Source organism: Pseudomonas sp. S3_B08, assembly GCF_054667725.1.
The window spans coordinates 2,783,574-2,898,916 of sequence record NZ_CP162750.1; the positions used below are offsets into that span (position 1 = coordinate 2,783,574).

Annotated in this window: 96 protein-coding genes, 2 tRNA genes and 3 rRNA genes (2 of these 101 cut by a window edge); 41 read left to right on the forward strand and 60 right to left on the reverse strand. The window is 59.6% G+C overall.

Going from position 1 to position 115,343, the window contains the following annotated elements:
- From AB4N73_RS12605 to galE, 4 genes are all read right to left on the reverse strand, one after another.
- On the reverse strand, nt 1-280 hold the 5' end (the start) of the coding sequence (locus AB4N73_RS12605) for a YjbF family lipoprotein (protein WP_460143535.1). It extends 386 nt beyond the left edge of the window; 280 of the gene's 666 nt are visible here — the first part of the coding sequence; the start codon lies at nt 278-280; its stop codon lies beyond the left edge, outside the window.
- A gap of 12 nt (nt 281-292) precedes the next feature.
- Nucleotides 293-1,408, reverse strand: a complete 1,116-nt coding sequence (locus tag AB4N73_RS12610; RefSeq protein WP_177180896.1) for a polysaccharide biosynthesis/export family protein — start codon at nt 1,406-1,408, stop codon at nt 293-295.
- Nucleotides 1,409-1,499: 91 nt separating this feature from the next.
- A complete protein-coding gene (locus AB4N73_RS12615) occupies nt 1,500-1,736 on the reverse strand; it encodes a hypothetical protein (RefSeq protein WP_016775457.1) in 237 nt (78 codons plus the stop codon).
- A 230-nt stretch (nt 1,737-1,966) separates the two neighbouring features.
- Nucleotides 1,967-2,983: a UDP-glucose 4-epimerase GalE gene (gene galE, locus AB4N73_RS12620; RefSeq protein WP_073471420.1), complete on the reverse strand. Its 1,017-nt coding sequence runs from the start codon at nt 2,981-2,983 to the stop codon at nt 1,967-1,969.
- A gap of 387 nt (nt 2,984-3,370) precedes the next feature.
- Between galE and galU the strand changes: the two genes are divergently transcribed.
- Both galU and AB4N73_RS12630 read left to right on the forward strand, forming a co-directional pair.
- A complete protein-coding gene (galU, locus tag AB4N73_RS12625; RefSeq protein WP_027611481.1) occupies nt 3,371-4,204 on the forward strand; it encodes a UTP--glucose-1-phosphate uridylyltransferase GalU in 834 nt (277 codons plus the stop codon).
- A gap of 32 nt (nt 4,205-4,236) precedes the next feature.
- On the forward strand, nt 4,237-4,650 hold the full coding sequence (locus AB4N73_RS12630) for a mannose-1-phosphate guanylyltransferase (RefSeq protein ID WP_016770593.1): 414 nt from the start codon (nt 4,237-4,239) through the stop codon (nt 4,648-4,650).
- Between the two features lie 99 nt (nt 4,651-4,749).
- Here AB4N73_RS12630 and AB4N73_RS12635 read toward each other — a convergent pair whose 3' ends face one another.
- The 8 genes from AB4N73_RS12635 to AB4N73_RS12670 form a co-directional block, all read right to left on the reverse strand.
- Entirely contained in the window at nt 4,750-5,880 is a 1,131-nt protein-coding gene (locus tag AB4N73_RS12635) for an SGNH/GDSL hydrolase family protein (RefSeq protein ID WP_460143536.1), read from the reverse strand.
- A 179-nt stretch (nt 5,881-6,059) separates the two neighbouring features.
- A complete protein-coding gene (locus AB4N73_RS12640; RefSeq protein WP_150741244.1) occupies nt 6,060-7,109 on the reverse strand; it encodes an acyltransferase family protein in 1,050 nt (349 codons plus the stop codon).
- Nucleotides 7,110-7,121: 12 nt separating this feature from the next.
- The gene (locus AB4N73_RS12645) at nt 7,122-8,225 is read right to left on the reverse strand and encodes a hypothetical protein (RefSeq protein WP_056791467.1); all 1,104 of its coding nucleotides are present in this window, start codon (nt 8,223-8,225) and stop codon (nt 7,122-7,124) included.
- Nucleotides 8,216-9,448 carry an MATE family efflux transporter gene (locus AB4N73_RS12650; protein ID WP_460143537.1) on the reverse strand — a complete coding sequence of 411 codons (1,233 nt, stop codon included), beginning with the start codon at nt 9,446-9,448 and terminating at the stop codon, nt 8,216-8,218. The genes AB4N73_RS12645 and AB4N73_RS12650 overlap by 10 nt, the downstream gene beginning before the upstream one ends.
- Nucleotides 9,445-10,557 (reverse strand): polysaccharide pyruvyl transferase family protein, encoded by a 1,113-nt coding sequence (locus AB4N73_RS12655; protein WP_041477306.1) that lies wholly within the window; start codon nt 10,555-10,557, stop codon nt 9,445-9,447. Before AB4N73_RS12655 ends, AB4N73_RS12650 begins: the two co-directional genes overlap by 4 nt.
- 15 nt (nt 10,558-10,572) lie before the next feature.
- A complete protein-coding gene (locus AB4N73_RS12660; protein ID WP_116657877.1) occupies nt 10,573-11,655 on the reverse strand; it encodes a glycosyltransferase in 1,083 nt (360 codons plus the stop codon).
- Nucleotides 11,656-11,695: 40 nt separating this feature from the next.
- A complete protein-coding gene (locus AB4N73_RS12665) occupies nt 11,696-13,918 on the reverse strand; it encodes a polysaccharide biosynthesis tyrosine autokinase (RefSeq protein WP_460143538.1) in 2,223 nt (740 codons plus the stop codon).
- A gap of 39 nt (nt 13,919-13,957) precedes the next feature.
- On the reverse strand, nt 13,958-14,398 hold the full coding sequence (locus tag AB4N73_RS12670) for a low molecular weight protein-tyrosine-phosphatase (RefSeq protein ID WP_150741248.1): 441 nt from the start codon (nt 14,396-14,398) through the stop codon (nt 13,958-13,960).
- Nucleotides 14,399-14,687: 289 nt separating this feature from the next.
- On the opposite strand from AB4N73_RS12670, the gene AB4N73_RS12675 reads away from it, so the two are divergent.
- Together AB4N73_RS12675 and tal are read left to right on the forward strand one after the other, a co-directional pair.
- Nucleotides 14,688-15,644, forward strand: a complete 957-nt coding sequence (locus tag AB4N73_RS12675; RefSeq protein ID WP_095182384.1) for a glycosyl hydrolase family 5 — start codon at nt 14,688-14,690, stop codon at nt 15,642-15,644.
- Nucleotides 15,645-15,846: 202 nt separating this feature from the next.
- The gene (tal, locus tag AB4N73_RS12680) at nt 15,847-16,773 is read left to right on the forward strand and encodes a transaldolase (protein WP_016775468.1); all 927 of its coding nucleotides are present in this window, start codon (nt 15,847-15,849) and stop codon (nt 16,771-16,773) included.
- 214 nt (nt 16,774-16,987) lie between these two features.
- Here the strand turns inward: tal and rssC are convergent, their stop codons facing one another.
- From rssC to AB4N73_RS12695, 3 genes are all read right to left on the reverse strand, one after another.
- Nucleotides 16,988-17,470, reverse strand: coding sequence for an anti-sigma factor antagonist RssC (rssC, locus tag AB4N73_RS12685; protein WP_003226553.1), 483 nt, complete (start codon nt 17,468-17,470; stop codon nt 16,988-16,990).
- A complete protein-coding gene (rssB, locus tag AB4N73_RS12690; RefSeq protein WP_041477317.1) occupies nt 17,470-18,651 on the reverse strand; it encodes a two-component system response regulator RssB in 1,182 nt (393 codons plus the stop codon). The genes rssC and rssB overlap by 1 nt, the downstream gene beginning before the upstream one ends.
- 345 nt (nt 18,652-18,996) lie before the next feature.
- Nucleotides 18,997-19,686, reverse strand: coding sequence for an MlaA family lipoprotein (locus AB4N73_RS12695; protein WP_016775470.1), 690 nt, complete (start codon nt 19,684-19,686; stop codon nt 18,997-18,999).
- Between the two features lie 199 nt (nt 19,687-19,885).
- Between AB4N73_RS12695 and AB4N73_RS12700 the strand changes: the two genes are divergently transcribed.
- Together AB4N73_RS12700 and AB4N73_RS12705 are read left to right on the forward strand one after the other, a co-directional pair.
- Nucleotides 19,886-20,506: an HAD family phosphatase gene (locus AB4N73_RS12700; RefSeq protein WP_460143539.1), complete on the forward strand. Its 621-nt coding sequence runs from the start codon at nt 19,886-19,888 to the stop codon at nt 20,504-20,506.
- Between the two features lie 108 nt (nt 20,507-20,614).
- Nucleotides 20,615-20,881 (forward strand): DUF4404 family protein, encoded by a 267-nt coding sequence (locus AB4N73_RS12705; protein WP_056791483.1) that lies wholly within the window; start codon nt 20,615-20,617, stop codon nt 20,879-20,881.
- Nucleotides 20,882-21,068: 187 nt separating this feature from the next.
- On the opposite strand, the gene queF is transcribed toward AB4N73_RS12705, so the two are convergent.
- Nucleotides 21,069-21,899, reverse strand: a complete 831-nt coding sequence (gene queF / locus AB4N73_RS12710) for an NADPH-dependent 7-cyano-7-deazaguanine reductase QueF (protein WP_460143540.1) — start codon at nt 21,897-21,899, stop codon at nt 21,069-21,071.
- A 61-nt stretch (nt 21,900-21,960) separates the two neighbouring features.
- The gene (copI, locus tag AB4N73_RS12715; RefSeq protein WP_256810619.1) at nt 21,961-22,494 is read right to left on the reverse strand and encodes a copper-resistant cuproprotein CopI; all 534 of its coding nucleotides are present in this window, start codon (nt 22,492-22,494) and stop codon (nt 21,961-21,963) included.
- A 166-nt stretch (nt 22,495-22,660) separates the two neighbouring features.
- Between copI and AB4N73_RS12720 the strand changes: the two genes are divergently transcribed.
- Both AB4N73_RS12720 and AB4N73_RS12725 read left to right on the forward strand, forming a co-directional pair.
- Nucleotides 22,661-23,341: a heavy metal response regulator transcription factor gene (locus AB4N73_RS12720; RefSeq protein WP_130903103.1), complete on the forward strand. Its 681-nt coding sequence runs from the start codon at nt 22,661-22,663 to the stop codon at nt 23,339-23,341.
- Nucleotides 23,341-24,687: a heavy metal sensor histidine kinase gene (locus AB4N73_RS12725; protein WP_460143541.1), complete on the forward strand. Its 1,347-nt coding sequence runs from the start codon at nt 23,341-23,343 to the stop codon at nt 24,685-24,687. The genes AB4N73_RS12720 and AB4N73_RS12725 overlap by 1 nt, the downstream gene beginning before the upstream one ends.
- Nucleotides 24,688-24,806: 119 nt before the next feature.
- Here the strand turns inward: AB4N73_RS12725 and AB4N73_RS12730 are convergent, their stop codons facing one another.
- The 3 genes from AB4N73_RS12730 to AB4N73_RS12740 form a co-directional block, all read right to left on the reverse strand.
- The gene (locus AB4N73_RS12730) at nt 24,807-26,051 is read right to left on the reverse strand and encodes a lipoprotein-releasing ABC transporter permease subunit (protein ID WP_460143542.1); all 1,245 of its coding nucleotides are present in this window, start codon (nt 26,049-26,051) and stop codon (nt 24,807-24,809) included.
- Nucleotides 26,052-26,114: 63 nt separating this feature from the next.
- Complete coding sequence (gene lolD, locus AB4N73_RS12735) at nt 26,115-26,813, reverse strand: lipoprotein-releasing ABC transporter ATP-binding protein LolD (RefSeq protein ID WP_024013628.1); 699 nt, start codon at nt 26,811-26,813, stop codon at nt 26,115-26,117.
- Nucleotides 26,806-28,056 carry a lipoprotein-releasing ABC transporter permease subunit gene (locus tag AB4N73_RS12740; RefSeq protein WP_041477329.1) on the reverse strand — a complete coding sequence of 417 codons (1,251 nt, stop codon included), beginning with the start codon at nt 28,054-28,056 and terminating at the stop codon, nt 26,806-26,808. The genes lolD and AB4N73_RS12740 overlap by 8 nt, the downstream gene beginning before the upstream one ends.
- Before the next feature lie 94 nt (nt 28,057-28,150).
- Here AB4N73_RS12740 and AB4N73_RS12745 point away from each other — a divergent pair, with 94 nt between their 5' ends.
- Together AB4N73_RS12745 and AB4N73_RS12750 are read left to right on the forward strand one after the other, a co-directional pair.
- On the forward strand, nt 28,151-28,732 hold the full coding sequence (locus AB4N73_RS12745; RefSeq protein WP_016775478.1) for a PilZ domain-containing protein: 582 nt from the start codon (nt 28,151-28,153) through the stop codon (nt 28,730-28,732).
- Nucleotides 28,733-28,746: 14 nt separating this feature from the next.
- Entirely contained in the window at nt 28,747-29,469 is a 723-nt protein-coding gene (locus AB4N73_RS12750) for a glycerophosphodiester phosphodiesterase (protein WP_056791501.1), read from the forward strand.
- 42 nt (nt 29,470-29,511) lie between these two features.
- Here the strand turns inward: AB4N73_RS12750 and sthA are convergent, their stop codons facing one another.
- Together sthA and AB4N73_RS12760 are read right to left on the reverse strand one after the other, a co-directional pair.
- Nucleotides 29,512-30,906 (reverse strand): Si-specific NAD(P)(+) transhydrogenase, encoded by a 1,395-nt coding sequence (gene sthA / locus AB4N73_RS12755; RefSeq protein WP_039760770.1) that lies wholly within the window; start codon nt 30,904-30,906, stop codon nt 29,512-29,514.
- 197 nt (nt 30,907-31,103) lie between these two features.
- Entirely contained in the window at nt 31,104-32,090 is a 987-nt protein-coding gene (locus tag AB4N73_RS12760) for an FAD:protein FMN transferase (RefSeq protein ID WP_460143543.1), read from the reverse strand.
- 138 nt (nt 32,091-32,228) lie between these two features.
- Here AB4N73_RS12760 and tcuC point away from each other — a divergent pair, with 138 nt between their 5' ends.
- On the forward strand, nt 32,229-33,527 hold the full coding sequence (gene tcuC / locus AB4N73_RS12765) for an MFS transporter (protein ID WP_041477332.1): 1,299 nt from the start codon (nt 32,229-32,231) through the stop codon (nt 33,525-33,527).
- 172 nt (nt 33,528-33,699) lie between these two features.
- Here tcuC and AB4N73_RS12770 read toward each other — a convergent pair whose 3' ends face one another.
- Complete coding sequence (locus AB4N73_RS12770; RefSeq protein ID WP_236169416.1) at nt 33,700-35,163, reverse strand: glyceraldehyde-3-phosphate dehydrogenase; 1,464 nt, start codon at nt 35,161-35,163, stop codon at nt 33,700-33,702.
- Between the two features lie 354 nt (nt 35,164-35,517).
- Between AB4N73_RS12770 and mfd the strand changes: the two genes are divergently transcribed.
- From mfd to AB4N73_RS12785, 3 genes are read left to right on the forward strand one after another with little or no spacing between them, the layout of a single operon-like run.
- The gene (mfd, locus tag AB4N73_RS12775) at nt 35,518-38,967 is read left to right on the forward strand and encodes a transcription-repair coupling factor (RefSeq protein ID WP_460143544.1); all 3,450 of its coding nucleotides are present in this window, start codon (nt 35,518-35,520) and stop codon (nt 38,965-38,967) included.
- A 10-nt stretch (nt 38,968-38,977) separates the two neighbouring features.
- The gene (locus tag AB4N73_RS12780) at nt 38,978-39,544 is read left to right on the forward strand and encodes a CsiV family protein (protein WP_071173055.1); all 567 of its coding nucleotides are present in this window, start codon (nt 38,978-38,980) and stop codon (nt 39,542-39,544) included.
- 11 nt (nt 39,545-39,555) lie between these two features.
- Entirely contained in the window at nt 39,556-42,246 is a 2,691-nt protein-coding gene (locus tag AB4N73_RS12785; protein ID WP_256810594.1) for a DEAD/DEAH box helicase, read from the forward strand.
- A 148-nt stretch (nt 42,247-42,394) separates the two neighbouring features.
- On the opposite strand, the gene AB4N73_RS12790 is transcribed toward AB4N73_RS12785, so the two are convergent.
- The 4 genes from AB4N73_RS12790 to AB4N73_RS12805 form a co-directional block, all read right to left on the reverse strand.
- Nucleotides 42,395-45,688, reverse strand: coding sequence for a DEAD/DEAH box helicase (locus tag AB4N73_RS12790; RefSeq protein ID WP_460143545.1), 3,294 nt, complete (start codon nt 45,686-45,688; stop codon nt 42,395-42,397).
- A gap of 9 nt (nt 45,689-45,697) precedes the next feature.
- Nucleotides 45,698-46,435 (reverse strand): S-methyl-5'-thioinosine phosphorylase, encoded by a 738-nt coding sequence (locus tag AB4N73_RS12795; RefSeq protein ID WP_016775487.1) that lies wholly within the window; start codon nt 46,433-46,435, stop codon nt 45,698-45,700.
- A 13-nt stretch (nt 46,436-46,448) separates the two neighbouring features.
- On the reverse strand, nt 46,449-47,459 hold the full coding sequence (nagZ, locus tag AB4N73_RS12800; RefSeq protein WP_460143546.1) for a beta-N-acetylhexosaminidase: 1,011 nt from the start codon (nt 47,457-47,459) through the stop codon (nt 46,449-46,451).
- A gap of 158 nt (nt 47,460-47,617) precedes the next feature.
- Nucleotides 47,618-48,325, reverse strand: coding sequence for a TetR/AcrR family transcriptional regulator (locus tag AB4N73_RS12805; RefSeq protein ID WP_056791523.1), 708 nt, complete (start codon nt 48,323-48,325; stop codon nt 47,618-47,620).
- Between the two features lie 229 nt (nt 48,326-48,554).
- Between AB4N73_RS12805 and lexA the strand changes: the two genes are divergently transcribed.
- Nucleotides 48,555-49,163: a transcriptional repressor LexA gene (lexA, locus tag AB4N73_RS12810; protein ID WP_016775490.1), complete on the forward strand. Its 609-nt coding sequence runs from the start codon at nt 48,555-48,557 to the stop codon at nt 49,161-49,163.
- 10 nt (nt 49,164-49,173) lie between these two features.
- Nucleotides 49,174-49,647 (forward strand): SOS-induced cell division inhibitor SulA, encoded by a 474-nt coding sequence (sulA, locus tag AB4N73_RS12815; protein ID WP_041477346.1) that lies wholly within the window; start codon nt 49,174-49,176, stop codon nt 49,645-49,647.
- 97 nt (nt 49,648-49,744) lie between these two features.
- Here sulA and AB4N73_RS12820 read toward each other — a convergent pair whose 3' ends face one another.
- From AB4N73_RS12820 to AB4N73_RS12850, 7 genes are all read right to left on the reverse strand, one after another.
- The gene (locus tag AB4N73_RS12820; RefSeq protein ID WP_003226592.1) at nt 49,745-49,978 is read right to left on the reverse strand and encodes a hypothetical protein; all 234 of its coding nucleotides are present in this window, start codon (nt 49,976-49,978) and stop codon (nt 49,745-49,747) included.
- A gap of 106 nt (nt 49,979-50,084) precedes the next feature.
- Nucleotides 50,085-50,609 carry a DUF6586 family protein gene (locus AB4N73_RS12825; protein WP_460143547.1) on the reverse strand — a complete coding sequence of 175 codons (525 nt, stop codon included), beginning with the start codon at nt 50,607-50,609 and terminating at the stop codon, nt 50,085-50,087.
- Between the two features lie 144 nt (nt 50,610-50,753).
- Nucleotides 50,754-53,387 carry a type I DNA topoisomerase gene (gene topA / locus AB4N73_RS12830; protein ID WP_056791529.1) on the reverse strand — a complete coding sequence of 878 codons (2,634 nt, stop codon included), beginning with the start codon at nt 53,385-53,387 and terminating at the stop codon, nt 50,754-50,756.
- Nucleotides 53,388-53,501: 114 nt separating this feature from the next.
- Nucleotides 53,502-53,738, reverse strand: coding sequence for a DUF1653 domain-containing protein (locus AB4N73_RS12835; RefSeq protein WP_133340511.1), 237 nt, complete (start codon nt 53,736-53,738; stop codon nt 53,502-53,504).
- 93 nt (nt 53,739-53,831) lie between these two features.
- Nucleotides 53,832-55,007: an acetyl-CoA C-acyltransferase FadA gene (gene fadA / locus AB4N73_RS12840; protein ID WP_016775495.1), complete on the reverse strand. Its 1,176-nt coding sequence runs from the start codon at nt 55,005-55,007 to the stop codon at nt 53,832-53,834.
- Between the two features lie 29 nt (nt 55,008-55,036).
- Nucleotides 55,037-57,184 (reverse strand): fatty acid oxidation complex subunit alpha FadB, encoded by a 2,148-nt coding sequence (fadB, locus tag AB4N73_RS12845; protein ID WP_460143548.1) that lies wholly within the window; start codon nt 57,182-57,184, stop codon nt 55,037-55,039.
- A gap of 525 nt (nt 57,185-57,709) precedes the next feature.
- Nucleotides 57,710-58,147 carry a hypothetical protein gene (locus AB4N73_RS12850; RefSeq protein WP_041477352.1) on the reverse strand — a complete coding sequence of 146 codons (438 nt, stop codon included), beginning with the start codon at nt 58,145-58,147 and terminating at the stop codon, nt 57,710-57,712.
- A gap of 103 nt (nt 58,148-58,250) precedes the next feature.
- On the opposite strand from AB4N73_RS12850, the gene AB4N73_RS12855 reads away from it, so the two are divergent.
- Nucleotides 58,251-58,688, forward strand: coding sequence for a universal stress protein (locus AB4N73_RS12855; RefSeq protein WP_016775498.1), 438 nt, complete (start codon nt 58,251-58,253; stop codon nt 58,686-58,688).
- A gap of 192 nt (nt 58,689-58,880) precedes the next feature.
- Here the strand turns inward: AB4N73_RS12855 and AB4N73_RS12860 are convergent, their stop codons facing one another.
- Nucleotides 58,881-60,803, reverse strand: a complete 1,923-nt coding sequence (locus AB4N73_RS12860) for an ATP-binding cassette domain-containing protein (RefSeq protein WP_460143549.1) — start codon at nt 60,801-60,803, stop codon at nt 58,881-58,883.
- 214 nt (nt 60,804-61,017) lie between these two features.
- Between AB4N73_RS12860 and AB4N73_RS12865 the strand changes: the two genes are divergently transcribed.
- Nucleotides 61,018-62,946 carry a transglycosylase SLT domain-containing protein gene (locus AB4N73_RS12865; protein ID WP_460143550.1) on the forward strand — a complete coding sequence of 643 codons (1,929 nt, stop codon included), beginning with the start codon at nt 61,018-61,020 and terminating at the stop codon, nt 62,944-62,946.
- 82 nt (nt 62,947-63,028) lie between these two features.
- On the opposite strand, the gene AB4N73_RS12870 is transcribed toward AB4N73_RS12865, so the two are convergent.
- Entirely contained in the window at nt 63,029-64,810 is a 1,782-nt protein-coding gene (locus tag AB4N73_RS12870; RefSeq protein WP_460143551.1) for an ABC transporter transmembrane domain-containing protein, read from the reverse strand.
- 258 nt (nt 64,811-65,068) lie between these two features.
- On the opposite strand from AB4N73_RS12870, the gene AB4N73_RS12875 reads away from it, so the two are divergent.
- Nucleotides 65,069-65,248 (forward strand): PA1571 family protein, encoded by a 180-nt coding sequence (locus AB4N73_RS12875; protein ID WP_024013646.1) that lies wholly within the window; start codon nt 65,069-65,071, stop codon nt 65,246-65,248.
- 153 nt (nt 65,249-65,401) lie between these two features.
- Here the strand turns inward: AB4N73_RS12875 and pdxB are convergent, their stop codons facing one another.
- On the reverse strand, nt 65,402-66,547 hold the full coding sequence (pdxB, locus tag AB4N73_RS12880) for a 4-phosphoerythronate dehydrogenase PdxB (protein WP_252882415.1): 1,146 nt from the start codon (nt 66,545-66,547) through the stop codon (nt 65,402-65,404).
- Between the two features lie 160 nt (nt 66,548-66,707).
- Between pdxB and AB4N73_RS12885 the strand changes: the two genes are divergently transcribed.
- Nucleotides 66,708-68,117: an MATE family efflux transporter gene (locus tag AB4N73_RS12885; RefSeq protein WP_056791566.1), complete on the forward strand. Its 1,410-nt coding sequence runs from the start codon at nt 66,708-66,710 to the stop codon at nt 68,115-68,117.
- A 48-nt stretch (nt 68,118-68,165) separates the two neighbouring features.
- Here AB4N73_RS12885 and tusA read toward each other — a convergent pair whose 3' ends face one another.
- Together tusA and rlmM are read right to left on the reverse strand one after the other, a co-directional pair.
- Nucleotides 68,166-68,414, reverse strand: a complete 249-nt coding sequence (gene tusA, locus AB4N73_RS12890; protein ID WP_016775503.1) for a sulfurtransferase TusA — start codon at nt 68,412-68,414, stop codon at nt 68,166-68,168.
- A gap of 162 nt (nt 68,415-68,576) precedes the next feature.
- Nucleotides 68,577-69,650: a 23S rRNA (cytidine(2498)-2'-O)-methyltransferase RlmM gene (gene rlmM, locus AB4N73_RS12895; protein ID WP_041477361.1), complete on the reverse strand. Its 1,074-nt coding sequence runs from the start codon at nt 69,648-69,650 to the stop codon at nt 68,577-68,579.
- 222 nt (nt 69,651-69,872) lie between these two features.
- Between rlmM and acnA the strand changes: the two genes are divergently transcribed.
- Nucleotides 69,873-72,614: an aconitate hydratase AcnA gene (gene acnA / locus AB4N73_RS12900; protein WP_252878619.1), complete on the forward strand. Its 2,742-nt coding sequence runs from the start codon at nt 69,873-69,875 to the stop codon at nt 72,612-72,614.
- A 314-nt stretch (nt 72,615-72,928) separates the two neighbouring features.
- Here the strand turns inward: acnA and AB4N73_RS12905 are convergent, their stop codons facing one another.
- The gene (locus AB4N73_RS12905) at nt 72,929-73,417 is read right to left on the reverse strand and encodes an SRPBCC family protein (RefSeq protein WP_016775506.1); all 489 of its coding nucleotides are present in this window, start codon (nt 73,415-73,417) and stop codon (nt 72,929-72,931) included.
- Between the two features lie 176 nt (nt 73,418-73,593).
- Here AB4N73_RS12905 and AB4N73_RS12910 point away from each other — a divergent pair, with 176 nt between their 5' ends.
- Nucleotides 73,594-74,508 carry an ADP-ribosylglycohydrolase family protein gene (locus tag AB4N73_RS12910; protein WP_056791548.1) on the forward strand — a complete coding sequence of 305 codons (915 nt, stop codon included), beginning with the start codon at nt 73,594-73,596 and terminating at the stop codon, nt 74,506-74,508.
- 40 nt (nt 74,509-74,548) lie between these two features.
- Nucleotides 74,549-74,953, forward strand: coding sequence for a lysozyme inhibitor LprI family protein (locus AB4N73_RS12915; protein WP_056791550.1), 405 nt, complete (start codon nt 74,549-74,551; stop codon nt 74,951-74,953).
- Nucleotides 74,954-74,997: 44 nt separating this feature from the next.
- Here the strand turns inward: AB4N73_RS12915 and mrdA are convergent, their stop codons facing one another.
- From mrdA to AB4N73_RS12945, 6 genes are all read right to left on the reverse strand, one after another.
- Nucleotides 74,998-76,890 (reverse strand): penicillin-binding protein 2, encoded by a 1,893-nt coding sequence (gene mrdA / locus AB4N73_RS12920; RefSeq protein WP_056791554.1) that lies wholly within the window; start codon nt 76,888-76,890, stop codon nt 74,998-75,000.
- Nucleotides 76,891-77,081: 191 nt separating this feature from the next.
- Nucleotides 77,082-77,197: ribosomal RNA gene (gene rrf / locus AB4N73_RS12925) — 5S ribosomal RNA — on the reverse strand.
- Between the two features lie 153 nt (nt 77,198-77,350).
- Nucleotides 77,351-80,244 (reverse strand): 23S ribosomal RNA (locus AB4N73_RS12930).
- A 247-nt stretch (nt 80,245-80,491) separates the two neighbouring features.
- Nucleotides 80,492-80,567, reverse strand: a tRNA-Ala gene (locus AB4N73_RS12935).
- A 30-nt stretch (nt 80,568-80,597) separates the two neighbouring features.
- Nucleotides 80,598-80,674, reverse strand: a tRNA-Ile gene (locus tag AB4N73_RS12940).
- Nucleotides 80,675-80,755: 81 nt separating this feature from the next.
- Nucleotides 80,756-82,292, reverse strand: a 16S ribosomal RNA gene (locus AB4N73_RS12945).
- The 16S, 23S and 5S rRNA genes sit together here with 2 tRNA genes alongside, the layout of an rRNA operon.
- 486 nt (nt 82,293-82,778) lie before the next feature.
- Here AB4N73_RS12945 and AB4N73_RS12950 point away from each other — a divergent pair.
- From AB4N73_RS12950 to AB4N73_RS12960, 3 genes are all read left to right on the forward strand, one after another.
- Nucleotides 82,779-82,967 carry a hypothetical protein gene (locus tag AB4N73_RS12950; protein WP_460143552.1) on the forward strand — a complete coding sequence of 63 codons (189 nt, stop codon included), beginning with the start codon at nt 82,779-82,781 and terminating at the stop codon, nt 82,965-82,967.
- Nucleotides 82,960-83,847, forward strand: coding sequence for a threonine/homoserine exporter RhtA (gene rhtA / locus AB4N73_RS12955; RefSeq protein ID WP_150638876.1), 888 nt, complete (start codon nt 82,960-82,962; stop codon nt 83,845-83,847). Before AB4N73_RS12950 ends, rhtA begins: the two co-directional genes overlap by 8 nt.
- Nucleotides 83,848-84,014: 167 nt before the next feature.
- A complete protein-coding gene (locus AB4N73_RS12960) occupies nt 84,015-84,296 on the forward strand; it encodes a hypothetical protein (RefSeq protein ID WP_095182157.1) in 282 nt (93 codons plus the stop codon).
- Here the strand turns inward: AB4N73_RS12960 and AB4N73_RS12965 are convergent, their stop codons facing one another.
- Nucleotides 84,297-84,866 carry a TetR/AcrR family transcriptional regulator gene (locus tag AB4N73_RS12965; RefSeq protein WP_460143553.1) on the reverse strand — a complete coding sequence of 190 codons (570 nt, stop codon included), beginning with the start codon at nt 84,864-84,866 and terminating at the stop codon, nt 84,297-84,299.
- A gap of 92 nt (nt 84,867-84,958) precedes the next feature.
- On the opposite strand from AB4N73_RS12965, the gene AB4N73_RS12970 reads away from it, so the two are divergent.
- Together AB4N73_RS12970 and AB4N73_RS12975 are read left to right on the forward strand one after the other, a co-directional pair.
- A complete protein-coding gene (locus AB4N73_RS12970; protein ID WP_056788605.1) occupies nt 84,959-85,687 on the forward strand; it encodes an SDR family oxidoreductase in 729 nt (242 codons plus the stop codon).
- Nucleotides 85,688-85,728: 41 nt separating this feature from the next.
- Nucleotides 85,729-86,325 (forward strand): 2-hydroxychromene-2-carboxylate isomerase, encoded by a 597-nt coding sequence (locus AB4N73_RS12975; RefSeq protein WP_056788602.1) that lies wholly within the window; start codon nt 85,729-85,731, stop codon nt 86,323-86,325.
- A gap of 44 nt (nt 86,326-86,369) precedes the next feature.
- On the opposite strand, the gene AB4N73_RS12980 is transcribed toward AB4N73_RS12975, so the two are convergent.
- The 5 genes from AB4N73_RS12980 to AB4N73_RS13000 all read right to left on the reverse strand — a co-directional run bounded on the left by AB4N73_RS12980 (nt 86,370) and on the right by AB4N73_RS13000 (nt 91,068).
- The gene (locus AB4N73_RS12980) at nt 86,370-88,178 is read right to left on the reverse strand and encodes an aminopeptidase P family protein (RefSeq protein WP_460143554.1); all 1,809 of its coding nucleotides are present in this window, start codon (nt 88,176-88,178) and stop codon (nt 86,370-86,372) included.
- A 68-nt stretch (nt 88,179-88,246) separates the two neighbouring features.
- Complete coding sequence (locus tag AB4N73_RS12985; RefSeq protein ID WP_406226883.1) at nt 88,247-89,413, reverse strand: aminotransferase class V-fold PLP-dependent enzyme; 1,167 nt, start codon at nt 89,411-89,413, stop codon at nt 88,247-88,249.
- Between the two features lie 205 nt (nt 89,414-89,618).
- A complete protein-coding gene (locus tag AB4N73_RS12990) occupies nt 89,619-90,233 on the reverse strand; it encodes a LysE family translocator (RefSeq protein WP_353188934.1) in 615 nt (204 codons plus the stop codon).
- A 101-nt stretch (nt 90,234-90,334) separates the two neighbouring features.
- The gene (locus AB4N73_RS12995) at nt 90,335-90,604 is read right to left on the reverse strand and encodes a hypothetical protein (RefSeq protein WP_056788593.1); all 270 of its coding nucleotides are present in this window, start codon (nt 90,602-90,604) and stop codon (nt 90,335-90,337) included.
- Between the two features lie 101 nt (nt 90,605-90,705).
- Nucleotides 90,706-91,068, reverse strand: a complete 363-nt coding sequence (locus tag AB4N73_RS13000) for an antibiotic biosynthesis monooxygenase (protein ID WP_056788591.1) — start codon at nt 91,066-91,068, stop codon at nt 90,706-90,708.
- Between the two features lie 93 nt (nt 91,069-91,161).
- On the opposite strand from AB4N73_RS13000, the gene soxR reads away from it, so the two are divergent.
- From soxR to AB4N73_RS13050, 10 genes are all read left to right on the forward strand, one after another.
- Nucleotides 91,162-91,614 carry a redox-sensitive transcriptional activator SoxR gene (gene soxR, locus AB4N73_RS13005; RefSeq protein WP_150638863.1) on the forward strand — a complete coding sequence of 151 codons (453 nt, stop codon included), beginning with the start codon at nt 91,162-91,164 and terminating at the stop codon, nt 91,612-91,614.
- A gap of 112 nt (nt 91,615-91,726) precedes the next feature.
- The gene (locus tag AB4N73_RS13010) at nt 91,727-92,185 is read left to right on the forward strand and encodes a VOC family protein (RefSeq protein ID WP_056788589.1); all 459 of its coding nucleotides are present in this window, start codon (nt 91,727-91,729) and stop codon (nt 92,183-92,185) included.
- Between the two features lie 214 nt (nt 92,186-92,399).
- Nucleotides 92,400-93,599: a PepSY-associated TM helix domain-containing protein gene (locus tag AB4N73_RS13015; protein ID WP_016770800.1), complete on the forward strand. Its 1,200-nt coding sequence runs from the start codon at nt 92,400-92,402 to the stop codon at nt 93,597-93,599.
- On the forward strand, nt 93,596-94,138 hold the full coding sequence (locus AB4N73_RS13020) for a hypothetical protein (protein ID WP_056788587.1): 543 nt from the start codon (nt 93,596-93,598) through the stop codon (nt 94,136-94,138). The genes AB4N73_RS13015 and AB4N73_RS13020 overlap by 4 nt, the downstream gene beginning before the upstream one ends.
- Nucleotides 94,135-94,476, forward strand: coding sequence for a hypothetical protein (locus tag AB4N73_RS13025; protein ID WP_056788584.1), 342 nt, complete (start codon nt 94,135-94,137; stop codon nt 94,474-94,476). Before AB4N73_RS13020 ends, AB4N73_RS13025 begins: the two co-directional genes overlap by 4 nt.
- The gene (locus AB4N73_RS13030; protein ID WP_056788582.1) at nt 94,473-95,048 is read left to right on the forward strand and encodes a DUF6162 family protein; all 576 of its coding nucleotides are present in this window, start codon (nt 94,473-94,475) and stop codon (nt 95,046-95,048) included. The genes AB4N73_RS13025 and AB4N73_RS13030 overlap by 4 nt, the downstream gene beginning before the upstream one ends.
- Nucleotides 95,049-95,083: 35 nt before the next feature.
- Nucleotides 95,084-96,013, forward strand: a complete 930-nt coding sequence (locus tag AB4N73_RS13035) for a metal ABC transporter substrate-binding protein (RefSeq protein WP_056788579.1) — start codon at nt 95,084-95,086, stop codon at nt 96,011-96,013.
- Nucleotides 96,010-96,858 carry a metal ABC transporter ATP-binding protein gene (locus AB4N73_RS13040; protein WP_460143555.1) on the forward strand — a complete coding sequence of 283 codons (849 nt, stop codon included), beginning with the start codon at nt 96,010-96,012 and terminating at the stop codon, nt 96,856-96,858. The genes AB4N73_RS13035 and AB4N73_RS13040 overlap by 4 nt, the downstream gene beginning before the upstream one ends.
- On the forward strand, nt 96,858-97,757 hold the full coding sequence (locus AB4N73_RS13045; protein WP_007917717.1) for a metal ABC transporter permease: 900 nt from the start codon (nt 96,858-96,860) through the stop codon (nt 97,755-97,757). The genes AB4N73_RS13040 and AB4N73_RS13045 overlap by 1 nt, the downstream gene beginning before the upstream one ends.
- Entirely contained in the window at nt 97,758-98,663 is a 906-nt protein-coding gene (locus AB4N73_RS13050; protein ID WP_460143556.1) for a metal ABC transporter substrate-binding protein, read from the forward strand. It abuts the gene before it with no gap.
- Between the two features lie 176 nt (nt 98,664-98,839).
- Here the strand turns inward: AB4N73_RS13050 and AB4N73_RS13055 are convergent, their stop codons facing one another.
- The 5 genes from AB4N73_RS13055 to AB4N73_RS13075 all read right to left on the reverse strand — a co-directional run bounded on the left by AB4N73_RS13055 (nt 98,840) and on the right by AB4N73_RS13075 (nt 103,407).
- On the reverse strand, nt 98,840-99,064 hold the full coding sequence (locus tag AB4N73_RS13055; RefSeq protein WP_016770808.1) for an MbtH family protein: 225 nt from the start codon (nt 99,062-99,064) through the stop codon (nt 98,840-98,842).
- A gap of 83 nt (nt 99,065-99,147) precedes the next feature.
- On the reverse strand, nt 99,148-100,560 hold the full coding sequence (locus AB4N73_RS13060) for a diaminobutyrate--2-oxoglutarate transaminase (protein ID WP_460143557.1): 1,413 nt from the start codon (nt 100,558-100,560) through the stop codon (nt 99,148-99,150).
- Between the two features lie 142 nt (nt 100,561-100,702).
- Nucleotides 100,703-101,188 carry a GNAT family N-acetyltransferase gene (locus AB4N73_RS13065; RefSeq protein ID WP_375122466.1) on the reverse strand — a complete coding sequence of 162 codons (486 nt, stop codon included), beginning with the start codon at nt 101,186-101,188 and terminating at the stop codon, nt 100,703-100,705.
- A gap of 216 nt (nt 101,189-101,404) precedes the next feature.
- A complete protein-coding gene (locus AB4N73_RS13070; protein WP_095182170.1) occupies nt 101,405-102,730 on the reverse strand; it encodes an ATP-binding protein in 1,326 nt (441 codons plus the stop codon).
- Nucleotides 102,727-103,407, reverse strand: a complete 681-nt coding sequence (locus AB4N73_RS13075; protein WP_039759813.1) for a response regulator — start codon at nt 103,405-103,407, stop codon at nt 102,727-102,729. Before AB4N73_RS13075 ends, AB4N73_RS13070 begins: the two co-directional genes overlap by 4 nt.
- A gap of 155 nt (nt 103,408-103,562) precedes the next feature.
- Here AB4N73_RS13075 and dsbD point away from each other — a divergent pair, with 155 nt between their 5' ends.
- Genes dsbD through dsbG form a run of 3 tightly spaced genes read left to right on the forward strand, consistent with a single transcriptional unit; the run spans nt 103,563 to nt 106,923 of the window.
- Complete coding sequence (dsbD, locus tag AB4N73_RS13080) at nt 103,563-105,296, forward strand: protein-disulfide reductase DsbD (RefSeq protein ID WP_460143558.1); 1,734 nt, start codon at nt 103,563-103,565, stop codon at nt 105,294-105,296.
- The gene (locus tag AB4N73_RS13085; RefSeq protein WP_217851618.1) at nt 105,296-106,177 is read left to right on the forward strand and encodes a TlpA disulfide reductase family protein; all 882 of its coding nucleotides are present in this window, start codon (nt 105,296-105,298) and stop codon (nt 106,175-106,177) included. Before dsbD ends, AB4N73_RS13085 begins: the two co-directional genes overlap by 1 nt.
- Nucleotides 106,153-106,923, forward strand: coding sequence for a thiol:disulfide interchange protein DsbG (dsbG, locus tag AB4N73_RS13090; protein ID WP_110601469.1), 771 nt, complete (start codon nt 106,153-106,155; stop codon nt 106,921-106,923). The genes AB4N73_RS13085 and dsbG overlap by 25 nt, the downstream gene beginning before the upstream one ends.
- Before the next feature lie 30 nt (nt 106,924-106,953).
- On the opposite strand, the gene AB4N73_RS13095 is transcribed toward dsbG, so the two are convergent.
- The 3 genes from AB4N73_RS13095 to AB4N73_RS13105 form a co-directional block, all read right to left on the reverse strand.
- Nucleotides 106,954-107,982: a ParB/Srx family N-terminal domain-containing protein gene (locus tag AB4N73_RS13095; RefSeq protein ID WP_041478460.1), complete on the reverse strand. Its 1,029-nt coding sequence runs from the start codon at nt 107,980-107,982 to the stop codon at nt 106,954-106,956.
- Nucleotides 107,983-108,070: 88 nt separating this feature from the next.
- On the reverse strand, nt 108,071-108,883 hold the full coding sequence (locus AB4N73_RS13100; RefSeq protein ID WP_460143559.1) for an alpha/beta fold hydrolase: 813 nt from the start codon (nt 108,881-108,883) through the stop codon (nt 108,071-108,073).
- A gap of 227 nt (nt 108,884-109,110) precedes the next feature.
- Nucleotides 109,111-115,343 carry the 3' end of a non-ribosomal peptide synthetase gene (locus AB4N73_RS13105; protein ID WP_460143560.1) on the reverse strand. It continues 6,766 nt past the right edge of the window, so the window shows 6,233 of its 12,999 coding nt (coding positions 6,767-12,999); its start codon lies off the right edge, out of view; it ends in the stop codon at nt 109,111-109,113.

Here is a 115,343-nt window from a genome sequence, read left to right on the forward strand (position 1 = left end):
CGGCGAGGCCATCGCGCAGCAGCAACACCTGCTTGCCGGAGGCGACCCAGAATTGCAGGTCTTCGCGCTCGCGCACCAGCGCCAGCACGCCTGAGCCGGACGGTGTGGTCAGTTTCAGTTGCGGGTAGTTGACCCCGGCGACCTCAGCTGCTGTCACATCAACCTCGTCGGGGCCGACGACGGCGGCCTTGAGGTTGTTCAGCGACGCGCTCATCAGAGGATTGCAGCCGCACAGCAACGAGGCCGCCATCAGGCAGACGCCCACTTTCAATAGGTTCACAGTCGGGCGGCCTTATTTGCTGTTGTTGCTGTATTCGCTCCAGTTCTTCGCTGCCGAAGCCCCGGTGCCGACAATCGACGCCGACGGCACCAACTGGCTGATGAAACGGTTCCAGCGCGTAACGTTGGCCGGGCCGACGTAGACCACATCCTGTGGCCGCACCTGGAAGTGCGAAGCCAGTGCCATGGCGGTCGGTGATTCGGCCTCGAGCTGATAGATCTTCGCCGGCTCGACGTCGAGATTTTCCACGCCGCGAATCACGTACACCGCGTTGCCATTGGAACTGGTCTGACTCAGGCCACCGACCGAACCGAGCACGTCGGAAAGATTCATGGTCGCAGTCTTGAAGCTCAGCGCGCGCGGCTGGTTGACCTCGCCCATGACGTAGATGCGCTTGTTGTCGTTGTACGGCAGATACAGCTGATCGCCGCCCTTGAGGTAGACGTTCTGCAGTTCGGAATCCTGCTGATTGAGCGTGTCGAGATTGAGTGGATAGACCCGCCCGTTGCGCGTCAGCAGCAGGCCCGACAAGTCGGCGTTATTGGTGTCGATGCCAGCGGAACCGAGGGCTTCGACCACGCTCAACGGATTGGTCGAAATCGCTTGCGGGCCGGCCTTCGTGACGGCGCCGGTGACCACGACTTTCTGACTGGCGAAGCGCAATACTGCAACGTCGACCTGCGGCTCGGCGATGAATGCCGACAAGCGCTGTTCGATGTCCGCGCGCAGTTGCTGGATAGTCCGGCCGGCGGCCTGGACTTCCTTGATGAACGGGTAATACAGCGTGCCATCGGAGCGCACCAGACGGCCGTTGGCATCGATCTGTTGTTGCGCGCCGGAGGGGGCGGTGAGCTCCGGGTGATCCCAGACGGTGATGTACAAGACGTCGTTGTTGCCGATGCGATATTCCGCCGGCGTTACCAGCAGCTCCGCCGGCAGTGACTCACGCTTTTGCGTGGCGCGGTTCATGGCGATCAGCTTCGGGGTGATCGGGATCAGCTCGACCCGACTGCTTTCGCTGGCACCCTGGCGGGTGATATCGCTGGTGCTCAGGTACTGGCCGGGGGAAAACATGCAACCTTGCAAAGCGAGACTTGCCAACATTAAAAGATAAACACTACGAGTCATAATGGCACTACGCTACTCAAGGGCGAATCCAAAAAACAAAGTCACCCGACTTGCGTCGGGCGACTCTGTACTGCACTAACAAATGTTCCTGTTAGTTATGCGTGCCGGTTGTACCGGTGGTACCCGTCGTACCGGTGGTACCGCCGTTGGCACTGCCACCGCTGTTGGACGCCGCTACAGCACTGGCAACCATTGCAGTACTGGCCGCGGGCGCTTGCGAAGCCGCCACACTGCCACCTACATTGGTTACCGCTGTCAACGGTGCTTCAGCGGCGGCAGCCCAGTTGCTCAACATCGTCAACAGGGCAACTGCCATCACTTTTTTCATAACAACTCCTTTCTAACATTCGAACTGTTAAAAAACAGATCTGTGTCAGAGCTGGTAGCTTTCAAGTCCGCAAAGAGCGCGAACAAGATCCGTTGTTCTTTCACAGTCCTGTGCAACTGCTAAAGTCGAACGGCAGGTTTATATCTACGGACTTGCAAAAGGCATTGCCAGTGTAATTTCCCGACGTTATCTAACAACCTGACTGAAACTAACATCGGACTAAATGGCCATCACCCTGAATAACCATTGGGATGATTCGACTGCCAGCGCCAAGTGTCGGCAACCATGTCCTGCAAGTTGCGCGTGGCTTTCCAGCCGAGTTCTTTCGCCGCTTTCGAAGCATCGGCAAAACTCTCGGCGATATCACCGGCGCGGCGCGGCATCATCCGGTACGGCACCGGCCGCCCGCAGGCCTGTTCGAAGGCATGCAGCACTTGCAGCACGCTGTAGCCATCGCCGGTGCCGAGGTTCCAGGTGTGAATGCCGGTGCGCTCGCTGATCGACTGCAACGCTTTCAAATGCCCATCCGCCAGATCGACGACATGAATGTAATCGCGCACGCCGGTGCCATCGGCGGTCGGGTAATCGTTACCGAAGATCGACAGCTCACGCAGGCTGCCGACCGCAACCTGGCTGATATACGGCACCAGATTGTTCGGGATGCCGTTGGGGTCTTCGCCCATGTGCCCGCTGGCGTGAGCGCCGATCGGATTGAAATAGCGCAGCAGCGCGATGCTCCAGCGCGGCTCGGCGAGGCTCAGGTCGCGCAGCACGTTCTCGACGATCAGCTTGGATTGGCCGTAGGGATTGGTCGGATTGCCCGTCGGAAAATCCTCGCGAATCGGCATTTCTTCAGGCTCGCCGTACACCGTCGCCGAGGAACTGAACACCAGCCGGAACACCCCCGCCGCTGCCATCGCCTGACACAGGGTGATGCTGCCGCCGACGTTGGTTTCGTAGTATTCGAGCGGCTTGCGCACACTCTCGCCCACAGCTTTCAGCCCGGCGAAATGCAGCACGGCGTCGATCTGATGCTCGCGGAAAATCCGGTCGAGCAGCGGCCGATCGCAGACATCGCCGCGAATCATCCATGCACTTTTGCCGCAAATGGCCTCAACGGCGTGAAGTGCTGCGTCGCTGCTGTTACAAAGATTATCCAGAACGACAACTTCATAACCTGCTTCAAGCAATGCAAGTGTGGTATGCGAGCCGATATAGCCGGCACCACCCGTTACCAGAATCTTCATAGCGCGGTCCGTCATTGAATAAATACCCGGTAGCGTGTCAAGCCATGCCTGGTGGATATGCGGAGCAATTCACACAAACAGGGCGACAACAACCTCAAACAAATTTAGTTCAACCACTGGCAATAATTATTTTTGCCGGTCAAACTGTTTGACGGGTACTTATTAGCACTCCCTGGATACTTATCACTATCGATAGATACCGACTAAAAATAACTTATAACCAAGTAGTCGACATCTCATAACATTAGCGCTTTTTAACAGCGCAACTAATTGCCAGCAACAACCTGACTCGGGTATTAAAGTAAGCCTTCAATAATCATTGAAACTTGCCGCCACTTTCTGGTGCGCAACCGTCGCCTGTGTTCCATGACTGTCCAGGATACTTTTATGATTCGTAAATGTTTGTTCCCCGCTGCCGGCTACGGCACGCGTTTCTTGCCGGCGACCAAAGCCATGCCGAAAGAGATGCTGCCGATCGTCAACAAGCCGTTGATCGAATACGCCGTTGAAGAAGCACGGGACGCCGGCCTGCAACACATGGCCATCGTCACCGGCCGGGGCAAACGCGCGCTGGAAGACCACTTCGACATCAGCTACGAACTCGAGCACCAGATTCGTGGCACCGAGAAAGAGAAATTCCTCGCCGGCACCCGCGAGCTGATCGACACCTGCACCTTCTCCTACACCCGTCAGGTGGAAATGAAAGGGCTTGGGCATGCGATCCTCAGCGGACGCCCGTTGATTGGCGACGAGCCGTTTGCCGTGGTGCTGGCCGACGATCTCTGCCTGAACCTCGAAGGCGACGGCGTGCTGTCGCAGATGATCCAGCTGTACAAGAAGTTTCGCTGCTCGATCGTCGCCATTCAGGAAGTCCCCGCCGACCAGACTCACAAGTACGGCGTGATTGCCGGTGAGCTGATTTCCGAGGGCATCTACCGGGTCAACAACATGGTGGAAAAACCGGCGCCGCAGGACGCGCCGTCGAACCTGGCGATCATCGGGCGCTACATCCTCACCCCGGACATCTTCGACCTGATCGCCGACACCCAACCGGGCAAGGGCGGCGAAATCCAGATCACCGACGCACTGATGAAACAGGCGCAAAACGGCTGCGTGCTGGCCTACAAATTCAAAGGCCTGCGCTTCGATTGCGGCGATGCCGAGGGTTACTTGCAGGCGACCAATTTCTGCTACGACAACGTGTACCTCAAAGGCCGCTGAGACGGCTTTTCTCTCCCCACAGGCAGGCAACCATGAACATTGCACAACATTCGACAGAGATTGAACGTGAGGTGGGCAACCTCGGGGTGATGAGCTGGTTGTCGCGCCATCAACCGCTGCCCAGCGCCAACGAAACCTGGCTGGGCACGATTCTGCTGGTGGAGCGGATCGGTGTGTTTCCTGCGTCCGGCGATATTCGCCGGCCGCTGCGTGATCCCTATCCGCTGCTCGCGCACCTGAAGGCGTTGTATGGCGAACAGGCGCTGGAAATGGATGACCGCGATGGCCTGAAAGTGATCTTCAGCGACTGGCGCTTTCGCGTGCGCATCTGCTGCAACGACCCGGCGATCATCATTAATGTTGAAACCCGTTGTGATGCGCGGTTGATGCCGCGCAAGCTTGACGAACTGCTGGGGCTCATCGACGCCTTCAAGCACGACGCCTGATCACCCGGGCTTCACGCCGATCCATTGTGGGAGCGAGCCTGCTCGCGAAAGCGGCGGCACAGTCAGCATTGATCGTTCCCACGCTCCGCGTGGGAACGATCATGGTGGCGAGTCGTCGCAACCGGTACTCGTACCAGTTATCCAGCCATAAAAATAATCGGCAATCACCTTCCCGCCCGTGGCCGGCAACGGATGAATCCTGTCCGGGCCGATCATCGCGCTGGCGTAGCGTTTGACGTCGGGGCCGAATGCGCATTGCAGGTTGGCGAAACCGAGCTGCTGCTCACGCGCCCACGGCTCGAGCACCTGCGCATAGGCCGACATCGGGTAAGCGCTGGAGCGCGTAGTGTCCTGACGCATGATCAGGTTGATGCTCGCCGCTGGCTGGATCTCGCGCAGCATGCTCACCAGGCCCTGAACGTTCTGCAGGTACTGCGCAGGTTTGACGCCGAAGCCCTGATCGTTGCCGCCGAGCATGATCAGGTACACGTCGGCCGGAATCTTCGACACCACGGCTTTCCATTGCGTCTGCCACTGCGGATCGGCGTGATAGAAATCGGCCGATGCCGCGCCGGAGGCCGCCAGTTTCGACACCCGCACGCCCTGCTGAGCGTTGCCCAGCCACAGGCCGAACAGCGTCGGCGCGCCCTTCACCACTTCCAGTCTGAATGACCAGTCTGCGGCTGATGGAGCACCCGCTAGCGCGACTTCCTGAACGCCTGAGCCTGCGAGTTTCAACGGTTGCCAGGCCTGCGCGGGCGACCAGCGATAGCGCAACTCATCGGATTCGCCGTTGCCCAGATACAACAGTTTCGCCTGAGTGACCGTGGTATCGATGCGCGGCGAAGGGCTGGCATCGACTTGCACCCAGGCACCCGGCTTGCCGCTGATCGTGCGACTGTCCGGGCTGGCCTGGCCCAGGTCGGAAACCTTCCAGCCGCCGCCGAAGTATTTGTCGCTGCTGCGGGTGTATTTGAAGTGCGTGCCGCCCAGCGCCGCGCCGTGGTTGAAACCGACGTAACCGGGGCCGGCAAAACCCACCTCGGCGGCCACTCGCTGCACCAGTTTGTTCAGGTAGAAATCCTGCCCGGCGGTGTAGCTGTCGCCGATCACCGAAACCGCCAGCACCTTGCAGGCCTTGCCGTCGCGCCACTGCGCAAAGCGCTGGCGGGCATCGTCTACCGTGATGGCCGAGGTGGCGACTGGTTGAGGGGCGTCTACTGGCATCATTGAATATTTCCTTTGTACGGGGATGAACCCTTCGCGAGCAGGCTCGCTCCCACAAGGATGGTGTGACTTGCACGAATCCACTGTAGGAGCTGACGAGTGCAACGAGGCTGCGATCTTCTGACCTTCGCAAGCCACGACAAAAGATCAAAAGATCGCAGCCTCGTTTCACTCGTCAGCTCCTACAGGGAGGATTGCGTCTGTACCACCGGGGTGATGGGCGCCAACGGTTTCCGCTTCGCCGCACGCTCTCCAAGGAACAACACCGAAGTGAAATTGAACCGACTGAACACCATCGCCAACAGCACCGGCCCGAGCAATCCACAACTCAGACCACCGAGCACCAGCAAGCTCTCATCCTTCACGCCGAGGCGCCCGAGAACAAACCGCGAGGTCGCCGCGAACAAAACATGAAAGAGGAAAATCGCATAGGAGTATCCGCCCAGCCAGGTCAGCGCTCTCGAACGCATGTCACTCGACAGCAACGCAATGCAAGACACGCAACCCACCGTCAAACCAATCAGGCTGCGGCGATCAACAATCAGCTCTCGATCAATCGCCGCGACGTACAGCAACGTCAGCGAGATCAGCACAAACAATAGCGGCCCGATCACTTTGAAACGCTGCTTCAAAACATCGACATTTTCCTGACCGATCATCCCCGCAACAAAAAACGGCAGCAGGTAAATCGCACCGTTGATACCGAACGCATCCAGCGGCAACGGCGGCAGCAGGAACAACACCGCAGCAAACGCAAACAAGCCATACAGCCGCGTCGCCGAACGCAGCAGGCCACGCCACTCCAGCAAGCCGACGAAGATGAAAATGCTGAACACCGCCTGCAGGAACCAGAAGTGGTTGATCGGCACCCAGAACGACAACAACGCGTCGATCACGCCGACGTCCTTGTTCACCCCCGGCCCCACCGCTTGCAGCACCGAGAACGGCACGCCGACGCAGAACAGCGGCACGATCAGCCGCCGCACCTTGCCAGCGAAGAAGGCGGAAAAGTCATTGCCGCGAATCTTGTAGATCGAATAGATGTAGCCGGAGATAAACGTGAACAGCGGCATGCGCACATACACCATCGAGTCGGCGATGACCCGGAACGGCGAGCCGATGTCGATCTTCAAGCCGCCGCCCAGCGGGCCGATGACGTGATAGAGCACCAGCAGCAGGCACGCCAGGCCGCGCAGGGTTTCGATCTCCAGGGATTTTTTCTTGCTCGACATAGAGCACCTGCCTTAAGTGAGAATTCTTGATTCGACCTGCACCGGTTTGTTCGCGCGCAGCATCAAGCCCAGGCCGACGAACAACACCGGCACGACCATCGAGAAGTGTCGGGCAAAGGAGCCGAAGTCCGGCTCGAACAAGCCTTGTACCAACAGAAACGCCAGCGGAATCGCGATCAGTTCCTTGGGTTTGGTCTGGATCGGCGCGCCCTTGTAGTCGGTCGAAGTGATGACCTTGAACAGCAGCAGCGCGGTCATGATCATCAGCGCAACGAAGATCACCTGCCCCGGTCCGGACAGCAGAATCAGCTCAACCGGAAACGACAGCCGGAAGAAAATGATCATCGAATCCAGCGCCTGGGAGACGAAGTCACTGCCGCTGAGCCACGACACGATGAGCGACTTCGAGCCCTCCTCGCCCGCCGTGCGCAGCTCGTTGTTGCTCGCCCGGATCGACGACACCGGAAAGCCCAGCGCCAGCTGAATGGCCATGGCCACCGCCAGATAAAACAGGAACAGCATCAGAAAGAAGGTGAAGCGCGAGACGTACTTTTTCATCACGCAGACGCCGACCCACGACAGCGAAAACAGAATCCAGTACGGCCGGATCAGCACACCGTAAATCACCGCCGAGAGAAAAAAACCGCCGCGATATTTGCGCGTCAATGCGCTGAGCAGAATGCTCAACACCGCCACCGACACGATGATTTCCTTGGTCAGGTTCTCGAGGAAAAACGAGCGCACGATGCCCCACAGGCACAGGGTGCCGAAGATGGTCAACGGCATGCGCCGGAACACCACTACCGGAATTGCGGTGAGGAAGAAATTGCAGAACATGCCGTAGGCCCAGGCATTGGTCAGGTTGATCCCGGTAGGCCGCAGCAGGAACGCCGAACACTCGTAGGACGAGCGATCCGGTGAGAACGGATTCCAGAAATTGCAGTTGTCGGCACGCGCATATGACGACCACAACGTCATCGCGTCCGGCCCCGGATCGCGTGGCACCAGCAACGGCATCGCCACCGACAGAAATAGTCCGGTGAACAGAATCAGGAAGGAAATCGACGAATCGAATGTGCGCCCACGAAACTCGATGCGCGGCAGCTTCAAGCCCATGACAGCGCAGCCTTTTTCGCTCCGGTGACACGGGTCAACACTGCAATCACACCAAGTTGCACGACAATGGCGAAGACGTTGCCCCACGCCGCGCCATAGATCGAGTAATGCTTGATCAGCACATAGCTGACCGGCACTGAAATCAGCAGGCAGAGCGCCGCGCTGGCCAGCGACACCCGGCTGTTTTTCGAAGCAATCAAACCGCCCCAGACGATGTCGCCGATCGCCCGCAAAGCGAAGGAAAAAATCAGCACCGCGAGGAGCGCGTTATCCGGGCGCGGCACGCTGCTGGCGACGTAATCGAGGAGCACATTGAAAAACACATAGATCGCCACGGCCACAACGGCGGAGACCACTAGCGAGCGCATCACCCATTTGTTGACGAACAGTTGCCTGACCGTGAACGCCTGCTGATCGGCCTGAAACCGTTTGGCCAGCACCGGAATGCCGACCACCGCCACCACCGCATAAGACAATGCCTGCAAGGTATTGGCCGCCGACCACGCGTACACATATTTACCGAGGCTGGCGTAGGGCTCCAGGTCGATGATCAGAAAGCGCTCGGCGTACTGACTCAGGGCGATCAGACCGGTGCCGAGATAGAACGGCAACCCGGCCTTCCACACCCTCGCGGTATCCAGCACCGTCGCCTCGCGGCCCTTGTGCACGTTCACCACGATCAAATAACCGGCGATGATCACCAGCACGTTGGCGGCGACCCACAGCCACAACACACTGGCGATGCCCGCGACCCAGCCGAGCACCATGCCGCCCACCGCCAACACCGCCCACAGGCCGGTCTTGATGAAGAACAGCAGAGCACCGGCGGTGGCTTTCTGCGCGGAAAACACGAAGGAATTGATTTCGAACGACAGGTGCTCAGTGAGCAACACCAGCGTCACGCAGAGGATCAACGTGGCGGTTGCTTCCACCGACTGGAACAGCGAATAGACCAGCACCGTCAGTACCGACAACAACAGCCCGACCGCCAGATACAGCAGCAGAACCTTGTCGACCACCCGCCGCGAGCTGCCGCCGACGCTGATCAGCCGGTTGATCTCGGAACTGAAGCCGACGCTGTAGAACTTCGAAGCGATCAGCGACGCCGCGACCACCACACCATAAAAACCCAGCGCCTCGTAACCGAGGTAATGGGTGATGGCCAACACCAGCAAGAACTTCGCGCCCAAGGCTCCGCCGCGAAGCAACAGCCGAAATATCATCGAACGACACCCTTGATGATTTCGTCCATGGCCACGGTTTTCGCTTCGATTTCGCGGCAGGTGTCGGTCAGGCGCTTGCCGAAATCAGCCAAGGCATTGGGCGCGTAAACGGTGTTGATGATGGTGTCGACGTCGATGTCGCCGCCATTGATCACCCAGTCCTCGACGCCCATGTCCTGGTAGGCGCCAAAGCCTTTGCGCTCGTAGCTGATGTGATACGCCGGCACGCCGGAGAGCAGCGATTCGATGGCGCCGTGCAGACGCACCGAGATCACCAGATCGGGTTGGTATTTGGCGATGGTTGCCTTCAGCGACAGCAGGTCTTCGTTGATGCCAAGCTCGCGGTAGAACGCGCCGTCATCGTTGCCCCGCACCGCGCTCTGTACCGCGCAGACCACTTTGCTTTTGTTCTTCAGACGCTGCAGCAGCAGTTTCAGATTGGCCACGTAGGCGACCTTCTTCTCTTTGCTCCACTCCGGCGGCTTGCGCAGCACCACGCACACCGTCGCCGGCGAGGCGGCGCAGCGGGTGAATTTCGGTTGCTGAAGAATCTTGCTCGCCAGCGACTGCACGGCCAGATCCGGCGCGCGGTAGACGTTTTCGCAAGCGTCAAAAATCGCCGAGGAACGGTTGTCACGCACGAACACCGCATCGGCGCTGGCGTAGTGTTCGACGATCTTGCTGCTCTCACCGTGGAACGGGCCGATGCTCTGCGGCAGGTACACCGACGGCACTTTGCTGAGAATCGCGGTTTCCAGTTGCTTGGCATGGCCGAGCTTCAGCTTAATGTGCTCGAAGGCGCTTTTCGAACGCATGTAACCGCCGCCGACACCGACGATCAGATCGGTCTTCTTCAGCAGATCAGCGAGCCCGGCATAGGACTGATTGAGAAACACCGCTTGCTTGACCCGCCCCAGACCCTTGGCCGCCATCACCGGCGCATCGAAACGCGGGTGCGGCAAGTAGTTGAACGACTCGGGGTCGGACGCCACGACACTGATCGCGGTGTCGTCACCGAAGTTACGCTGCACCAGAGCAATGGCCAGATCGACGAGCAGACCGTCACCGGAGTTGGACGCACTGTAGCCATGCAAAATCGTTACGTTCATAAGCTTGAGTTCTACTTAATAAGTGGGAGCGTGATACAGGTCGTAGGTCTGGCGGATCATCAACGCGGCGCTGAAACGTTCGCGGACAATGCTCCGGCCTTCGTTGCCGAGGTCGAGCAGGCGCGGCTTCTGGATGATCGTCAAAACGTCGGCCAGCGCCTGGTGATCGCCGGAGGGGAAGACGTAGCCGGACACTTCATTGGTGACCAGTTCCGGCAGTGAAGTGCAGTTGCTGGCAATCACCGGCAGCCCCATGGCCATGCCTTCCAGCGGCACCATGGCAAAGCCTTCCCAGCGACTCGGCACGATCAGCGCATCGGCTTTCTGATACAGCGCCTGCACTTCACTCGGGGTCACCCATGGCAGGTACTCGACCGAATCCATCGGCGGGCACTCGACCGAATCTTCGTTGACCGCACTGCCGACCACGGTGAGTTTCAGGTCGTTGCGGTTGACCTTGGCGTAGGCCTTGAGCAGCACGTCGAAGCCTTTCTGGTAATCCAGGCGCCCGACGAACAGCAGATGAATCGGCTCGGCGCCAGCGGTTTTTGGCGCGTCATCCTTGTGATGAATGCCGTTGTAGATCAGCTTCATGCGCTTGCGCTCGATACCGAAACGCGCGGCTTTATCCAGCTCGTACTGGCTGACGCAGATGATCACGTCGGTGACTTTCTGCAGCACGCGCTCGATCCACGCGTAGACCTTCTGCTTGGTCGGCGAGCTTTCCATCAGGAACGAAAACGCATGCGGGCAGTAGACGATTTTCGGCTTGCGCCATGGTCGCAACAGCACACACACCACACGGCCGATCACCCCGGAAAAGGTGCTGTGCAAATGCACCACGTCGGGTTTTTCCTTGAGCAGCACCTGGCTCAGACGCCAGGCGAAACGCAGCAGCGACGGCACGTTGCGGCCACTGCGTGGAAAGGTGCGCACCTGCTGTGGGGCGATGCCGTGCAGCTCCTTGGCCTGATCCTCGGGGACCAGATAGACCAGTTGATAATTCGCCGCGTCGTCTTCGGGCGATGCCGAGATCGTGCGGATCACCGTCGCCACGCCACCTTTGATCGTCTCTGCCACGTGCAGTATTTTTTTCACAACTCACCCACTTCAAACAGGAAAGAACAATCGGCAACCATCAGGATTTGTCGGACGCGTATTCGTAGTTGTAATAGCCAGTGCCGCCGTAATAGCTGGCCGCACGCTTCTCGACGCCGTTGAACACCGCGCCTTTCAACTCGATGCCGTTCTGGGCGAAGCGGCGAATGGTCAGTTCAATCTCCTTGGCCGGGTTCACCCCGAAGCGGGTGACGATCAGGCTGATGCCAGCCTCGCGACCGACGATGGCGGCATCCGTCACCGCCAGAAGCGGCGGCGTGTCGATGATCACCAGGTCGTAGCGCTCGCTGAGTTCTGCCAGCAGTTCGCGGAAGTTGGCGTGCATCAGCAGCTCGGAAGGATTGGGCGGCACCTGCCCCCGGCTGATGAAATGCAGGTTGTCGACTTCGACTTTGTTGATCGCCTGCTCAAGGGTGCAGCGCTTGACCAGCAGGTCGGACAAACCATTGCTGATCGGCGTGTTGAGGGTTTTGTGCAGGTGCCCTTTGCGCATGTCGGCATCGATCAGCACCACGCGCTGGCCGCTCAGGGCCATGACCGCCGCAAGGTTGGACGAGACGAAGGTCTTGCCGACCTGCGGGCTCGGCCCGGAAATCATGATGCGGTTGTTGGTCGAATCGAGCCCGGCAAAGTGCAGGCAGGTGCGCAGGCTGCGGATCGATTCGATCGACAGATCGGTCGGGTTGCGCAGCGCCAGCAGGTACGCCGGTTTGTCGACGCCATCGCGGGCGCGGCCCTTTTTGTTGTCCTCTTCCTCCTGCAAGGCGCTGTAGGGAATCGACGCGTAAACCGGCAGGCCCAACTGCTCGATGCCTTCCGGGCCTTCAAGGCCACGGCTGAGGGATTTGCGCAGCAGCACCAGCGCCACGCCGACAAACGCGCCGAGCAATGTCGCGATCAGCACGATCAGTGGTTTCTTCGGTTTGATCGGATTGGTCAGGTCGACATCGGCGGTGTCGATCAGGCGCACGTTGCCGACGGCCCCGGCGCGGACGATGTCCAGTTCTTGGGATTTGTTCAGCAACTGCGTGTAGATCTGCGAAGCCACCTCGACGTCACGGGTCAGGTTGAGCAATTCCTGCTGGGTGGCCGGCAAGTCCTGGACCTTGCCTTCGAGGGATTTCTGCTGCTGGGTCAATTCGCCGATCTGCGTCATCAAGGCGCGATAGGCCGGGTGCTGTTTGGTGAACTTGCGATCGAGCTCAGCCTGCTGCATTTTCAGCTCGGAGATGCGCGTTTCCAGCGCCACCGACTGGCCCAGCACCGACTGGGTTTCCAGCGAAATGTTCACGGTCTTGCCGTGGGTCTGGTAGGCATTCAAAGCGTCGCTGGCCTTGGCCAGATCACGCTTGACCTGGGGCAACTGGCTCTGCAGAAACGCCAGGCTCTGCGCGGCCTCCGCCGAAGTGCGGCGTACGTTTTGCTCGACGTAGAGCGAGGCGATCTTGTTGAGGATCTTCACCGCCTCGGCCGCGTCGGAGCTGGCCAGCGCCAGACGAATGATCCCCGACTCCTTGCCTTGTTCGGAGATATCCAGCGCGTCCTGATAGCCCTGAATGGTCACGATCCGAGGATTGCGCACCACCTGAAAGCGCGTGCCGGGGTTGGCCATCAGGTGCGCGATCTGCCCTTCTACACCGTCATTGGCAAACGCTTCGCCGGCCACGCCTTCGGCGAGCAGATTGTCGTTTTCATCGAACAGCTGAAAACTCTGCTGCTCGCCGGCGATCAGGGTAAGTTTCTTGCCGAGCAGGTCTTTCGGCAATTGCAGCCGATTGAATTCCAGACGTTCGCCGCCCCAGGCATAACTGTTCAAACCGAAACGCGGCGGCGCGACGCTGGTCTCGCTGTCTCCGCGATAACGCCGCGAAAGAAAGCCGCCGATCAACGGGAACGTGTTGGGGGTGACGTCGATATCCAGGCGCAGGTCGTCAACGGTTTTGCCGATCACCGCGCGGGATTTGATGATGCCGATTTCGGTCACCGACGGCGATTGCCCACCGAGCATGCTGTTGAGGTCGGAGAAACCGAGCATGTCGTTCTTTTTCGGTTCGACCTGCACCAGCGCGTTCGCCAGGTACACCGGCGTCGCCAGAACCGCATAGGCGACGCCGGTGACCATGAAGGCGCCCGTCAGCGCGCCGATCAGCCACTTCTGGTCGATCAGGCTGCCGAAGATGCCGAGCAGATCAATACTGTCTTGATCTTTGTCGCGGGTGCCGATTACGGACGGTAACTGCATAAGTCTGTTCTTACCATTTACTGTTCTGAAGAAGATTCATCAATGCCCGAGGCGCTTCGCCCATGAACTAACAGCATCTTCAATCAATGCATGGGCATGAATAAACGCGGCTTTGCCTTGACGATACGGATCATGTATTTCGCGCTCGCTCTGCCACTTGCCGAGCAGAAACACTTTGCCTCGGGCGTGCGAGGCAATCTTCAGCACTTGATTGACGTGGGCTTTTTCCATGACCAGGATCAGGTCCGAGTCATTGACGATGTCCGAAGTCAGTTGCCGCGCCTTGAAGGCCTCGGCACGGTGCCCGTGTTCTTCGAGAACCTGCCGCGCCGAGGCTTCCACGCCCTCGCCCACGCGGGCGGACAGGCCGGCGGAGGACACCGTGATGGCGGACGGCCCCAGCGCGTTGCGCAGCAGCAGTTCGGCCGTCGGACTTCGGCATATATTGCCCACGCAGACAACGAGGATCTTTTTGAACAAGTCTTGCTTTCCTGTGTAATATCAAACAGCCAACATGTCGCGAAAGTTAATGAACCCTCACGACTTTCCTGCACTCAGAAATAGCTTCGCCCTGTTAGTACAGGAACATTAAGTACCACAGCGTTTTAAGCCGCCCCAACCACAATTAGCGGACTAAAAATAACTGTGATTTTCAGTTGCTGTTTTCCTGACAAAAAATAACATTCGCGCACTTAGTGCCATCACCGTTATCGGAAATTGAGTAACGGGATAAATATTCGTAGTTGTCATTCTCTTCAGGAGAGCAGACATGAAAACAGCACAGCGCAATAAACTCGCCGCCCTCGCCCTGATGGCGCTCGGTGCCGCCAGCCAGGTTCACGCCAGTGAGCTGTTTCCCAACCTTCCAGCGAAAACCATCGGCGTGCAGGTGAAAATCCAGAGCTTCACCGCCGCCGATGCCGCGCAAATCAAGGCCGCCGGCTTCAGCTTTGTGCGCTTCGGTGTGTGGAGTGACAGCCTCACCGCCAAGACGTATCAGAAACAGGTCAGCGACGCCTTCGCCGCCGCCGCTTCCGCCGGCCTGCCGGTGCTGCTGACGGTGCGCGCGATCAAGGCACTGCCGGCCACTTCGCCGGAGGAGCTGAACGCCGCCGGCGGTAAGTTCGCCAACACCGTGACCGGGCTGGAAAAATCCTGGAGCTCGCAATTGGTGGCGATCGAAATCTGGAACGAGCCGGACCTGGAAACCTATTGGCCGACGCGCAATTTCGATACAACGTTCGTGCCGTTCATGGCCGGCATGTGCAAGGCCTTCGAAGCTCAGCCACAGACGACACCACGGGTCGGTTTCGGCTTCGCCCGGCCGCCAAGCGCGGGCTCGGCGTCGACGGTGGCGCTGAAAAGCATCGTCAGCGAGTACCCCAAATGCTTGAACGCCGTGTCCTACCACCCTTACGGCATGACCGCCACGCAGATCAGCAACGCGCAGACCTTCATCCAGCAGAACTTCAATCTGCCGGGGGTCATCAGTGAATGGGGGGTTTCGGCCCTCGCCTCCAACGGTGGTCCTGAGGGGCAAGCGACCAAGATCAACGCGTTTATTACCGACGTTAAACGCCTCAATATTCCCCTGACCTCTATCTATGAATGGCGGAACAGTGATTCAGGCAGCAACGATCGCGAGAAGAACTTCGGCTTTCTGACCTCTGACGGCCAGCCAAAACCGGCGCGGTTGTCCGTGGAAGGTGTGTTGAACGCTGAGTAGGCGTTGGGCGACCGGCCTGTTCACAGGTCGGTTGCTTTGAACCTGTGGGCTGTTTTGGCATCGTATTCAGCGACACCGCGCCCCGCCTTTCAAACAATCGTTTTCAGGTTGTTGCCGCAGGGGCCATCGATCCACGAATGCACCCTTGAGTGCCCGTCAGCGCTCGGGTAATGTCTTCAGACCCATAGGATAGAGCACGCCCATGACTTCCAAGCTGGAACAACTCAAACAGTTCACCACCGTGGTTGCCGACACCGGCGACTTCGAAGCGATCGCCCGAGTCAAACCGACCGATGCCACCACCAACCCTTCCCTGCTGCTCAAGGCTTCGGCGATTCACGGTTACGCCGAACTGCTGAACGATTGCGTTCGCGACTGCAAGGGCGATGTAGGCCTGGCCAGCGACCGTTTCGGCGTCGCAGTGGGCAAGGAAATTCTCAACGTGGTTCCAGGCCGCATCTCCACCGAAGTGGATGCGCGCCTGTCCTTCGACCAGGATGCGATCCTCAAGCGTGCGCATCGCCTGATCGAGCTGTACGACAAGGCCGGCGTTGGCCGTGACCGCGTGCTGATCAAGATCGCCTCGACCTGGGAAGGCATCCGCGCCGCCGAGATCCTCGAGAAGGAAGGCATCCAGACCAACCTGACGCTGCTGTTCTCCTTCGCCCAGGCCGCCGCCTGCGCCGACGCCGGGGTGTTCCTGATCTCGCCGTTCGTGGGCCGCATCTACGACTGGTACAAGAAGGCCAACGGCAACGACTACACCGGCGCCGATGATCCGGGCGTGCAGTCGGTGACGCGCATCTACAACTACTACAAGGCCAACGACTATAAGACCGTGGTCATGGGCGCCAGCTTCCGTAACATCAACCAGATCGAGCAACTGGCTGGCTGCGATCGCCTGACGATCAGCCCGGAACTGCTGGAGAAGCTGGCCGCCGATACCGGCAAGCTGGAACGCAAACTGGCGCCGGGCAATGCCGGTGAAGCGCGTCTGAGCCTCAACGAAGCGCAATTCCGCTGGTTGTCCAACGAAGACGCGATGGCCACCGAGAAACTGGCTGAAGGCATCCGTCAGTTCGCCCGCGACCAGGAAAAACTGGAAGCATTGCTGCAGGCCAAGCTGTGATTTGAGTTTGTAGAACGCAAAAAGGGCGAACCTGTGAGGGTTCGCCCTTTTTCATTTGCCTGCACTGATAAATGTATCGACCGACCCGACGCCATCGCGGGCAAGCCCGCTCCCACAGGGTATGTGGAGAACCTAAGTTTGAGGTTTCACGCGATCATTGTGGGAGCGGGCTTGCCCGCGATGAGGCCAGCCCAGACACCATCAATTCATGAGGTCAGTGTCTTTCCAGGGCATTGACCAGATCATGAAACGCTTCACGATTGGAATCGTTCAGGCCCATGAGAATCTTGTGCGCTTCCAGCACCTTGATTCGCACCACTTCCTCGGACTGGTCCTGATCCGGCAGGTCGTCCAGGCACTCCGGGCACGGCACCGGGTGGTTGACGATGTTGAACACCTGCTCGAAGCCCATCGACTGCAAAAGCCGAGTGATGTCTTCGTGGGTGGTGACAACCGTCGGCAACAGGCCGACCTTCTGCCGCGACAGGATCGACAGTTTGGCCAGCAGGCCGAGGGTGGTGCTGTCGATGCTGCGGGTTTCGGTCAAATCGATCACGATCGCGTTGAAATTCAGCGCGGTGAAGATTTTCTCAATAGTCGCATCCAACGCCGAACACAGGGTCAGGCGAACTTCACCGACGAACTTCAGGACAAAGGTGCCGTCCTGCTCGGCGAACTGGATTCTACCGGTACTCATTAAAGATTCCTGCTCAACACCAACAGGGCGATATCATCCGGCATCTCCCCTAGCGTGGCCAAACCAAACACTTGCCGCAGACCATCCAGGCTGCCGCCCGCCGACTTCACCCGTTCGGGCAAAGCAGCCTCTTTTTCTTTGAGCGTTGCTTCCGGCAAAAGGTCCAGAATGCCATCAGACATCAGCGTCAGGCTGAACGTCGGCGGCAGCTCAAGCACGTGGTCTTCGTAGGTGGCTTCGTTGAAAAGCCCCACCGGCAGACCACGGCCTTCGAGATAACGAACACTGTCAGGCGTGTACAACACAGGCAAAGGCAGATGGCCGCCGATGCTATAGGTCAACAAACCGGTCTCCTCGTCGATGACTCCACCGACCATTGTGACGTGTTTACCCAGCTTACAACTGATCAGCCCCCGGTTGATATGACCGAGCACTTCCGAAGGTTTGAACTCCGGCAAGGTACCGCTGCGTTTTGACTCGAAGAGCAAACGCGTGGTCATGAACTTCAACAGCACGGTGACGAAGGCTGATGACGCACCATGCCCGGAAACATCCGCCAGATAAAACGCGACCCGGCGCTCGTCAACGCGGAAATAGTCGACAAAATCACCCGACAGGTACAGCGACGGGATGATCTGGTGGGCAAAGTTGAATTCGTCGATGCTCCACGGGCTTTCCGGCAGCATGTTCATCTGCACCTGGCGACCGGCGTTCTGGTCTTCCTGGAGCAGGTTCAGGCTGGCTTCAAGCTCGCGGTTGGCCTTTTCCAGCTTCTCGCTGTAGCGCTGGTTTTCCAGCAGCAGCCGCGCACGATCCAGGGCCCGGCGCACGGAGTGCTCGAGCACAGCCAGATCTTCGAGAGGCTTGATCAGGTAATCCGCCGCACCCAGGCGCAGGGCCTCGACTGCGTCGTTCATTACCCCGGCACCCGAGACCACGATCACCGGCGTCTCCGGTGAGCGCTCGGTAACCTGACGGATCAGTTCGAGACCGCCCATCTGCGGCATGCGCAGATCGCAGATGACCAGATCGGGCTCGTCTTGCTCGAATACCTGAAGACCCTGTTGACCGTTGCCGGCCTGCAGGACGCTGAAACCACTGTCTTCCAGATAGGCCGCGAGGCTCGCGCGCACTACCTCGTCATCATCGATTATCAGCAGCGTGGCACTGGTTTTTGGCATGTGGGCAAACGGCGCCAGAATTAGGTTGGCGTAGTGAGCGGGGCAACGGCCCTGCGCAGACTACTGGATTCGCTTTCTAGCCTCTCTGTTGCAGCGCTTTCAAGCATTCGCCTGGCGCGCGGTTTTAAACAGAGGTGCCCTTCTAAGGCGCAGACGGTACTCCCATCCGCAGAGCGTTTCAAGCATGCGCCGATTGTCGCTTGACGACTTTGTTTGTCAAATCACCGGGAGTTATAAGAACCGCTCCAACGGTAACCCGATGGAAGGTAGTGGCAGTCGCAGGCGACGCTCTGGCGCGGACAAAAAAGGCGACCCGAGGGCCGCCTTTTTCATCACCGGTCAAAATCAGAAATCGTCTTCGACCTGACCGTCCTTCACCTTGAACTCGCGGTTCTGCAGGTAAGCGTTGCGGATGAAGGTGTATTTGTCGCCGCTGATCAGCTTCTCGCTCGACAGCAGGCTGGCGCGGGTGTCGACGATGTTCAGGCCGAAGATCGAGTTACGCGTCGGCACGTGGTCGATGTAGCGGTACGCGCCGGTGAAGCTGTCGACATATTTCGACGGTGCGTCACGCAGGGTGCTCGGCCCCATCAGCGGCAGCATAACGTACGGGCCGCTGCCCACGCCCCAGTAACCGAGGGTCTGACCGAAGTCTTCGTCGCTGCGGTTCAAGCCCATCTTGGTGCCGACATCAAAGAAGCCGAGCAGACCGAAGGTGGTGTTGAAGATCAGTCGGGCGGTATCAACGCCCGCCGCAGCCGGTTTGGCCTGGAGAATGTTGTTCGCCAGGTTGGTCACGTCACCGACGTTGCGGAACATATTGTGAATGCCGTCTTCAACGAACTGCGGGGTGATGAACTCATAACCCTGGGCCAGTGGCTTCAGCGCGTAGGTGTCAACGAAGTCGTTGAACTGGAAAATCGGCCGGTTGACGCTTTCCCAAGGGTCTTCTTCGGTGGCCGCCTGGGTGGCGAACGGCGCCAGCAACAGGCTGGCACATACACTTAGCTGAGTGAGCGAAGGGCTCCAGCGCATAGAAAAACTCCTTGGATTCGATACTGGCGCGGTCCTCTCGGCCCGGGCATTAAGGCCGCTAGTATAAGCGTAAACGGCGATTTGGGCAGTGCGCCGCTGCAACGATATGCAGGAAGTTTCCTACGCAGGCTTTCACCCGCCTGTCATGCAACTGTCACCCCAGCGCCTTAGTCTTGAGCGTTATTTCAGGGACGTTGCCATGACTCACGCCGAAACCTTGCCCGTCGCCGCGCCCGGCCTGACTGCCGTGCTGTTCGGCCTGAGCGGTTGCCTGGTGGATTTCGGTGCCCGCGCCGCGCAAGAGCTCAACTCCCAGCCGGAACATGCCAAAACTACACCGGGCGCACTCGATAGCCTGAAAAGTTTGCAGCGCCAGGGAATTCCCTGCGCGTGGCTCGACGAATTGCCCCCTGCCCTCGCTCAGCCACTGGCCGCGTCGCTGCCGGACTGGATCAAACCGACGCAACATTCAGCAACAATGAATCCATGGCCAGCGCCCAACGCGTGCTGGCAGGCGTTGATGAGTTTGAACATCGACCGCCTCGACGGTTGCGTGCTGGTCAGTGGTGAGCCGCGCCTGTTACAGGCCGGTCTGAATGCCGGGTTATGGACGATTGGCCTGGCGTCCTGCGGCTCGCTGTGCGGCCTGAGCCCGAGCGAGTGGCAGGTTCTGTCGCAAAAGGAACGCGAAAAGTTGCGCGGCAAGGCCACCGTGCAGTTGTTCGGCCTGGGTGTGCATTCGGTGATCGATCATCTCGGCGAACTGGACGCCTGCCTCGCCGACATCAGCTTGCGCCGCGCCAAAGGCGAAAAGCCCTGACCGGCGTCATGCAGGTTTACCGAGAGTGGATTAATCTAAAGGTCAGCCATAGACCTTTGGCGCGTGGCTGCGGTCAATGCCAGTGCCTATTGATAAAAGGAAACCACCATGCCCGCCCGACGAGAACTGCAGGATCAGCTCAACACCTTGCGTGATCAATTGGAGCAGAACCCGCCTCTGTCCGAGTCTGAACGTGAAAACTTACACCGGTTGATGGCGCAGATCGAAGCAGAAATTCAATTGGAAAATCAGCTACAGGACAACAACCTGGTGGACGGGGTGAACCTTGCCGTGGAGCGCTTCGAAGTCGAACACCCGGCGATCGCCGGCACCCTGCGCAACATCGTCAACGCGCTGGGCAGCATGGGCATCTGACGCCCCGCCGCACAAAAAAGCCCTGCCAGCGATGGCAGGGCTTTTTCATTTGCAAAATGTGCATGCAAGCCCTTGTGGGAGCGAGCCTGCTCGCGAAGGCGTCGTGTCAGTCGACATCATCGTTTAATGACACACCGCATTCGCGAGCAGACTCGCTTCCACATTGGATGTCGCACATTCAGGATCTTTATTGACGTACGAGCCGATGATTCGGCAGTTGTACGCTTTCGGTACTGCGATACGGATTGATATCCAGCCCACCCCGGCGAACGTAACGTGCAAACACGGTGAGCTTTTCAGGTTTCAACAACCGCTGCAGATCGAGGAAAATCCGCTCAACGCATTGTTCATGGAAGTCCGAATGCTGGCGGAAGCTGACGATGTACTCCAGCAGGCTGGCGTGATCCAGCGCCGCGCCGCGATATTCCACCACGACGCTGCCCCAGTCCGGCTGGCTGGTCACCGGGCAGTTGGATTTGAGCAGATGGCTGTGCACGCTCTCCTCGACCACGCGCGAATCATCGCAACGCAGTAGCTCCGGACGCGGGTGCTCATAGTTGCTCACGCTGATATCCAGATCGTCGATGCACACGCCCGGCAACGCCACCACGCCTTCAGCTTCGACGTCCTTCAGACTGCGAACCCGAACGCCCACAGGTTTACCGGCAGCGGCGGACAGATCCTTGACCAGCGTCGCTTGCAATGTGGCAACGTCAGCGAACGGCGTCTGGTTCAGCGAGTTGAGGTAGAGCTTGAACGACTTCGATTCGATGATGTTCGGCGAGTCCGCCGGGATGCTGAATTCAGCGATCGCCACCACCGGCTTGCCCGAGGGCAGCAGCCACGACAGCTCGAAGCAGTTCCAGAAATCCACGCCTTTATACGGCAGGGTTTCGGCGGTCAGGCCCAGCTCGGCCCATTTCGCGGTGCGCGGAATCGGGAACAGCAGGGACGGCGTGTACGTGGCGATGTATTCGCTGGATTTGCCCAGCGGCGAATGTTCGGCTGCGGGATGCATGGCGGAAACCTGACTGAAGAATCAGCGGATTCTACCAGCCTTTGCCCGCGCCTTTGAGTGCTTACTGACTGACTGTCAGTTTGCCGACCATGCCCGCCTGATAATGCCCGGGGATATTGCAGGCAAACTCGAGCACCGTGGCCTTGCTGAAGGTCCAGGTCAACTCGGCGGTTTTACCGGGCTCGACCAGCACGCTGTTGGGGTCGTCATGCTGCATGCCGTGGCCCATCGCCGCGTGATTCATGCCCGCCATGTCGTGGGACATTTCTTTCATGCCGGTAGGCGTTAGCATGCCGCTTTGCTGCATCTGCAACATTTCCTGCTGGTGACTGGCATGCATCGCCGCATCACCGAGGTTGAATTCATGCAGCAACTGGCCTTTATTCACCAGTACAAAGCGAACCGTCTCACCGGCCTTGACCTGTATGGCTTTCGGGTCGAAGTTCATGTCGCCCATGACGATTTCGATACTGCGCGTAGCCTGGCTCGCCGCTGCCGGCTGGCCGAAGGCGAAGGTGTGCGCGGGTGCCGCCCAGGCTGGCGAACTCAATGCCAGCAGACAGGTGGCTATTTTCAGCGAGGTGCGCAAAAACATGGTCGTACTCCAACGAGACAAGGTTCAGCCTGTGGGAAACTCTAACCACCCAGTGCTGGCATCGACCTGACAGGCAGATTACAACTTTGTCAGCTTGGCGCTTATCGCCGGATCTCACGGTATAACGCCCTCGCCCTTTTTCATCCCGAAGCAGCCCGAGTCGCCCATGAAACTGTTGATCGTCGAAGACCAAGCGAAAACCGGCCAATACCTGCGTCAGGGCCTGACCGAGGCCGGATTCAATACCGAGCTGGTGGCCGATGGCATCAGCGGCCAGCAATTGGCCTTGAGCGGCGATTACGCGCTGTTGATCCTCGATGTGATGCTGCCCGGGCGCAGTGGCTGGCAGATTCTGCAAGCGGTGCGCAGCGCTGGCCTCGAAACGCCGGTACTTTTTCTCACCGCCAAAGACGCCGTGGAGGACAGGGTTCACGGCCTCGAACTGGGCGCCGACGATTATCTGGTCAAGCCATTCGCCTTCTCCGAATTGCTCGCCCGGGTGCGCAGCCTGTTGCGACGCGGCAGCGCAATTGCCCAGGAAACCAGCCTGCAACTGGCCGATCTGCGCCTGGATCTGATCCGCCGCCGGGTCGAACGCAGCGGCCAGCGCATCGACCTGACCGCCAAGGAATTCGCCCTGCTGGAAATGCTCCTGCGCCGTCAGGGTGAAGTCCTGCCCAAATCGCTGATCGCCTCGCAGGTTTGGGACATGAATTTCGACAGCGACACCAACGTCATCGAAGTGGCGATCCGCCGCTTGCGCCTGAAGATCGACGATGACTTCCCCAACAAGTTGATCCACACCGTGCGCGGCATGGGTTACGTGCTCGAAGAGCGTTCGCTGTGATGCGTAGCCTGTCCTTGAGCACGCGCCTGGCGCTGTTGTTTGCCGCCTGCACTGCGGTGGTCTCGCTGTTCGCCGGGGTGCTGTTCGACCGCGCCAGCGAGGCGCACTTCATCGAGCTTGACCAGCAACAACTGGAGACGAAACTGATCGGCCTGCGCCGCGCCTTGCAGGATCTCCAACCTGCCCAGCGCGAGGCGCGGCTGGCCGATGAACTCAGCCGTCAGGCGGATCTGTCGTTGCGCATTACCAGTGGCGACGGTCAGCACTGGTATGACAGCTCGGTGCAGATTCCGAAGAATCTGCCGCTGCAAACAGGCCTGTCGACCATCAGCCATGACGGCACCGATTACCGCGTGCTGCGCGCCCCGCTCTACCCAGACACAGCGGATTCGCCGCAACTGACGCTGCTGCTGGACATCACCCATCACCAGCATTTTCTTACGCGCATGCAGCATCTGATCTGGCTGACCGTCGGCCTGTCGGCGCTGGCTACTGCCGTGCTCGGGGCCTGGGCCGCGCGCAGCGGTCTGCGCCCGTTGCGGCGGATGAGCGCAGTGGCCCGTGGGATTTCTGCGCGATCGCTCAACGCCCGACTGCCTGAAGAGAAGATGCCGCCAGAGCTTGCAGAAATGGCCTACAGCTTCAACGCCATGCTCGCACGCCTCGACGACTCGTTTCAGCGCCTCTCGGCGTTCTCCGCCGACATCGCCCATGAGCTGCGCACGCCACTGTCGAATCTGCTGACCCACACCCAGGTCACCCTCACCCGCCCTCGGGCACTGGAGGATTACCGCGAAGCGCTGCACAGCAACCTCGAAGAACTGCAATGGATGGCGCAACTGGTCAACGACATGCTCTACCTGGCCAAGGCTGACCACGGCTTGCTGATGCCCAAGCGCGAAACACTGGAGCTGGCGGATGAGGCCGACATGCTGCTGGAGTTTTTTGCGCCATTGGCGGAAGACGCTGGCGTGAGTTTGAGCCGTGAAGGTGAGGCGCAAATCGAAGGTGATCGCGGCATGTTGCGCCGGGCCTTGTCGAATCTGCTGGATAACGCGCTGCGGTTTACCCCGGCCGAGGGGTACGTTCGCTTGAGCATCGTCGACGAGGCGAAAGCTGTGCGCGTTTGCGTCGAGAACAGTGGCCAAGGGATTTCAGCGCACGTGCTGCCACGTTTGTTTGACCGGTTCTATCGGGCGGACCCTGCACGGCAGGAAGGCAGCAGTGAACATGCGGGGTTGGGCTTGGCAATTACCCAGTCGATCGTGCGTGCCCATGGCGGGCAGATTCATTGCGAATCTGAAGCGGGTTGGACGCGGTTTGTAATCGAGTTGCCTCGGACCTGATCGTTCCCACGCTCTGCGTGGGAATGCAGCCCGGGACGCTCCGCGTCCCTTCAAGAGCCGAACGCAGAGCGTCCGTTGAGGCATTCCCACGCAGAGCGTGGGAACGAGCGTGGAGTCGCTTACGAATATCTCAGCGCATGCGCCGGCTCAATCTTCGCCGCCCGCCACGCCGGATACACCGTCGCCAGGAAGCTCAGGATGAAACCCGCCGAGCAGATCAACAGTACATCCCCACCCTGCAGTTCCGAGGGCAGGTTGCTGACGAAATACACGTCCGAACTGAAGATATGCTGGCCGGTCACACGCTCGACCCAGCCGACCAGCTCACTGACATTGAGCGCCGCAATCACGCCCAGCACGCCGCCAATGATGGTGCCGACAATACCGATCACCGTGCCCTGCACCATGAAGATCGCCATGATCTGCCGTGGTGTGGCGCCGATCGTGCGCAGGATCGCGATGTCCGCGCCCTTGTCGTTCACCACCATGATCAGCGTCGCAATGATGTTGAATGCCGCCACCGCGACGATCATCAGCAACAGCAGGCCGATCATGGTTTTTTCCATCTTCATCGCGCTGAACAGGCTGCCCTGGGTGTGAGTCCAGTCGTCAGCCTTGAAGTCGGCGCCGAGGCCACCGGCAATGTCCGCAGACACCTTCGGCGCGGCGTACAGATCCTTGACCGCCAGACGCACGCTCTGCACCTGATTCGGCTGCCAGTGCTGCATGGTCGCGGCGTCGGCGACGTGAATCAGGCCCATCGAGCCGTCCAGCTCGGCGCCGACCTTGAACACGCCAACCACATTCAGGCGCTGCATGCGCGGGGTGATACCGCCCGGCGCGGTGCTGACTTCCGGGACGATCAGAGTGATCTTGTCGCCGACATTGAGGCGGAAACGCCGCGCGGTGATTTCACCGATCACCACACCGAATTCGCCCGGCTTCAAGGCATCGAGGCGACCCTGGACGATGTGCTGGGCAACGATCGACACCTTGCCTTCCTGGGCCGGATCAACGCCGCTGATCTGAATCGGCTGCATCGAACCCTTGTAGGACAGCATGCCTTCCATCTCGGTGAACGGCACGGCGGCAGTCACTTCGGGATTTTTCATCGCAGCGGCAGCGACTGGCTGCCAGTCATCGATCGGCTTGACGCCAACGATGGTCGCTTGGGGCACCATGCCAAGGATGCGCGAGCTCATTTCGCGCTGAAAGCCGTTCATCACCGACAGCACTACGATCATCGCCAGCACGCCGAGGGCGAGGCCGATCATCGAGGTCATCGAAATGAACGAAACAAAGCGATTGCGGCGCTTGGCGCGGGTATAGCGCGTGCCGATAAAGATCGATAACGGTCTGAACATTCGCTGGGGCACCGTGTAGAAATAAAAGACCCGGCACCGTTACGGGCGCCGGGTTTCAGCCATTCAGATGGGGGTCAGGCAACCTTCCTGCAACTGCAGGACGCGGTCCATCTGGCGAGCCAGGTTCATGTCGTGCGTCACCACCAGGAACGCCGTGCGCATCGAAGTGCTCAGCTCCAGCATCAGATCCTGAATGCCTTCGGCGGTATGCAGGTCGAGGTTGCCGGTTGGCTCATCGAGCATCACCAGCCCCGGGTTGTTCACCAGTGCACGGGCAATGGCCACGCGCTGACGTTCGCCGCCGGAGAGTTCCGCCGGTTTGTGTTCCAGACGATGGCCCAGACCGACGCGCTCCAGCAATGCCGTGGCACGCTGGCGCGCCTCCGGGATGGCGGTCTTGCCGATCAACAGCGGCATGCAGACGTTTTCCAGCGCGGTGAATTCCGGCAGCAGGTGGTGAAACTGGTAAACGAAACCAAGCGCGCGATTGCGCAGCAGGCCCCGCTTCTTCTCGCTCAACGCCGACAGTTCTTCACCGTCGAGCCAGACGCTGCCCTTGCTCGGCGTATCGAGGCCGCCGAGCAGGTTGAGCAAGGTACTTTTGCCGGAACCGGATTTACCCACGATCGCCACACGCTCGCCCGGGTGCAACTCCAGTTGCAGGCCGGCCAGCACTTGTACCGACTCAGGCCCCTCCTCGTAGGATTTGCCCAGGTTACGGCAGCTCAGAATTGCTTGTTCACTCATGCCCGACTCACTCATAACGTAACGCCTCCGCCGGCTGGGTGCGCGCGGCACGCCAGGCGGGATACAGGGTGGCGAGGAAACTCAGGACCAACGCAGCGGCGCAGACCATGACGACGTCCTGGCTCTGTACCTGCGAAGGAAGATAATCAATGAAATACACGTCAGCATTAAGGAACTTGTGGCCGATCAGCCCTTCAAGCGCCGAAATGGCCGCACTGACATTCAGTGCCGCGAGGATCCCGACCACCGCGCCGATGGCCGTACCGACCACGCCGATCACTGTGCCCTGAACCATGAACGTGCGCATGATCGTGCCCGGAGTGGCGCCGAGGGTACGCAGAATGGCGATGTCACCCTTCTTGTCGTTCACCACCATCACCAGCGTGGAAATGATGTTGAACGCGGCGACGGCGACGATCAGCAGCAACAGCAGCCCGATCATGGCTTTTTCCATGCGGATCGCCTGATACAGGTTGCCGTGGGTGCGGGTCCAGTCGCGGGCGTAGTAACGATCTTCGCCGAGCTGCTGGGCGATGTTCCACGCCTCGCGCGGCGCCTGGAACAGGTCGTCGAACTTCAGCCGCAGGCCCTGCACCTGATCGGCTTTCCAGCGGTGCATTTTCGCCAGATCCTGCAGATTGGTCACGCCGAGGTAGCCGTCGAGCTCACCGGCGCCGACATGGAAAATCCCGACCACGGTGAAGCGCTTCATGCGCGGGAACATCCCGGCCGGGGTCACGCTGACCTCCGGTGCGACGAAGGTGACCTTGTCACCGATGCCGACGCCGAGCTTGGTCGCGGCCTTGTCGCCGATGACGATGCCGAAGCTGCCGGGCGTCAGGTCGTCGAGTTTGCCCTGCTTCATGAAGTTGTCGATGATCGACACATTGCGCTCGAGCGCAGGATCAATGGCATTGAGCAACACCTTGGAAACCTGACCGTTGTTGGTCAGCAGGCCCTGCATCTGGGTGAACGGCGCCACCGCCGTCACCTGCCGGTTCTGCCTGACCTTGTCGGCCAGGCTTTGCCAGTCGTTGATAGGCTCACCGGTCTCGAGAGTGGCGTGGGGCACCATACCCAGCACGCGGGTGCGCATCTCATGGTCGAAGCCGTTCATCACCGACAGCACGACGATCATCACGACCACGCCAAGGGCGAGCCCGATCATCGAAGTCAGGGAAATGAATGACACAAAATGATTGCGACGCTTTGCACGGGTATAACGCGTGCCGATAAATACGAAGAGAGGTCTGAACATGTCGGGGCTTGTTCGGAGGGAAAAGGAACGTCCTTGTGGCGGGGGTCGAAAACCAGCTTTACACTCAGACCACCGCCGCTACCATGGGTTCGCCATGTCGACATTAGATGAAGAAGATCGCCGCGAATACTACCGTATCGAGGACACGATCGCACTGGAAATTCGGCCCCTGTCCGCTCCCGAAGCCGCAGGCCAGGAAGTGTTGCAGGATGCTTCCCCACTGTTCAACCTGCTCAGCGAACTGCACCTGAGCGAATTCGAGTCGCAGCACCTGTTGCGACAGATCAGCGAGCGCGACCGCGCCATCGCGGCGTTCCTCAAATCGCAGAACAAACGCATCGACCTGCTCAGCCAGGTAATCGCCCTGACGGTGCTCGGACACATCGGCGAGCCGCAGCCGGTGATCATCTCCGAGGGCGGGATCGACTTTCAGTACCCGACCCCGATTGCCACCGGCGCGCACCTGTCGGTGAAACTGGTGCTGATGCCGCAGGCGCTTGGCCTGCTGCTGCGCGCCCGGGTCACCCATTGCGATCCCAAGGGCGATGGCTATGACGTCGGCACCGAGTTCGAGCGCCCGACCGATGCCCAGCGCCAGTTGCTCGCTCGCTACATTTTGCAGAAGCAGGCTCAGGAACGCCGTCTGGCCCGCGAACAGAACGAATCTGGCATTTAACTTAAGGAAGCACCGTGACCCTCATCTACGGCCACCGCGGCGCCAAGGGCGAAGCACCGGAAAACACCCTGAGCAGCTTTCAGGAATGCCTCAAGCACGGCGTGCGCCGCTGCGAACTGGATCTGCACCTGTCCAAGGACGGCGAGCTGATGGTCATCCATGACCCGACGCTCAAGCGCACCACCGACCGTCGCGGCAAAGTCGTCGAGCACACCGCTGCCGAACTGGTGACCTACGACGCGCGCAAGGGTGGCCCGGGCTGGATTCAGCCGTGCCCGATTCCGACGCTGGAAGAATTGTTCGAGCAATGTGATTTCGAGCACTGGCAGCTGGAAGTCAAAAGCGCTTCACGCACCCGCGCGGCGACTACCGTGCTGGCGATTCGGGAAATGGCTCAGCGCCACGGCCTGCTCGACAAGGTGACGATCACCTCGAGTTCACGGGAAGTCTTGAAGGCAGCGCTGGATCTGGTACCGGACGTATCCCGTGGCCTGGTGGCCGAATACGCCTGGCTCGATCCGCTGAAGGTGGCGGCCAGCTACGGTTGCGAAATTCTCGCGTTGAACTGGACGCTGTGTACGCCGGAACGCCTGCAGAAGGCGCAGCGTCAGGGCCTGCATGTGTCGGTGTGGACCGTCAACGAGCCTGCACTGATGCGCAGACTCGCCGACTTCGGCGTTGACAGCCTGATTACAGACTTTCCCGGTTTGGCCACTGCCACCCTTGAGAATTGCTGAAATCGGTCTCCCCGGCCGGCTCAGGCCACCGGCCGGAGCCCGTCAAAAAAGCCGGTTGAGGCCGTCGTACGCCGCTACCCGATAGGCTTCGGCCATGGTCGGGTAGTTGAACGTGGTGTTGACGAAATACTTCAGGGTGTTCAGCTCGCCCGGCTGGTTCATGATCGCCTGACCGATGTGCACGATCTCCGACGCCTGATAACCGAAGCAATGCACGCCGAGCACTTCCAGCGTTTCGCGGTGGAAGAGGATCTTCAGCATGCCTTGCGGCTCACCGGCAATCTGCGCCCGCGCCATGCTCTTGAAGAAGGCCTTGCCGACTTCGTACGGCACTTTCGCCTGGGTCAGCTCCTGCTCGTTCTTGCCGATCGAGCTGATCTCCGGAATGGTGTAGATGCCGGTCGGCACGTCATTGACGAAGCGCCAGCTGCCATTGTCGACGATGCTGCCAGCGGCCGAACGACCCTGGTCGTGGGCGGCACTGGCCAAGCTTGGCCAGCCGATCACGTCACCGGCGCCGTAGATGTTCTCTATGCAGGTGCGGTAGTTCTGGTCGACCTCGATCTGGCCACGGCTGTTGACCTTGACCCCGATGTTTTCCAGACCCAGCGTGTCGGTGTTGCCGGTACGGCCGTTGCACCAGAGCAAGGCGTCGGCCTTGATCTTCTTGCCGGATTTCAGGTGCAGGATCACGCCGTTGTCCACGCCTTCGACGCGGTCGTACTCTTCGTTGTGACGCACGGTGATGTTGTTGTTGCTGAAGTGGTAGCTCAGCGCCTGGGAAATTTCCGAGTCAAGGAAGCTCAGCAACTGGCCACGGTTGTCGACCAGTTCGACCAGCACACCCAGACCACTGAAGATCGATGCGTATTCGCAACCGATCACACCAGCGCCGTAAACGATCAGTTTGCGCGGGGTGTGACCGAGGCTGAGGATGGTGTCGCTATCGTAGATGCGCGGGTGGTGGAAATCGATGTCCGCCGGGCGATACGGGCGCGAACCGGTGGCGATGATGATGTGCTTGGCCACCAGCTTCTCGACCACGCCGTTGCCGCAGACCACTTCGATGGTTTGCTCGTCGGCGAAGCTGCCGGTGCCGAAGAACACGTCGACGCGGTTACGGGCGTAGTAGCCGGTGCGCGATGCGACTTGTTTGGAAATGACTTTTTCGGCGCTTTTCAACACGTCCGGGAAGGAGAACCAGCGTGGCTCGCCGATCGCGCGGAACATCGGGTTGGTGTTGAACTGCATGATCTGCCGCACCGAGTGACGCAGTGCCTTGGACGGGATGGTGCCGAGGTGGGTGCAGTTGCCGCCGACCTGACGACGGCTGTCGACCATCGCGACCTTGCGCCCCGCTTTGGCGGCGTTCATTGCCGCGCCTTCTCCCGCCGGGCCGGAACCCAGTACCACCACGTCGTAGTTGTAGACAGCCATGCGTACTCCTCAGAACAGGCCGCGGTGCCAGCAGCACCGGCGGCTAAATCACGCCGAACGGCGGCGCGAAGGAACAATTGGGGGCCAGTAGAGAACCCGGACACAGTCTATAGAAGCGTCAACGCCGCGCACATTAACCCTTGGTCGCGTCGTAGGCTACTTTTGCCTGCACTACAACGCCAGCTTTCGTCTTGTCTTCAGTCAGTTTTTTCACCGACAAGCTGCGCAAATGCCTGACTGCTGCGGGTGACGAAACCTGTATCGGCACGCAAGACAAAGAATGCAGCAATGTCATGTTTTTGGGCATAGTCCCGCGCCCTTTCCGGCCCGAGAATCAGCAACAGCGTCGATAGTCCATCGGCCATCAACGCTGAAGGATGAATAACCGTGACTGACGCCAGATCATGTAGGACCGGCCTTCCGCTGCGCACATCGAAGGTGTGGGAATAACGCCGACCGTCCTGCAGAAAATAATGGCGGTAGTCACCGGAGGTGGACACGCCGTAGCCATCGACATCGATAATCCGCTCGGCCACTTGCTGGTCATCGCGAGGCTCTTCGAGAGCGATGCGCCACGCGGAACCATCCGGCTTCTTGCCCCGGGCTTTGAGTTCGCCCGTGGCTTCGACCAGGTAATTGTCGATGCCCATGCCCTGCAATCTGGCGGCGATGGTATCCACGGCGTAACCGGCGGCAATGCTGTTGAAGTCGACTTCGACGGCGGCGTCCTTGCACAACCGCTCGCCATCGATGCGCAGGTGCTGATGGCCGACCCGCTGCATGACCTCGGCCAGCGCGGCCGCATCAGGGATCTTTTCTTCGCGTCCTTGCGGGCCAAATCCCCAGAGGTCCAGCAGCGGTTCCACGGTCAGGTCGTAGGAGCCTTCGCTTTGGATTGAAAGCTGTTCGCCGATGCGGACCAATTCGAGCACCGCTGTCGGCATGGCTTGGCAGCTATCGGCGGGCAAGGCGTTGAAACGCTCGATGACGGAGTCACTGCGGTAAGTCGACAGCTGTTGATCGACTTCACCGAGGATGGCCTGCACTTTGCTGCGCACCTGCGCAGGATCGGCGCCCCCAGCGTGGCGCACGTACTTGACCGACCAGGTGCTGCCCATGGTCGAACCGCCAACCTGTTCCAGGGAATCGCCGTTACCGCAGCCGCCGATTGCCGCCGCGAACATCACAAGCCCCAACCAGCGTCCAGTTAACAATTCTTCATCTCCCCGCAAAACCACGGCGGCCATTATGAACTACAAGCGCCCGCTCGCTTCCCCATGGCTGCAACGCCTTTATACAAAATTGAACAGTGAGTACCTCCCATGTCCTCCACCACGGGCAAAGGCAAAGCGATCTTTCGCGTTGTCAGCGGCAACTTCCTCGAAATGTTCGACTTCATGGTCTACGGCTTCTATGCCACGGCCATCGCCAAAACCTTCTTCCCCACCGACAGCGCGTTCGCTTCGCTGATGCTGTCGCTGGCGACCTTCGGCGCCGGCTTCCTGATGCGTCCGCTGGGGGCGATTTTCCTCGGTGCCTATATCGACCGTCACGGACGGCGCAAAGGGCTGATCATCACTTTGGCGATGATGGCCGCCGGTACAGTGCTGATTGCCTGCGTACCCGGCTACGCGACGCTCGGTGTCGCCGCGCCGCTGCTGGTGTTGTTCGGCCGTCTGTTGCAAGGCTTCTCGGCGGGCGTGGAACTGGGCGGTGTGTCGGTGTATCTGGCGGAAATTTCGACGCCGGGGCGTAAAGGCTTTTTCGTCAGTTGGCAGTCCGCCAGCCAACAGGCAGCCGTGGTGTTCGCCGGTCTGCTCGGCGTTGGCCTCAACCACTGGCTGAGCCCTGAGCAGATGGGCGAATGGGGCTGGCGCGTACCGTTTCTGATTGGCTGCATGATCGTGCCGGTGATTTTTTTCATCCGTCGCTCGCTGGAAGAAACCCCGGAGTTCCAGGCGCGCACCCACCGCCCTACCCTCGGCGAGATCGTCCGTTCGATCGGGCAGAACTTCGGTATCGTCATTGCCGGCATGGCGCTGGTGGTGATGACCACGGTGTCGTTCTACCTGATCACCGCTTACACCCCGACGTTCGGCAAGGCCGAACTGCACCTGTCTGATCTCGATGCGCTGTTGGTGACGGTGTGCATCGGCTTGTCGAACTTTTTCTGGCTACCGGTGATGGGCGCGGTATCCGACAAGATCGGCCGAAAACCCTTACTGCTGGCGGCGACGATTCTGGCGATCCTCACGGCGTACCCGGCACTGTCGTGGCTGGTGGCGAATCCGAGCTTCAGCCATTTGCTGATTGTCGAATTGTGGCTGTCGTTCCTGTACGGCTCGTACAACGGCGCGATGGTGGTGGCGCTGACCGAGATCATGCCGGTGGAAGTGCGCACGACCGGGTTTTCCCTGGCCTACAGTTTGGCAACGGCGACGTTCGGCGGATTTACTCCGGCAGCGTGCACCTATCTGATTCATGTGCTGGACAACAAGGCAGCACCGGGCATCTGGCTCAGCGGCGCGGCGGTGTTGGGCTTGATTGCGACACTGGTGCTGTTCCGTGGCAACCGCCATGAGTTGCGCACGGCGCAGGCCTCGGTAGCCAGCGGCGCCTGACAGAATGCTTTCGCGAGCAGGCTCGCTCCCACAGAAGATTGTGAACGACACTGATCCAGTGTGGGAGCGAGCCTGCTCGCGAAGAGGCCGGCAAGGACGCCGAAGATCCAACAGGCCCACAAACAAAAACGCCCCGACAAAATGCCGGGGCGTTTTCATTCAAGCCTGAGGCTTAGCGCGGGAACGCTGGCGGATTCACATCAGCCATGTCTTCCATCACGCGAACCACCTGGCAGCTGTAGCCGAACTCGTTGTCGTACCAGACGTACAGAACGACGCGGTTGTCCTGCACGATGGTCGCTTCAGCGTCGACTACACCGGCGTGACGCGAGCCAACGAAGTCAGTCGACACCACTTCCTGCGAATTGACGAAGTCGATCTGCTTGTGCAGCTCGGAGTGCAGCGCCATGTAGCGCAGGTACTCGTTCATCTCTTCGCGGGTGGCGGCTTTCTCAAGGTTGAGGTTGAGAATGGCCATCGACACGTTTGGCGTCGGAACACGAATCGCGTTGCCGGTCAGCTTGCCGGCCAGCTCAGGCAGAGCCTTGGCAGCAGCGGTAGCGGCGCCGGTCTCGGTGATCACCATGTTCAGCGCGGCGCTGCGGCCACGGCGATCGCCCTTGTGGAAGTTGTCGATCAGGTTCTGGTCGTTGGTGTACGAATGAACGGTTTCGACGTGACCGTTGATGATGCCGAACTTGTCGTTGACCGCTTTGAGCACCGGCACGATGGCGTTGGTGGTGCAGGAAGCAGCCGAGACGATCTTGTCGTCAGCGGTGATTTCACCGTGGTTGATGCCGTGAACGATGTTCTTCAGCTTGCCCTTGCCAGGCGCGGTCAGAACAACGCGATCGATACCCGGGCACTGCAAGTGCTGGCCCAGGCCATCGGCGTCACGCCATACACCGGTGTTGTCCACCAGCAGCGCGTCTTTGATGCCGTACTGGGTGTAATCCACCTCGGTCGGGTTCTTCGCGTAGATCACCTGGATCAGGTTACCGTTGGCGGTGATGGTGTTGTTTTCTTCGTCGATGGTAATGGTGCCGTTGAACGAACCGTGTACCGAATCGCGACGCAGCAGGCTGGCGCGTTTGGTCAGGTCGTTTTCGGCGCCTTTGCGCACGACGATGGCGCGCAGACGCAGGCCGTCGCCACCACCGGTTTTCTCGATCAGGATGCGCGCCAGCAGACGGCCGATACGACCGAAGCCGTAAAGAACAACGTCGGTGCCTTTGCGGGCCGAGGCGTTCTGCTGGCCAACCACGTCAGCCATCTCTTCACGCACGAACTGCTCGGCGCTGCGGCCGTTGCCTTCATTGCGGAATTTGAACGCCAGCTTGCCCAGATCCACCGACGCCGCGCCGAGCTTGAGCTCGCTCATGGCCTTGAGCAGTGGGAATGTTTCGTGGACGGAGAGTTCGCTGTCGTCGGAAGAACGGTGGCGAGCAAAGCGGTGAGCTTTGAGAATCGCGATGACAGACTGGTTGATCAGGCTGCGGCCATAGATCGAGCTAACCACGTTGTTATTGCGGTAGAGCTGACCGATAAGCGGAATCATCGCTTCTGCGAGTGCTTCACGGTCGATCCATTCACCAAGACACTGGTCGGGCTTCTGAGTCACGGTAACCTTCCACATGTAGGGGCAGAAAAAAGGGGCTACATTATGCCGCCGACAAGCCCTTTCAGCAATGCGCGCTTGTCGCGCAATCGGTAACAAAATTCCGTTCAAAAAATTTACGCCTTTCTCCAGCCCAGTAAAACCGGGGCTTTCAGCGCAGTCAATTTTTCGACGACTGTTAGACGATGTCTGTAACCCTCCGTAACACCACCCGGTTTCGGCACTACATAACCATGAAAAAAGTGCTCGTTTTTATGGTTACCACTACATTTCGTCCAAACCGTGAAGATAGACGCAGTCTACAACTGACAGGCGGCACCGGAGGCCGCTACAATTACCGACTTTGTCGCAACGCCTGGAGCTCAACCTTCCGTGCCTGTTCTGCGTCTACCGCTACTCCCTGCCGAAGCAGGTAAACAGCACTGGGGCAATCTGCCCGGTGCCGCCCTCAGCCTGGCGATTGCCGAGGCTGCCAGCGCTGCCAAGCGCTTTACCCTGCTGCTGACCGCCGACAGCCAAAGCGCCGAACGGCTGGAACAGGAGCTGAGTTTCTTCGCCCCGGATTTGCCCGTACTGCATTTCCCCGACTGGGAAACCCTGCCCTACGACCTGTTCTCGCCGCACCAGGACATCATCTCCCAGCGCATCGCCAGCCTTTACCGCCTGCCGGAACTGGCCCACGGCGTGCTGGTGGTACCGATCACCACCGCCCTGCATCGCTTGGCGCCGACCAAATTCCTCCTCGGCAGCAGCCTGGTGCTGGATATCGGCCAGAAGCTCGACGTCGAACAGATGCGCGCGCGGCTCGAAGCCAGCGGCTATCGCTATGTCGACACGGTGTACGAGCACGGCGAGTTCACCGTACGCGGCGCGCTGATCGACCTGTTCCCGATGGGCAGCAAACTGCCGTATCGCATCGACCTGTTCGACGACGAAATCGAAACCCTGCGCACCTTCGATCCGGAAACCCAGCGTTCAATCGACAAGGTCGAGTCGGTCAAGCTGCTGCCGGCCCGCGAATTCCCGTTGCAGAAAGACGCAGTCACCCGCTTCAAGGCGCGCTTTCGCGAGCGCTTCGACGTCGACTTCCGTCGCTGCCCGATCTTTCAGGATTTGAGCAGCGGTATCACTCCGGCCGGCATCGAGTACTACCTGCCGCTGTTCTTCGACGAAACTTCGACGCTGTTCGATTACCTGCCTCAGGACACACAAGTGTTCTCGCTGCCGGGCATCGAGCAGGCGGCGGAAAACTTCTGGAACGACGTGCGCAATCGTTACGAAGAACGCCGCGTCGATCCATCGCGTCCTTTATTGCCACCGGCCGAACTGTTCCTGCCAGTGGAAGACTGCTTCGCGCGCCTGAAGAACTGGCCACGGGTCGTTGCCAGTCAACAGGACGTTGAAAGCGGTGTCGGCCGCGAACGCTTCCCGGCCCATGCGCTGCCCGATCTGGCCATCGAAGCCAAGGCCACGCAACCGCTGGCGGCGCTGGCCGGCTTCCTCGAAGAATTCCCCGGTCGCGTGTTGTTCACCGCTGAATCGGCGGGTCGTCGCGAAGTCCTGCTGGAACTGCTGGAACGTCTGAAGTTGCGGCCGAAAACCGTCGACAGCTGGCCTGACTTCGTCGCCAGCAAGGATCGTATGGCGATCACCATCGCCCCGCTCGACGAGTGTCTGCTGCTCGACGACCCGGCGCTGGCGCTGGTGGCGGAAAGTCCGCTGTTCGGCCAACGGGTCATGCAACGTCGTCGCCGCGAAAAGCGCAGCGACGTCAGCAACGATGCGGTGATCAAGAACCTCACCGAACTGCGCGAAGGCGCGCCGGTGGTGCATATCGATCACGGCGTCGGCCGCTACCTGGGCCTGACGATTCTGGAAATCGACAATCAGGCCGCCGAGTTCCTCACCCTCGAATACGCCGAGAACGCCAAGCTCTACGTGCCGGTGGCCAACCTGCACCTGATCGCGCGTTACACCGGCAGCGACGATTCGCTCGCGCCGTTGCATCGCCTCGGCTCGGAAACCTGGCAGAAAGCCAAGCGCAAAGCCGCCGAGCAGGTGCGTGACGTCGCCGCCGAATTGCTCGACATTTACGCCCGTCGCGCCGCCCGTGAAGGTTACGCCTTCGCCGACCCGAAGGCCGATTACGCCACCTTCAGCGCCGGTTTCCCGTTCGAGGAGACGCCGGACCAGCAAGCGACCATCGAGGCCGTGCGCGAAGACATGCTCGCGCCGAAACCGATGGATCGCCTGGTCTGCGGCGACGTTGGCTTCGGCAAGACCGAAGTAGCCATGCGCGCGGCGTTCATCGCCGTGCACGGCGGTCGGCAGGTGGCGATTCTGGTGCCGACCACCCTGCTCGCCCAGCAGCACTACAACAGTTTCCGCGACCGCTTCGCTGACTGGCCGGTGACCGTGGAAGTGATGAGTCGCTTCAAATCGGCCAAGGAAGTCAACGCGGCGATCGCCGATCTGGCGGAAGGCAAGATCGACATCGTCATCGGCACGCACAAGCTGCTGTCCGATGATGTGAAGATCAAAAACCTCGGGCTGGTGATCATCGACGAAGAACACCGTTTTGGCGTACGCCAGAAAGAACAGCTCAAGGCACTGCGCAGCGAGGTCGACATTCTGACCCTGACCGCGACGCCGATTCCGCGGACGCTGAACATGGCGGTGTCGGGCATGCGCGATCTGTCGATCATCGCCACGCCGCCTGCGCGACGCCTGTCGGTGCGCACCTTTGTCATGGAGCAGAACAAGAGCACGGTCAAAGAGGCTCTGCTGCGTGAACTGCTGCGTGGCGGTCAGGTTTATTACCTGCACAACGATGTGAAGACCATCGAGAAGTGCGCCGCCGACCTCGCCGAACTGGTGCCGGAAGCGCGCATCGGTATCGGCCACGGGCAGATGCGCGAACGTGAACTCGAACAGGTGATGAGCGACTTCTACCACAAGCGCTTCAACGTGCTGATCGCCTCGACCATCATCGAGACCGGCATCGACGTGCCAAGCGCCAACACCATCATCATCGAACGCGCCGACAAGTTCGGTCTGGCCCAACTGCACCAGTTGCGTGGTCGTGTCGGTCGCAGTCACCACCAGGCTTACGCCTACCTGCTGACACCGCCACGCCAGCAAATCACCTCGGACGCGGAAAAACGTCTGGAAGCGATCGCCAATACCCAGGACCTCGGCGCCGGTTTCGTCCTGGCCACCAACGACCTAGAAATCCGTGGCGCCGGCGAACTGCTCGGCGACGGTCAGAGCGGGCAGATTCAGGCCGTCGGTTTCACCCTGTACATGGAAATGCTCGAGCGCGCGGTGAAGTCGATCCGCAAGGGCGAGCAGCCGAACCTCGATCAACCGCTGGGCGGCGGCCCGGAAGTCAATCTGCGGGTGCCGGCGCTGATTCCGGAAGATTATCTGCCGGATGTGCATGCACGGCTGATTCTGTATAAACGCATCGCCTCGGCCACCGATGAGGAAGGCCTCAAGGATTTGCAGGTGGAGATGATCGACCGCTTCGGCCTGTTGCCGGAGCCGACCAAGAACCTGGTGCGGATCACCGCGTTGAAATTGCAGGCGGAAAAGCTCGGCATCAAGAAAGTCGACGGCGGGCCGCAAGGCGGACGCATCGAGTTCGAAGCGCAGACGCCGGTTGACCCGATGACCCTGATCAAGCTGATCCAGACGCAGCCCAAGCGCTACAAGTTCGAAGGCGCGACGATGTTTAAATTCCAGGTGCCGATGGAGCGCCCGGAAGAACGTTTCAATACTGTCGAGGCGCTGTTTGAGCGTCTCATCCCGAAATCCGCTTGAAGGACGCCCGATGCGCCTGTTCCGCTCCCTGACTTTGTTGCTTGCACTTGCAGCACCGACGGCGTTTGCCGATGACACGTATCAGGTCGAAATGATCCTGGTGCGCCAGAATGCCGTACCCGCAATCGTCAGCCGCGCCGCCCCGGAAGACTGGGCCGCTGGCGCCCAGCGTCTGGGCAGCGACAGCCAGCGCACCCCAGCGCTGAATGATGTAGTGAGCAAACTCACCGCCAGCGGCGAGTACACCGTGTTGATGCACAAAGCCTGGCAGCAGAGCCTCGGCGAAGCGCCGGCGAAAGTCGCAGTGAGCGAAGGTCAGGAGCAGTTCGGCCAGTTCCCCATCGAGGGCACGCTGGAAATGAAACTCGGCCGCTTCACCGACGTGACCGCCGATTTCTGGGTCAATCAGATCGACGCCAATGGCCTGGTCACCGCCAGTGAGCGCCTGCGCCAGGACAGCCACACCAAGAACGGCCAGCTCAATTACCTCGACAACGGTCATCTGGCCCTGCTGATCAAGATCACTTCCCTGACCGCGCCAGCGCCTCGCGAAGCGCCTGAAGTCGTGCCGGACTGATCGAAGTCCTTATGCCGCCGCCCCTGAGCAAACCGCTGGCCCCGTCGTGGGTCAGCCGATTCAAAGAACAGAGTCTGGAGCGCGGCCGCCGCTACGCTTTGGAGAATCGAGTGCGCATCGCCCAGGTCGGCGATGCGACCATCACCGCCAGTTGCGAAGGTTCTGGCGGTAGCGTTTACCGACAGACCATCCATCTGCGCGAGTCAGCTAAAGCGACGCTGTTGCTGGTCGACGCCACCTGTACCTGCCCGGTGCGCAGCAACTGCAAACACTGCGCGGCGGTGCTGCTGAAAATCCAGGAAACCCTCGACTACCCCGCCGCCGCGAAAGATGCCGAGTTGCTGGAAAAACTCCAGGCCGTGCTGGAGAACCGTAGCCCGAAAGCGCCGCCGCAAGTGCTGGTGGACAACGTGCAACCGGTGCCACGCCTATGGCTGGCGAGCGTCGAATTCAGCGCCTTCGAGCCGCGCAACGGCAAGATGCAGCGCTACATTCAGCATCGCGCGGCACTGTCGTTCAGCTATCTGGACGAATACGTCAGCGGGCAAAAACACAGCGATATCCTGATCCGTCAGGAAGCCCAGACCCTGCGAATAAAACGTCACCCGGACGTCGAACAGTCCTACCGCGAACAGTTACGCATCCTCGGTTTCCGCATCGCCACAAGGCAGAGCAAAGCCCTGCCGGAAAGCGCCGGCGAACTCTACGAGATGGTCAACGACAGCGCCTGGCTGACCTTCACGCTGAATGACTTGCCGAAATTGCGCAGCCAGGGCTGGGAGTTGCAGATTGATGAGGAATTCGGTTTCGACCTGACCGCCGTCGACGACTGGTACGCCACCGTCGAACAGGCGCCGGAGCGCGACTGGTTCGATCTGGAACTGGGTATCATCGTCAACGGCGAGCGCCTGAGCCTGCTGCCGATTCTGCTGAATCTGATGCGCTCGCACACCGAGATCCTCAACCCGGAACGCCTCGCCCGCCGTCGCGATGACGAGCTGATTCTGGTCAACATTCCGCAACGCACCAGCGAGCATGGGCCGTTGCAAGTGGCGCTGCCGCTCGGTCGCTTGAAGCCGGTATTGATGACGCTGGGCGAGTTCTATTTGCAGGAGCCGGGCGAAACAACGCTGCGCCTGAGCAAGGCTGACGCCACCCGGCTCAATTCGCTGGAAGGCCTGCCGCTGTTGTGGGAAGGCGGCGAGCAGATGCGCACCTTCGCCCAGCGCCTGCGCGACATCCGCGATTTCACTGCCGAAGCGCCGCAAGGTCTGAATGCAACGCTGCGCCCGTATCAGCTCGAAGGTTTGAGCTGGATGCAATCGCTGCGACAACTCGAAGTCGGCGGCATTCTCGCGGACGACATGGGCCTGGGCAAAACCCTACAGACCCTGGCGCATATTCTCAGCGAGAAGAACGCCGGACGCCTCGATCGTCCGTGCATGGTGGTGATGCCGACCAGCCTGATTCCGAACTGGCTCGACGAGGCGGCGCACTTCACCCCGCAGCTGAAAGTCCTCGCGCTGTACGGCGCCACGCGCAAAAAGCACTTCGACAATCTGGCCGACTTCGACCTGATCCTCACCACTTACGCCCTGTTGCCCAAGGACCTTGAGCGCTTGGCCAAACAGCCGCTGCACGTTCTGGTGCTGGACGAAGCGCAATACATCAAGAACCCCAACAGCAAAGCCGCCCAGGCCGCCCGCGAGCTGAATGCACGCCAGCGCCTGTGCCTCAGCGGCACGCCGCTGGAAAACCACTTGGGCGAGCTGTGGTCGCTGTTCCATTTCCTGCTGCCGGGCTGGCTCGGCGACGTGAAAAGCTTCAATGCCGATTACCGTGTGCCGATCGAAAAGCGCGGCAGTGAAGTCAGACTGCAACACCTCAACGGTCGGATAAAACCGTTTCTGCTGCGCCGCACCAAAGAGCAGGTCGCAACCGAGCTGCCGCCGAAAACCGAAATCATCCATTGGGTCGAACTCAACGAAGCGCAGCGCGATGTGTACGAGACCATGCGCCTGGCGATGGACAAGAAAGTCCGTGACGAAATCACCCGCAAAGGCGTGGCGCGCAGCCAGATCATCATCCTCGAAGCACTGCTCAAGCTGCGTCAGGTCTGCTGCGACCTGCGCCTGGTCAACGACGCCACCCTGCCCGCGCGCGGCAGCACCTCGGGCAAGCTCGACAGTCTGATGGAAATGCTGGAGGAGTTATTCGAGGAAGGCCGGCGGATTCTGCTGTTCTCGCAATTCACTTCGATGCTGTCATTGATCGAAGAGGAGTTGAAAAAACGCAAGATCGCTTACGCCCTCCTCACTGGCCAGACCCGTGACCGGCGCACACCGGTGAAGGAATTCCAGAGCGGCACGCGGCAGATCTTCCTGATCAGCCTGAAGGCCGGTGGTGTCGGTTTGAACCTCACCGAAGCCGATACGGTGATTCACTACGACCCGTGGTGGAACCCGGCAACCGAGAATCAGGCGACTGACCGCGCGTATCGAATCGGCCAGGAAAAACCGGTGTTCGTCTACAAGATGATTGCCCGGGGCACGGTGGAAGAGAAGATTCAGCACCTGCAGAAGGAAAAGTCCGACCTGGCAGCGGGCGTGCTCGATGGGCGCAAGGCCGGGGACTGGAAGTTGCAGAGCGATGATATTGAAGCGCTGTTTGCGCCGTTGCCGGACAAGATCGACAAGCGCTGAAATCGGCGTTGCTGGTTAGATAGCTATCGCTGGCAAGCCAGCTCCCACAGGGTTATGAGCTGTACCGAAGATTGTGATTCAACTCGATATCTGTGGGAGCTGGCTTGCCAGCGATGGGGTCATCGGATATTGCGCAGTCACTCAGGGCTCACCCCTTGGAAACCGGCAACGGCGCAAACAACGCCTCGATATCACTCTGTTCCAGTTTGAACCCCCCCGTCGTGCCACCCTCAAGCACCGCTCCGGCCAGCGCAGCTTTCTCCTGCTGCAACGCCTGGATCTTTTCTTCCACGGTACCTTTGGCAATCAATTTGTAGACGAACACCGGATTGTTCTGGCCGATGCGATACGCCCGATCGGTCGCTTGGTTCTCCACTGCCGGGTTCCACCACTGGTCGAAGTGAATCACCGTGTCCGCCGCTGTCAGGTTCAGACCGGTACCGCCGGCCTTGAGGCTGATCAGGAACAACGGCACCTTGCCGCCCTGAAAATCCCTCACCGGCGTGCGCCGATCGGTGGTGTCGCCGGTCAGCAACGAGTAGCCAAGCCCGCGTTGCTGCAATTCCTGCTCAATCAGCGCCAGCATCGAGGTGAACTGCGAGAACAGCAGAATGCGCCGCCCTTCGCCGAGCAATTCTTCAAGCATCTCCATCAGGCTGATCAGCTTGCCGCTGCCCGAGCGCAACGCCTTTGCCGTGAGCGGCATATTGACTAGGCGCAGATCGCAGCAGACCTGACGCAGCTTGAGCAGCGCATCAAGGATGATGATCTGACTGCGCGCCACGCCGCTGCGGGCGATTTCGTCGCGGACCTTTTTGTCCATCGCCACGCGCACCGTCTCATAGACGTCGCGCTGACCATCACTGAGTTCGACCCAGTGGATGATCTCGGTTTTCGGCGGCAACTCGGTGGCGACCTGATCCTTCTTGCGCCGCAGCAAAAACGGCTTGATGCGTGCGGTCAGGTGCTGCATGCGCTGCACATTGCCGTGCTTCTCGATCGGCGTGCGGTAATCGCGGTTGAAGGATTTGCTGTCGCCGAGCCAGCCGGGCATGAGGAAATGGAACTGCGACCACAGCTCGCCAAGGTGGTTTTCCAGTGGCGTACCGCTCAGACACAAGCGCTGACGGGCCTGCAAGTCACGGGCGGCCTGCGCGGCTTTGCTCAGCGGGTTCTTGATATTCTGCGCTTCGTCGAGAATCAGCACGCTCCACGGCTGCGGCTGCAAGATCTCCAGATCCCTGGGCAGCAATGCGTAAGTGGTTAGCACCAAGTCGTATTCGCCCAGATTGGCAAAGTCCTTCTGCCGCCCGGTCCCGTGCAGCGCCAGGACTTTCAACTGCGGCGTGAAGCGCTCGGCCTCGTCGAGCCAGTTGGGAATCAGGCTGGTCGGCATCACCGCCAGTGCCGGACAGTCCAGGCGCCCGGCGTGTTTCTCCGTGAGCAGATGCGCCAGGGTCTGCAAGGTTTTGCCCAGGCCCATGTCATCGCCCAGAATGCCGCCGACTTCCAGCTCGCGCAGGGTCTGCATCCAGTTCAAGCCTTCGAGCTGATACGGGCGCAGTTGCGCGTTGAGGCCGGCAGGCGCAGCAACCTGGGCGTGACTGGAATTCTGCAGACGCTTGGCAAAAGTGCGCAGGCGTTCGCCGCCCTGCCAGTCCAGCGGCACGCCATCGAGCATACTCAGACGCGCGGCGTCTGGAGCGGTCAAGCGCAGCGCATCACCCTGATGGCCGCCCAGGTACAACTCGCCCAGCGTGGCCATCAACGGTTTGACCCGACTCAGCGGCAACGCGACCTTGGCGCCGGCCGGGTCGCCAAAACCGCTGGGCTTGAGCTCGATCAGGAGTTTTTCATCATCGTTGCGCTGCGCCAGATTGACCGGGTCGAGCAAGCGCGGCTGGGTCCGCAACAGGTGCAGAAGGATCGGCAGCAAGCTGTAGCGCTCGCCGTTGACGACGATACCCAACTGCAGATCAAACCACTGATGCGTGGCCTCTTCTTCGACCTCGGCGTACCACTGTTCAACCGGTTGTACATCGAAATGGAAACCGGGACTGATCTCGATTTTCCAATCTGCGGCGCGCAGTGTGGCCAGCCCTTCGTGCATGAACCCGAGCCAGGCGGAATCATCCGGCAAGGTAAACATCTCGCCGGGACGATCCATTGCACTCTTGCGCGTGGCTTTCTTGAAGCCATGTTTTTGCAGGTTCTGGCGCAGCTTCTTTTCCAGCGCCGGTTGACGCTGAATGCGCTGGGTTTCGCTGCCATTGAGGATCATCACTTCCGGGTTGCGATCCACCGCCGGATGACCGTTGTAGGTAAACAGCAGAGCGGCGCGGTGCTCCAGCACGTATTCCCAGCGCGAACGTTCCCGGCCGCTGACCAGGGTCAGTTGCGGCTGCGGCAGCACGTCATCGATGATCCGTTCGGTGAGTTTGTGCGGTGGCGCAATTTGGGTCGCCGCGCTCATGCGATGGCTGAACTGCATGGCCTGACGCGCCGGAATGTCTGGCGCCAGGGTCAAATGGCAGGCGAGTTTTTCCTCCAGCTCAGTGAACAGCGGGCCAACCTGGCGCTGCTCGCGATCAAGGTAATAAAGCGGCTCCAGCGCCAGCACGGTTTCCTGCGCGGCTTCGGCACTGCTCCATTGCGCGCGGAATCCGCCGTCAGCCTGCTCGGCCCAAGAGAACTGACCGACGCGTTTCGCCCCCGGTGTCAGCGCTCGCAGGTCTTCGAAGTCGAGGAACAGCCGCGAGGTACGCAGGAGCATTTCCAGCAGTTCGGCGCCACTGCTGCCTTCCAGCGGATAGCCGCTGTAATAGGCGTGATGAGAATGCATGGCGACCAACAGCCGGGCGATGCGCAGATCCAGCTCGGACAGGTAGCCGGGCTGGCGCATGAGCATTTCCGCGAGCGAGTACATCGGTTTGACCTCGCGTAACTCGCCGCTCTTGAGCTGGTAGACCTTGAAAATATCGAGCAGCCACTTGCCGTTCGCAGACGTCGGTTTGAGCTTGTAAAACAGACGCGTGCCTGCGGTTTGCGCACTTTCTTCAGCGGGCTTGGCCGGCACGGGAATTGTTGAAAGCCAATGCTCCAGCGCTCGTCCCAACGGGGTCTGCGCGTCACTTCCAGACGCATCCTCGCCAGTGCCCAGCAGGTGATAGAGCACCGCTGCGCTGTGCTTGCAGTCCAGTGCAACCGGACAGCTGCACAGGCATCGCAAGCTAACCGATCCCAACCGATCTTCTGACAGGTAAATGGTTTGCTCATACGCCTGAAGTTGCGATCCGACGCAGAACGCCTCTATCTTCCTGTCATCGATCTCGAGGATCTCTACCCGGTCATCGGCGGCATAAGCGCGGGCCTTGGCCAACGCCTTGCTACTGAATGCGTGGGTCCATGTCAGCCCTTTAAGCCGCTCGATGAAAATGCTCATGGACAGTCCTTAGCTGGCCAGCACTCGCGCCAACGTTGATTTCACCTTGCCCATGCCATCGTGCAGGGCCTGCTCGATTTCGGCCATGGTGATGACTTCGGTGGTCTTGCCGGCTGCAGGATTCACCACCAGCGCCAGACAGGCGTAATCCAGATCCAGCTCACGCGCCAGCGCCGCTTCCGGCATGCCGGTCATGCCGACGATGTCGCAGCCGTCACGCTCCAGTCGCACGATCTCGGCGACCGTTTCCAGACGCGGACCCTGGGTGCAGGCGTACACGCCTTGATCGCTGTATTCGCAGCCTTCGGCGGCGACTGCGGCAATCAATTGCTGACGCAACGGCTCGCTGTAGGGAAAGCTGAAATCGATGTGGGTGACGTGCTCCAGATCATCGGCGAAATAGGTGTGCTCGCGCCCACTGGTGTAGTCGACGATCTGGTGCGGCACGCAGAAATGCCCGGTGCCCATGGCCGGATGAATACCGCCCACCGCGTTAACGGCGATGATCGCTTCGGCACCCGCCTGCTTCAACGCCCACAGGTTGGCGCGGTAGTTGACCTTGTGCGGCGGGAAACGATGCGGGTGACCGTGACGGGCGAGGAACAGCACTTCCTTGCCGGCGTATTCACCAATCTGCACCTCGGCCGAAGGCGCGCCGTACGGGGTGTCGACTGCCAGCGACTGGCGAATGCTCAGGCCTTCGAGCTGAGTCAGGCCAGTGCCACCGATGATTGCGTAAACGGTCATAACGAAAAAATCCTTAATCGATCAGTTGAGCGTCTTTGAGCGCGCCGAGGGCGGTGAGCCAACGCGGGTCCTGACGATAATCGGTATTGGCGAAGGCTTGACCGCGCATCTTCGCGATGCGCGCGGAAGGCTTGACCTTCATACGCTGGGCGGCACTCAACGCCAGCTCGGCTGCCGCGCGGTCGTTGCACACCAGACCCATGTCGCAACCGGCACTCAGCGCGGCTTCGATGCGGCTGGCAGCGTCGCCGACCACGTGAGCGCCGGCCATCGACAGATCATCGCTGAAGATCACGCCATCGAACTGCAACTCGCCGCGCAGGATGTCCTGCAGCCAGCGTCGGGAGAAACCGGCCGGCTGCGAGTCGACTTGCGGATAGATGACGTGGGCCGGCATGACGGCGGCCAGTTGTTTGCTGAGTTTGGCGAAGGGCACCAGATCATTGGCGCGGATCACGTCGAGACTGCGCTCGTCGTTCGGGATCGCCACATGGGAGTCGGCTTCGGCCCAGCCGTGGCCTGGGAAATGTTTGCCGGTGGCGGCCATGCCGGCGCTGTTCATGCCGCGAATGAATGCACCGGCGAGCAAGGCAGCGCGCTCGGGATCCCCTTCGAAGGAACGGGTGCCCACCACGGCACTGCGCTGATAGTCCAGATCCAGCACCGGGGCGAAACTCAGGTCGAGCCCGACCGCCAACACTTCGGTGGCCATGATCCAGCCGCATTGCTCGGCGAGATACTCTGCATTCGGGTTATCGGCGATGGCGCGCATCGCTGGCAGACGGACGAAACCCTGACGCAAGCGCTGCACTCGCCCGCCCTCTTGATCCACCGCCAGCAGCAGATCCGGACGAATCGCGCGGATCGCGGCGCTCAGTTCGCGCACCTGGCGTGGATGCTCGATATTGCGGGCGAAAATGATCAGGCCGCCCACTTCGGGCTGACGCAACAATTGGCGATCTTCGGCCGTCAGCCAGGTACCGGCGACGTCCACCATCAACGAGCCTTGCAGGCCAGCAGTCATAGAGATTCCTTGAAAACGAAAAACCCGATCTGCTTGCATTCGCTACCGTGGGCAATGCCCGGACGGTCAGCAGAATTCATGCAGATCGGGTTCAGTACGAGAGTCGGCATGGCCGGCTAGCTTAGCGGATACCAGCTGCCGCGCCCACCCGTGCGCGGTCAAACCTTGGCGGCGACCGGTATGGATTTGCTGCGCGGACGCAATTGCGCGCTGGCCATGGCTGTATCGGTGACGCCGGTTTCGGCGCGCATGCCGGCAGCGAGGAACGGCACCATCAGGCGCATCACTTGTTCGATGGAGGTATTGACGCCGAAATCGGTCTCGGCAATCGCGCGCAAGGCCTTGATCCCGGACATGCTGAACGCCGCAGCGCCAAGCATGAAGTGCACGCGCCAGAACAGCTCGATCGGCGGAATGCGTGGCGCCGCTTCATTGACTAGCAGCATGTAGCGGCGGAACACCTTGCCGTACATGTCTTCCAGATAACGCCGCAAGTGGCCCTGGCTCTGGCTGAACGCGAGGCCGAGCAAACGCATGAAGATCGACAGATCGTTACCGCTGCGAGGCTGCACGACGAGCGCTTGCTCGACGAGGATTTCCAGCAGCTCTTCGAGGGTCGGCTTGTTCTCAGGCTTGGCCTGACGGCGCTCCAGCTCTTTATCGAGGCTGACGCAGAACGGACCGAGGAAGCGCGAGAACACGGCCTGGATCAGCGCCTTTTTCGAGCCGAAGTGATAATTCACCGCAGCCAGATTGACGCCAGCCTTGCTGGTGATCAAACGCAATGAGGTTTCAGCGAATCCTTTCTCCGCGAACAACTGCTCGGCAGCATCAAGAATGCGTTCAACGGTTTCCGACTGGGCCATGGCTACTCCGCCTGACAAACACTTGTTTGAAACATACGTTTCAGCCTAAGCCTTGTCAAGCCTGCCGGTTCGTTTTGGGAATGGTCGGTCAGCTATTTAACCACACAAGGCGCCAGCATTAATAAGCGCCCTTCGCGACCGCTCGGCGGGCGGCAAAAAAACGCCCATTGCCAAGACCGCTTCACTGTATATAATCCCAGTCACTGTATAAAAAGACAGAGCGATCAATATGCTAAAGCTGACGCCACGCCAAGCCGAGATTCTGGCCTTCATCAAACGTTGCCTCGAAGACAACGGCTATCCGCCCACCCGTGCGGAAATCGCTCAGGAATTGGGTTTCAAATCGCCAAATGCGGCGGAAGAACATCTCAAGGCCCTGGCCCGCAAGGGCGCGATCGAGATGACCCCGGGCGCTTCCCGCGGCATTCGTATTCCCGGCTTCGAAGCCAAGGCCGACGACTCCACCCTGCCGATCATTGGCCGAGTGGCTGCCGGCGCGCCGATCCTCGCCCAGCAGCACATCGAAGAATCCTGCAACATCAACCCGACCTTCTTCCATCCTCGCGCCGACTACCTGTTGCGTGTGCACGGCATGAGCATGAAGGATATCGGCATCTTCGACGGCGACCTGCTGGCAGTGCATACCACCCGCGAAGCGCGTAACGGCCAGGTTGTGGTTGCGCGTATCGGCGACGAAGTGACGGTCAAACGCTTCAAGCGTGAAGGCAGCAAAGTCTGGCTGATTGCCGAGAACCCCGAGTTTGCCCCTATCGAAGTCGACCTGAAAGATCAGGAACTGGTGATCGAAGGCTTGAGTGTCGGCGTCATTCGCCGCTAAAGGAGGCTCCATGCAGTTCCCACACACACCTCAGCAAACACAACTGCCTTTATTTGAAGCGTTTCTGGCGCAACCGATTGCGCCGATCCTCAAAGACGTGGTCGAGCGTGACTGGAATGCCAAACCTGACGCCTTCAGTGAGCTATCACTGCGTGGTGCGGCCGGGAACTGCCTGAACCTGCTAGCGCCGATCCTCCGTGAATTGAGCGAGGATCAGGATGCGCGCTGGCTGACGCTGATCGCCCCACCCGCCAGCCTGACGCAAACCTGGCTGCGCGATGCCGGCCTGAACCGCGAACGCATCCTGCTGCTGCAACCGCGTGGCACGCAGAGTGCTCAGCAACTGGCGTGCGAAGCGTTGCGACTGGGTCGCAGCCACACCGTGGTGACCTGGCTAAACCCGTTGAATGCCAATTCACGGCAACAACTGATCAGCGCCGCGCGCACGGGCGAAGCTCAGAGCCTGAACATTCGTTTGGGTTGATTGTTGAGTAATGCGCGCTGTGTGAAGCGCAGGGCTTCTCCAGGGACAGAGAAGCCGATCTGAAGCGCAAGCGACCGAGAAAAGGCCAAAGCGTGGATCAATGAAGAACCCGCGGCCCCTCTTCCTTATCAAACTCGCCTTCAACCATACGACCTGCCATCTGCACGCCGACGCTCAACATCGCTTTGGCAATTTCAACGTGCTGGCCTTGCAGGAACGCCTTGGCATCCTCGGAGAAATCCAGCGTCACCAGAGAACCTTCGTCCTCGGCCCTGCGCAGTTCGATTCGGCCGTCTGGTAACTCGACAATTTCTAGAAAGGACGTTGGCATATAAGTCTGTTCTCCACGAAAGGCAGCGATTATATAGACATCATTCGAGCTTCGCTCGGGATCTTGACCAGCAGCATGTTTCAGATTGCCACTGCGCCAAACTACCTCAACACTCGTTCAAGCCTTCCCGGAAACGCAGGGCCAGACCTTTGAGGTTCTGCCGCCAGCTCTCCAGCTCATCTCGATTGAGCTCTTCCGGCGTCTCTTCTTCATCAAGATTAATCGCTTGGATCAGCGGCTGCGTCACGTCGCCTTTTGGCTTGCGTGGCGCCCTCGGTGGCTGAAACAGTGCTGCGTGCGCCGCCAGCAGTTTCGCCAGCCAGGTTTCCGGATTACCGGCCAGCTCGACCATTTCGGCCAACTCCGGAATGGCGATCAACTCCAGCACTTCGCGCCTCAACAACTCCTCTGCCCTCGGCGAATTGGCCTGCGGCAGACGATAAAAGCCGGCGATCTCATGACACAAGCCCAGCAGTGCGCCGTAGAGGTGGAACAACGCCGACTCACGCCCGGCCTGGATCAGCGCCAGAGAATTCATCGCCCGCCCTTCTTCAGCACGAGCCAGAGCTTCGAGTGACAGGCCGGCGAAATAGATCTTCTGGTTGGTGCGGGTATAGAGTTCGTGGGCCATGACGGCAGCCTCCACAACGAAATAATTGCTTCACACAGGCCCGGCAGTGTCATGGATCAGCCGATGCCAGCGCAAGCACAAAACAAAAAGGCCGCATGAAAACCCGAAGGGTTCATGCGGCCTTTTTGCTGTTCAGACTAGCGCTTACTCAGCCTTGGCCTTTGCGCTGCGCTTGTCTTCAACAGTCCACTTGCCACCGTCGTAATACGCTTTCCAGCCTGTCGGCTTGCCGTCGACTTCGGTCTGTACGTATTGCTCCTTGGTCTTGCGGCTGTAGCGGATGACCGCTGGCAGACCGTCAGGATCCTTTTGCGGAGCCTCGCACAGGAAGTGGTACTTCGGATCGATCTCGTCCTTGTGCGGCAGAATCTCGATCACCAACGGAGCGCGGGTCTCGCGGTTTTTCGGGAACTGACTGGCGGCCAGGAACAGACCGGACGCACCGTCGCGCAGGATGTAGGTGTCGTTGACCTTTTCGCATTTCAGCTCAGGCATCTTTACCGGATCCATCTTCGGCGGCGCCGCGTCACCGCTCTTCAGCAGCTTGCGGGTGTTCTTGCACTCCGGGTTGGTGCAACCGAAGAACTTGCCGAAACGGCCCGTCTTGAGCTGCATTTCGCTGCCGCACTTGTCGCATTCCAGGCTCGGACCTTCATAGCCCTTGATGCGATAGCTGCCTTCTTCAATTTCGTAACCGGCGCAATCCGGGTTGTTGCCGCAGATATGCAACTTGCGCTTCTCGTCCAGCAGGTAGGCGTCCATCGCCGTGCTGCAGATCGGGCAGCGATGCTTGCCACGCAGTACCAGCGATTCCGATTCGCCCTCGTCGTCCGCTGCGATTTCATCGCCCGGCACCAGGTTGACGGTGGCCTTGCAGCGCTCTTTCGGCGGCAGGCTGTAGCCCGAGCAGCCGAGGAACACGCCAGTCGATGCGGTACGAATCTGCATCGGACGACCGCAGGTGGTGCACGGAATGTCAGTCATGACCGGCTGGTTGGCGCGCATGCCGCTGTCCGGGTTTTCCGCTACTTCGAGTTTCTTCTTGAAGTCGCCGTAGAACTCGTCCAGCACGTTTTTCCAGTCGCGCTCGCCCTGCGCCACGTCATCGAGGTTCTCTTCCATGCCGGCGGTGAAGCCGTAGTCCATGAGATTGGAGAAGCTCTCGGACAGACGTTCGGTGACGATGTCACCCATCTTTTCCGAGTAGAAACGACGGTTGTGCAAGGTCACATAACCGCGATCCTGAATGGTCGAAATGATCGCAGCGTAAGTCGAAGGACGACCGATGCCGCGTTTTTCCATCTCCTTGACCAGACTGGCTTCGGAATAACGCGCCGGTGGCTTGGTGAAATGCTGCGACGGGTCAAGCTTGATCAGCTTCATCACATCGCCCTGGGCCATGTCCGGCAGCACGTCATCATCGCCAGGCTTGGCAATCTGCGGCATCACGCGGGTGTAACCGTCGAACTTCAGGATACGGCCCTTGGCACGCAGCTCGAAGTCGCCAGCGCCGACGCTGACGGTGGTCGACAGGTATTGCGCCGGCAGCATCTGGCAGGCGAGAAACTGGCGCCAGATCAGCTCGTACAGACGCTCGGCATCACGCTCCATACCCGCCAGCTTGCTCGGTGTGGTGTTGGCGTCGGACGGACGAATCGCTTCGTGAGCCTCTTGCGCGCCTTCCTTGCTGCTGTAAACGTTCGGCGTTTCCGGCAGGTACTTCTTGCCGAATTCGTCTTCGATGTAGGTGCGCGCCATCGCCACGGCGTCGGCCGAGAGATTGGTCGAGTCGGTACGCATGTAAGTGATGTAGCCGGCTTCGTACAGACGCTGGGCCATCATCATGGTTTTCTTCACGCCGAAACCGAGGCGGTTGCTCGCAGCCTGCTGCAAGGTCGACGTGATGAACGGCGCCGACGGCTTGCTGCTGGTCGGTTTGTCTTCGCGCTTGACGATGTTGTAGCTGGAAGACTTGAGCTTCTCCAGCGCAGCCATGGCCTGGGCTTCATTCAGCGGCTTGAAGGCTTCGCCTTTTTCGCGAGCCACTTCGAAACGCACGGTCGAGCCTTTGGTGGTGCCGAGATCAGCGTGCACTTCCCAGTATTCTTCGGGATTGAACGCACGGATTTCACGCTCACGCTCGACTACCAGCTTCACCGCAACCGATTGCACGCGACCGGCGGACAGACCACGGGCGATCTTGGCCCACAGCAGCGGCGAGACCATGTAGCCGACGACGCGGTCGAGGAAGCGACGCGCCTGCTGGGCGTTGACACGATCAATGTCCAGCTCGCCCGGCTCGGAGAAGGCTTCCTGGATCGCCTTCTTGGTGATTTCGTTGAACACCACGCGCTTGTAACGGCTGTCGTCACCACCGATGGCTTCGCGCAGGTGCCAGGCAATGGCTTCCCCCTCGCGATCCAAGTCGGTTGCGAGATAGATGGTGTCAGCATCCTTGGCGAGCCGGCGCAGCTCTTCGATGACCTTTTCTTTGCCCGGGAGGATCTCGTACTGGGCTTTCCAGCCGTGTTCGGGATCGACGCCCATGCGCGAAACCAGCTGCTTGCGCGCTTTCTCTTTCGGCGAGAGCACCGGACCTTCGCCCGCAGCAGCCTTGCCGCGCTTGGCGGCTGGCTCTTTGCTGGCGCTAGCCGAACCGCTGGTGGGCAGGTCTCGGATATGGCCGATACTCGACTTCACCACGTATTGGTTACCCAGATACTTGTTGATGGTCTTGGCCTTAGCCGGGGATTCCACAATGACCAGCGATTTGCCCATGGATCAGAAAATTCCTGAATTCTAGAAGTGAAAGGCGGTTGGCGCCTGACGCGGCACCGCTATATATAGTTGATACAAGGTGAGGTCAAGCGCAGGGTTGTCTGCGCAGTCGCCTCATGCCTTGTCAAAAAGGCTCGGTTCGGCTTGCACCAAAGCAAAGCGCGGCACCTGCTCGCCGTCAACCTCGACTGACTCGACGAACATGCTCAGCGGGCGCACCCAATAGCCGTAATCGCCATACAGGGCTTGGTAAAAGACCACTTCTTCTTCGGTTTCGGAATGCCGCGCAACACTGAATACACGGTATTGCGGACCTTTGTAATGTTGGTAGAGCCCAGGTTGTATCGGCATGCTTCGGCCCTCACTGAAATCTTTTCAAAAATAAATAAAAAACCCAAAAACAAAAACCGGGGCACTGGGCCCCGGCTTCCATCGACGAGACGCTTAAACGCGTTCGAAGACGGTGGAGATGCCTTGGCCGAGACCAATGCACATAGTGGCCACCCCGAAGGTGCCGCTATTCTGCTTCATCACGTTCAGCAGGGTGCCGGAAATACGCGCACCGGAGCAACCGAACGGGTGACCCAGGGCGATCGCGCCGCCGTGCAGGTTAACCTTCTCGTTCATCTTGTCGAGCACTTTCAAATCTTTCAGCACTGGCAGAGCCTGTGCAGCGAAAGCTTCGTTGAGCTCGAAGAAGTCGATATCGTTGATGCCAAGGCCTGCGCGCTTCAGGGCTTTTTGTGTTGCCGGCACTGGACCATAGCCCATGATTGCCGGGTCTACACCCGCCACTGCCATCGAACGGATTACCGCCATTGGCTGGATGCCGAGGTCCTGTGCACGCTGCGCCGACATCACGATCATGCACGAAGCACCGTCAGTGATCTGCGACGAAGTACCGGCAGTCACGGTGCCGCCCTTTGGATTGAATGCCGGCTTCAGCGCCGCCAGACTTTCCAGGGTGGTTTCCGGACGAATGGTTTCGTCGTAGTCGTACAGTTTCAGGAAACCGTTCTCGTCGTAACCCTGCATCGGGATGATTTCGTCCTTGAACTTGCCTTCCACGGTTGCCTTGTGGGCCAACTGGTGGGAACGCACGCCAAAGGCATCCTGCTGCTCACGGGTGATGCCGTGCATCTTGCCGAGCATTTCAGCGGTCAGGCCCATCATGCCCGAGGCTTTTGCCGCGTACAGCGACATGTGCGGGTTCGGATCGACACCGTGCATCATGCTCACGTGGCCCATGTGCTCGACGCCGCCGACCACGAACACGTCACCGTTGCCGGTCATGATCGCTTGCGCAGCAGTGTGCAGCGCGCTCATCGACGAACCGCACAGACGGCTGACGGTCTGGCCGGCCGAAGTGTGCGGAATCTGGGTCATCAGCGACGCCATGCGCGCGATGTTCCAGCCCTGCTCCAGGGTCTGGTTGACGCAGCCCCAGATCACGTCCTCGACTTCCGCCGGGTCGACCTTGCTGTTGCGTTCCAGCAGTTTGCTGATCAGGTGCGCCGACATGTCTTCAGCGCGGGTGTTGCGGTGCATGCCGCCCTTGGAGCGGCCCATCGGAGTACGACCGAAGTCGACAATCACGACGTCTCTAGGATTCAAGCTCATAAGTTCACTCTCACTCTAGTTGGGGGCGCTTAACCGAAGAAGCTCTGGCCGTTTTTGGCCATTTCGCGCAGCTTCGCGGTCGGGTGGTACAGCGCGCCCAAATCAGCGTACTGGTCAGCCAGGGCAACGAACTCGGCAACACCGATCGAATCGATGTAGCGCAGCGCACCGCCACGGAATGGAGGGAAACCGATACCGTAAACCAGACCCATGTCGGCTTCGGCGGCGGTTTCAACGATGCCGTCTTCCAGGCAGCGCACGGTTTCCAGGCACAGCGGGATCATCATCCAGTTGATGATGTCTTCGTCAGTGACTTCGCGCTGCTCGTAAACGATCGGCTTGAGCACTTCGAGTACCGACGGATCGGCGACTTTCTTCTGCTTGCCTTTCTTGTCGGCCTCGTAGGCGTAGAAGCCCTTGCCGTTCTTCTGGCCCAGGCGCTTGGCTTCGTACAGCACGTCGATGGCCGAACGACGGTCATCCTTCATGCGGTCCGGGAAACCTTCAGCCATGACGTCGCGACCGTGGTGACCGGTGTCGATGCCGACCACGTCCATCAGGTAAGCCGGGCCCATTGGCCAGCCGAATTTTTCCATCACTTTGTCGATGCGAACGAAGTCGACACCGGCGCTGACCAGCTTGGCGAAACCGCCGAAGTACGGGAACAGCACGCGGTTGACCAAAAAGCCCGGGCAGTCATTGACGACAATCGGGTTCTTGCCCATTTTCTTCGCGTAGGCAACGGTGGTGGCGATCGCCAGTTCACTGGACTTCTCGCCACGGATCACTTCCACCAGCGGCATCATGTGCACCGGGTTGAAGAAGTGCATGCCGACGAAGTTTTCCGGACGCTTGAGGGCCTTGGCCAGCAGGCTGATGGAAATGGTCGAGGTGTTGGACGCGAGGATGGTGTCCTCTTTGACCTTGTCTTCGACTTCAGCCAGTACCGCTTGCTTGACCTTCGGGTTTTCGACCACAGCTTCGACGACCAGATCGACGTGACCGAAGTCGCCGTAGGACAGGGTCGGACGAATGCCGTTGAGCACTTCAGCCATCTTCGCCGCGGTCATGCGACCCTTGTCAACGCGGCCGACCAGCAGCTTGGCGGCTTCGGCCAGACCCTGCTCGATACCGTGCTCGTTGATGTCCTTCATCAGGATCGGCGTGCCTTTGGAGGCCGACTGATAAGCGATACCGCCACCCATGATGCCGGCGCCGAGTACGGCAGCCTGCTTCACGTCCTTGGCGATTTCGTCATAGGCCTTGGCCTTTTTCTTCAATTCCTGATCGTTCAGGAACAGGCCGATCAGGCTCTGCGCAGCAGAGGTCTTGGCCAGCTTGACGAAGCCTGCAGCTTCCACTTCCAGTGCCTTGTCGCGACCGAAGTTCGCGGCTTTCTGGATGGTCTTGATCGCTTCAACCGGCGCCGGGTAATTCGGGCCGGCCTGGCCAGCCACGAAACCTTTGGCGGTTTCGAAAGCCATCATTTGTTCAATGGCGTTCAACTTGAGTTTTTCAAGTTTCGGCTGACGCTTGGCTATGTAATCGAACTCGCCGGAGATGGCGCGCTTGATCAGTTCAAGGGCAGCTTCCTGCAGCTTCTCTGGAGCAACCACGGCGTCGACGGCGCTGACTTTCAGGGCGTCTTCAGGGCGGTTTTCCTTGCCGGCGGCAATCCACTCGATGGCGTTGTCGACACCGATCAGGCGTGGCAGACGTACGGTACCGCCGAAGCCCGGGTAGATGCCCAGTTTGACTTCCGGCAGACCGATCTTGGCCTTGGTGGACATGACGCGATAGTCAGCCGCCAGGCACATTTCCAGACCGCCACCGAGGGCGATGCCGTTGATGGCCGCGACGGTCGGCACGTTGAGGTCTTCGAAATCGCTGAAGATCTTGTTGGCTTCGAGATTGCCTGCAACCAGCTCGGCATCCGGCAGCTTGAAGTTGTCGACAAATTCGGTGATGTCGGCGCCGACGATGAACACGTCCTTGCCGCTGCTGACGATCACGCCCTTGATCGAAGCATCTGCCTTGATGGTGTCTACGGCCTGACGCAGTTCGTTCAGGGTTAGACGGTTGAACTTGTTGACGGACTCACCCTTGAGGTCGAATTTCAATTCGACGATGCCACTTTCAAGAGCTTTAACCGTGATGGCTTTACCTTCGTAAATCATCAACTGATCTCCACGATATGGAAGCTGAACAGTACACGTCGGACGCAGGCTTATGGCTCAGAAGGACGCTTTGCTCGTCGATACTGACACCGTCCGCCTGGCACACCCGCCAACGCGATAGTCGGGATTCTGTAGGAGCAGTCTGTAAGACAAACGCTCAATTCATACGCCCGTTTGATTCGGGTACGTCACCTTCACGGAATTTCAGACAATTGTCAATCGCCCTAAATTCGGGCTGAAATGCGACTTTGCGGTCATTTCTGCACCATGATGAGCAGCAACACCCGTCTCGATGTTGAGCCATTCATAGAATCAATAGTTAGAAAAGTCGCCCTAATTTCCGCCGAGCCCTGTTCAGAAGGCTACGCTGGGTGGACTGCGAGGAAATTTGCCGAGGCGATCAAAGCGCCTGCCGCAAAAAAAGTTACCGGCCTGCCTGGCCAATCCGCCCGACGAATCATGTCGGGCTTTTTATTGCGCGTCTGCCGGACGTTTCACACCGTTGCAGTGAGAAAAGTCCGCGCATCACGCCAGTGCTTTCAGGGTCGCGTCGATATCCTGCAGAACCGTCGCCTCGCCCTTCTCGCCCCAGTACAAGGCGATCATCTGCTTGTCCGCTTCGATCTTGAAAACATTGCCCGGCAATTTTTCGAAATAATCGAGCAGGATCCGGTCATCGCAGACTTCTTGCCATTGATTGACCCACACGCCCGGGGTTTTCTGCCAATAGGTCCAGCACGCCGGTTGACTGCCACGCCGGGGCCGGTGGTACTGGGCGCAGGGATTCGGCGGCTCCGGCAGCAGCCAGTGCGGCCACTCCTGCGGCGCCAGCTGCATGGCCAGGCCGATGCGTCGCGCCTCCATGCGCAGGGCCATGCGCCCGCTCTGCGTTCGCGATGGGCGCAACCATGCCAGTGGACTTAAAACTACCAGCAGGATTGACACCACCAGCCAGACCGTCATATCTGTACTCCCGATTTTTGATGAGCCCATTGTGTCACTTGCGAACCAATGCGCTTGAAACCAGCCATACTTACCAATATCGAACCCTCAGGAGGAGCACCTCATGCCCTACCACCACATACTGGTCGCCGTAGATCTGACCGAAGAGTGCGACCCTGTGATCCACCGCGCCCGCGAGCTGTCGGTGAGCAACGCTGCCAAGTTGTCGCTGGTGCATATCGTTGAACCGATGGCCATGGCCTTCGGTGGCGACGTGCCAATGGACCTGTCACAACTGCAACAACAGCAGTTCGATCAGGCCAAGGAGCGTCTTGAAAAACTCAAATCGAAATACCCCGAGCTCGAAGGCGCCAATTGCCATCTGACCTACGGCCAGCCCCGCCAGGAAATCCATCATTTCGCCAAGGAACAAGCGTGCGATCTGATTGTGGTCGGCAGTCATGGCCGCCATGGCCTGGCACTGCTGCTCGGCTCGACCGCGAATGACGTGCTGCACGGTGCGCCATGCGATGTACTCGCGGTGCACCTGGTCAAACGCTGATCTGTCTTGCAGTTTGTGGGAGCGGGCCTGCTCGCGAATACGTCGGCACATTCAATATGAGTGCCGCCTGACACACCGCTTTCGCGAGCAGGCTCGCTCTCACAGTTGACCTGCTCCAGCCTGTAGATCGCGCTACATATGAAAAGCCCGGCGCTCATCACTGAGCGCCGGGCTTTTTCACATCAGGAGCTATCAGGCATCCAGCTCGGCCCAACGCTCCACCAACGCATCCAGCTCGGCCTGCAATTGCTCCAGCGAAGCAATCACCTTGGCCGTTTCCGCCGGCGGACGCTGATAGAAACCGGCTTCAGCCATTTCCGCTTCAACAGCGGCGATTTGCTGCTCCTTGGCGTCGATGTCGCCCGGCAAGGCTTCCAGCTCACGCTGCAGCTTGTAGCTGAGTTTCTTCTTGGCAACCGGAGCGGCAGCCGCAGGCGCAGCCACCGGAGCCGGCTCAGCGGTAACCACCGCCGAGTTCAGGTCAGCCTTGCCCGACTTGCTTTCAGTCACGCCCAACAGACGCGGCGAGCCGCCCTGACGGATCCAGTCCTGATAGCCGCCGACGTATTCACGAACCTTGCCTTCACCTTCGAAGACCAGGGTGCTGGTCACCACGTTATCGAGGAATGCCCGGTCGTGGCTGACCATCAGCACGGTGCCGTTGAAAGTCAGCAGCACTTCTTCGAGCAGCTCGAGAGTTTCCACATCGAGGTCGTTGGTCGGTTCGTCGAGCACCAGCAGGTTCGCCGGTTTGCTGAACAGCTTCGCCAGCAACAGACGCGCACGTTCACCACCCGACAACGCCTTGACCGGCGTGCGTGCACGCTGCGGGCTGAACAGGAAGTCGCCGAGATAGCTCAGCACGTGACGGCTCTGCCCGTCGATGTCGATGAAGTCGCGACCTTCGGCGACGTTGTCGATCACCGTTTTTTCCAGATCCAGCTGATGGCGCAACTGGTCGAAGTACGCCACGTCGATGCGCGTGCCCTCTTCCACTTTGCCGCTGGTCGGTTGCAGACCGCTGAGCATCAGTTTCAACAGGGTGGTCTTGCCGGTACCGTTGGCGCCGAGCAGACCGATACGGTCGCCGCGCTGCAGGACCATGGAGAAATCCTTGATCAGGAACGGCCCGCCCGGATGCGCGAAGCTCACGTTCTCGAGGACCATCACCTGCTTGCCGGATTTGTCCGCGGTTTCCAGCTGGATGTTGGCCTTGCCGGTACGCTCGCGACGCTCACTGCGCTCAACGCGCAGGGCTTTCAGAGCGCGCACACGACCTTCGTTACGAGTGCGGCGGGCCTTGATGCCCTGACGGATCCAGACTTCTTCCTGAGCCAGACGCTTGTCGAACAGCGCGTTGGCGGTTTCTTCAGCGGCCAGCGCAGCTTCTTTGTGCACGAGGAAACTGGCGTAGTCGCCGTTCCAGTCAATCAGCCCGCCGCGATCCAGTTCGAGAATGCGCGTGGCGAGGTTTTGCAGGAAGGAACGGTCGTGGGTGATGAACAGCACGGCGCCCTGGAAATCTTTCAGCGCCTCTTCGAGCCAGGCAATCGCACCGATGTCCAGGTGGTTGGTCGGTTCGTCGAGCAGCAGCAGATCGGGCTCGGACACCAGCGCCTGCGCCAGCAGCACGCGACGACGCCAGCCACCGGAGAGTTCGGCGAGAGTCTTGTCGGCCGGCAGTTGCAGACGGCTCAGGGTGCTGTCGACCAGCGTTTGAAGGCGCCAGCCATCACGGGCTTCGAGGTCGTGCTGAACGTGCATCAGCTTGTCCAGATCGGCGTCGGTGATGATGTTCTGGCTCAGGTGATGGTATTCGGCGAGCAAGGCGCCAACACCATCGAGGCCTTCCGCCACCACGTCGAATACCGTCCGGTCGTCGGCAACTGGCAATTCTTGCGGCAATTCGCCGATTTTCAGACCGGGGGCACGCCATACCGAGCCGTCATCGGGCTTCTGGTCGCCCTTGACCAGTTTCATCATGCTGGACTTGCCAGTGCCGTTGCGGCCGATGATGCACACCCGCTCACCACGGGCGATCTGCCAGGACACCTTGTCCAACAACGGCATAGCGCCGAACGCAAGGGACACATCGCTGAATTTGAGCAGGGTCATGAGCTTCTCCAAAAACCGGGCGCGCATTCTACCTGACTTGAGGCTTCAGCAGGCCGGCAATTTGTCTGTCGAAGCACTCTGCACAACATTTGTTGCGAACTTGTGCAGCGAGGCTCGCAAAGCTTTCGCCGCTTGCTGGCAAAAGGCTAAGCTACAGTCAATTCAGTGCGGATTTCGATCGGCACTTGTCATGATTTCTCTGCCCGGATGTCTCATGCGCAGTCGCCTTTTCAGTGTTTTGTCCTGCTTGTTTCTTACCGCCGCTGCCGCTCAATCCGTCCAGGCGGTGGACTTGTCCACCCAACGCCAGTATTACGATGAAGCCAAGCGCGCCTTGGCCAAGGGTGATACCGGCCCGTATTTCCGTTACAGCCAGGCGCTGGCCGATTATCCGCTGGAACCGTATCTGGCCTACGACGAACTGACCGCGCGTCTGAAGACCGCGAGCAACGCAGAAATCGAGAAATTCCTCGCCGAACACGGTGACCTGCCGCAGGCCAACTGGATGAAACTGCGCTGGTTGCGCTGGCTCGCCGACCGTGGCGACTGGGCGACCTTCGTCAAGTACTACGATCCGAAGCTGAATTTCACTGAGCTCGACTGCCTCAACGCGCAGTACCAGATCAGCCACGACAAGAAAGCCGAAGGGTATGCCAGTGCGGAAAAACTCTGGCTGACCGGCAAATCGCAACCGGCTGCGTGTGACGCATTGTTCGGCATCTGGGCCGCCGATGGCCAGCTCACCGAGCAGAAACGCTGGGAGCGCACCAAACTTGCCGCGCAGGCGCGCAACTATCCGCTGGCCAACAGTCTGATCAACGGCCTGACCACCCTCGCCCCGCGCGGTCGCTTGCTGGTCGACGTGGCGCAGAAACCCGAACTGCTCAACCAGCCGTCGCGCTTCACCCCGGCCGACGAGCCGATGTCAGACGTCGTCAGCCTCGGCTTGCGCCGCCTCGCTCGGCAGGATCCGGACAAGGCCATGGCTTTGCTCGACGGATACGCCAGCAGCATGCATTTCTCTCGTGATGAGAAAGTCGCGATTGCTCGCGAGATCGGCCTGACCCTTGCGCGCCGCTTCGACAGCCGCGCGCTGGACGTGATGACCAAATACGATCCGGAGCTGCGCGACAACACCGTCTCGGAATGGCGCCTGCGCCTGCTGCTGCGTCTGGCACGCTGGAACGATGCCTACGAATTGACCAAGCGTCTGCCGCAAGACCTGGCCGCCACCAACCGTTGGCGCTATTGGCAGGCGCGCAGTCTGGAGCTGGCCGAGCCACAAAACCCGCAAGCGCTGACCCTGTACAAGAATCTGGCGCGGGAACGAGACTTCTACGGCTTCCTCGCCGCAGACCGTTCACAGTCGCCTTACTCGCTGAACAACAAGCCGCTGGTGCTCAGCCAAGCGTTGATCAACAAGGTTCGTAACACCCCCGGCGTGCGGCGCGCGCTGGAGTTTCATGCACGCGGGCAGATCGTCGACGGGCGTCGCGAGTGGTATCACGTCAGCCGTCATTTCAATCGCGATGAAATGGTCGCCCAGGCCAAACTGGCCTACGACCTGAAATGGTACTTTCCGGCGATTCGCACCATCAGTCAGGCACAGTACTGGGACGATCTGGACATCCGCTTCCCGATGGCTCACCGCGATACCCTCGTGCGTGAAGCCAAGGTTCGCGGCCTGCATTCGAGCTGGGTGTTCGCCATCACCCGGCAGGAAAGCGCCTTCATGGACGACGCGCGCTCCGGCGTCGGCGCCAGCGGTCTGATGCAACTGATGCCAGCCACCGCCAAGGAAACCGCACGCAAATTCAGCATCCCCTTGGCTTCGCCGCAGCAGGTGCTCAATCCAGAAAAGAACATTCAGCTCGGCGCCGCTTACCTCAGCCAGGTTCACAGCCAGTTCAACGGCAACCGCGTGCTCGCCTCCGCCGCTTACAACGCCGGGCCAGGCCGCGTGCGTCAGTGGCTGCGCGGCGCTGATCACCTGAGTTTCGACGTCTGGGTGGAAAGCATCCCGTTCGACGAAACCCGTCAATACGTGCAGAACGTGTTGTCCTACTCGGTGATCTACGGGCAAAAGCTCAACTCGCCGCAACCGCTGGTGGATTGGCATGAGCGGTATTTTGATGATCAGTAATCACCAAGCTGACGCCGGATCATGAAAAATGCCCGTATCGTGAGATACGGGCATTTTTTTGGTCGGTTACTTGGTCGATTGCTCAGTCTGCTGTGACAGATCGACCATCATTAAACTGCAACGCCGCCAGCCGTGCGTACAGCGGATTGCTGGCGATCAACTCCTGATGTGTCCCCACCGCTACCAGCTTGCCTTGATCCATCACCGCAATCCGGTCAGCGTTCTTCACCGTGGCCAGCCTGTGAGCGATCACCAGCGTGGTGCGGTTTTCCATCAGCGTTGGCAGGGCCTGCTGGATCAGATGTTCGCTCTGTGCGTCGAGGGCGCTGGTGGCTTCGTCAAGGAGCAGGATCGGCGCGTCCACTAGCAAGGCGCGGGCAATGGCCAGACGTTGGCGCTGACCGCCGGACAACCCGAGGCCGCCATCTCCCAGATGAGTCTGATAGCCGTCCGGCATTTGTTCGATGAAGTCGTGGGCGTGGGCAATTCGCGCAGCTTCCTTGACCTGTTCAAGCGTGGCCGTCGGGCAGCCGTAGCGAATGTTGTCCTCCACACTGCCGAAAAACAACGCGGGGGTTTGCGAGACCAGGGCGAAACAGCGGCGCAGATCCAGCGGGTCAAGGCTGGTCAGCGGCACGCCATCGAGGAAAATCTGCCCCTCGCGTGGATCGTAGAAGCGCAGCAACAAGTCGTAAACCGTGGACTTGCCCGCGCCCGACGGCCCCACTAATGCCAAGGTCTCGCCCGCCCTCACCGTCAGATTCAAGCCATCGACGGCGTAGCTTTCCGGACGCGAGGGGTAGGAAAAGCGCACGTCGCGCAGCTCAAGTTCACCTTTGACTCGCGCTGGCAGAGTGACCAGTCCGGTCAACGGTGGCTGGATGATGTTTTCCGAACGCAGCAATTCTGCGATCCGCTCCGCTGCGCCAGCAGCGCGCTGCAGCTCGCCGATCACTTCGCTCAGCGTGCCGAACGCACTACCGACAATCAGGCTGTAGAAAACGAACGCCGCCAGTTCCCCAGCCGAAATCCGCCCCGCCATCACATCCATGCCGCCGACCCACAACATCACCGCCACCGCGCCCAGCACGAGCACGATCACTAGCGTGATCAACCACGCCCTCTGGAAGATCCTCTTACGCGCGGTTTCGAACGCCTGCTCGACGGTAGAAGCGAAACGCTGCTCGTCCTGCACTTGATGGTTGTAGGCTTGCACGGTTTTGATCTGGCCGAGGGTTTCCGACACATAGCTGCCAATGTCGGCGATACGGTCCTGGCTCTGGCGCGACAGATTGCGCACGCGGCGGCCGAAAATCAGGATCGGCGCGATTACCAGCGGCAGTGCAATCACGACAATGCTGGTCAACTTCGGATTGGTGATGAACAGCAACACCACACCACCGATGACCATCAGCAGATTGCGCAGGAACAGCGAAAGCGACGAGCCGATCACCGATTGCAGCAGCGTGGTATCAGCGGTCAGACGCGACTGGATTTCCGAGCTGCGGTTGTCCTCATAAAAGCCCGGATGCAGATACACCAAGTGATTGAACACTTGGCGGCGAATGTCGGCGACCACGCGCTCGCCAACCCACGACACCAGATAGAACCGTGCGAAAGTGCCCAGTGCCAGCCCGAGCACCAACAGCATGAAAATTCCGATCGACTGATTGAGCAGATGCGGCGATCGAGTCATGAAGCCTTGGTCGACCAACAATTTGATGCCCTGCCCCATCGACAGGGTAATGCCGGCGGTGACGATCAGCGCGAGCAAAGCGCCGAAGGCATGCCAGCGGTACGGCAGGAGAAAATGACTGGTCAGGCGCAGGGCGCGCCGGTGTCGGGAAGAAAGCATGGAGATCATGGAGTTCACGTCTGCGCAGATGGATCGGGCCAGCCTACAGACTCAGATGGGGTGGAACTCTGTAAATCACAATGAGTCAGGTTAAATATGCCCGGGATGTCCGGATGCTAGAAACGATTGGTCTAAGGTTGCGGTTGAGACGAGCGGTCATTTCTGTTTGAGTAGAGATGCCGCCCGCCGACAGACCGCAGGGAGTTGTCACAGCCTGGTCACGTGGCGGTTTTAACTTAGGCACACAACCTGATGAGGAGACAGGCCATGTCCTTGCAACACAGCAGCGAAGACAAGATTGAAGTGATCCGCACCAAACCCGACCAGTCTCTGGGTTGCTCGATTATCGATGAGCAGGGCCGCGAAGTACCGATCACTGAAGACATGATCCAGGACGCATGCCGCGAACTGGAGAAGCGATTGGTCAAGCCTGCCGAACAAGAGTGATGTAGCACCGTCTTCCTGACCCGGCCCTGACTGGCCGGGTTTTTTATGTCTGTAATTTAGCTGCGAATCGTGTAGGAGCTGCCGAAGGCTGCGATCTTTTGATCTTCAAAAAGCAAGATCGAGAGATCGCAGCCTCGTTTCACTCGACAGCTCCTACAGGACACGGGTTGCCCCCAGCGCCGCCACAATCTGCCGCAACAACGGCGACTCCCCTTCAATCCGCACCTTCAGCCCTTCGATCTCGCGTCGCACCGGATATTGCTTGCGCAACGCGTCAAACGCCGAGCGCTGCTCAGCGACATTTCCCACCAGGCTGCGGCGGAAATCCGCATCATCGCGGCGCGGGTCATACACGCCCCGGCACAACATCGCCAGCGCCCACGCCGGATCGCTGTCACCGTGCAGGGAAACTTCCGACAACCAGGTTGCTGGCAGCAGATCGCTGAGCTGGATAGCTGCAGGTTGGCCGCTGAAAGCGCAGTAGGCCTGATAAATCTGCGCGGTCCCGCGTTGCTTGCCATCGAGGCTGTAACCGGCAATATGTGGCGTGGCCAATACGCAGAGTTCGGCCAACGCAGGGTCGACTTCCGGCTCTTTTTCCCAGACGTCGAGCACCGCTTGCAGGTCCTCGCGCTCCAGCAGCACCTCACGCAGCGCTGCATTGTCCACTACAGGGCCGCGCGCCGCGTTGATCAACCATGCACCTTGCTTGAGTTGTTGCAGACGCTGTTGATCGAACAGATGCCAGGTCGCGTTGTTGCCGCTACGGGTCAATGGCGTATGCAGACTGATCACGTCGCACTGCTCGATGATCTGCTCAAGGCTGACATAATCGCCGCCCTCGGCAGCCTGACGCGGCGGATCGCAAACCTTGACGTTCCAGCCCAAGCCCTTGAGAACCTTGATCAAGCGCCCCCCCACTTCACCGGCGCCGACGACGCCGTAAGTACGCTGCGTCAGATCAACCCCTTCGATTTCGGCCAGTGTCATCAGACTGCCCAGCACGTAGTCGACAACACCACGAGCATTGCAACCCGGCGCGCTCGACCAGCAGATCCCGGCCTCGTTGAAGTAATCGAGATCCAGATGATCGGTGCCGATGGTGCAGGTGCCGACAAAGCGCACTTTGCTGCCTTCAAGCAGCGCGCGATTGACGTTGGTCACCGAACGCACCAGCAACACATCGGCCTGCTCAACCGTCGCGCGGTCAATGGAGCGGCCCGGCACTCGGCGGATGTCGCCGAAACCGGCAAAAAAAGCATCGAGCAGCGGGATATTTTCGTCGGCAACAATCAGCATGGCGGGCTCCTTGGGCGGATCGGCAGTTTAGGTGCTGACGCGTCGATCAGCCAGCAGGGTTTGCACTTACAAATACGCAACAGAGGATATTTCCTGACCGAGGCGTCAGCGGCGTAGAATGCGCCGCTCTGCGCATCAATACTTTCTGGACGCTTTGCCTGTGAACCCTGTAACTGACCAACCTGTCGCCGTCTCGCTGAGCCGCCCTGCGCGGATTCGCCTGGAGTTGAAAAACCTGCTCGCCCTGGCCCTGCCGATCATCATCGCGCAACTGGCGACCACGGCCATGGGCTTCGTCGATGCGGTGATGGCCGGGCGCGTCGGCCCCAAGGACCTGGCGGCAGTGGCGCTGGGCAACTCGATCTGGGTTCCGGTGTTTCTATTGATGACCGGCACCCTGCTGGCCACCACACCAAAAGTCGCCCAGCGTTTCGGCGCCGGCAAGCACAGCGAAATTGGCCCGATTGTGCGTCAGGCGTTGTGGCTGGCATTGGTAGTCGGATTGATCGCCACCTCGATGCTGATCGCTGCCGAGCCGGTGCTGCACCTGATGAAGGTCGATCCCGAGCTGATCGGCCCGTGCATGCAATATCTGCACGGCATCGCCAGCGGCTTGCCGGCGGTGGCCCTCTATCACGTGCTGCGCTGCACCAGCGACGGCATCGGCCGCACCCGCCCGGCCATGGTGCTGGGCCTCTGTGGTCTGGCGCTGAACATCCCGCTGAACTACATCTTCATCTACGGTCACTTTGGCGTGCCGGCCATGGGCGGCGTCGGCTGCGGCTGGGCCACGGCGATCGTGATGTGGGTAATGGCGCTGGGCCTGGCCGGGTACGAACGCTGGGCACCGGCCTATCGCTCAAGCGAATTGTTCAGCCGTTTCGACTGGCCGCAGTGGGCGGTGATCAAACGTCTGCTGTCGATTGGTTTGCCGATCGGCATCGCGGTGTTTGCCGAGTCGAGCATTTTTGCCGTGATCGCCCTGCTGATCGGCAGCCTCGGCGCGACGGTGGTGGCCGGGCATCAGATCGCGCTGAACGTCAGCTCGCTGGTATTCATGATTCCCTATTCGCTGGGCATGGCGGTCACCGTGCGTGTCGGTCAGGCGCTTGGGCGCGAAGAACCGCGTGAAGCGCGCTTTGCCGCCGGAGTCGGCATGGGCACGGCGCTGGCCTACGCCTGCCTGTCGGCGAGCCTGATGCTGGCGCTGCGCGAGCCGATTGCGGCGATCTATACCGCTGATCCAACGGTGATTCACATTGCGGCGATGCTGATTGTCTATTCGGCGCTGTTCCAGTTTTCCGATGCAATCCAGGTGACTGCCGCCGGCGCACTGCGTGGCTATCAGGACACTCGGGTGACGATGATCCTGACTCTCTTCGCCTACTGGGGGATTGGTTTGCCGGTCGGTTATGCGCTGGGCCTGACCGATTGGCTCGGCGAGCCACGCGGTCCGAGCGGTTTGTGGCAGGGTTTGATTGTCGGCTTGAGCTGCGCAGCGTTGATGCTGTCGATTCGTCTGACACGCAGTGCGCGCAAACGCATTCGGATCAGTCGTTCGATGGGTTGATCACCCATAAAAAAAGACCTGCATTTGCAGGTCTTTTTTTGCCCTGAGTCAGGACTTCTTGCGAATCCAGTACAGATAGGTGCCGGCCTCTTCGTGCTGGCTGACCAGCTCATGGTCAAGAAACACGCAGAACTTGGGGATATCGCGCTTGGTCGAGGGATCGGTGGCGATCACCTTGAGCAAGCCGCCGGGCACCAGATCGCGGATGTGCTGGTGCAGCATCATCACCGGCTCCGGGCAATTGAGGCCGGTGGCGTCGAGGGTGCCGTCGACCGGGGTATCGATCATTTCACTCATGGTTCACTCCAGAAACTGGCCGGCATTGTCGCGCATTGCTTGGGATATCGTCCAACCCATGTGGGAGCGAGCCTGCTCGCGAGGGCAATCCGTCAGTGAACACATCGCTGGCTGCCCCACCGCTTTCGCGAGCAGGCTCGCTCCCACAGGTTCAGTGTTGTGTCAGCGCGATTTGGTTTTCCTGGTGTCGTGCCGGCGCAGATGGCAAGTCACTTCCTCGCGGTCGTGATATAGCTGCTTGCAGCCGATATCAACCTTGATCCCACGAGCCTTGAAACCATCGGCAATGCGCTCGAGCAGACGCTTCACTTCGGCATAACGCTGTTTCATCGGCAGCTTCAGGTTGACCACAGCCTCGCGGCAATGCCCCTCGCCGATCCACTCTTCCAGCATCGCCGCGTTGCGCGCCGGTTTCTCGACGATGTCGCAAACCATCCAGTCCACCGGCTGCTTCGGCTTGAAGGTAAAACCGTCCGCCATCAGATGCTGGACCAGCCCGGTTTCCATCAGGCTTTCAGCCATCGGGCCGTTGTCGATCGCCGTCACCAGCATGCCACGGTTGACCAGTTGCCAGGTCCAGCCGCCCGGTGCGGCGCCGAGGTCGACGCCGGTCATGTCGCTGTGCAGGCGGTCTTCCCACTGATCACGTGGAATGAAGTGGTGCCACGCCTCTTCCAGCTTCAAGGTCGAACGGCTGGGTGCCTCGCGAGGAAACTTCAGGCGCGGAATGCCCATCGGCCACATCGCCGAATTGCCGGCATCGGCCATGCCGAGAAACACTTCGCGGCCACTCTTGAAGGTCAGCAACAATCGCGGCTTGCTGGCGTCTTCCACCAGTTTGCCAGCGGCGGTCAGCGCCTTGCGCAGCGGGCCTTCGAATTTTTTGCAGAAATTCGACAGTTCCTTGCCGTCATTGGTATCGACCACTTCCAGCCACAGACTGCCAAACACCGGGAAATCGGCCATGTGCGCGAGGATCACGCTGATGCGATCGTTTTCCGGCAGATCAATGAAAAAGCCCCGCGCCCACTGCCGAGGGAAAATCAATTCGGCGAAACGCTGACCGCGCATCAGGCGTTCGGCGCCGTCGGCTTCAGTGCAGACAAACTCGGCGCAGGCCGTGGCGGTTTTGGCTTTGGCGTAACCGGCGACATTGAGACGGGCGGCGAGATCGGAAATCTCCGAACAGACTTCGCCTTCGAAGCCGGGCCGGCAATGCATGAATAGGGTGTTCATTCTTACTCCTGGGCAACGGTCGATCATTCGACCGTTGCGCGATGCTCAAGCCTTGCGTTGCCGCAATGCCTGTCACGAAAACCGGCGCATGATAGCTGAAGTCGGAACCATGGTTGCGCCGATAGAGTCCAGTTATTAGCCAGCTACTCAAAACAGGGCTAGGTTTAATGCTCTGCCCGTCCCCTCAGTCCGTAGCCGTGCGGACTCAAAGGAGTGATCGTAATGCCGTCCCTCGATAGTCTGAAGTCACTGAAAACCCTACAAATCGATGCCACGACCTACCATTATTTCAGCCTGCCGGAAGCCGCCAAAAGCCTGGGCGACCTCGACAAGCTGCCGATGTCGTTGAAGGTACTGCTGGAAAATCTGCTGCGCTGGGAAGACGAAAAAACCGTCACCGGCACTGACCTCAAAGCCATCGCCGCCTGGCTCAAGGAGCGCCGCTCTGATCGGGAAATCCAGTACCGCCCTGCCCGTGTATTGATGCAGGATTTTACCGGCGTCCCCGCCGTCGTCGATCTCGCCGCAATGCGCGCGGCGATGGCCAAGGCTGGTGGCGACCCGCAACGCATAAATCCGTTGTCGCCGGTGGATCTGGTGATCGACCACTCGGTGATGGTCGACAAGTTTGGCAGCGCCAGTGCGTTTGAACAGAACGTCGACATCGAAATGCAACGCAACGGCGAGCGCTATGCCTTTCTGCGCTGGGGCCAGAGTGCGTTCGATAACTTCAGCGTGGTCCCGCCGGGTACCGGCATCTGCCACCAGGTCAACCTCGAATATCTCGGCCGCACCGTTTGGACCAAAGACGAGGATGGCCGCACCTACGCGTTCCCCGACACGCTGGTCGGCACCGACTCCCACACCACCATGATCAACGGCCTCGGCGTACTCGGCTGGGGCGTGGGCGGGATCGAAGCGGAAGCGGCGATGCTTGGGCAACCGGTATCGATGCTGATTCCGGAAGTGATCGGCTTCAAACTCACCGGCAAACTCAAGGAAGGCATCACCGCCACCGATCTGGTGCTGACCGTAACGCAGATGCTGCGCAAGAAAGGCGTAGTCGGCAAATTCGTCGAGTTCTATGGCGATGGTCTCGCCGATCTGCCACTGGCCGACCGCGCAACCATCGCCAACATGGCCCCGGAATACGGTGCGACGTGCGGCTTCTTCCCGGTCGACGATGTCACGCTGGAATACCTGCGCCTGTCCGGCCGGCCGCCGGAAGTGGTGAAACTGGTCGAGGCCTACACCAAGGCTCAAGGCCTGTGGCGTCTGCCGGGTCAGGAGCCGGTGTTCACCGACAGCCTGGCCTTGGACATGGGCAGCGTAGAGGCCAGCCTGGCCGGACCGAAACGTCCGCAGGATCGAGTCTCCCTGCCGAACGTCGCGCAGGCCTTCAGTGATTTCATCGACCTGCAATTCAAACCCACCAGCAAGGAAGAAGGACGCCTTGAAAGCGAGGGTGGCGGCGGCGTAGCAGTGGGCAACGCCGATCTGGTGGGCGAAGCGGACTACGAATACGAGGGCAAGACCTATCGCCTGAAAAACGGTGCAGTGGTCATCGCCGCGATTACCTCCTGCACCAACACCTCCAACCCGAGCGTGATGATGGCTGCTGGACTGCTGGCGAAAAAAGCTGTCGAGAAAGGCCTGACGCGCAAGCCTTGGGTCAAAAGCTCACTGGCCCCTGGTTCGAAAGTCGTCACCGACTATTACAAGGCTGCCGGGCTGACTCAGTACCTTGATCAGCTCGGTTTTTCGTTGGTCGGCTATGGCTGCACCACCTGCATCGGCAACTCCGGGCCACTGCCGGAGCCGATCGAGAAAGCCATTCAGAAGGCCGATCTGACCGTCGCATCAGTCCTGTCCGGCAACCGCAATTTCGAAGGCCGTGTGCACCCACTGGTGAAGACCAACTGGCTGGCCTCGCCTCCTCTGGTCGTCGCTTACGCTTTGGCTGGCAGTGTGCGCACCGACATCAGCAGCGAACCGCTGGGTGAGGATCAGCAGGGCAATCCGGTGTACCTGCGCGATATCTGGCCGAGCAGCCGGGAAATTGCCGAGGCGGTGAATCAGGTCAACACAGCGATGTTCCACAAGGAATACGCCGAAGTGTTTGCCGGTGATGAGCAATGGCAGGCCATCGAGGTGCCGCAAGCGGCGACTTACGTGTGGCAGGACAATTCGACCTACATTCAGCATCCACCTTTCTTCGACGACATTTCCGGCCCTCTGCCGGAAGTCAAAGACGTCAAAGGCGCGCGGGTCTTGGCCTTGCTCGGCGATTCAGTGACCACCGACCACATCTCCCCCGCCGGCAACATCAAGATCGACAGCCCGGCCGGGCGATACCTGCAGGAAAAAGGCGTGGAGCCGCGCGACTTCAACTCCTACGGTTCCCGTCGCGGCAATCATGAAGTGATGATGCGCGGTACTTTTGCCAACATCCGTATTCGCAACGAGATGCTGGGTGGCGAGGAAGGTGGCAACACACTTTACATTCCCACCGGGGAAAAAATGGCGATCTATGACGCAGCGATGAAATATCAGGCGTCGGGTACGCCGTTGGTGGTGATTGCCGGTCAGGAGTACGGCACCGGATCGAGCCGTGACTGGGCGGCGAAAGGCACCAATCTGCTGGGCGTCAAAGCGGTGATTGCGGAGAGCTTCGAACGTATTCACCGCTCGAATCTGGTCGGCATGGGTGTGCTGCCGTTGCAGTTCAAGCTTGATCAGAATCGCAAGAGTCTCAATCTGACCGGCAAAGAGACGTTCGAGATTCTGGGATTGACCGGCGTCGAGCTGAGGCCGCGGATGAACCTGCCGCTGGTTATCACTCGGGAGGATGGGCGTCAGGAGAGAATCGAAGTCTTGTGCCGCATTGATACGCTGAATGAGGTCGAGTACTTCAAATCCGGGGGGATCCTGCATTATGTGTTGCGGCAGTTGATTGCTTCGTGACGGGATGACATTCGCGCAGGCTGTGATCTTTTTGACCTGGCTTTTAAAAGCAGGATCAAAAGATCGCAGCCTTCGGCGGCTCCTACATTCAGGCGAAAAAAAACCCGCCGAAGCGGGTTTTTCCCAAGACCATTATCGACTCCCTGTCGGCAGCGATCCTTGCGATGGTCGATCGTCCATGATCCTGAAACACTCCCTGTGTCTCAGTTGATGTGTGTAGATTACCCAGTGGATCCAATCAGCAATAGTCGTAAAAGCTACCAATGCGTGTAAGACATTCGCCATACAAACACTGCCGAAAACCCTTAGACCTGTCAGGCACCGCCGCTTTCACGAGCCCTGGCGCTTTCGGCGAGAAACTGTTCAAGCCTGCTCAACTGCTCCTCCCAGCCGCGACTGTCCATGTAATACGCCTCTTTCTGACGGATATCAGGGATGTGCGCGAAGCCGGACTCCGAGACCTTGAGTAGAGTGCCGTCCTCGAAGTCCTGCAATTCGAACTTGACCAGCGTGGTCGGCTCTTGCGAGTAGTCGATCTTCGGGTTGACCGCATACGGGTGCCAGCGGAAAGAAAACAACTGCTGCGGCTCGACCCGCTCGATCAGCACATTCCACAATACGTGTTCATAACCGGGGTACGTGACCTGGCCCTGCGTCCACTCACCGGCAATGAAGCGCCGGCCCTCAAGTGCCACGCCAAACCACTGACCGAACGCCTCTGCATCGACCAATGCGCGCCAGACATGGGAACGCGACGCCTTGAGCGTGATCTTGCGTTCGAAACTGTTAGGTACTGGTTTCATACGTCACCTCCTGTTCTGAACACTAGGCCTGTATGACCACATGTCCAATGCGAAGTTGTATCCAGGCGCTGCAGGCATCGATTCGAGCGGACACATCCTGCGGTAGTTTGCGCTCTGTGATCGGCGCCGCCTGACCTGTTATCTTTCCAGCGAATCCGCAGAAACAAGGACGAATCATGCAGCCCTCTCTTGCCGATCGGTATCGCGGCGCCCTCCTCGGCCTGGCTTGCGGCGATGCGGTCGGCACAACAGTTGAGTTCCAGCCGCGAGGATCATTCCAGCCGCTGAGCGACATGGTCGGCGGTGGCCCGTTCCAGCTCAAGCCAGGGCAATGGACCGATGACACCTCAATGGCACTCTGCCTGGCCGAGAGCCTGCTGCGCAAAAACGGTTTCGACGCGGCTGATCAGATGGGCCGCTATCTCAATTGGTGGAAATGGGGATACCTGAGCTCCACCGGGGAATGTTTCGACATCGGCATGACCGTTAGCCAGGCGCTGGAACAGTTTCAGCGAACCGGGAAGCCTTTCGCGGGGTCGACTGATCCATTGACTGCTGGCAACGGGTCGCTGATGCGATTGGCTCCTGTCGTACTGTTTTATTTTCCCGACGCTAGACAGATCCAGATCCACGCTGCCGACAGTTCGCGCACAACCCATGCGGCGCCGGAGGCAATCGAGTGCTGCCAATTGCTGGCTGATCTGATCGCACGAGCGCTTGAGGGAGCCGACAAAACGCAACTGCGCCAATCGCTACTTGCAGAGTATTCGCAACCCAAGGTGGTTGCGATCGCGCGGGGTGAGTATCTCGGCAAAAAAGAAAACGAAATCAAGGGCAGCGGCTATAGCGTGCAATCATTGGAAGCCGCTTTGTGGTGCTTCCATCACACGCAAACGTACGCTGACGCGATACTGAAAGCAGCCAATCTCGGCGATGATGCGGATACCACAGCTGCTATCGTGGGTCAGTTGGCCGGTACTTACTACGGCGCTCGGGCAATTCCCGAGCACTGGCTGGAGCGGCTGCATGACGGCGAGGAAATTACGGCCACTGCGGATCGCTTGCTTGAGGCCTCCCGGCTACGTACATAACACTCGATACACTCTTTCCACTCGATACAGCGAGAACCTTATGTCAGTGCGTCTGCTTCTGGCCTCTGCGCCCTTTTTGTTTGCCCCTTTCGCCCATGCCGCCGTTGATTGCGCCAACGCCAGCGATCAGGCGACGATGAATCAATGCGCGGGGCAAGCCTTCAAAGCGGCAGACAAGGAACTGAATACGCTCTATCAGCAGATCACCGGACGCCTGAAGGACAACCCGGACGGAAAGAAGCTGCTGGTCAACGCGCAGCGGGCGTGGGTCAGCTTTCGGGATGCCGAGTGCAAGTTTTCGGCTTCTGGGGTGGCAGGCGGGAGTGTGTATCCATTGGTTTACAGTAGTTGTCTTACAGACGTAACCAAGGCCAGAGTAGAAACCCTCAAGCAGTATTTGAAATGTGAGGAAGGTGATATGAGCTGCCCGGTACCCGGTGCGTAATCACAGGCGCCGCTTACGGAGCCTGTGCTGTGAACCGTTACGCCTCAGACGTGAGGATCGCCCGGCGCTTTGCTCGGCGCAGCGTATTGAGGTTTAAGGTGACCATCCTGATCGAGTAACCAGGCGTCCATGATCTGCCGCACTACTGGACCGGCAACACGACCACCCGCCTCGCCGTTCTCGATCATTACCGAGATGGCGATCTTCGGATGCTCGGCCGGTGCGAATCCTACAAACAGGGCGTTGTCACGGTGGCGCTCGAGGGTTTTCTCACGGTTGTAACGCTCACCCTGCTTGATCGCCACCACCTGCGCCGTACCACTCTTGCCGGCGATGCGATATTGCGCCCCCGCAGCGGCCGCACGGGCAATGCCTCGAGCATCGTGCATGACCATCTGCATACCGTGGTTGACCTGCTCCCAATCGCGCGGATCTTTAAGCAGGATATTTGGCATTGGATGCTCGTCGACCGGTGCTACACCGTCGACCGACTTGGCCAAATGCGGCCGATTCCATATCCCCTTATTGGCGATCAGGGCAGTGGCCTGGGCCAATTGCAGCGGTGTGACCTGCATGTATCCCTGGCCGATGCCGAGAATAACCGTCTCGCCGGGATACCAGGCCTGTCGCCGTGTAGCGCGTTTCCACGCTTGCGACGGCATCAGACCGGGGGACTCTTCAAACATGTCCAGCGAGACTTTTTCACCAAGGCCGAACATCGCCATGTAGTCGTGCAGACGATCGATGCCAAGCTTGTGCGCCAGATCATAGAAGTAGGTGTCGTTCGAGCGCATGATCGCCGCGTCCATGTCCACCCAACCATCACCGCTGTGGTTCCAGTTGCGATACTTGTGGTCGAAGTCCGGTAATTGGTAATAGCCGGGATCGAATACGCGGGTCTGCGGGGTCACGACGCCGGCGTCCAGACCAGCGATAGCGACTTCCGGCTTGATCGTCGAGCCCGGGGCGTACAGACCACGCAACACGCGGTTGAACAATGGCCGATCGATGGAATCCCGCAGCGCTGAATATTCCTTCGAACTGATCCCGGTGACGAACAGATTCGGATCGAAACTCGGATTGCTGACCATCGCCAGCACTTCTCCGGTGGACGGGTCGAGAGCTACCACTGAACCACGACGGTCGCCCAAAGCAGCTTCGGCGGCTTCCTGCAGTTTGACGTCAAGACTGAGGACGATGTTTTTACCTGGCACCGGATCGGTATGTTTGAGCACCCGCAGCACGCGGCCTTGAGCATTGGTCTCGACTTCTTCGTAACCGACATGGCCGTGTAACTGCGCCTCATAGAAACGCTCGATACCGGTTTTACCAATGGACTGCGTACCTCGGTACTCCACGGAGTCGAGGGTTTTAGCTTCCTTTTCATTGATCCGACCGACATAACCGATCGAATGAGCGAAATGTGCGCCGAGAGGATAGTGCCGGACAAACTGCGGTTCGACATCAATCCCCGGCAGGCGAAATTCGTTCACCGCCAGGACGGCGATCTGCTCTTCCGTCAGCTCATAAAACAGTGTGACCGGTGTGAATGGATGCCGGGATTGCTTCATCGCCTTGTCGAATACCGTACGGTCTTCAGCAGGCAAGTGCAGCAAGTTGATGACTTCGTCCAATTCTTGATTGACGTCGGTTGCACGCTCACGGGTGATGGTCAGGTTGTAGCTGGGACGGTTGTCGGCGAGTAATACGCCGTTGCGGTCGTAGATCAATCCCCGCGTCGGCGGTATCGGCAGGACATGGACACGGTTGTTTTCGGAGATGGTCGAGTGGTAATCGAATTCCACGACCTGGAGAATGTACAGGCGCACCACCAAAGCGCAGCTGATGGCGAACACGAACAGAGCACAGGCAATCAAGCGTTTGTTGACCAGCCTCGTCTCTTTTTCATGGTCCTTGATCGGGATTGGTTCAGGCATTTCTACAGCAACTCTTAGACGTAAATGAGTGCCGATCCGTGGGCAGGACATCAGTCCGTTAAAAAACGAGCTGCACCATACCAAAACTCGCCATCCACTTCAGGATGAATTTCCCCGGTGGCAGGCTAAAAACTTTCTCGCAGGCAAAACAAAACCCCAACTGCTTTCGCAATTGGGGTTTCGGAATTTAATCTTGACGATGACCTACTCTCACATGGGGAAACCCCACACTACCATCGGCGATGCATCGTTTCACTGCTGAGTTCGGGATGGGATCAGGTGGTTCCAACGCTCTATGGTCGTCAAGAAATTCGGGTACTGACTCGGGACCAGATGGCCTCGCTTCAGAAAATTGGGTATGTGACAGCTGGTGTTTGTGCGTTTCGAACTTTCGGTTCGTTTCGTCTTCACACACCGCAATCTGGTGCCTTTTCAGGTCAGCAAATTGCTTGGGTGTTATATGGTCAAGCCTCACGGGCAATTAGTATTGGTTAGCTCAACGCCTCACAGCGCTTACACACCCAACCTATCAACGTCGTAGTCTTCGACGGCCCTTCAGGGAACTCAAGGTTCCAGTGAGATCTCATCTTGAGGCAAGTTTCCCGCTTAGATGCTTTCAGCGGTTATCTTTCCCGAACATAGCTACCCGGCAATGCCACTGGCGTGACAACCGGAACACCAGAGGTTCGTCCACTCCGGTCCTCTCGTACTAGGAGCAGCCCCTCTCAAATCTCAAACGTCCACGGCAGATAGGGACCGAACTGTCTCACGACGTTCTAAACCCAGCTCGCGTACCACTTTAAATGGCGAACAGCCATACCCTTGGGACCGGCTTCAGCCCCAGGATGTGATGAGCCGACATCGAGGTGCCAAACACCGCCGTCGATATGAACTCTTGGGCGGTATCAGCCTGTTATCCCCGGAGTACCTTTTATCCGTTGAGCGATGGCCCTTCCATACAGAACCACCGGATCACTAAGACCTACTTTCGTACCTGCTCGACGTGTCTGTCTCGCAGTCAAGCGCGCTTTTGCCTTTATACTCTACGACCGATTTCCGACCGGTCTGAGCGCACCTTCGTACTCCTCCGTTACTCTTTAGGAGGAGACCGCCCCAGTCAAACTACCCACCATACACTGTCCTCGATCCGGATAACGGACCTGAGTTAGAACCTCAAAGTTGCCAGGGTGGTATTTCAAGGATGGCTCCACGCGAACTGGCGTCCACGCTTCAAAGCCTCCCACCTATCCTACACAAGCAAATTCAAAGTCCAGTGCAAAGCTATAGTAAAGGTTCACGGGGTCTTTCCGTCTAGCCGCGGATACACTGCATCTTCACAGCGATTTCAATTTCACTGAGTCTCGGGTGGAGACAGCGCCGCCATCGTTACGCCATTCGTGCAGGTCGGAACTTACCCGACAAGGAATTTCGCTACCTTAGGACCGTTATAGTTACGGCCGCCGTTTACCGGGGCTTCGATCAAGAGCTTCGCGTTAGCTAACCCCATCAATTAACCTTCCGGCACCGGGCAGGCGTCACACCCTATACGTCCACTTTCGTGTTTGCAGAGTGCTGTGTTTTTAATAAACAGTCGCAGCGGCCTGGTATCTTCGACCGGCATGAGCTTACGGAGCAAGTCCTTCACCCTCACCGGCGCACCTTCTCCCGAAGTTACGGTGCCATTTTGCCTAGTTCCTTCACCCGAGTTCTCTCAAGCGCCTTGGTATTCTCTACCCAACCACCTGTGTCGGTTTGGGGTACGGTTCCTGGTTACCTGAAGCTTAGAAGCTTTTCTTGGAAGCATGGCATCAACCACTTCGTCACCCAAAGGGTAACTCGTCATCAGCTCTCGGCCTTAAGATCCCGGATTTACCTAAGATCTCAGCCTACCACCTTAAACTTGGACAACCAACGCCAAGCTGGCCTAGCCTTCTCCGTCCCTCCATCGCAATAACCAGAAGTACAGGAATATTAACCTGTTTTCCATCGACTACGCTTTTCAGCCTCGCCTTAGGGACCGACTAACCCTGCGTCGATTAACGTTGCGCAGGAAACCTTGGTCTTTCGGCGTGGGTGTTTTTCACACCCATTGTCGTTACTCATGTCAGCATTCGCACTTCTGATACCTCCAGCAAGCTTCTCAACTCACCTTCACAGGCTTACAGAACGCTCCTCTACCGCATCACCCGAAGGTGATACCCGTAGCTTCGGTGTATGGTTTGAGCCCCGTTACATCTTCCGCGCAGGCCGACTCGACTAGTGAGCTATTACGCTTTCTTTAAAGGGTGGCTGCTTCTAAGCCAACCTCCTAGCTGTCTAAGCCTTCCCACATCGTTTCCCACTTAACCATAACTTTGGGACCTTAGCTGACGGTCTGGGTTGTTTCCCTTTTCACGACGGACGTTAGCACCCGCCGTGTGTCTCCCATGCTCGGCACTTGTAGGTATTCGGAGTTTGCATCGGTTTGGTAAGTCGGGATGACCCCCTAGCCGAAACAGTGCTCTACCCCCTACAGTGATACATGAGGCGCTACCTAAATAGCTTTCGAGGAGAACCAGCTATCTCCGAGCTTGATTAGCCTTTCACTCCGATCCACAGGTCATCCGCTAACTTTTCAACGGTAGTCGGTTCGGTCCTCCAGTCAGTGTTACCTAACCTTCAACCTGCCCATGGATAGATCGCCCGGTTTCGGGTCTATTCCCAGCGACTAGACGCCCTATTAAGACTCGCTTTCGCTACGCCTCCCCTATTCGGTTAAGCTCGCCACTGAAAATAAGTCGCTGACCCATTATACAAAAGGTACGCAGTCACAGAACAAAGTCTGCTCCCACTGCTTGTACGCATACGGTTTCAGGATCTATTTCACTCCCCTCTCCGGGGTTCTTTTCGCCTTTCCCTCACGGTACTAGTTCACTATCGGTCAGTCAGTAGTATTTAGCCTTGGAGGATGGTCCCCCCATATTCAGACAAAGTTTCTCGTGCTCCGTCCTACTCGATTTCATGACTAAGAGATTTTCGCGTACAGGGCTATCACCCACTATGGCCGCACTTTCCAGAGCGTTCCGCTAATCTCAAAGCCACTTAAGGGCTAGTCCCCGTTCGCTCGCCACTACTAAGGGAATCTCGGTTGATTTCTTTTCCTCAGGGTACTTAGATGTTTCAGTTCCCCTGGTTCGCCTCTTGCACCTATGTATTCAGTACAAGATAACCATCTTATGATGGCTGGGTTCCCCCATTCAGACATCTCCGGATCAAAGTCTGTTTGCCGACTCCCCGAAGCTTTTCGCAGGCTACCACGTCTTTCATCGCCTCTGACTGCCAAGGCATCCACCGTATGCGCTTCTTCACTTGACCATATAACCCCAAGCAATCTGGTTATACTGTGAAGACGACATTCGCCGAAAATTCGAATTTCTCAACTAAGAGAACTCACAAATTTTACCTTAGCCTGATCCGTTACCAGTGAAAGTAACGTTCAGTCTATCTTTCTATCACATACCCAAATTTTTAAAGAACGATCTAGTCAAAGACTAGAAATCAACATTCATCACCAAACCGGTGGAATGCTCATTTCTAAGCTTTCAAACTTCAGAAGCAGTAGTGGTGGAGCCAAGCGGGATCGAACCGCTGACCTCCTGCGTGCAAGGCAGGCGCTCTCCCAGCTGAGCTATGGCCCCGTATTTCTACAGGCGTTTCCCACACAAAATTGGTGGGTCTGGGCAGATTCGAACTGCCGACCTCACCCTTATCAGGGGTGCGCTCTAACCAACTGAGCTACAGACCCAATTTCGGGCTGCTTCTATCGTCTTCTTCAATGAATCAAGCAATTCGTGTGGGAGCTCATGCAGCAGCTGATGTCGTCGATTAAGGAGGTGATCCAGCCGCAGGTTCCCCTACGGCTACCTTGTTACGACTTCACCCCAGTCATGAATCACACCGTGGTAACCGTCCTCCCGAAGGTTAGACTAGCTACTTCTGGTGCAACCCACTCCCATGGTGTGACGGGCGGTGTGTACAAGGCCCGGGAACGTATTCACCGCGACATTCTGATTCGCGATTACTAGCGATTCCGACTTCACGCAGTCGAGTTGCAGACTGCGATCCGGACTACGATCGGTTTTATGGGATTAGCTCCACCTCGCGGCTTGGCAACCCTTTGTACCGACCATTGTAGCACGTGTGTAGCCCAGGCCGTAAGGGCCATGATGACTTGACGTCATCCCCACCTTCCTCCGGTTTGTCACCGGCAGTCTCCTTAGAGTGCCCACCATTACGTGCTGGTAACTAAGGACAAGGGTTGCGCTCGTTACGGGACTTAACCCAACATCTCACGACACGAGCTGACGACAGCCATGCAGCACCTGTCTCAATGTTCCCGAAGGCACCAATCCATCTCTGGAAAGTTCATTGGATGTCAAGGCCTGGTAAGGTTCTTCGCGTTGCTTCGAATTAAACCACATGCTCCACCGCTTGTGCGGGCCCCCGTCAATTCATTTGAGTTTTAACCTTGCGGCCGTACTCCCCAGGCGGTCAACTTAATGCGTTAGCTGCGCCACTAAGAGCTCAAGGCTCCCAACGGCTAGTTGACATCGTTTACGGCGTGGACTACCAGGGTATCTAATCCTGTTTGCTCCCCACGCTTTCGCACCTCAGTGTCAGTATCAGTCCAGGTGGTCGCCTTCGCCACTGGTGTTCCTTCCTATATCTACGCATTTCACCGCTACACAGGAAATTCCACCACCCTCTACCATACTCTAGCTTGCCAGTTTTGGATGCAGTTCCCAGGTTGAGCCCGGGGATTTCACATCCAACTTAACAAACCACCTACGCGCGCTTTACGCCCAGTAATTCCGATTAACGCTTGCACCCTCTGTATTACCGCGGCTGCTGGCACAGAGTTAGCCGGTGCTTATTCTGTCGGTAACGTCAAAATTGCAGAGTATTAATCTACAACCCTTCCTCCCAACTTAAAGTGCTTTACAATCCGAAGACCTTCTTCACACACGCGGCATGGCTGGATCAGGCTTTCGCCCATTGTCCAATATTCCCCACTGCTGCCTCCCGTAGGAGTCTGGACCGTGTCTCAGTTCCAGTGTGACTGATCATCCTCTCAGACCAGTTACGGATCGTCGCCTTGGTGAGCCATTACCTCACCAACTAGCTAATCCGACCTAGGCTCATCTGATAGCGCAAGGCCCGAAGGTCCCCTGCTTTCTCCCGTAGGACGTATGCGGTATTAGCGTTCCTTTCGAAACGTTGTCCCCCACTACCAGGCAGATTCCTAGGCATTACTCACCCGTCCGCCGCTGAATCCAGGAGCAAGCTCCTCTCATCCGCTCGACTTGCATGTGTTAGGCCTGCCGCCAGCGTTCAATCTGAGCCATGATCAAACTCTTCAGTTCAAACATCTTTGGGTTTTTAAGAAACCCTAAACTTGGCTCAGCAATCGTTGGTTACATCTTTGATTTCTCGCGGAGTAACTTGTGATGCTGATAATCTTGTTGACTATCAGTCTGACTGCACAAGCACCCACACGAATTGCTTGATTCAGTTGTTAAAGAGCGGTTGGTTAAGATCTTTCGTCTCAACCGAGGCGCGCATTCTACAGCAGCCTCATTTGCTGTCAAGTGATTATTTTCAGAAGTTTTCGAAGAATTCTTCAACAACTTCAACCACTTGCGCTTCCGATCTCTCGTTAGCGGGAGGCGAATTCTACAGCGTTAATCGCTGCTGTCAACACCTCTTTTTTTCCGCTTTCGACCGAGAAGATCGAACCGTTAAAAGAGCTACACATCGCTGCCCTTTCAACTCCTTCCAGGCTTCGATGATCTGAAGCAAGCCGCTGTCGAAAACCGCGTAACTCTTTGAATATCAAGGAGTTTTCCGTTTTGACTGCGCCGGAAGTGGGGCGAATTATAGACCTCTGGAATCTGCCGTCAACCGTTAATTTCGCTTTTCTTTCAAATCAGCAAAAACGCTTTCTATATATAGACGCGACCCCATCCAATGCGCAGTATATTGCCCACTACCACAACAATACTGTGTTTTTGCCTTGGATGCTGCCGCGCAATGAATGATCAACCCCGCTCCCTTGCTTCCACATTGTTTCCGGTTTGCCTGCTCATGATAGCCATGGCGTCCATCCAGTCGGGCGCTTCTCTGGCCAAAAGCATGTTCCCCATTATCGGCGCACAAGGAACAACCACGCTGCGCCTGATCTTTGCCAGCGTCATCATGCTGCTGTTGCTCCGCCCATGGCGCGCAAAGTTGACCGCCAAATCCCTTCGTACCGTCATCGTCTATGGGATGGCACTGGGAGGAATGAACTTCCTCTTTTATATGTCGCTGCGCACAGTGCCGCTGGGCATCGCCGTTGCGCTGGAATTCACCGGCCCATTGGCGGTAGCTATATATGCCTCCCGCCGCGCCATCGATTTTGTCTGGATCGCGCTCGCTGCAGCCGGTTTGCTCCTATTAATACCTACTGGGGCAACCACTGCTGGCATTGACCTCGTCGGAGCGGGCTATGCGCTCGGCGCCGGGGTTTGCTGGGCGCTGTACATTTTGTTCGGGCAAAAGGCCGGCGCCGACAACGGGGTGACGACGGCAGCCCTCGGCGTAATGATCGCCGCGCTGTTCGTGGCACCGATCGGAATCGTTCATGCCGGTGCTGCGCTGCTTACACCATCGTTGATTCCAGTCGCTATCGGCGTTGCCATTCTGTCGACCGCCCTGCCCTATACCCTGGAGATGGTCGCGCTGACGCGTATGCCCGCGCGCACCTTCGGCACGCTCATGAGTATCGAGCCGGCCTTCGGCGCGCTGTCAGGTCTGCTTTTTCTCCAGGAATACCTTTCATTGTCACAATGGCTGGCCATCCTGTGCATTATTCTGGCTTCAGTGGGCGCAACCATGACCATGGGTAGCGGAGCAAAGCCTGCTGTCGCGGCTGACTGAAGCGTAGCGAAAGTGGCTCTGGTAATTGGCGCTCATTTAGGCCATGTTTAGCTGCGTAACCCATCGCCAGGCATGGATTTTTTCGCAAAGGACGGCACCACGCTGCAAACGCGAGCGAATACAGGCAGACCCGAGCACCAGACTCGCGGCCGCTATTAAGGATGGTAATGAAACGAATTTTGCTAATGATCGCCCTGCTGGCGATCGCGAGTTGCGCGGCGACTTCGGAAACCCAGGTCAAACGCGGCAAGAAGGGACTGCACATCAACTGTTCCGGTCTTTCATCCTCATGGGACAAGTGCTACACCAGCGCAGCCAACTCCTGCGCCCCCAAGGGTTACAAGGTGATCGCCAAATCCGGGGATGTCGTCGAGGAACCTGGCGATTATCCGTTCGGCCTGAACCCCGCCGGTTATACCAGCCGCAGCATGATCGTCATCTGCAAATAACTACTCGGCTCGCGGCAAAGCGAGCTGACGTGTAATTTCCTCGTGACTCGAGCGCAACACCGTTCGCTGCACGTCCGGTGTTGCCAGCATTCGCGCGACCACCAACGCACCCACACATTGAGACAGCACCGACCAGGCCAGACTCTCGCTTTCCAGTATCTCAGCCCAGCCCTGCTGAAGACGGCAGATCCACTGTTCAGCCTGCTCACGCACCTGCATATCGGCACGGGCAACCTCTGCGCCCAATGTCGGCAGCGCGCAACCGGACTCTGGTTGCTCGACGTGGGCCATGCTCAGGTACTTCTTCAGACAACGCTCCAGCCGCTGCCTATCTGCACCGCCCTGGCCACCAAGGCGCTCAAGACTTTCACTCAACTCTCGCTCGACGATGGCAGCGAACAACGCATCCTTGGATGAAAAGTGGCTGTAGAACGCGGCGCCACTCAAACCGATGGCTTTCATCAGGCCATCCACGCCCACCGTGGAAAACCCCGATTTCTTCGCCGACAGCGCGCTGCTTTGCAGCAATCGTTCGCGGGTTTCCGATTTGTGTCCGGCCGAATAACGCATGTCCTCTCCTGAAAATAGATCGCCTTGACGCTGCCCGGATCCTAGCATAACGTTCGTTAACTAAACGATCGTTAACCAAAAGGGATTCATCCATGAATAACAACAAGGTCGTGTTGGTTGTCGGTGCCGGCGATGCCACGGGTGGGGCCATCGCCAAGCGCTTTGCCAGTGAAGGGTTCATTGCCTGCGTAACCCGTCGCAGCGCCGACAAGCTGCAGCCACTGGTTGACGCAATCATCGCTGAGGGCGGTGAGGCCCATGGTTTTGCCTGCGATGCGCGCAAGGAAGAAGACGTCATCGCCTTGATCGAAGACATCGAAACCCGCGTCGGCCCGATCGAAGCCTTTGTTTTCAACATCGGCGCCAACGTGCCCTGCAGCATTCTCGAAGAAACCGCGCGCAAATATTTCAAGATCTGGGAGATGGCCTGCTTCTCCGGTTTTCTCAATGCCCGTGAAGTGGCCAAGCGCATGGTCACTCGGCAGCGCGGTACGATTCTGTTCACTGGTGCCACGGCCGGGCTGCGCGGTGCTTCTGGATTTGCCGCTTTCGCTGGAGCCAAACATGGCATCCGCGCACTCGCGCAAAGCATGGCGAGAGAGTTGGGGCCGATGAACATTCATGTCGCCCACGTCGTGGTTGATGGTGCGATCGATACCGACTTCATCCGCAACAGCTTTCCCGAGAAATACGCGACCAAGGATCAGGACGGCATTCTCGATCCAGAGCACATCGCCGAAAACTATTGGTTTCTGCACAGTCAGCCACGGGATGCCTGGACTTTTGAGCTGGACCTGCGTCCTTGGAACGAACGCTGGTAAGCCCTCCCCCCTCATTACAACAATAAGAGAGCAATTTGATCATGACGAAAACTGTGGAATTCTATTTCGACCTCGGCAGCCCCGCCACCTATCTGGCGCACACTCAGCTAGCGAAAATCTGCGCCGATACCCAGAGCGAACTGATCTACATCCCGATGCTGTTGGGTGGCGTGTTCAAAGCCACCGGCAACGCTTCGCCGGCAATGATTCCGGCCAAGGGCCGCTACATGTTTCAGGACCTCGATCGCTTCGCCAAACGCTACGGCGTACAGCTCAGATTCAATCCGCACTTTCCAATCAACACACTGATATTGATGCGTGCCGTCACTGGCATGCAGATGCGCCAGCCGCAGCGTTTCGCCGAATTCGTCGATTGCCTGTTCAGGGCGCTTTGGGTAGAAGGTCGTAACCTCAACGATCCGCAAACCATTGCTGCCGTGCTGACTGAAAACGGCTTCGACCCCCAAGAGATAATCGCGCTGACCAACGACGAATCAGTAAAAGCCGCACTCAAGGAAAACACCGAAGCCGCGATCAAGCGCGGCGTTTTCGGTGCCCCCAGCATGTTTATCGGCGATCAGTTGTTCTTCGGTCAGGATCGACTCGACTTCGTGGAAGAGGCATTGCGCCAGGACTGAAGCCAAGCCCCAAGGCATCGCGAGCGGTGCCTTGGGTAAATCGATCAAATGGCCACAGTGCGCTCGTTCAACCAGCTCAGCGCCGCGCCATCCAGCAATGGACTCAGTCGCTCACGCACTTCGCGGTGGTAGTCGTTCAGCCACTGTTTTTCTTCGTGGGTCAGCAGGTCAGCAATCAGGCAGCGGGTATCGATCGGGCACAGCGTCAGGGTTTCGAACTTGAGGAAGTCGCCGAATTCGCTGCTGCCGGCCTCACGGTTCATCGCCAGGTTTTCGATGCGCACACCCCAGCGGCCCGGACGATAGGTGCCGGGTTCGATCGAGGTGATCATCCCCGGCTGCATTGCCGTTTGCGGTGCCGGTGCCGCCTGATAAGCAATTACCTGCGGACCTTCGTGAACGTTGAGGAAATAGCCCACGCCGTGACCGGTGCCGTGGCCGTAGTCGACGTTGTCAGCCCAGATCGGCGCACGAGCGATGGCGTCGAGCAGCGGCGACAGAATGCCTTTCGGGAAACGTGCCCGCGACAAAGCAATCACGCCTTTCAACACGCGCGTGCAATCCTGTTTCTGCTCTTGCGTCGGCGTGCCCACCGGGACCATCCGCGTGATGTCAGTGGTACCGCCGAGGTATTGGCCACCGGAATCGATGAGCAACAGACCATCACCCTCGATCACCGCATGCTCTTCTTCGGTAGCGTGATAGTGCGGCATCGCGCCATTGGCGTTGAACGCGGCAATCGTGTTGAAGCTCAGCGAAACGTAATCGGGACGACGTTCACGGGCAGCGGTAAGTTTCTCGTCGATGGTCAGTTCGGTGATACGCTCACGCCCCCACGCCGATTCCAGCCAGGCAAAGAATTCGCACAACGCCGCGCCATCCTGCTCCATCGCTTTACGGATGTGTTGAGCGTCGGCTTCGCTTTTCTGCGATTTGGCCAACGTAGTCGGGTTGAGGCCCTCGACCAGTTTCACACCACTGTCGAGGTTATCCAGCAACCCCGTGGTCACTCGCGCCGGATCGACCAGAAGGCTCGCGCCACTCGGCACAGACCGCAACGCATCGGCCACTTCGCTGTAATCACGTAGCGTTACGCCATCCTGTTCGAGCACGGCACGCAGATCGGCATCGACCTTGCTCAGCGCCACAAACAGCGTGGCCTGTTGCTGATTGATCAAAGCGAACGAAACAAACACAGGATTGAAGGAGACATCTCCGCCGCGCAGGTTGAACAGCCAAGCGATGTCATCCAGGGTGGCGATGAAGTGCCAGTCGGCACCACGTTCTTGCAAGGTTTCGCGCAATTTCGCCAGCTTCTCGCCGCGGCTGATAGTCGCTTGCGGCGGCAGATGCTGATAGATCGGCGCGTTCGGCAGGCTCGGGCGATCACGCCAGACTTCCTGCAACAGGTCGATATCGGTACGCAGGCGAGCGCCGCGTGCTTCGAGTTTGCTGCTCAGCGTACGCGCCGACGCCACTGCCATTACCGCGCCGTCGACCGCAACCACGCCGCCCTCGGGTGTCTGCTCCGCCAGCCAGTCCAGCGGGCTCGGTTGCCCCGGTTGCAGCTTGACCAGTTCGATGCCGCTGCCGTTGAGCTCCTTGGTCGCCTGTTCCCAGTAACGACTGTCGGCCCACACACCGGCGAAATCCGCAGTGACGATCAGCGTACCGACCGAACCGTGGAAACCCGACAGCCATTGCCGGCCCTGCCAGTAACCCGGCAGGTATTCCGAAAGATGCGGGTCGGCGGACGGCACCAGCAGCGCATGGATGCCTTCGCGGCGCATCAGTTCACGGGTATGCGCCAGGCGCTGAGGCACCGATCCTTCGGTCAAGGTGTGGGAACTCATCATGTCTCCTGCTAATCGCGTCATCGTTATTGTTCGTAGCCTTCGCGGCCATGGAAAGCGTCTGCTGTTTAGAGCCCTGTCGCCCAGAATGCCGGAGCACTGGCGCAGGCGGTTGTGATCAGGTCAACGGCCTTGTCGACATCCTCGACTTTGGTAAACCGCCCGAGGCTCAAGCGAATGGTGCGCCCCGCCAGCCGCGCATCGTGCCCGAGCGCGAGCAGCACGTGGGACGGCGCATTGCTTGCGGAATTACACGCCGACGTCGCGGAAAACGCGATCGAATGGCTCAATGCGGCGCTGTTGAACTCGCCCTCGCTGAAGGTCAGGCTTAAGGTGTGCGGGATTCGTTGCGATTCACTGCCATTGAGGCGCACGCCGGGCAACTTCAAAAGCTGTTCGAGCAAGCGTTCGCGCAAAGCGATGATGGATTTTTTCTCTTCATCGAATGCGTCGGCGGCCAAAGCGAAAGCAGCGCCCATCCCGGCAATCTGATGAGTCGCCAGGGTTCCGGAGCGCAGGCCACCTTCATGACCACCACCGTGAATCTGCGCCTGCAAGCGTTGCTGCGCCTGCGGGCCGACATACAAAGCGCCGATGCCCTTGGGGCCGTAGAGTTTATGTGCGGAAAACGACATCAGATCCACCGGCCAGCGGCTCAGGTCGATCGCGACTTTGCCGGCGCCTTGCGCAGCATCGACATGAAACAGGGCCTGCCGACCGCGCACCACCTCGCCAATTGCCTCGACATCGTTGACCGTGCCCAACTCGTTGTTGACCAGCATCAGCGAGACCAGAAAGGTGTCGTCACGCATCGCTTCGCTGACCGCTTGCGGCGTGATCAAGCCTTGGTCGTCCGGTACCAGATAGGTCACGGCAATGCCTGAGTCCTGCAATTGCCGCGCGGTGTCGAGAATGGCCTTGTGTTCGATCTGACTGGTAATGATGTGCCCGCCGGAAATGCCACGGGCCTGGGAGACGCCTTTGAGGGCGAGGTTGTTGGACTCGGTGGCACCGGAGGTCCAGACAATCTGCTCAGGCTGCGCGCCGACCAGATCGGCGACTTGCCGACGTGCCTGCTCGACCGTCTGCCGGGCCTGCTGGCCGAAAGCGTGGGAGCTGGACGCCGGGTTACCGAAGTTACCGTAAAAACCCAGACATTCGATCATCACCTGGATGACCCGCTCGTCCACCGGGGTGGTGGCGGCGTAATCGAAATACAACGGACGTGTGTTCATAAAGGACTCGCAGAGCGTGTTCCGGGATCAGGAGGCTCGTGTCTGCAAACGACAATGCACAGCCTCGTGAGCTGTGCATGGGTTCGAGAGCGTCATCAATACCTGATCGGATGCCGTTAAAGAAGTAGGGCTTCATTTAAAAGTGCGTAGGAACGCTCCTGAAACCGAGCTTAACAGGCATCGGGCCGGCGATTGAAGCAATGCGTCAGTGAAAGCTTTCCAGAAGTAACGGATACAGCGAGATCACCAACAGCGCTGCCATGCCCCAATTGAACACGCGCAACCAGCGCGGATCTTTCAGCACATTGCGCAACAGCGTGCCGCACGCCGCCCACAGGCCGACACTGGGCAGATTGATGATGGCGAACACCGCCGCGATGATCACGACGTTATAGAAATAACCCTGCATCGGCGTGTACGTGCTGATGGCACCGATTGCCATGATCCACGCTTTGGGATTGACCCACTGGAACGCTGCGGCGCCCAGATAGCTGATCGGTTTCGCGTCGCCGTGGGCACTGTCGCCGACCGGGCCGGAGTGGGCGATCTTCCACGCCAGATACAACAAATACGCCGCGCCGGCATAACGCAGCACCGTATACAGAATCGGGTAGGCCTGAAACACCGCACCAAGGCCGAAGCCCACCGCTACCACCAATAGAAAGAAGCCGCAGCTGATGCCGAGCATGTGTGGAATGGTGCGGTTGAAACCGAAATTCACTCCGGACGCCAGCAACATGGTGTTGTTCGGCCCCGGTGTGATCGAGGTGACAAGGGCAAACAGGGCAAAGGCCAACAGCAGATCAAGCGAGAGGTTCATCGAGGCAGTCCATCCAGGGTCATTCAGCTATTGACCCTATCCCACACGGCCCGGCAAACCCACGGACAGTTAGGGAAAACTTCAAGCAGTACAGTTTGCTTTCAGCTTGGACGACCGTGCAGCTGTATGGCACGTTCGGCGCTCATCTCACCCTGTTGATCGAAGCCGAAAGTTTTCTGCGGCTGGCCGAGCAATTGGGCTTTTTTCGCGTGGTATTCGTCGAACGACAAACCGCTGCGGTTCAGCGCTTCCAGCGCCAGCTCGCGGGATTCTTCAGCGGTATAGGGGCGCAGCTCTGGCGAAACGTGGCTGGCACAGCCGGCGAGTACGGAAACAGCGAGCATCAGCGAAACAGTCAGTAAACGGTTCATGGGAGCGTCCTGGCGAGCAATGTGGGGTCGATGGAGAAAGGCTACGCCCGGGCACGCTCGCGCAGAAATCAACGCTCTCAATAGTGGCTATCAGGTTGGCACTAATACTGGCTGACCGGCAGACGGCAGTGCAGCGCGTCGTCGTGGCTGCGGGCAATGCTGCTGTGCACCTGGAACGAGTTGAAGGTCACGGTTTTCGCCCGATGCGTACGGATCAACTGCCAGAAATCCTCTTCGCCGCGTTCGAAACTGCGAAATGCCGCCTCGCCCGCTTCGCGACTTTGCCACTGCAAAAAGCTCAACACGCGACGGCCGTCGTCGCTGGCCTGCACACTGGCGCTGAGAAACCCGTCGTAACGCTGGGCCAGCCCCTCGGTCTGCGTCGCCAGTGCCGAGACCAGCGCTGCTTGCTGGCGGGGTTCGATTTCGAATTCGATCAATTGGGTAAAGCTGCGATTGCTCATGGAAAGCCCCCACTCATCTTGAAGCGAGCCTTGCGACCCGAAGAGCTGCAGGGTAAAACCTCTAGTTAAGTCAAGGTCAAGAGCATTTTCAGCATGATCAGCAAAGACCAGGTGCACAAGCCTCTCACCGTTGGGGAGGTCTCGGCGCGCAGTGGCGTCGCGGTCACGGCGCTGCACTTTTATGAAGCCAAAGGTTTGATCAAGAGTGAGCGCAATGCCGGCAATCAGCGCCGCTATCCGCGCGCCGTCCTGCGCCGGGTGGCGTTGATCAAAGTCGCGCAACGGCTGGGAATACCGCTGGCGGAAATCGGCGAAGCGCTGAAGATCCTGCCGCAGGATCGCGCGCCTTCGGCGGCGGACTGGAAAATGCTGTCTGAACAATGGCAGCGCGAGCTCGACGAACGAATCAGGCAATTGACGCTGATGCGCGATCAGCTCACCGGGTGCATCGGCTGCGGCTGTCTATCCATGGAAGCGTGTCCGTTACGCAATAAAGGCGACATGCTCGGTGACCGAGGCCCAGGCCCGCACTTTCGCGATGAATGATGATTGCTGCTCGTCGGCGGAAAATCTGTGCAGTAAGGACGGTTCTATAGTGATTGCTCCGGGTAAGTCCGGTGTAACCACATCTGTTGAAAACAAAAACAGGGAGAACGTCATGAGCGTCAAACCCATTCCCGAGGGGTATCACAGCATTACCCCGTATCTCGGCATCCAACAGGCTGCCGAGGCCATCGAGTTCTACAAAAAAGCCTTCAACGCCAGCGAAGTCATGCGCCTGACCATGCCCGACGGCAACATCGGCCACGCCGAACTGCGCATCGGCGACAGCGCGATCATGCTCGGCACCCCTTGTGATCAGGGGCCGTTGAGCAATCCGCAGCAGGCGGTGTCGATCGGCTTGCACCTGTATGTCACCGATGTCGACCAGTCCTTTCAACAAGCGCTGGATGCCGGGGCGCAAAGCGTCTCCGAGGTCAAAGACCAGTTTTATGGTGATCGCAGCGGCACGCTCAGAGATCCGTTCGGCCATCTGTGGTTTCTCGCCACGCACAAAGAGGATCTGAGCGAAGAGCAGATTCGCCAGCGGGCGATGGAGATGTTTAACCAAGGTTGAGGTTTTTTACCTCGGATCAACCGGCAGAAATACACTGCCGATGTAATTGCGAAACATTTACTTTCATATCCGCTTTCGGGATTTTCTTCGCTCATCCGTCTTATAGGAATGCAGGCCGTTCGCGTAGGCAAAAGCCACGAACGGTCTCCCGGGGGAGTTCCGTGCTGCGAAGCCCGTAGCCCGGCCCCTTCCACCGCAATCAAGACGCGCAATCATGTCGAAGAAATCCCGTTCCAAACTGTGGTTCCTGGTGCATAGCTGGCTGGCGTTGCCGATCTGGTTCTTTGTGCTGATCGTCTGTGTCACCGGCACGCTGGCGGTGGTCAGCCAGGAGATTGTCTGGCTGGCCAACCCGCAAATGCGCGCCAGTCAGCCGTCGGACGACGCGCCGCGACTGAGCTACGACCAGATCCTCGCCGCGATCAAACAGGCCGAGCCGCAAACCCTGGTGCAGAGCATCAATCGTCCGGACGAGTCGCACTTTGCCCTCGACGTCGAAGTCAGCTACCCCGACGGGCGCTCGTTGACGGTCTATGTCAATCCGTACACGGGGGTCATTCAGGGCACCGCGCCAGCCTTCGATTTCAAGGCCTTTACCCGCGCCCTGCATGGCTGGTGGCTGGTGCCGTTCACCAATGGCTATAGCTGGGGCTGGTATCTGGTGTCATTGCTCGGCGTGCCGATGCTGGTGTCGCTGATTACCGGGCTAGTGGTGTACAAGCGCTTCTGGAAAGGTTTTCTGCGCCCGACCCTGCGCGTACGCCACGGTGCGCGGATCTTCTGGGGCGACTTTCATCGCCTGTGCGGCATCTGGTCGATCTGGTTCATCGCGGTGATCTCGATCACCGGCATCTGGTTCCTGATCAAGGCGATCCTGTTCGATAACCAGATTTCCATTTCCAGCGAACCGATTATTCCGGCGATGTCCCGCGAAAGTGTGCCGATCTCGGCCGCCGGCACCCCGCCGCCGCGTATCAGCCTGGACCGCGCCATCGAAATCGCCCAGCAGAAGATTCCGGGGCTGGAGGCCAGTTACGTCAATCTGCCTGGCAATGCCTACTCACACATGAGCGTCAGCGGCCGCGGCTGGTATCCGCTGATGTACCAGACCGCAACACTCAACCCGTACAACGGCGAAATGGCTTCTTCTCGCTTGCTGTCCGATCGATCCTCGCTGGAATTCGTCACCGAATCCATGCGCCCGCTGCACACCGGTGACTTCGGCGGCATCTGGATCAAGTTGATCTGGTTCTTCTTCGGTCTGTTGCTGAGCATGATGATCCTCAGCGGCCTGCTGATCTGGACCAAGCGCACCGCGTTGGCCACCGCCAATGCGCTGAAACGCGAGGACAAGAAAAACCGCGTCACCGCCCAACCGGCGCTGCGCCGTGAACCTTCGGAGGCCAGCCTGTGAACAAAGCCATCTCGGTCACACCGCCGTCGCTCCTGTCGCGTTTCTGGCACAAGTGGCGTTTCCACATCAATGTTCTGCTGTTGCTGATTCCGCTGGGTTTCATGCCGAAATACTTTGCCGATGCCTCGCTGTTTCGCGGCGACAGCGGCCTGGGCCAACGTGAAATAGGCACCGTTCAGGTTGGCCCGTGGAGCCTGCGTCTGGCCGAGTTACGCGAAGAGGCGCCGCACCTTAGCGGTCCGGCCGGCTATATGAAGGATTTCACTGCCGCCGTTTGTGATACCTGCGTCGAACAGGTCAAGGCCACTTACCTGCGCATCGGCAAACCGCGCAGTCTGCGTGCCGCCGGCACGATCTTCTTCGGTACCCCTTACCGCATGGGCACGCAGATGCCGATCCCGGCAAAGACCAAACCTGACGCCGAGCTGTGGATCACCATGGAAGGCTGGGACGGCAGCATGCACCAAGCCGCGATTCCCCTGAGCCAAGCCTCCCCCGCCACGGTTGCGTGGCTGAACAAACAAGGAGCCAAACCATGACTCGCTCACCCTTCCACCCCCGCCTGCTGGCTGGTGCCGCACTGCTGGTGCTGAGCGCCGGGTTCAGTGCCAGCGCCCTGGCGCACAATCCGATGTGCGAATGCAAAGCCATCGATGCCGAACAGATCAAATGCACCGGCGGTTTCTCCGATGGCAGCGGCGCGCCGGGGGTGACGCTCGACGTGATCGGCTACGACGAAACCATTCTGGTGCCGGGCAAACTGGGCGAAGACTCGACCCTGACGTTCAAGAAGCCCGGCAGCGAGTTCTATGTGCTGTTCGACGCTGGCCCCGGCCACGTTGTGGAAATCGACCAGGCGGATATCGAAGCCCCATGAGTAGCCCGACGACGCAAGTGGTACGCCCGGCCGGCGCCGGTCATGAAACCCTCAATGTGCTGCTGTTGTGCCTGCTGATCCTCGCGGTCGCCGGCTCGGTGGTGGCGTGGCGCGGGGTTTCCCATGAACCGGAGCCGGTCGCCAGCAACCAGTACGACGCCCGCCGCGATCTCAGCGCCGCCGAGCAAGGCATCTATGCCGACCTGCGCGTGACCCTCGACGAAATCCGCTTGTTGCGCGAAGAGCAAAAAGCCCTGCCGACACCACAAATGCTCGCCGAAGAAGGTTTCGCGCCGTTCGCGCAGGATGCCAGTTCGGTCAGCCGTGGCGGTCACGCATGGCAGATGTTCGCCGATCGTGCCTATTTCGGTCGGAGTGCGACGCCTGATGTCGCCGGTTCGTTTTTGATGCGTGTCGGCACTGACGCCAACGCGGCGCCGGACATCTGGCTGAACCGCAGCGCCGACCTCGCGCCTGCGGAGGATCTGTCCGACGCGGCGCTGTCCGCCGCTGGCTGGAAACAGATCGTCGCGCAATTCGATGCCGGGGTTACCCGCGAACATCGCCATTGATTCCTCGCCTTTATCCGAGAGAAGACTGCTTGCCCATGTCCATTTCATCTCCTCGCCGTCCATTGTTACGCCTGTTTCTGCTTGGCCTGTGCGCCTGCCTGCTGAGCCCGCTGGCCAGCGCCGAGCAAGGCAAACGCCTGCGTATCGGCATCACTCTGCATCCGTATTACAGCTACGTCGCCAACATCGTCGGCGACAAGGCCGAAGTGGTGCCGCTGATTCCTGCTGGGTTCAATCCGCACGCCTACGAGCCTCGAGCTGAAGACATCAAGCGCATCAGCGGGCTGGACGTGATCGTGCTCAATGGCGTCGGCCATGACGACTTCGCCGACCGGATGATCGCCGCCAGCGAAACGCCCAATGTCAAAACCATCGAAGCCAACGAGAATGTGCCGTTGCTGGCGGCCACCGGTGTCGCTGCGCGCGGCGCTGGCAAAGTGGTCAATCCGCACACGTTCCTGTCGATCAGCGCCTCCATCGCCCAGGTCAACAATATCGCCCGCGAGCTGGGCAAGATCGATCCGGACAACGCCAAGACCTACACCCAGAACGCGCGTGCCTATGGCAAACGCCTGCGGCAGATGCGCGCTGACGCTTTGGCCAAACTGACCCAGGCACCCAACGCCGAACTGCGCGTGGCCACGGTGCACGCGGCTTACGACTATCTGTTGCGTGAATTCGGTCTGGAAGTGACGGCCGTGGTCGAGCCCGCCCACGGCATCGAGCCAAGCCCGAGTCAGCTGAAAAAGACCATCGACCAGTTGCGTGAACTCGACGTCAAAGTGATCTTCTCGGAGATGGATTTCCCATCCAGCTACGTCGACACCATCCAGCGCGAATCCGGGGTGAAGCTGTACCCGCTGTCGCACATTTCCTACGGCGAATACACCGCCGACAAGTACGAAAAGGAAATGACCGGCAACCTCAACACCGTGGTTCGGGCGATTCAGGAGTCGGGGGCATGACGTCGAAAGAAACCCTGATCCCTGACAACACCAACCCGGTGGGAGCGAGCCTGCTCGCGAAGGCGCCGGATCAGGCAACATCTTCGTTGAATGACACACCGCATTCGCGAGCAGGCTCGCTCCCACAGGGGATAACCGGGCCGGCGCTGGAGTTTGCGGATATCAGCCTGACCTTGGGCCGCACGACGATTCTCGACAAGGTCAGCTTCCAGGTGCAGCCCGGCAGCGTGCATGCGCTGGTCGGCCCCAATGGCGGTGGTAAAAGTTCGCTGATCAAGACGCTGCTCGGGCAGATGCCGCATCAGGGCCAGCTCAGCCTGCACTGGCCCGGCGAGCCCGGCATCATTGGTTACGTCCCGCAGGCGCTGGAGTTCGATCGCGGCTTGCCGATGACCGTCGACGATTTCATGGCCGCCATGTGTCAGCGCCGGCCGGCCTTTCTCGGTTTGAGCAAACACTACGCCGGCGCCATCGGCGAGGCGCTGGCACGGGTCGGCATGCAGGACAAGCGCAAGCGGCGCATGGGCGCGCTGTCCGGTGGTGAGCGGCAGCGGGTACTGCTCGCGCAGGGCTTGATCCCGGCGCCGCAGCTGCTGGTGCTCGACGAGCCGATGTCGGCCCTCGATGAGGCCGGGATTCAGGTGTTCGAACGTCTGCTGACTGACTGGCGCGCGGCGGGCATCACCGTGCTGTGGATCGAGCATGATCTGGAAGCGGTGGGTCGGCTGGCCGATCGGGTCACCGGTCTCAACCGCCGCGTGCTGTTCGATGCCACACCGCAACAGGCACTGACTCCGGAGCGTCTGCTGACGCTGTTTTCCACCCATCCACGGAGCGCGGTCTGATGAGTTACGAAGCCTTTCGTTTGATGGTCCAGGGTTGGGCGTCTTCCGGTTATCTGCCGGAAGCGCTGGCCTACGGTTTTGTCGTCAACGCCCTGCTCGCCGGCCTGCTGATCGGCCCGGTGCTGGGCGGGCTCGGCACGCTGGTGGTGGTCAAGCGCTTTGCATTCTTTTCCGAAGCAGTCGGCCATGCCGCGTTGACCGGTGTCGCCATCGGCATTCTGCTCGGCGAACCCTACACCGGCCCGTACGGCAGCCTGTTCGGCTACTGCCTGCTGTTCGGCATCCTGCTCAATTACCTGCGCAACCGCACCGGGCTGGCACCGGATACGCTGATCGGCGTGTTTCTCTCGGTGTCACTGGCACTGGGCGCGAGCCTGCTGCTGATTCTCGCCGGCAAGATCAACGTGCACATTCTGGAAAACGTGTTGTTCGGTTCGGTATTGACCGTCAACGGCAATGATCTGGCGGTGCTGGCGATCGTCGGTTCGCTGGTCATGGCCCTCGCCCTGCCGCTGTACAACCGCATCATGCTCGCCAGTTTCAATCCGCAACTGGCGGCGGTGCGTGGCGTAGCGGTCAAGACCCTGGATTACCTGTTCGTGATTCTGGTGACCCTGATCACCGTCGCCGCCGTGAAGGTGATTGGCGCGATTCTGGTCGGTGCCTTGCTGGTGATTCCGGCGGCAGCGGCGCGCTTGCTTAGCCAGTCGCTCAAAGGTTTTTTCTGGTGTTCGGTGCTGATCGCTACCGTCAGTACGCTGTGCGGGATTCTCGCGCCGATCGTGTTCGACCTGCCGATTCCGTCCGGCGCCGCGATCATTCTGGTCGCCGGCATCGCTTTCGCCCTCGCCGCCATCGCGCGCGGCGTCGTCCCCAGCCTGAAAGGGAATCTTGGATAAATGGCTTTTTCACTGCGTAACCTGACTCTGGCCATGGCCCTGTGTGGCGTGGTCTGCACCCCGCTGCTGGCGGCTGAAAGCGCGAAACCCTTGCGCGTCCTGGCCTCGTTACCGATCACCTATGGATTGGGCGAAGCATTGCTCAAGGGTACCGACGTCAACCTCGAACGCGCAGCACCGGCCAACCTGCCCGGCAGCCGCCAGACTGCGTACTTCACCGGCCGTGGCGCTCCGGCGCTGAGCAAACTGGCCACCGACGCGGACGCGGTGATCGGTCTGCGCTCATTGTGGGCAGATGACCCGCTGTACCCGATCGCGCGGCGCAGCAATATTCGTATCGTCGAAGTCGACGCTGCGCGCCCGGTCGACGGCGCGCTGCCCGGCATTGCCGTGCAACCGGGCCTGCTGGTTGATGGCCTGAACAGTCAGCCATGGCTGGCGAGCAACAATATGGGGCGCATGGCCGATGTGATGGCCGCGGACCTCGTGCGCCTGGCACCGAGCGCCAAACCTGCGATCGAAGCCAACCTGGCGGCGTTGAAACAGCGTCTGCTGAAACTCAGCGCAGACACCGAAGGGCGTCTGGCCGAGGCGGACAACCTGAGTGTGATGAGCCTGAGCGATCACTTCGGCTATCTGATTGGCAGCCTCAACCTTGAACTGGCTGGACAGGACGCACGGCCTGATGCCGAGTGGACGCCAGATGAATTGAAGAAGCTGACAGCGACGCTCAAGGACAATGACGTGGCGGTGGTGCTGCACCATCGCCAGCCAGCGGAGCCGGTGAAAGCGGCGATTGCCGAATCCGGCAGCCGCCTGGTGGTGTTGAGTACCGATGCGGCGGATCCGCTGGCGGAGCTGGAGGGGAATGTGGATTTGTTGCTCAAGGGGTTGAGCGGAGCGTAGTTTCAGTAAGTCCGCGTAATCGTTCTTCGCGAGCAGGCTCGCTCCCACAGTTGAAATGCGATCCCCTGTGGGAGCGAGCCTGCTCGCGAAGAGGCCCGCACCCACAACGTCACTCTCCAGACATGAAAAAACCCGCTGACCCTCACTGGTCCAGCGGGTTTTTTATGCCCGGTCGCTTATTGCGCCGCGACTTGCGCATCCATCTTCTGGCGCAGGCTCAATGGGCGCATGTCGGTCCAGACTTCTTCGATATAGGCCAGGCATTCCTTTTTCAGGCCGCTCTTGCCCACGGTGCGCCAGCCTTGCGGCACAGCTTTGTAATCGGGCCAGATCGAGTATTGCTCTTCGTGGTTGACCACGACCTGAAAGAGGATGTCCTCGCGGTCGAATACTGACGTCATGCTGGTTCTCCATCGTTGTAAGGTCGGCTGCACAACGGATGCAGCCGGGGTATGTAGAAAGAACGTTCGCCGCGCGGAAAAATTTACAGCGCGGCGGTGGCAGCGGCCAATGCGCGACCAAAGATCTCGGCCACCCGATCGATTTCCGCTGCGCTGATCACCAGCGGCGGCAGGAAGCGCACGACCGCGCCATGGCGGCCGCCCAGTTCCAGAATCAGGCCACGCTTGAGGCATTCACGCTGGACCAGTGGCGCCAGACGTGCAAATGCCGGTGGGTGACCGAGCGCATCGGGCGCGCCGTTCGGGTCGACCAGTTCGACGCCGAGCATCAGGCCACGCCCACGGATATCGCCCAGTTGCGGGAAGTCGCGCTGCAGAATGTGCAGATGTTCGCTGAGCCGCTCCCCCATGGCAGCGGCGTGTTCACAGACCTTGTGCTCTACCAGATAACGCATCACCGCTGAACCGGCGGCCATGGCCATCTGATTGCCACGGAACGTGCCGGCGTGGGCGCCCGGTTGCCAGGTGTCGAGCCAGTCGCGGTACACCACCACCGCCAAGGGCAGGCTGCCACCGATGGCTTTGGACAACACCACCACATCCGGAACGATGCCCGCATGTTCAAAGGCAAACATCTTGCCGGTGCGGGCGAACCCGCTCTGGATCTCATCAACGATCAGCGCCACCCCGGCCCTTTCGGTAATTCGGCGCAAGCCACGCAACCACTCGATATCGGCCGGAATCACCCCGCCCTCGCCCTGCACCGCTTCGACGATCACCGCCGCCGGCAATTGCACCCCGGCCTCGGGATCGTTGAGCAGGCTTTCCAGATAACTCAGATTGGCGTTGACGCCCGCCGCGCCGCCGAGGCCGAACGGGCAACGGTAGTCGTAGGGGAACGGCATGAACTGCACGCCATTGCTGAGCAAGGCACCCAGTGGTTTTTTCGGCCCCAGGCTGCCCATCAGGCTCAACGCACCCTGACTCATGCCGTGATAACCGCCGGAAAATGACAGCACAGTACTGCGGCCAGTGGCCGTGCGCACCAGTTTCAGCGCTGCTTCCACGGCGTCGGTGCCGGTCGGGCCGCAGAACTGGATTTTCGCCTGCGCCGCCAGCTCCGTCGGCAGCAGTCCGAACAGATCCTGGACGAATTGATCCTTGACCGGCGTGGTCAGGTCGAGGGTGTGCAGCGGCAACTCATCGGCGAGCACTTGCTGGATCGCCTCGATTACCACCGGATGGTTATGCCCCAGCGCCAACGTGCCGGCCCCAGCCAGGCAGTCGATGAAGGTACGCCCTTCGACATCCTCGACATACAGGCCCTTGGCACGCTTGAGCGCCAGCGGAATACGCCGAGGATAGCTGCGCGCGTTGGACTCCTGACGACTCTGGCGCGCCAGTAACGGGGATTCGTTGAATTCGTATAACGTTTCTGCCGGCGCCGAGGCGACCCGGGCCGACGACGCTTCGATAAGACTGGTGGCGACTGACATCTCTCGACCCCTCAATTCGCTATGGATAGTGACCAGAACAGCACACCGACAGGTGCGCGTTCCGGTCGCGGGGCGCACTTGCAGGTTTTCCTGTTCTGGAAACGCTTCAGCGCGGTGCGGATTTACACCCTTGATCGAGTTGTCAGGCCGGTGAGGACAAAGGTTTGTGCAGCGGCACGGTCTGCACGCCGGTGGAGAGGCCGGGTGGCGCTGCCTGTTGGTAACCCAAGTGCCGATAGAACGCCTCGGCGGTGCGGGTGCTGTTGAGGTAAACATGCTGCACACCGCGAATGCGCAACCAACCTTCGAGATTGTGCATCAGCGCCCGGCCGACGCCCCGGCGAAAGGATTCAGGCTGGACGTAACACAGCGGGATTTCGCCACTGACCCGGGCCATGCCGACACCGACGGGTTTGTCTTCGAACGAAGCGATACAGAGATAGAAGTGTGGGTCGGCGAGCCGGCTACTGATGAAATCGGCGGAGGAGCGGTTGAGCCAGTCGCTGACCAGAAGTGGATGGTTGCGGTGATCGAGTGCACATCCGATACGGATCGAGCGCTCGACAATACGGTTGATGATGCCGGTGTCGGCCAGAGTGGCCGAACGAACGCAGACGGGTGCTTCCATGGCGCAGTTCCCTCAATCCTTTGAGTCAAAGCTGGGTTGACCTTAGCCCCAACCCTGACGGATTGCGAACGCCGAGAAGTTACATTTGATGTGGAAGAAAGTGATCATTTGTGGGAGCGAGCCTGCTCGCGAAAGCGTCAGGCCAGTCAACGTCGATGTTGAATGACTTACCGCATTGGCGAGCAGGCTCGCTCCCACAGGGGATCTGAGGTGAGATCAGAGGGCTTGCAACGGCATGGTCAGTTCGACCCGCAGGCCATCCGGGCGGCTGTCGAAATGCAGGGCACAATCACAGCGCTGAACGATCGCCTGGACAATCGCCAGCCCCAGCCCGCAGCCGGTGCTCTGCCCGTTGCGCCAGAAGCGCTGGGTCAGATGTTGCAAGTCATCCGGCGCAATGCCCGGGCCATGGTCGCGCACGACAAAACGCACACGATTGCCGATGCTCTCCAGGCTAACCTCGACCGCACAATCTTCTGACGTGTGGCGCAGGGCGTTGTCGAGCAGGTTGCGCAATGCAGCAATCGCCAGCACGGCAGGCATTTGCAGAGGCGCGGCGGACAGATCGTCAGGCACGTGCAGTTTGATCCGCAGCCGTTCACCGCCAGTGGCGTCCTGGATCGCCAGTCTGGCCACTTGTTCGGCGCTGCATTGCGAGCCGTCATCAAACGACAGACTGCCTTCGACCCGCGCCAGCAACAGCAATTGCTCAAGGGTGCGATGCAAGCGATCGGCGCCCTCCTCGGCGCGCGCGAGCGACTGATCGCGGGCGCTGCCGTCGGTCATGCGCGCCACTTGCAGGTGGGTCTTGATCGCCGTCAGCGGACTGCGCAGTTCATGCGCGGCGTCGCCGGTCAGACGACGTTCACGTTCGATGGTCTTGCCGATGCGTTGAAACAACTGATTCTGAGTTTCCAGCAACGGCTTCAATTCGCTGGGAAACGCCTGCAACTGCAAGGGTTCAAGAGAGTCGGCATTGCGCCGCATCAGCGCCTCGCGCAGACGATTGAGCGGCGCCAGGCCCTGACCGATGCCCAGCCACAGCAGGCACAGGCAACCCAGCAAGGCCACACCGACCGGCACCGAAGCAGCGAGCAGAATCGACATGTTCAAGGCTTCGCGCTCGATCTGCCGATCCGCCGTAGTGATGCGCACATCGCCGCGGGCCAGGGTGAAACTGCGCCACGGGGCGCCGTCGATCATCTGATCGTGGAAGCCCATTTTCTCGGCTTCCAGCGCTTGCTCGGGGTTGTTGTGGCTTCGCGCGAGAATCTCGCCGCGCAATGAGCTGACCTGACAAGCCATGCCACCGGGAATATTCAGCTGTTCTGCGCTGAAATGGGTGCCCTCGCCCTTGCTCGGCAGCGTCGGCAATTGCTCGAGCAAACCGGCGACCATGCGCGCCGAGGCCACCAGACGCTGGTCGAGGGAAAACATCATCTGATTGCGCAGGTCGCTGAGCATCCACGCCGCCGCCAGCGCCCAGATCAGCGCGAACGCCGCGCCAAGCGTCAGGCTCAGGCGCAGTCGCAGACTCATCATTTGCCTTGCTCTGCGCCATCGGCAGGCCCGAGGCGATAGCCCAGACCGCGCACGGTTTCAACGATGCCTTTGCCAAGCTTGCTGCGCAGATGATGGATATGCACGTTCAGCGCGTTGCTTTCCAGTTCGTCGTTGAAGCCGTAGACGCTGTCCTTCAGTTGCTCGGTGGACAGCACCCGGCCGCGATTGTGCAGCAGCGCCTGCAACAGCGACTGCTCACGGCGCGACAAGTCCACCGGTTGCCCGGCCAGACGGGTTTCGCGGCTGCTCGGGTCGTAGGTCAGCGCGCCGTGCTCGATCAGATTGACGCTACGCCCTGCCACCCGGCGCAACAGGGTTTGCAGGCGAGCGAACAGTTCGCGCAGGTCGAAAGGCTTGAGCAGATAGTCGTCGGCGCCGGCCTGCAGACCATCGACACGATCGGTCACCGAGTCACGGGCAGTGAGGATGAGAACCGGGATTTCCAGGCCGCTCTGCCGCAACTGTTGCAGCAACTTGAGGCCATCTTCGTCCGGCAGGCCGAGATCGAGCACCATCACATCGAATTCGGCGACCTTGAGCATCGCCCGCGCCTTGGACGCGGTGTTGACGTGCTCGACGGTCAGGCCCTGGGCGGTGAGGCCGGCAACGATGCCGCTGGCAATCAGCTCGTCGTCTTCGCAAACCAGTACGTGCATGGTGAATCCCACAGGAAAAAAGCGGATTAGGCAGTTGGCCGATTAAGCTGACATTATGGCGCCCAACGTCACTGCGACAAGGGCATGGCGGTTAATCATCGGTTAATCGCCGCTGCCCATTGTGCACCTCACTTGCACAGGGACAAGGCTTCTCCATGCGTCATTTTTTTGTTTTGTTTGCGTTACTGATCTCGGGCCTGGCCCAGGCTGGAAACAATCCTTTCGATACGAAACCGGACTTCTTGCCGGTCGACCAAGCGTTCGTGTTGACTTCCGAGCGTCTGGATTCAGGCGAAACCCAGCTGTTCTGGCAGATCACTGACGGCTACTACCTGTATCAGAAACGCCTGAAATTCGATGGACTGGCCGCCGATCAGCAGCCGGTGTTGCCTGAAGGCGAATCCCACAGCGATGAGTTCTTCGGCGAGCAGCCGGTGTACCGCCAAGGGCTGGAAGTAAAAATCCCGGCGGCGGCCAGCGGTCAGATCAAAGTCAGCTATCAAGGTTGCGCCGATGCCGGTCTGTGCTATCCACCGCAAACCAGAGTGATCGATCTGGGTGGCAAAGCCGCAGCAACAACAGGCGCTGAAGCCCCGGATCAGGCGTTGGCCAGCAGTCTGCAACAACGGGCGCTGGGCTGGAGCTTGCTGGTGTTCTTCGGACTCGGTCTGCTGTTGGCGTTTACCCCGTGTTCGCTGCCGATGCTGCCGATTCTCGCCGGGATGATCGTCGGCAGTGGCGCCACACCACGGCGCGGGTTTGCCTTGGCCAGCAGCTACGTGATCTGCATGGCACTGGTGTATGCGGCGATGGGCGTGATTGCTGCGCTGCTCGGTGCGAACCTGCAGGCGTGGTTGCAGAATCCTTGGTTACTCGGAGCATTTGCCGCCATTTTCGTGGTGCTGGCATTGCCGATGTTCGGCTTCTTCGAGCTGCAACTGCCGGTGGCCCTGCGTGATCGCCTGGAACATGCGTCGCGCAGCCGCAGCGGCGGCAGCCTGATCGGCGCCGGCGTGCTGGGCGCATTGTCCGGTCTGTTGGTCGGGCCGTGCATGACCGCGCCACTGGCCGGCGCGCTGCTGTACATCGCGCAGAGCGGTAACGCGTTGCACGGCGGTCTGATTCTGTTTGCACTGGGCATCGGCATCGGTGTGCCGCTGTTGCTGCTGGTCACTGTGGGCAACCGTTTCCTGCCGAAACCCGGCGCGTGGATGAATCTGCTCAAGGGCATATTCGGCTTCCTCTTTCTTGCCACTGCATTGTTGATGCTGCGCCCGGTACTGGACCCGTCGTTGTGGCTGGGGCTGTGCGGCGCTCTGCTGTTGATCGCCGCTTACAGCGCTTGGAAACAATCCGAAGGTTTTGGCCGCGTCGCACAGATGTTTGGCGCGCTGTCCCTGTTGCTCGGTTTGTGGGGCAGCTTGTTGGTGATCGGTGCGGCGGGTGGCAGCGATGATCCGTATCAGCCATTGCAGGTCTACAGCGCCGGCCCTGTCGCCAGCGCGGCGCCGACGGGTCACGATGCCTTTAGCACAATCAAGGAACCGGCGGCACTGCAACGCGAACTCGACGCGGCCAAGGCTCAGGGCCAGTGGGTGTTGCTCGATTACTACGCCGACTGGTGTGTGTCGTGCAAAGTGATGGAGAAGAAGGTGTTTGGTGAAGCCAAAGTCATGCAGGCCCTGAGCGATGTGCGCCTGCTGCGCCTGGATGTGACCGCCGACAACGCCGCCAGCCGCGAGCTGCTCAGCCGTTATAAAGTGCCGGGGCCGCCGACGTTCATCTGGATCGGCGCCGACGGTGAAGAACGCCGCAGCCAGCGCATCACCGGCGAGGTCGATGCCGAGACCTTCCTGCAACGCTGGTCCGCCACCCGAGATGCCAACTGATGCTGACGTTCACCCTCGGCACCTTCGCCATCGCGCTCAACCACCTGCTGCTGATCAGTGCTTTGGCGCTGGCGACGTTTGTCGGCTGGCGAGTGGCCAAGCGCGGCGGCGAGAACCCCGAGTCGGCGCTGTTCAGCCTGTTCTTGCTGGGCATGCTTGCGGCGCGCATTGCGTTTGTCGCGCTGTACTGGTCGCACTATCGCAATGACCCGTGGCAGATCATCGATCTGCGCGACGGCGGTTTTCTCGCCTGGCCCGGGGTCATCGTGCTGTTGCTGGCGGCGTTGTATCGCGGCTGGCGCCGGCCCGCTTTGCGCCGCCCGCTGGGCTTCGGCGTGGTCAGTGGCGTGGCGTTCTGGCTGCTTGCCACCCTGTCGCTGAATATCTACGAACAGGGTACGCGCCTGCCGGATATATCCCTGCGCAACGCCGCTGGCGAAACCATCAAGCTCAGTGAGTATCAGGGCGGGCCGCTGGTGATCAACCTCTGGGCGACCTGGTGCCCGCCGTGCCGGCGGGAAATGCCAGTACTGGAGAATGCCCAGCAACAGCGCCCGGATCTGACGTTCTTGTTCGTCAATCAGGCCGAAAGCATGCAAAGCGTGGCAACGTTCCTGGAAACCCAGGGCCTGAGCCTGAACAACGTGCTGTTCGACCGCCGCGGCCGTCTCGGTCAGGCCGTGGGTTCCATGGCGTTACCGACTACGCTGTTCTATAGCCCGGACGGTCGCTTGCTGACCAGTCACCTCGGTGAACTGTCGAACGCCAGCCTGGCCCGCGCTCTGGAAACCTTCGACACTTCACCTTCAAGCCCGAATCAGGCCGTTGCCCCGGCCAACTCTGCAAGGAAACTGCCATGCCCCGCCTCCGCCACCTGCTGACGCTGACCCTGGGCACTGCCCTGCTGCACTTGCCGTCGGTGCAGGCCGCTGAAGAACTACCCGCAGCGATCAAAAAAATCGAAGCCAAGGGCGCGAAAATCGTCGGCCAGTTCGACGCCCCTGATGGCCTGCGCGGGTACGCCGCGCAATACCAGAATCGCGGCATGGCGCTGTACCTGACCCCGGACGGCAAACACGTCGTGGTGGGCAATCTATACGACGCCGACGGCAAGGACCTGAGTAGCGAGCCGCTGCAGAAACTGGTCTACGCACCGATGTCCAAGGAAGTCTGGGCCAAGTTCGAGGCGAGCAACTGGATTCAGGACGGCAACAAGGATGCACCGCGCACGGTGTACCTGTTCAGCGATCCGAACTGCCCGTACTGCAACATGTTCTGGGAACAGGCGCGACCATGGGTCAAGGCCGGCAAAGTGCAGCTGCGCCACATCATGGTCGGCATCATTCGCGAAGACAGCCCGGGCAAATCAGCCGCGCTGCTGGCGGCGAAAGACCCGGCCAAAGCCCTGCAAGATCATGAGAGCGCCGGTAAGGGCAGCGCCCTCAAGGCGTTGAAAGACATTCCGGTCGCCGTGCAGAGCAAACTCGCGGCGAACATGCAGTTGATGGAAGACCTCGAACTGCAAGCCACCCCGGCGATTTTCTATATGGACGACAAAGGCGAGTTGCAACAACAGCAAGGCGCGCCATCGCCGGACAAGCTGGTGAAGATTCTCGGGCCGAAATAGTCTTCACAACCACTGACCGGTGCGGGTCTATCAGTACTCACACCGCTCGATAATGTCCTGCAAGTGCTCGGTGTTTCCCTGTTCCGTGAGAAAGCTTGTCACCTCAGCGCACCACGCTTGGTCTGAAGGAATACCGGCCCAAGCGTGCGTCCCTGCCCAATGCCAGGGACGGTCGTCAAACGTATTGATCAGCGCCTGATTGAATGTGTGAACGTTGAACTTGGGATGTCTCGCGTTCTGCAACATCAACGAACCGAACACGCGCTGTTGCGTTGCTTCGCATGGTTTGACTTGCTGGGCTTTGGTCGAGCTCAGGACAATGAAATCAGGTTTGACACCTTCATCGAGCGCGGCCTGCAGTCTGTAATGTCCATCGATGATCACGTAAGAACACAGTCCGCCCACATACCAGAGCAGGATCGGCGGCAAGCTGCCCTCCCTGGCTTTTTTGCGCCACCATTTGAGGCGACCTGCAAAAGGGTCCACCGTGTGCAGACCGATCAAGTGTCCCAAATCCCAATCAAGCCAATGCACGGTGTGCGGTTGCACGTTGTCGAGAATGCCCTCGCCGCGCGCGTACCAGTTGGGCAGATGGCTGGACGCCTCGGCCGGGGTGGAAAAATACCAGCCATCCGGACCGGCAACGGGTTTGTATCGGCTAACTGCTGGCAATAAAGGGCGCGCCACCCAGTGGCCGGGATAGAGAAAGTCCGCCTGATTGTTCATCAACTGGTTTATGAAATAGCGACACCAGCGCGGGAAGCGCTCTTGGACGGGTAATTCAAAGTGCTCCTGAACGTCAGCCGAAACGATGGGGGGCACGGATGGCGATTCCAGTTGAACGGGCCGCGGATTGCGAACCAGCCAAGCACCGTAATATGAGGTGGCAATGGTCGCCCAGAAGAGTGGGCTTTCATTGAGCATCAACTTCATCCGCCCGTTGTTACCACTTTGCAGATGAAGCGGCGGTTTGCTTGATTTCGGTCGGTTGACCTCAATACTCAACCCAACCCACTTGTCCTCAAGATCCCTGAGGTCACGCCACCAGAACTGTTGCACGTCATTCCCTTATCAAATGCTTTTATAGATGAGTTTCACACTCGTGATTGCATGGTGACCTGCTCGCGAATGAAGCTCACTCGGTGTGTCAGTTGCGCTCGCGGAGAAACGCCAGCAGCGCCTCAGTGACAAACCCGGGATTCTCCAGATTGGAAATATGCCCCGCCTCCGGCACCAGCACGCACGGGCAACCGATCAATTCAGCCATTTCCCGTGCTTCCGAGGGTGGCCGTGGTTTGTCCTGATCGCCGCACAGCACCAGCGTCGTCGCCGGGTTCAGCTCGCCCAGGCGTGGCAACAGGTCGTTGCGGCCAAACGTGATGCGTCCCATCGGCACGATGCTTTCGCGCAGACGCTCGGGCGAATAGCCCTTCAATTTCGCGCGAAAGTCCTGATACAGCGCCGACTGCGGGTCGATGCCCGGGCGGAAGAAGATTGGCACAACGACGTCGAGCAATTGTTCGGAGATGGTGCCGCTGTCTTCGATCTGCTTGAACAACGAGAAGTAATACTGGCGCGTCGGTTCCGGCTCGACACCGACGTAGGTGTCCATCAGCACCAGACCGTTGAGACGTTGCGGTGCGGACAGTGCCAGGCGCGTGCCCCACATGCCGCCGACCGAAAGCCCGACGAGGGTGACGCGGTCGATGTCCAGGTGATCGAGCAAGGCCTGCGCCTGTCGGGCGATGTCGTCCAGCGATGTGGTGCCTTCGGGTAACTTGCCGGACTCGCCATGCCCCCACAAATCCAGGGCAATGACGCGATAATGCGGGGTCAGCGCGGCGATCTGCGGCGCCCACATCGCTTGATCCCAGAGATAACTGCCAGCCAGCAACACGGCCGGGCCGGTGCCTTGATCAATGTAGTGCAGTGCTTGTCCGTCAACCGTGAAAAAGGGCATCGACCACCTCCGCGAGAAAAAACAGAACCGGCAGACTGAGCTGCCGGTTAATGATCGTCAAGGATGGAAATGTACAGTCATGTACTGGTGATTTGTGTTGAATTCACCGGCGCCATCGCTGGCAAGCCAGCTCCCACAGGGTTCAACGTCGTTCACAAGATTTGTGCTCACCGCAAAAACTGTGGGAGCTGGCTTGCCAGCGAGGGGCCGGCCCAGGCGCCGGAGAACTACAACCCCTCCAACTCCGCCATCAGATCATTCAACCGGTCAACCTTCTCCTCTGTAATGTCGCTGGCCGCCAGCCCATCGATGTATTCGGCCAGTTCCTCCACCGTGCTGCACTCGAACATCGCGCGCAGCGGCACGTTGCGTTGCAGGGCTTTTTGTACCCGCGAAGCGATCTGCGTAGCCAGCAACGAATGCCCGCCCAGTTCGAAGAAGTTGTCGCGCACGCCGACCTTTTCCACTTTCAGCACCTCAGCCCAGATATCAGCCAGGGTCTGCTCCAGCTCGTTGCGCGGGGCCAGATAATCCTCGCTCTGCAACTGACCGATCTCCAAGGCCGGCAAGGCTTTGCGGTCGAGTTTGCCGTTGGCATTGAGTGGCATCTGCTCCAGCCATAGCCAGTGCAGCGGCACCATGTATTCCGGCAGTTCGGCGCGCAGGCGCTGCTTGATCCGCTCCAGGCGTTCGCCCGGGTTGAGCGCTGCGTCGGCCGCGACCAGATAACCGACCAGATGCTTGCCGTTGACGCCCTCCTGCACACCAACCGCAGCGTCACGCACTTCCGGTTGTTCATGCAGGCGCGCTTCGATTTCACCGAGTTCGATGCGGTAGCCGCGAATCTTCACCTGATGATCGACGCGGCCGACATATTCCAGCACGCCGTCCGCGCGGCGCCGCGCCAGGTCACCGGTGCGGTACAAGCGCTCGCCCGGCGCGCCGAACGGATTCGGCACAAACACCGGCGCGGTGCGCAGCGGATCGCTGACGTAACCGCGACCGACCCCGGTCCCGGCGACACATAACTCACCCACCGCGCCCAAAGGCACCAGATCCAGCGCGCCATCGACCAGGTACAGCAAGTTATTGTCGGTCGGCGTGCCGATCGGCAAGTAACTGCCGCGCGTCGAGGCCATGTCGACACGGAAGAACGCCACGTCATCCGAGCATTCCGCTGGGCCGTAAGCATTGACCAGACCAATATCCGGGTAACGCAGCAGCCATTGATGCGCCAGTTCCGGCGGCATCGCTTCACCGGTCGGCAGCATCCAGCGCAAGCCGTCGAGGCTCAGACGCTCGGAGCCGAGCATGCCCTGAATCAGCGACGGCACACTCTCCAGCACAGTGATGCCCTGCGCCTGCACATGCGCCAGCAGACCGTGCGGATCGTGGGCAATCGCGTTCGGGACGATGTCGACCCGCGCGCCGAACAATGGCGCGGCGAGGAACTGCCAGACGGAAATGTCGAAGCTTTGCGAGGCGGTCTGCGCGATCACATCGGCCTCGCTCAAGTCGAGGTACGGACGTTTGCTCAACTGGTTGTTGAGCATGCCGCGCTGCTCGACCATCACGCCTTTAGGCAGCCCGGTCGAACCCGAGGTGTAAATCACATAGGCGAGATTATCCGGGCCACTGTGGATGCCCGGATTGTGCGCCGCTGCCGCCGACGCCTGCACCTCTTCCCACACCAGCAGGCGCGGACGATTCGAACAGCCAAACTCCTCGAGCAAGGTCTGCGCCTGTTCACGGCAAGCGGCGCTGCACACCAGCAACGGCGTGCGGCTCAGCTCAATGATGCGACTCAGACGCTGGCTCGGCAGGCCCGGATCCAGCGGCAGATAACCAGCGCCGGCCTTGAAGCTGCCGATGATCATGCCGAGCAGGTCGAGATTACGCTCGGCCAGCAGCGCCACCGGTTGATCCATGCGCACACCGGCAGCGACCAGGGCATGGCCGAGGCGGTTGGCGTTGTGATTCAGTTCGGCATAGCTCAAATGCTGATCGAGGCAACTGGCAGCGATGCGCTGCGGATGCGCCGCGACCTGCGCTTCGAACAGCGCCACATAGCTTTGCTCCAGCGGATAGTCGTGGCCGCTCTGGTTGCAACCGTGCAGGAGGAAATCGCGTTCTTCGTCGCCCAGCAGCGGCAAATCGGCCATGTCGCCATGGAAGCCGTCGACCAGTGCCAGCAGCAGGCGCTTGAACTCATTGAGCATGCGCTCGACCGTCGCCTCGTCGAAGTAACGCTGGTCATAGGACAGGTGCAAGCCAAGGTCATCGCCCGGGTAACACACCGCCGTCAACGGGAAGTTGGTATGGGTGCGACCGGAATCCGAGCTCGCATTCAGGCTCTGTGCACGATCAAGCACCGAGACTTCCACCGGGGCGTTTTCAAAGACGAAGAGGCTGTCGAACAGCGGCTGGCCTTTGGGCAATTCGCTCTGTTCCTGGATATTCACCAGCGGCAGGTATTCGTACTCGCGCAGTTGCATGTTGCTGTCGAGCAAAGCGCTGAGCCATTGACGCACGCTGCTACGCTGATCGTCCGCAGGCATCTTCACCCGCAGGGCGATGCTGTTGATGAACAGGCCGACGGTGCGCTGCATTTCCGGCATGTCTACCGGCCGACCAGCGACGGTGACGCCGAAGAGCACGTCGCGATCGCCGCTCAGACGCCGCAAAACCAGAGCCCATGCAGCCTGGGCGAAGGTGTTGACGGTCAGTTGATGTGCCTGCGCCAGTTCCCGCAGCCGTGCACCGTCCTCGACATTCAGGCGGGTGTAGCGGTCGCCGACGATCATGCCGCCGCTTTCACCGGCATGCTCGCGCAGGAACGGCCGGTCGCTCGGGATCGGCGTGGTGCGCTCAAAGCCTTGCAGGTTCTGCCGCCACCACTGCCGCGCCTCGGCCAGGCTCTGGCGTTGCAGCCAGCCGATGTAATCGCGATATCGCGGCGGCACGCTCAACTGCGCTTCGCGTCCTTCACCGAGGGCGCTGTAGATTTCGAAGAAATCGTTCATCAGCAGCGAACGGCACCAGGCGTCGATGAGAATGTGGTGGTTGCTCATCATGAACCAGTAACGCGCCGCGCCGACCTTGATCAGGCGCAGGTGAAACGGCGCCTGATTGAGCAGATCGAACCCGGCTTCGCGCTCGCTTTTCAGCAGCGCTTGCAGCTTCGGTTCCTGCTCGGATTCGGCGATGGCGCTCCAGTCCAGATACTCGATCGGCGTGCGACCCGGGGTGTGAATCACTTGCAGCATGTCTTCGCCGACGTTCCAGCAGAACGACGCGCGCAGTGCTTCATGACGGGCGATCACCGCTTGCCAGGCCTGGGCGAAACGCTCGGGATCGAGCTCGCTGTTGATGCGGTAACGATCCTGCATGTAGTACAGGCCGGTACCCGGCTCGAGCAGGGTGTGCAGCAACATGCCTTCCTGCATCGGCGTCAGCGGGTAGACATCTTCGATGTGCGCTGCCGGTACCGGCAGCGCATCGAGTTGCGCCTGAGTCAGTTTCGCCAGCGGAAAGTCCGACGGTGTCAGGCCGCCGGCCTCGTCTTGCAGACAATGGGCGATCAGGCTTTGCAACTCACCGAGATAGGCATCGGCCAGATCGTTAATGGTTTGCGCCTCGTAACGCTCGGCACTGAAAGTCCAGCGCAGCAGCAATTCACCACCGTAAATCTGACTGTCGACACTCAGCTCGTTGGGCAACGGCGCCTGCGGATCGTGGGCGGCACCGATTGGCTCATCCAGCGGACGGAACAGCGCATCGCTGCCGAAGCTCTGGTCGAACTGGCCGAGGTAGTTAAAGGTGATCGGCGCCTGTGGCAGCGCGGCCATGCTCTGGCGGCAGCCGTCATCGGCCAGATAACGCAGCACGCCATAACCGAGACCTTTGTGCGGCACGGCGCGCAATTGTTCTTTGATCGCCTTGATCGAAGCGCCCTGCCCGGCGGCCTCTTCGACATTGTGCGGAGTCAGGCGCAGCGGATAAGCGCTGGTGAACCAACCGACGGTGCGGGTCAGATCGATCTCGTCGAACAGGGTTTCGCGACCGTGTCCTTCCAGTTGAATCAGTGCCGAGGGCTGGCCACTCCAGCGGCACAGCACACGAGCCAGTGCGGTCAGCAGCAGGTCGTTGACCTGAGTGCGGTAAGCGCTCGGTGCCTGTTGCAGCAGCTGTCGGGTGCGCTCGGCATCGAGCCGTACGCTGACGGTTTGCGCATGGCGATTCTGCCTGCCGCCCTGCTGGTTTTCGCAAGGCAGATCAGCGCTCGGCCCGGCCAGTTGCGCCTGCCACCAGCTTAATTCCTCACGCAGCGATTCGCTGCCGGCGTAGGCCTGCAAACGCGCGGCCCAGTCCTTGAAGGCGCTGGTTTTCGCCGGCAGTTTCAGCGGCTGCGCAGCGTCGAGCTGGCGATAGGCGGTTTGCAGATCATCCAGCAACACGCGCCAGGAAACACCGTCGACCACCAAGTGGTGGATGGCGATGAACAGGCGTTGCTGAACATCCGCAACATCGACCAGCACCGCGCGCAGTAACGGGCCGTTGTGCAGATGCAGACTGCGTTGCGCGTCGGCGAACAGGGCTTCGCACTGATCCAGCGAATCGACGCTGACTTGCCAGAGCACATCCTCATTCGTCAGCGCTTGATGCGTCGCTTGCCATGCATCATCGGTTTCAGTGAAACGCAGACGCAGCGCATCGTGCTGTTCGATCACCGCCTGCAAAGCTTGCTGCAATCGTTGCGGCTCGAGGCGCACAGTCGGTTCCAGCAACAGCGCCTGATTCCAGTGCTGACGCTGGGGAATGTCCGTATCGAAGAACCAGTGCTGAATCGGCGTCAGACGCGACTCGCCGACCACCAAACCTTGCTCGGCAGTCACTTGCTGGGTGCGACTGGCAACGGCGGCGAGCGTCTGTACGGTCTGATGCTGGAACAGGTCGCGCGGACTGAAATGAATGCCCTGCTGACGCGCGCGGCTGACCACTTGAATCGACAGAATCGAGTCGCCGCCGAGTTCGAAGAAGTTGTCGTTGAGGCCGACCTGCCTGACGTTAAGCACATCGCACCAGATCTGCGCCAGGGTCTGTTCCAGCTCGTTGCTTGGCGCGACATAGTCCTGACGATTGAGCTCCAGATCCGGCGCCGGCAAGGCGCGGCGGTCGAGTTTGCCGTTGGCGGTCAGCGGCATGCTTGCCAGCAGCATCAGGTGGGTCGGCACCATGTAGTCCGGCAGTTGCGCCTTGAGGTGCGACTTGAGCGCTTCGCGCAGTTCCGCCTGTTGCGCTTCGCAGTGTCCGGCGACATCGGTAACGAGGTAACCCACCAACTGCTTGCCACTCGGCGCATCCAGCGCCAGCACCACGGCTTCGCGGATCGAAGAATGATCGAGCAGGCGCGTTTCGATTTCGCCCAGTTCGATGCGGAAGCCACGGATTTTCACTTGATGGTCGATGCGCCCCAGATACTCGACCAGACCATCGGCACGCTGGCGCACCAGGTCGCCGGTGCGGTACATGCGTCCGCCATCAGCGGCAAACGGGTCAGCGACAAAACGCTCGGCGCTGATGCCTGGGCGGTCGTGATAGGCCTGAGCCAGACCGGCGCCGCCGACAAACAATTCACCGGTCGCACCTTGCGGCACCAAGGCCAGATCGGCGTCGAGAATGTACGCGACCCGCGCGCCGATCACGCTACCGATCGGCACACTGCCGGCGCCCTCTTCCAGCACCTGCGGCGCCAGACTGGCGAGCGGCATGACCACGGTTTCGGTCGGGCCGTAAGCATTGAAAAACTGCGCCGGTTGGAATGCCGCGCGAATGCGTTGCAGATGCTCGCCGGTCAGCGCTTCACCGCCGGTGATGATAATGCGCACCGGCAGGACTTCATTTTGGGTCGCGAGGAACTGCGCCAACTGGCTGCCGTAGCTCGGCGTGAAACCGAGGACGTTGATTCGATGCGTGCGAATCAAGCCGCAGATTTCTTCCGCGTCCCACTGCCCTTGCGCCCGCAGTACCACCTGCGCACCGCTGAGCAGCGGCACAAGTAGACGTTCGGTGGCAGCGTCGAAGTTGATCGAATAGAAATGCAGTTCACAGTCGTCCGGGCGCATGCCGAAGCGTTCGATCACGGCCTGGCAGTGCATGGCGATTTCGCCGTGGGAGACCACCACGCCTTTCGGTTTGCCGGTCGAGCCGGAGGTGTAAATCAGATAAGCCTGATGTTGCGGCAGGCTGATAAACGGCAACTCGCTGGCCGGGTAGTCGGCCAACCCGGCGCTGTCATCTTCCAGACACCAGCGCGCCACGTCTGACGGCAAGTCACCCAGGGCCTGAAACATCGCCCGATCGCTGAGCAGCAGGCCGATGCGACTGTCTTCGATCATGTAATGCAGGCGGTCGAGCGGGTATTCCGGATCCAGCGGCACATAGGCGCCGCCCGCCTTGA

Bases quoted from the DNA above. Each gene is read 5' to 3' on its own strand.
- AB4N73_RS12855 (WP_016775498.1), top strand. From the start codon at position 58,251: ATGCCCTACCACCACATACTGGTCGCCGTAGATCTGACCGAAGAGTGC.
- fadA (WP_016775495.1), bottom strand. From the start codon at position 55,007: ATGAGCTTGAATCCTAGAGACGTCGTGATTGTCGACTTCGGTCGTACT.
- lolD (WP_024013628.1), bottom strand. From the start codon at position 26,813: ATGAGTGAGTCGGGCATGAGTGAACAAGCAATTCTGAGCTGCCGTAAC.
- AB4N73_RS12820 (WP_003226592.1), bottom strand. From the start codon at position 49,978: ATGCCAACGTCCTTTCTAGAAATTGTCGAGTTACCAGACGGCCGAATC.
- fadB (WP_460143548.1), bottom strand. From the start codon at position 57,184: ATGATTTACGAAGGTAAAGCCATCACGGTTAAAGCTCTTGAAAGTGGC.
- acnA (WP_252878619.1), top strand. From the start codon at position 69,873: ATGCCGTCCCTCGATAGTCTGAAGTCACTGAAAACCCTACAAATCGAT.
- AB4N73_RS12770 (WP_236169416.1), bottom strand. From the start codon at position 35,163: ATGTGGAAGGTTACCGTGACTCAGAAGCCCGACCAGTGTCTTGGTGAA.
- soxR (WP_150638863.1), top strand. From the start codon at position 91,162: ATGATCAGCAAAGACCAGGTGCACAAGCCTCTCACCGTTGGGGAGGTC.
- AB4N73_RS12630 (WP_016770593.1), top strand. From the start codon at position 4,237: ATGAACATTGCACAACATTCGACAGAGATTGAACGTGAGGTGGGCAAC.
- AB4N73_RS12675 (WP_095182384.1), top strand. From the start codon at position 14,688: ATGAAAACAGCACAGCGCAATAAACTCGCCGCCCTCGCCCTGATGGCG.
- AB4N73_RS13085 (WP_217851618.1), top strand. From the start codon at position 105,296: ATGCTGACGTTCACCCTCGGCACCTTCGCCATCGCGCTCAACCACCTG.
- AB4N73_RS12790 (WP_460143545.1), bottom strand. From the start codon at position 45,688: ATGAGCATTTTCATCGAGCGGCTTAAAGGGCTGACATGGACCCACGCA.
- AB4N73_RS12980 (WP_460143554.1), bottom strand. From the start codon at position 88,178: ATGAGTTCCCACACCTTGACCGAAGGATCGGTGCCTCAGCGCCTGGCG.
- AB4N73_RS12835 (WP_133340511.1), bottom strand. From the start codon at position 53,738: ATGCCGATACAACCTGGGCTCTACCAACATTACAAAGGTCCGCAATAC.
- AB4N73_RS12795 (WP_016775487.1), bottom strand. From the start codon at position 46,435: ATGACCGTTTACGCAATCATCGGTGGCACTGGCCTGACTCAGCTCGAA.
- AB4N73_RS12990 (WP_353188934.1), bottom strand. From the start codon at position 90,233: ATGAACCTCTCGCTTGATCTGCTGTTGGCCTTTGCCCTGTTTGCCCTT.
- AB4N73_RS12725 (WP_460143541.1), top strand. From the start codon at position 23,341: ATGCGTAGCCTGTCCTTGAGCACGCGCCTGGCGCTGTTGTTTGCCGCC.
- rssB (WP_041477317.1), bottom strand. From the start codon at position 18,651: ATGCCAAAAACCAGTGCCACGCTGCTGATAATCGATGATGACGAGGTA.
- copI (WP_256810619.1), bottom strand. From the start codon at position 22,494: ATGTTTTTGCGCACCTCGCTGAAAATAGCCACCTGTCTGCTGGCATTG.
- AB4N73_RS12915 (WP_056791550.1), top strand. From the start codon at position 74,549: ATGTCAGTGCGTCTGCTTCTGGCCTCTGCGCCCTTTTTGTTTGCCCCT.
- galE (WP_073471420.1), bottom strand. From the start codon at position 2,983: ATGAAGATTCTGGTAACGGGTGGTGCCGGCTATATCGGCTCGCATACC.
- AB4N73_RS12850 (WP_041477352.1), bottom strand. From the start codon at position 58,147: ATGACGGTCTGGCTGGTGGTGTCAATCCTGCTGGTAGTTTTAAGTCCA.
- AB4N73_RS12705 (WP_056791483.1), top strand. From the start codon at position 20,615: ATGCCCGCCCGACGAGAACTGCAGGATCAGCTCAACACCTTGCGTGAT.
- AB4N73_RS12805 (WP_056791523.1), bottom strand. From the start codon at position 48,325: ATGGCCCAGTCGGAAACCGTTGAACGCATTCTTGATGCTGCCGAGCAG.
- AB4N73_RS12965 (WP_460143553.1), bottom strand. From the start codon at position 84,866: ATGCGTTATTCGGCCGGACACAAATCGGAAACCCGCGAACGATTGCTG.
- AB4N73_RS12875 (WP_024013646.1), top strand. From the start codon at position 65,069: ATGTCCTTGCAACACAGCAGCGAAGACAAGATTGAAGTGATCCGCACC.
- rhtA (WP_150638876.1), top strand. From the start codon at position 82,960: ATGAATGATCAACCCCGCTCCCTTGCTTCCACATTGTTTCCGGTTTGC.
- AB4N73_RS12825 (WP_460143547.1), bottom strand. From the start codon at position 50,609: ATGGCCCACGAACTCTATACCCGCACCAACCAGAAGATCTATTTCGCC.
- AB4N73_RS12975 (WP_056788602.1), top strand. From the start codon at position 85,729: ATGACGAAAACTGTGGAATTCTATTTCGACCTCGGCAGCCCCGCCACC.
- AB4N73_RS12745 (WP_016775478.1), top strand. From the start codon at position 28,151: ATGTCGACATTAGATGAAGAAGATCGCCGCGAATACTACCGTATCGAG.
- dsbD (WP_460143558.1), top strand. From the start codon at position 103,563: ATGCGTCATTTTTTTGTTTTGTTTGCGTTACTGATCTCGGGCCTGGCC.
- AB4N73_RS12785 (WP_256810594.1), top strand. From the start codon at position 39,556: ATGCCGCCGCCCCTGAGCAAACCGCTGGCCCCGTCGTGGGTCAGCCGA.
- queF (WP_460143540.1), bottom strand. From the start codon at position 21,899: ATGCATCCCGCAGCCGAACATTCGCCGCTGGGCAAATCCAGCGAATAC.
- AB4N73_RS12615 (WP_016775457.1), bottom strand. From the start codon at position 1,736: ATGAAAAAAGTGATGGCAGTTGCCCTGTTGACGATGTTGAGCAACTGG.
- AB4N73_RS12995 (WP_056788593.1), bottom strand. From the start codon at position 90,604: ATGAACCGTTTACTGACTGTTTCGCTGATGCTCGCTGTTTCCGTACTC.
- AB4N73_RS12780 (WP_071173055.1), top strand. From the start codon at position 38,978: ATGCGCCTGTTCCGCTCCCTGACTTTGTTGCTTGCACTTGCAGCACCG.
- AB4N73_RS12860 (WP_460143549.1), bottom strand. From the start codon at position 60,803: ATGACCCTGCTCAAATTCAGCGATGTGTCCCTTGCGTTCGGCGCTATG.
- topA (WP_056791529.1), bottom strand. From the start codon at position 53,387: ATGGGCAAATCGCTGGTCATTGTGGAATCCCCGGCTAAGGCCAAGACC.
- AB4N73_RS13030 (WP_056788582.1), top strand. From the start codon at position 94,473: ATGAGTAGCCCGACGACGCAAGTGGTACGCCCGGCCGGCGCCGGTCAT.
- tusA (WP_016775503.1), bottom strand. From the start codon at position 68,414: ATGAGTGAAATGATCGATACCCCGGTCGACGGCACCCTCGACGCCACC.
- AB4N73_RS12610 (WP_177180896.1), bottom strand. From the start codon at position 1,408: ATGACTCGTAGTGTTTATCTTTTAATGTTGGCAAGTCTCGCTTTGCAA.
- rssC (WP_003226553.1), bottom strand. From the start codon at position 17,470: ATGAGTACCGGTAGAATCCAGTTCGCCGAGCAGGACGGCACCTTTGTC.
- AB4N73_RS12985 (WP_406226883.1), bottom strand. From the start codon at position 89,413: ATGAACACACGTCCGTTGTATTTCGATTACGCCGCCACCACCCCGGTG.
- sthA (WP_039760770.1), bottom strand. From the start codon at position 30,906: ATGGCTGTCTACAACTACGACGTGGTGGTACTGGGTTCCGGCCCGGCG.
- AB4N73_RS12740 (WP_041477329.1), bottom strand. From the start codon at position 28,056: ATGTTCAGACCTCTCTTCGTATTTATCGGCACGCGTTATACCCGTGCA.
- AB4N73_RS13025 (WP_056788584.1), top strand. From the start codon at position 94,135: ATGACTCGCTCACCCTTCCACCCCCGCCTGCTGGCTGGTGCCGCACTG.
- AB4N73_RS12665 (WP_460143538.1), bottom strand. From the start codon at position 13,918: ATGCAGTTACCGTCCGTAATCGGCACCCGCGACAAAGATCAAGACAGT.
- lexA (WP_016775490.1), top strand. From the start codon at position 48,555: ATGCTAAAGCTGACGCCACGCCAAGCCGAGATTCTGGCCTTCATCAAA.
- AB4N73_RS13015 (WP_016770800.1), top strand. From the start codon at position 92,400: ATGTCGAAGAAATCCCGTTCCAAACTGTGGTTCCTGGTGCATAGCTGG.
- rlmM (WP_041477361.1), bottom strand. From the start codon at position 69,650: ATGAACACCCTATTCATGCATTGCCGGCCCGGCTTCGAAGGCGAAGTC.
- galU (WP_027611481.1), top strand. From the start codon at position 3,371: ATGATTCGTAAATGTTTGTTCCCCGCTGCCGGCTACGGCACGCGTTTC.
- mrdA (WP_056791554.1), bottom strand. From the start codon at position 76,890: ATGCCTGAACCAATCCCGATCAAGGACCATGAAAAAGAGACGAGGCTG.
- AB4N73_RS12960 (WP_095182157.1), top strand. From the start codon at position 84,015: ATGAAACGAATTTTGCTAATGATCGCCCTGCTGGCGATCGCGAGTTGC.
- AB4N73_RS12865 (WP_460143550.1), top strand. From the start codon at position 61,018: ATGCGCAGTCGCCTTTTCAGTGTTTTGTCCTGCTTGTTTCTTACCGCC.
- tal (WP_016775468.1), top strand. From the start codon at position 15,847: ATGACTTCCAAGCTGGAACAACTCAAACAGTTCACCACCGTGGTTGCC.
- AB4N73_RS12905 (WP_016775506.1), bottom strand. From the start codon at position 73,417: ATGAAACCAGTACCTAACAGTTTCGAACGCAAGATCACGCTCAAGGCG.
- AB4N73_RS12760 (WP_460143543.1), bottom strand. From the start codon at position 32,090: ATGTTCGCGGCGGCAATCGGCGGCTGCGGTAACGGCGATTCCCTGGAA.
- AB4N73_RS12730 (WP_460143542.1), bottom strand. From the start codon at position 26,051: ATGTTCAGACCGTTATCGATCTTTATCGGCACGCGCTATACCCGCGCC.
- sulA (WP_041477346.1), top strand. From the start codon at position 49,174: ATGCAGTTCCCACACACACCTCAGCAAACACAACTGCCTTTATTTGAA.
- AB4N73_RS13035 (WP_056788579.1), top strand. From the start codon at position 95,084: ATGTCCATTTCATCTCCTCGCCGTCCATTGTTACGCCTGTTTCTGCTT.
- AB4N73_RS12695 (WP_016775470.1), bottom strand. From the start codon at position 19,686: ATGCGCTGGAGCCCTTCGCTCACTCAGCTAAGTGTATGTGCCAGCCTG.
- AB4N73_RS13065 (WP_375122466.1), bottom strand. From the start codon at position 101,188: ATGGAAGCACCCGTCTGCGTTCGTTCGGCCACTCTGGCCGACACCGGC.
- AB4N73_RS13010 (WP_056788589.1), top strand. From the start codon at position 91,727: ATGAGCGTCAAACCCATTCCCGAGGGGTATCACAGCATTACCCCGTAT.
- AB4N73_RS12640 (WP_150741244.1), bottom strand. From the start codon at position 7,109: ATGTCGAGCAAGAAAAAATCCCTGGAGATCGAAACCCTGCGCGGCCTG.
- AB4N73_RS13100 (WP_460143559.1), bottom strand. From the start codon at position 108,883: ATGCCCTTTTTCACGGTTGACGGACAAGCACTGCACTACATTGATCAA.
- AB4N73_RS12970 (WP_056788605.1), top strand. From the start codon at position 84,959: ATGAATAACAACAAGGTCGTGTTGGTTGTCGGTGCCGGCGATGCCACG.
- pdxB (WP_252882415.1), bottom strand. From the start codon at position 66,547: ATGCTGATTGTTGCCGACGAAAATATCCCGCTGCTCGATGCTTTTTTT.
- tcuC (WP_041477332.1), top strand. From the start codon at position 32,229: ATGTCCTCCACCACGGGCAAAGGCAAAGCGATCTTTCGCGTTGTCAGC.
- AB4N73_RS12870 (WP_460143551.1), bottom strand. From the start codon at position 64,810: ATGATCTCCATGCTTTCTTCCCGACACCGGCGCGCCCTGCGCCTGACC.
- AB4N73_RS12700 (WP_460143539.1), top strand. From the start codon at position 19,886: ATGACTCACGCCGAAACCTTGCCCGTCGCCGCGCCCGGCCTGACTGCC.
- AB4N73_RS12635 (WP_460143536.1), bottom strand. From the start codon at position 5,880: ATGATGCCAGTAGACGCCCCTCAACCAGTCGCCACCTCGGCCATCACG.
- AB4N73_RS13050 (WP_460143556.1), top strand. From the start codon at position 97,758: ATGGCTTTTTCACTGCGTAACCTGACTCTGGCCATGGCCCTGTGTGGC.
- AB4N73_RS13070 (WP_095182170.1), bottom strand. From the start codon at position 102,730: ATGATGAGTCTGCGACTGCGCCTGAGCCTGACGCTTGGCGCGGCGTTC.
- AB4N73_RS13040 (WP_460143555.1), top strand. From the start codon at position 96,010: ATGACGTCGAAAGAAACCCTGATCCCTGACAACACCAACCCGGTGGGA.
- AB4N73_RS13000 (WP_056788591.1), bottom strand. From the start codon at position 91,068: ATGAGCAATCGCAGCTTTACCCAATTGATCGAATTCGAAATCGAACCC.
- AB4N73_RS12910 (WP_056791548.1), top strand. From the start codon at position 73,594: ATGCAGCCCTCTCTTGCCGATCGGTATCGCGGCGCCCTCCTCGGCCTG.
- AB4N73_RS13060 (WP_460143557.1), bottom strand. From the start codon at position 100,560: ATGTCAGTCGCCACCAGTCTTATCGAAGCGTCGTCGGCCCGGGTCGCC.
- AB4N73_RS13055 (WP_016770808.1), bottom strand. From the start codon at position 99,064: ATGACGTCAGTATTCGACCGCGAGGACATCCTCTTTCAGGTCGTGGTC.
- dsbG (WP_110601469.1), top strand. From the start codon at position 106,153: ATGCCCCGCCTCCGCCACCTGCTGACGCTGACCCTGGGCACTGCCCTG.
- AB4N73_RS13075 (WP_039759813.1), bottom strand. From the start codon at position 103,407: ATGCACGTACTGGTTTGCGAAGACGACGAGCTGATTGCCAGCGGCATC.
- nagZ (WP_460143546.1), bottom strand. From the start codon at position 47,459: ATGACTGCTGGCCTGCAAGGCTCGTTGATGGTGGACGTCGCCGGTACC.
- AB4N73_RS12720 (WP_130903103.1), top strand. From the start codon at position 22,661: ATGAAACTGTTGATCGTCGAAGACCAAGCGAAAACCGGCCAATACCTG.
- AB4N73_RS12650 (WP_460143537.1), bottom strand. From the start codon at position 9,448: ATGATATTTCGGCTGTTGCTTCGCGGCGGAGCCTTGGGCGCGAAGTTC.
- AB4N73_RS12655 (WP_041477306.1), bottom strand. From the start codon at position 10,557: ATGAACGTAACGATTTTGCATGGCTACAGTGCGTCCAACTCCGGTGAC.
- AB4N73_RS12645 (WP_056791467.1), bottom strand. From the start codon at position 8,225: ATGGGCTTGAAGCTGCCGCGCATCGAGTTTCGTGGGCGCACATTCGAT.
- AB4N73_RS13045 (WP_007917717.1), top strand. From the start codon at position 96,858: ATGAGTTACGAAGCCTTTCGTTTGATGGTCCAGGGTTGGGCGTCTTCC.